This is a genomic window from Rhizobium sp. CCGE 510 (genome assembly GCF_000292525.1).
Taxonomy (GTDB): domain Bacteria; phylum Pseudomonadota; class Alphaproteobacteria; order Rhizobiales; family Rhizobiaceae; genus Rhizobium.
In genome coordinates this window covers 1-115,107 of the sequence record NZ_AEYF01000026.1, presented here as the reverse complement: position 1 = coordinate 115,107, position 115,107 = coordinate 1, and the positions used below count along the sequence as shown (strand labels likewise).

The window sequence follows — 115,107 nt, the reverse complement described above, 5'->3', positions numbered from 1 at the left end:
TTTTTTCTAGCAGGAGATGCAGCCTTCCAATCCCTGAATCGGACAGTGCGCGGAGACCATTAGATGATTGATTTAAAACAGCTTTTCTAGGTCTGGAAATAGGGCTGTTTCAGAATGATCTATCCGGTGAGAATACCGGTTTCTTCAGCGATTTTTACAACCTGATGGAGAGTTCCGTTCACAATTCATTTCAAGAGCGGAACGGTCCGCCGTTGACTCAATTGTAGACAGCGACAGACAATCGCAATGATTGCGGAAACGGATTCCACAGGCCGGTCCGAAGCCCCGCCGAGCGCAGCGCGGCAGCCGTCCAGGTGTTGCAGCCGAAGAGGGCGTTGAAATATCCCTTGGCCTCGAAGAACCGGTCGATTTCGCCGTAACCTGCATCCGGGATCGGCACCACCGAGCCCGCGTCGCGAACGAAGCTGTCTGAGATAAAATTGCGCAGACCCGCCAATTGATCGTCACCGATATCGAATGCCGCAACGCTTGCCTGCGGCTCGCTGATGTGACCGGCAAGGTCCACGTGCAGCACCGAACGGTCGATCGTCAGCGCCCGCAACACCGGCAACGGCTTCAACTCCGCCCAGGTCGGGGTTTCCAGATAGAAGGCGCGACCGCCCCAGCCGACAATGAGCCATTCCGCATCCGGATGGCCGAGCGGAAAACCGGTATCGGCGAGAAAGGAAAAGGCAGCCCGCGTCTCCTCGTCGAGCGGAATGGCAATATCGGTGTGGATCGGTCCCGACAGCAGCAGAATCCGATGCGTCGCCGCCGCAGACGACGCCTTGACCGGGGCAATCAGCGGCCGGGGAATAAAGGTTCCGCAAGCCACCAAAAGCACAAGCAGGAATGCGATCCGTAAAAACCAGCGGATTCCTGTTCTCATCGGAACCGTCCGGGACGCATGGAGCGAGCCGGCCTAAAACAGGAAATAGCGCTGCGCCATCGGCAGCACTGTCGCCGGCTCGCAAGTCAGCAATTCGCCGTTTGCCCTGACCTCATAGGTCTCCGGATCGACCTCGATCTCGGGTGTCAGGTCGTTATGGATCATCGATGCCTTGGAGATGCCGCCGCGCGTATTCTTCACCGCGACCAGTTGCTTGGCAACGCCGAGCCGGCCCTTCAGACCGGCATCGAGCGAGGCCTGGCTGACGAAGGTGACGGAGGAATTGGTCAGGCTCTTGCCATAGGAGGCAAACATCGGCCGGTAGTGCACCGGCTGCGGCGTCGGGATCGATGCATTCGGATCGCCCATCGGCGCGGCGGCGATCGATCCGCCGAGCAGCACCATGTCGGGCTTCACGCCGAAGAAGGCCGGATTCCAGAGTACGAGGTCGGCACGCTTGCCGACTTCGACCGAGCCGATCTCATGGCTGAGGCCATGGGCAATCGCCGGGTTGATCGTATATTTGGCGATATAACGGCGAACACGGAAATTGTCGTTGTCGCCCTTTTCCTCCTTCAGCCTGCCGCGCTGCCGCTTCATCTTGTCAGCCGTCTGCCAAGTTCGGATCGCCACCTCGCCGACGCGACCCATGGCCTGGCTGTCAGACGAGATGATCGAGAAGGCGCCGATATCGTGCAGAATATCCTCGGCGGCGATCGTCTCCTTGCGGATGCGGCTTTCTGCAAAGGCGATATCCTCGGGGATCGACGACGACAGGTGATGGCAGACCATCAGCATGTCGAGATGCTCGGCGATCGTGTTGACCGTATAGGGCCGGGTCGGATTGGTAGACGACGGAATGACGTTCGGCTGACCGCAGATCTTGATGATGTCAGGCGCGTGCCCGCCACCCGCCCCTTCCGTGTGGAAAGCATGGATGGTACGGCCCTTGATGGCGCCGATCGTATCTTCGACAAAGCCGCTTTCGTTCAGCGTATCGGTGTGGATCATCACCTGCACGTCATATTCGTCGGCGACCGACAGGCAGCAATCGATGGCGCCTGGCGTCGTGCCCCAATCTTCGTGCAGCTTCAGCGAGGTGGCGCCGGCCAGCACCATCTCGGTCAGCGCCCCCGGCAGCGAGGCATTGCCCTTGCCGGCAAAGGCAAGGTTCATCGGGAAGGCGTCGGCCGCTTCGATCATGCGCGCGAGATGCCAGGGACCAGGCGTGCAGGTAGTGGCAAGCGTGCCGTGCGCCGGCCCCGTGCCGCCGCCGAGCATGCAGGTCATGCCTGACATCAGCGCTTCCTCGATCTGCTGTGGCGCGATGAAGTGGATATGGCTGTCCATGCCGCCAGCAGTGACGATCTTGCCTTCAGCGGCGATCGCCTCCGTGCCCGGACCGACGATGATATTGACGCCAGGCTGCATATCGGGATTGCCCGCCTTGCCGATCGCAACGATGCGCCCGTCTTTAAGCCCGATATCGGCCTTGTAGATGCCGGAGTGATCGACAATCACGGCGTTGGTGATGACGGTATCGACCGCACCATCCGCCCGCGTCACCTGGCTCTGGCCCATGCCGTCACGAATGACCTTGCCCCCGCCGAACTTCACCTCCTCGCCATAGGTGGTGAAATCCTTCTCGATCTCGATGAAGAGTTCCGTATCCGCAAGGCGCACCTTGTCGCCGGTGGTCGGTCCGAACATGCCGGCATAGGCGGCGCGCGAGATCTTGTAGGGCATCCATCAGGCTCCGTGGGAGGAAGAGATAAGCGTTTCCCCGCTAAGCCGCTTGAGGCGGCCCGCGGTAATATAGGCATCGACAAGCTGCCTTTCGGCGGCAAACGGGTGCCATTCCCAGCCGACATGACCGAACCCGGCAAGCGTCACCTCGGCATCGGCATAGCTGTTCAGCAACGCGGCAATGACGATCATGCCGCTGCTCGGCACGACATAGGGCGCCGGAGCAAAGGCCGAGAGCGAGGCATCGACGGCTTCGTGGACCGATTTGCCGATGACGACGTGCGCCTTGCCGGTGTCGGCGCAGAAGGCGGTGAACTCGTCCGTATAGTCGTCGCAGAAATCATCGAGTTCCGGATGCGAGACGGCAAGCGGCGCTCGCATCGCCACAAATTTTTCCGGATCGCGCACGCTCCAGATTTCCGATGCCGAGACGACACCGGCATGCGCACGCCACTCTTTTGAACCGAGCATCGCCTTTGCCGGCCTGCCGGTATTGCAGACGGCAACGGCGTCGGTGCGGCTGCCGCCCGCGCCATAGGAGCGGCAATCGTTGAAACGGATAACGAAATCGGCGGCATCGATGACACCAGCCATTCCCTCTCCGACATCCCCATTGCCGACGATCATGATCTTCCTGATCACCTTAATTGCCCATCGTGTCTTCGAGCTCTTTCAGCTCTTTCGTGCGTTTGTCCGTCACCTCGGCCAGGCATCCGGCGACCAGCATCGGCTCCATCGTGCCGCCGCGGGCCTGAAAGCCGACAGCATCGCATTCGGCGTCACGATAATCGATCCAGGCACGCTGCGCTTTGACCAGCGCCTGTTCCGCACCCTTCATGTCGCCATCCAGGTCCTTGTCGATCGCCACCATGGCGGCGCGCGTCTTCTTGTATTGCGCATTCAGCGCCTTGTCGGCAGTCTCGTGACGCGCCGCCTCGCACGAGGTCATGTCCGATTGCGTCTTCGGATTCTGGCAATCGATGTCCTGGGCAAAGGCGCTACCAGCCGCCACCAGCATCGCCGCCCCGATGAGGCAAATGTTCAAGCGCATCCGCCTCTCCCGTTAAAGCTTGCCCATTACCAACTGACGGAAGCCATAGACTTCGCGCTTGCCGGAAAGCGGGATGAGCGTAACCGAACGCGTCTGCCCCGGCTCGAAGCGGACGGCCGTTCCCGCCGGAATATCGAGTCGCGTACCGTGCGCTGCCGCGCGATCGAACGACAGCCCGGCATTGGTCTCGGCGAAATGATAGTGGCTGCCGACCTGCACCGGCCGGTCGCCCGTATTGGAAACATCCAGCGTTACCGTCGACGCGCCGGCGTTCAGTTCGATGTCGCCGCTTGCGGCAATGATCTCGCCCGGAATCATCTCGTCCTCCTTAAGCCGCCTTGGGCGCGCAGCCCTCGGCCTTCAGCACACGTTCTGTCGACGCCGGATTTTTGACGAGCATCGCCGCCGGCCGAATAGGCCTGACAACAAGATTGCCGCCGCAATTCGGGCAGGCACCCTTCAGCACGTCGTCGACGCAATCGGCGCAGAAGGTGCATTCGTAGGTACAGATCCGTGCCTGCGCGCTCTCCGGCGGCAAATCCTTGTCGCAGCATTCGCAATTGGGCCTGAGTTCGAGCATCCCTGTCTCCTTACCGAATCGGTTCGTGCACGGTGACGAGCTTGGTTCCATCCGGGAACGTCGCCTCTACCTGCACGTCATGGATCATCTCGGCAATGCCCTCCATCACCTGGCCGCGGCCGATCACATGGGCGCCGGCCTCCATCAGTTCGGCGACAGGACGGCCGTCGCGGGCACCTTCGACGACGAAATCGCTGATCAGCGCGATCGCCTCGGGATAGTTCAGCTTGACGCCGCGCTCCAGCCGCCGCCGCGCCACCATCGCCGCCATCGATATCAGCAGCTTGTCTTTTTCTCTCGGAGTGAGGTTCATTGCTTGTCCATTTGCTTGACCGAAGCATGCCGCCGAAAAGTGTGACGCCGTTTTCGGAGACGATCATGCTTCATGCTTGAGTTCATAGATTCCAGACTTTCGGCACAGGCGCACCGTTGCGCAAGGCGGAAATGACTGGGATCAGGATTTTTCTGAGTGAGAAACCGTCGGCTGCCGCAATGCGGACGACGAGCTTGCCCTCCCAGGCGCTCGCGCCGCCCATCGATCCTTCGATGAGCGGCCGCACCCTGCCGAGATAGGCTTCCGAAAGGGGCCCGGTATAAAGCAGCGTCGCAAAGGCCACCTGTCCTCCGAGCACCGCCTGCCGCGCCGCCAGCGCCGATACACCTTCGGAAAGTCTGAGCTCTTCGGCGTGAATCAGTTGACCCGAGCGTCGGATGCGCCAGCGGTCGCGAAACAGCCCGGTTTCCACCGTCTCGCCCATCGCCTTGCGGCCGAGCAGCACGGCTTCCACGGCCAGAAATTCAGCGCTCTCGTCAAGATCGACCTCGAGCCGGCGGAAAAGCGCTGCCCTATCGAACAGGATCGTTTCCTGCGGCAGCCAGTCGACCCGGGCTTGGGCTCCGACCTTGATGCTGGTCGTCACCTCGGCCGTGCCCGCCGATGCCTTGTAAATCTTTTCGCAGGCCTGGGTGGTGACGTCGATGCGCGTGCCCGGACCGGCCACGACGCTCCAGTCCATCCGGTCCCCACCCGTCAGCCCACCTGCTGTGTTGATGATGACGGCTTCCATCGAGGCATCGAATGTATCGGGCAGACGGATCTTTGCCGCGCCCTCCTGATAGAGATCACGGAGACGCGTGCGGCCGTCAAACAGCTTTGCCGCCAGATGCCCGCGTCCCTCCGCTCTTTGCGGTCTCGTCCCCGCCGCCGCAATCATCATACCGTCCCTTTCGGTCGCGCCACCGGTTTCATTCAATCGCGCCGACAACGGAAAGCAAGCAATTCCCATGCCCTCCAGGGATACCCGCAGCGGACCTGGAAGATTTCAAAGGCGCAATCTCACCCGGTGAAAAATGCGGCATTTGCCGATCAGACAGTCAGATGGCGACGAGCCTCCGGCGTATCCAGCGTTTCGGCAAGGCCTTCATGCACGATCTCGCCCCGATCCATGATGTAGACGTAATCGGCAAGCTCACGGCAGAAGTCGAGATATTGCTCGACGAGCAGGATCGCCATGCCGGTGGAATCGCGCAGGTAACGGATTGCCCGGCCGATATCCTTGATGATCGACGGCTGAATGCCCTCGGTCGGCTCGTCGAGGACGAGAATCCGAGGCCGCGTCACCATGGCGCGTCCGATCGCCAGTTGCTGCTGCTGGCCACCGGAAAGATCGCCGCCGCGACGCGATAACATCGACTTCAGCACCGGGAAGAGACTGAAGATGTCGTCGGGAATATTCCGGTCGCGGCGGCCAAGCGGCGCAAAGCCGGTTTCGAGATTTTCCTTGACTGTCAGCAGCGGGAAGATCTCGCGCCCCTGCGGCACATAGCCGATACCTTGCTTGGCGCGGGCAAAGGGCGGCAGACCGTTAAGCCGGGTATCATTGAAGGTAACGGTGCCGGCCGACAGCGGATGCTGGCCGGTCACGGCGCGCAGAAGCGAACTCTTCCCCACGCCGTTCCGCCCCAGCACGCAGGTAATCTTGCCCATCTCCGCCTTGATGGACATGCCACGCAGCGCCTGGGCGGCGCCATAGTGCAGGTTTGCGTTTTCGACTGTCAGCATCGGTTTCCCTTTACATTCAAACTGCTGTCGGAGCAGGCCGCTGCCCCTCATCCGGCTGCCGCCACCTTCTCCCCGCTTGCGGGGAGAAGGGAATATGCCGCGACCTGTCCGTCCCTCGTCCACCTCTCGCATGGCACGTCCCCTCGCCCCGTTTTTAGGGTGAGGGGCATCCGGCAAACACGACGCTCACCGCCCCAAATAATTCTCGATCACCTTTGGATCGGAGCTCACAAACTCGATCGATCCTTCCGCCAGCACCGAACCTTCGGCAAGGCACGTCACCTTGACGCCGAGGTCGCGGATAAAACCCATATCGTGTTCGACGACGACGACCGAGCGGGTCCTGGCGATATCCTTGAGCAGGATCGCCGTTTCCGCCGTCTCCGCATCCGTCATCCCGGCCACCGGCTCGTCGACAAGCAGGAGCTTGGGTTCCTGCGCCAGCAGCATGCCGATCTCCAGCCATTGCTTTTGCCCGTGCGACAGGTTGGCGGCGAATTCGTCGTGGCGATGCGTCAGCCGCACCGTTTCGAGGATCTCCTCGATGCGTGACTTGTCTTCACCCGAAAGCCGGTAGAACAGCGTCGAGAACACACCGCGGCGCCGGTTCAACGCCAGCTCCAGATTGTCCCAGACCGTATGGCTTTCGAAGACGGTCGGCTTCTGGAACTTGCGGCCGATGCCGAGCTGGGCGATGTCGGCCTCGTCCTTCCTGGTGAGGTCGATCGTGCCGTTGAAGAATACCTCCCCCTCGTCGGGCCTGGTCTTGCCGGTGATGATATCCATCATCGTGGTCTTGCCGGCGCCGTTCGGGCCGATGATGGCGCGAAGCTCGCCGGGCTCGATGACGATCGACAACGAATTCAACGCCTTGAAGCCGTCGAAGGAAACCGAGACGCCGTTGAGATAAAGCACGCTGTTGGGTTTGACGTCGGGGATCATGGCGCTCACTCCGCTGCCTGGATTTTCGGCTCGATGCCGTCTTCCTGAGCCGCCGGGGCAGCATGGGAAACGGGTTTCCGTTTGCCGAGATATTGCGCGATCGTGCCGACGACGCCCTTCGGCAGAAACAGCGTGACGGCGACGAAGAGGCCACCCAGCGCAAACAGCCAGAACTCAGGGAAGAGGCCGGTGAAGATCGTCTTGCCGCCATTGACGAGGATCGCGCCGATGATCGGCCCGATCAGCGTCGCCCGTCCGCCAACCGCAGTCCAGATGACCACTTCGATCGAGTTGGCGGGAGCGAATTCGCCGGGATTGATGATGCCGACCTGCGGCACGTAGAGCGCGCCGGCAATGCCCGCCATCATCGCCGAGACGACGAAAGTGAAGAGCTTGAAGTGTTCGACGCGGTAACCGAGGAAGCGCGTACGACTTTCGGCATCGCGCACGCCGACCAGCACCTTGCCGAACTTCGAGCGCACGATCGCCGAGGCAAGCAGCAGCGACAGCGCCAGCAAGACCGCAGTTGCCGCAAAGAGAGTTGCACGCGTGCCGTCAGCCTGGACGTTGAAGCCGACAATATCCTTGAAATCGGTAAGCCCGTTATTGCCGCCGAAGCCCATGTCGTTGCGGAAAAAGGCCAGCAGCAGCGCATAGGTCATCGCCTGGGTGATGATCGAGAGATAGACGCCGTTGACGCGTGAGCGGAAGGCGAACCAACCGAAGACAAAGGCGAGCAGGCCGGGCACGACGAGCACCATCAGCGCCGCAAACCAGAAGTGGTTGAAGCCGTACCAGAACCAGGGCAGATCCTTCCAGTTCAGGAACACCATGAAATCGGGCAGGATTGGATCGCCGTAACTGCCGCGAGTTCCGATCTGGCGCATCAGATACATGCCCATCGCATAACCGCCGAGCGCGAAGAAGGCACCGTGGCCAAGCGAGAGAATGCCGCAGAAGCCCCAGACGAGATCGAGCGCCAGCGCCAGCAGCGCATAGGTCAGATATTTGCCGAAAAGAGACATGACATAGGTCGGCACATGCAGCGGATGGGTCGGCCCTGTCATCAGGTTCAGCACCGGCACGAGGACGGCGACCAGCAGCAGCAAGGCGATGGCAATAACGATCTTGCGATCGAGTGATCGGAGAAGGAAGGCCGTTATCATGCTTCCACCGCCCTTCCTTTGAGTGCGAAGAGCCCGCGGGGACGCTTCTGAATGAAAAGAATGATGAGGACGAGCACCAGGATCTTGCCGAGCACGGCGCCAGCAAAGGGCTCGAGGAACTTGTTGACGACGCCGAGCGACAGCGCGCCGACCAGCGTGCCCCAGAGATTGCCGACACCGCCGAAGACGACCACCATGAAGCTGTCGATGATGTAGGATTGGCCGAGGTTCGGCGAGACATTGTCGATCTGGCTGAGCGCCACGCCGGCAATACCGGCAATGCCCGAACCGAGCGCGAAGGTGAAGGCGTCGACCCAGCCGGTGCGGATGCCCATCGACGATGCCATGCGGCGGTTCTGCGTGACGGCGCGCATCTGCAGGCCGAAGGCTGACCGCTTGAGCAGCAGCAGCAGCGTCACGAAGACGACCATCGAAAAGACGATGATCCACAGCCGGTTCCAGGTGATGGAGAGCCCGCCGAGATCGAAGACGCCGGACATCCAGGTCGGATTGCGGACCTCGCGGTTGGTCGGGCCGAAGATGCTGCGCACGGCCTGCTGCAGGATCAGCGACACGCCCCAGGTGGCGAGCAGCGTTTCGAGCGGCCGGCCGTAGAGATAGCGGATGACGGCGCGCTCGATCACCAGACCGACGAAGCCGGTAAAGACGAAGGCGGCCGGCACGGCAAAGGCAAGCGAATAGTCCGCCACGCCGGGAAAGGTCGAGGTAATGTATTCCTGCACCACATAGGTGGTATAGGCGCCGATCATCACCATTTCGCCATGCGCCATGTTGATGACGCCCATGACGCCGAAGGTGATGGCAAGGCCGATGGCGGCAAGCAGCAGCACCGAGCCGAGAGACAATCCGTACCAGATGTTCTGAACGATATCCCACAGCGCCAGGCTGCGATTGATGGAACTGATATCTGCCTGGATCGCCGGCTTCAGATCGTCCGGCGCGGTTTCGAGTGTGGTCGTGAGGATGGTCAGTGCATCGCGATTGCCGCGAGCAGCGATCGTATCGATCGCAGCCTTCTTGTCCTCGACGCTCGCATCCGTCTTCAGCAGCAGCACCGCGCGCGCCGCTTCCATCGTATTCTTGATGTCGGCGTCTTTTTCAACAGCAAGCGCCGCAGTCAGCAGGTCGAGATTGGCGGGATCGGCGTCTTTCAGTAGACCTTGTGCCGCCGCGAGCCGCGCGGAACGATCCGGGCTCATCAGCGTGAGCTGGCTGGTGGCCGCGCTGATGACGCCGCGAAGTGCATTGTTGATCTTGACCTTGGTCATCAGATCAGGATCGACATCGGCAGCGGCTTCGCCGGTGATCGGATCGGAATAGGTCGGTTCGTCATCGGTGCCGCCCTGGAGGAGCACCGGGCCGCCGTCCGAATTGACGTAGAGAAGGCCGTCGCTCAGCTGCTGCAGGATCTGGCTGACATGGGTGTCCTTGGAAGCGACCAACGCTTTGATCGCCGCCTCGCGTTCCGGAAAGTCGCCGACGCCGAGCGCGTCGATAAGCACGTGGATATCGTCCTCTGCCCGAGCTTCGCTCGATGTTGCCAGGCCCGGAAATGCGAGGCCAGAAAATGTAAGGCCCGAAAATGTCAGGCTGAGCGTGATGAGGAAAATCTTTATGGCGCGATACATCGGCTTTCTCGCCCTTGATAGTGTTGGCCTCGCGGCGCAATCGCTGGGACGGAGCTTCCGCCCGGGATCAAACCCGGACGGAAGTCTTCAGGCAATCATCTGACCGGGGTCGTATTCACGAACCCTTGCCGCCGCACTTGCCGGTGGCAACATTGAAGTTTCCGCAGGACATCGGCTTACGCCAATCGGAGATCAGGTCCTTGGAATCAGGCAGGTAATCGGACCATTCGTCGCCAACGACGGCGGGCGTCTGCTGGACGATTTCGAACTGGCCATTGGCCTGGATTTCACCGATCAGCACGGGCTTGGTGATGTGGTGGTTCGGCATGACAGTCGCATAACCGCCGGAGAGGTTTGGAACGCTGACGCCGATGATGGAGTCGAGAACCTTGTCGGTATCGGTCGTGCCGGCAGCCTGGACGGCCTTAACCCATGCGTTGAAGCCGATATACGCAGCTTCCATCGGGTCGTTCGTCACGCGCTTGTCGTTCTTGGTGTAAGCGTGCCAGTCCTTGATGAACTTCTTGTTGGCCGGGCTTTCCACAGACTCGAAATAGTTCCAGGCAGCGAGATGGCCGACGAGCGGCTTGGTGTCGAGACCGGCAAGTTCTTCTTCGCCGACCGAGAAGGCGACGACGGGAATGTCGGTTGCCTTGATGCCCTTGTTGCCCAGTTCCTTGTAGAACGGAACGTTGGCATCGCCATTGATCGTCGAGACGACGGCGGTCTTCTTGCCGGCCGAACCGAATTCCTTGATCTTGGAAACTTCGGTCTGCCAGTCGGAGAAGCCGAACGGCGTGTAGTTGGTTAGGATGTCTTCTTTCGGAATACCCTTCGAAATCAGGTATGCCTCGAGAATCTTGTTGGTCGTGCGCGGATAGACGTAGTCGGTACCTTCAAGAACGAAGCGCTTGACGCCTTCTTTTTCCATCAGGTAATCGACAGCCGGAATTGCCTGCTGGTTCGGAGCAGCGCCGGTGTAGAAGATGTTGCGCGAGGATTCTTCGCCTTCATACTGCACGGGGTAGAAGAGCAGCGAATTCAGCTCTTCGAAAACCGGCAGAACGGACTTGCGCGACGAGGACGTCCAGCAACCGAAGACGGCGGCAACCTTGTCCTTCTGGATCAGCTCGCGGGCCTTTTCGGCAAACAGCGGCCAGTCGGAAGCCGGATCGACGACGACGGCCTCGAGCTTCTTGCCGAGAAGGCCGCCCTTTTTGTTCTGCTCGTCGATGAGCATCAACATGGCGTCTTTCAGCGTGGTTTCGGAAATCGCCATCGTGCCGGAAAGCGAATGCAATACGCCGACTTTAATCGTGTCCTCGGCGGCAACCGCGCCGTGGAAAGCGGCCGATGCCGCCATGACGGCACCGAGCGCAGCGCCGGTGATCGTGGATCTGAGATTCATCTGGTTGAGCCCCTCTTCTTGTTCCGCAACAGGCCGGAAACGGAATTTAACTGTTGCCGAGGGGACTATCGGGTGCTGCATCGCAAAAACACATACGCAAAATGACGTAGACGCAGGGGCAAAGCGGCACATCGAAGAAAGCGGCATCCCCCGCGCGGGAGATGCCCTGTCGGTTTTATGGGAATAATTATCCGTCGATCGTCAAGATGACGGCTGTCGGGCCGTAAGAGAGGCTCGCCCTGTGGCCGGAGACCGTGACCTTGCCGAAGGTGCCGGACAAGGCACTCGTTTTCAGGATCTCGATCTTCGTTCCGGGTGTGGGGGTAAAGCCATCGGTAAGCGTCACATCGAGATCGCCAGCGAGCGCCGCCTTGCCCTCGACAACAAGCGTGCCGGCGCCGTTCGCGCCGAGCGCCAGCTTTACCGTCGCATGGGCGAGCTGCTGATAGTCTCCGCCGACGGCTAAAGGCTTGTCTGCCGCCACGACGAGCGAACCGCCACCGACCGTCAGAGCGCCGGCACCGAAGGCCGAGGGCGATCCGGCCACCAGCGCGCCGTCTTCGAGCACGGTGCCGCCAGCATAGCTGTTGGCGCCCGACAGCCCGAGAATGCCGCTGCCGCGCTTTACCAGCCTGCCGTTGCCGGTGATGTCGTTGCGCCAGGTATCGATTGAATTGAAGCCGCCCTTTGCCGCGTCCATCGTCACGGTGACATCCTGCTCGAAGGCACCGTAACCATCGGCGGCGGCAAACAGGTTGAGGCGGCCGTAACCTTCCGCGTCGTCGATGAGTGGATAACCCGAGGCGATCTCCGTCGTCTTCAGCACGTCGCGGCGCTGCTCGCCGTCGAGATAGGGCAGACGCGTTTCGAGAAGCGCTTCGGCGCCCTGCGGCACGCGAGCCGGCTGATTGGTCGCATGGATCGTCGGCATTCCGTAGCTCAGGCGCTGCAGCACGTAAGCGCGATTGGCGTCGTGATTGGCAAAACGGTCTGCGGCGATCGGCGCCGCATGCGCGGCGACTTCGAGCGCACCCGCATCGGCAACGCCTGATTTGGCGGCGAGCCATGACTGCGCTTGGGCGTAAGCATCGCTCATCAGCGCTGAGTTGTCGGTTTTGTTCAGATTGTAAACGACCGTCGCCGTGCCGAGCATACGGCCACCCATCACGTCGAGAGGGGAATGCATGCCGGCAAGGATACGGTCCTCGCCCAATTCGCTGGCGCGCGTGATCATTTCCTGAAAGCGCTGCGGCACGAGATAGGCCATCGCAAGCGCATCCCGCCAGGCTTCCGCCGTATGTCCGCTGGGGAACCCACCGTCCTCTATCGGTTTGCCGCTCTTGGCGGGCACCAGAGTCGGGACGACCGACACATCCTGGCTCCAGCGATAGGGACGGCCATATTTGAAATAGCGCTTGGCAGGCTCCGTCGAGCCGTCATCGCTTGCGGCGTTGATGAAATCGATGGCAAGGCCCATGTCCGGATTGGCATCGGTCTTGTTTTCCGTATCCGGTTTGCTGCCGGCGCCGCGATTGTTGCCCTTGTCGTCATATTTGACTGTCGTCGCATCGGCCGCCACTTTGGTGATCGTGGTGGTCTGCTTCGAGCCGGCCTTCCAGGCATTCGTCAGCGGACCGAGGCCGTCGACGATGCTGGCATTCTTGCCGCGGCGGTCGTCGAGATAGGCGGCCACCGCCTGATCGGCCGTCCGCGCCCGCGTCGCATTGACGACATAGGCGATGTTGGCGTCATGGACGGCCTGGTTAACGATGTAGCCGTCGGTCTTGCTGGCGGGAATGCCATCCCAATCCGTCTTGGCGACCGCCGGGCAATTGTCCTTGGCCGGGGCTTCAACACCCGCATCGACGAATGGTGTGCGCGGGGTCCAGATTTCGAGGAAGCCTGAGAGGAGGTGAACCGCGGCGTTCGTGTCCACCGTCGAGAAGCAGGCGTCACCACGCTTGTTGGTGTTTCCGGCTTCCGCATAGGGCGCTTTCGCCGCCGTCGCCTGCTCGGCGCTGGCAAAGGATGGCACGATGGAAATAAGGCAGACGAGGGCGGCGCTCAGGCGGCAAAGGCTTAAAGCAGACATGGGATACCCGAAATGGTTGAACGAACGCGGGGAGAGTTAGTGCGCTTTCGTGACAGATCAATTTCAAAAACATTGCCATTCAGTGAACCACCCGGCGTTCGCCTCTTGCCTTTCCGCTCCATCCCGCCAAAACTCGCTGGAAGACGGTGAGCCCAACCGGAATGAAGAAAGGAAGACATGGCAGCGCGCCAACGCATCATTCCGGTAAGACGCGAATACAATCGCTGGGTCGCCAACCAGACGCTGGAAGATTATGCGTTGCGCTTCACCGCAAAGAGCGCCCGCCATTTCTCTTCGCAACGCATCTCGCAGACGGCAATCGGCGCGATCTCCTTCCTGGCGCTCGAGGCGATCGGCGGCGCGATCACCCTTTCCTACGGCACCACCAACGCCTTTTATGCCATTGTCGTCGCAAGCATCGCCATGCTGGCGATCGGCCTGCCGATCAGCCGCTACGCCATCCGCCACGGCGTCGACATCGATCTTCTGACGCGCGGCGCCGGCTTCGGCTATATCGGCTCGACCATCACCTCGCTGATCTATGCGAGCTTCACCTTCATGCTGTTTGCGATCGAAGCTTCGATCATGTCCGGCGCGCTGGAGCTCACCCTCGGCATCCCGCTCTGGATCGGCTACATCCTCAGCGCCGTCATGGTGATCCCGCTGGTGACGCATGGCGTGCGGCTGATCAGCAAGTTCCAGCTGATGACCCAGCCCTTCTGGATCGTGCTGAATATCCTGCCCTTCATCTTCATCGCCTTTTTGGACTGGGAAAAGTTCGATCTTTGGCGCGCCTTTGCCGGCATCCGCCATGCCTCCGGCCCGCCCGGCACCATCGCGGATTTCGATCTGGTGGAGTTCGGCGCTGCCTCTGCCGTCATCCTGGCGCTGATGTCGCAGATCGGCGAACAGGCCGACTTCCTGCGTTTCTTGCCGCCGGACCCGCAGCGCAAGTGGCGCCATCGCCTGGCTGTTTTTCTCGCCGGACCCGGCTGGGTCATTATCGGCGCGCCAAAACTGCTTGCCGGCTCCTTCCTCGTCGTGCTGACCTTTGCCTCGGGCGTGCCGCTTGATCGTGCCGCGGACCCGGCGCAGATGTATCTCACCGCTTTCGGCTACATGGTCCCCTGGCACAATGCTGCGCTGCTGTTGATGGCCGCCTTCGTCGTCATCTCGCAGCTGAAGATCAACGTGATGAATGCCTATGCCGGCTCGCTCGCCTGGTCGAATTTCTTCTCGCGACTGACCCACAGCCATCCTGGCCGTGTCATCTGGCTGGTCTTCAACGTCGCGATCGCGCTGCTTTTGATGGAGCTTGGCATCTACCGGCTGCTGGAGGAGACGCTCGGCATCTTCTCGATCATCGCCATGGCCTGGCTCTGCACGATCTCCGCCGATCTTTTCATCAACAAGCCGCTTGGCCTCGCTCCACCCGGCATCGAGTTCAAGCGTGCCCATCTCTATGATATCAACCCGGTCGGCCTCGGCGCCATGACGCTGTCGGCGACGGTATCGCTGATTGCCCATTTCGGTGCCTTCGGAGCGATCGCCGCCTCGCTCGCTCCCTATATCACCCTCGTCATTGCGCTGATCGCCTCGCCGGTGCTCGCCTGGGCGACGAAAGGCAAGTTTTACCTCGCCCGCAAGCCGCGCCACAGCTGGAAGAACCTGACGAACATTACCTGCTCGGTCTGCGAACACCCGTTCGAGCCGGAGGATATGGCCTGGTGCCCGGCCTATGCTGCGCCGATCTGCTCGCTCTGCTGCTCGCTCGACAGCCGCTGCCATGACATGTGCAAGCCGGCCGCCCGTTTCAACGCGCAGGTCGGCACCGTCGCCAAGGTACTGCTGCCTGACGCCATTCTGGGGAAGCTAACGACGCGCCTCGGCCGCTACGGCATCGCCGTCGTGCTCGCCTTGACCGCCATCGGCGCAATCCTGGCGATGATCGCCCATCAGGTCGCCGCCGCCTCGCCCGCGACGGCCGAGGTCGTCAACCGCACTATCCTCATCGTCTTTTTTGTCTTCGCGGTGATATCTGGCGTCGTTTGCTGGTTCTATGTGCTCGCCCATGACAGCCGCGTCGTCGCCGAGGAGGAATCCTCGCGCCAGAACACGCTGCTGCTCAAGGAGATCGCCGCCCACAAGAAGACCGACACCGCCTTGCAGAACGCCAAGGAGACGGCCGAGGCAGCCAACCGCGCCAAGAGCCGTTATGTCGTGGGCTTGAGCCACGAACTGCGCACGCCACTCAACGCCGTGCTCGGCTATGCCCAGATCCTTGAGCGCGACGAGACCATCCCGGCGCCACGCCAATCCTCGATCAAGGTCATCCGCCGCAGCGCCGAACACCTTTCCGGACTGATCGACGGCCTGCTCGATATTTCAAAGATCGAGGCCGGCCGCCTGCAGGTCTATTCCAATGAGATCAACATCCAGGATTTCCTCGACCAGATCGTCGATATGTTCCGCCCACAGGCGCAGGCAAAGGGGCTCGTCTTCATCCACGATCGTTCGCCGGCCTTGCCGCAATTCGTCCGTACCGACGAAAAGCGGCTGCGTCAGATTCTCGTCAACCTGCTCTCCAATGCCATCAAGTTCACCGACGAAGGCACCGTCACCTTCGATGTCGGCTATCGCAGCCAGGTGGCGACCTTCACCGTTGCCGATACCGGCCGCGGCATCACCGAGAAAGATCTGCCCCGCATCTACGAACCCTTCCAGCGCGGCGAGGCCGAAAGCGTGCGGCCGATGCCGGGCCTCGGCCTCGGCCTGACCATCACCCGGCTTCTGACCAACACGCTCGGCGGCGAGATTTCGGTTTCGAGCGTCAGGGACGAGGGCTCGACCTTCCGCGTCCGGCTGATGCTGTCGGCCGTCATGCGCGCCGTGGCGCCCGCGCCGCAGGAGAAGCGCATCGCCGATTACGACGGCCCGCGCCGCACGCTCGTTATCGTCGACGATAACGAAGACCATCGCGAGATGATGCGCGAAATCCTGGCACCCCTCAATTTCATCGTGCTGACGGCGGCGGGCGGCACCGAATGCCTGACGCTGATCGAGGGCATCAAGCCAGACCTCTTCCTCGTCGATATCCTGATGCCCGGTATGAACGGCTGGCAGCTCGTCTCGCGTCTGCGCGAGGCTGGTCAGACAGCGCCGGTGCTGATGCTTTCCGCCAATATCGGTGATGCCGCCGTTCTCAGCGACAGTGACGACAGCCACAATGATGCGATCGGCAAGCCAGTCGACATTCGCCAGCTCCGCGACAAGCTCGCTTTGCATCTCGGGCTGAAATGGGTCTATGCCGACGCCGCACCCGCAGTTCCTGTTAAGACCCAAGCGCCGATGCTGAGCCCAGGTGCTGCCCATGTGCAGGAATTGCTGCGGCTCGGTGAGATCGGCTATATCAGGGGTATCGAAGCCAAGCTTTCGGACCTTGCCAAAGTGGAGGCAAATCAGCCATTCACCGAGAAACTCTACGCCTATGTCGCCGCCTTCGATCTCGCCGGCTTCATGACCTTCCTGCACGACTTCGACGAAAAGGTGGAATCCATTGGCTGAGCCGGCCCTCCCCCGCGACATCGTTCTGCTCGTCGACGACTCGCCCGAAGCGCTCGGCTTCCTGACCGACGCGCTCGAACAATCCGGCTTTTCCGTGCTGATCGCCACGTCAGGCACCGCGGCACTTGGCATCGTCGAGCGCATCACCCCCGATCTCATCTTGCTCGACGCCGTCATGCCCGCCATGGATGGCTTCGAAACCTGCCGCCGGCTGAAGGCAAATGCCGCGGTGGCGCAGGTGCCCGTTATCTTCATGACCGGCCTGACCGAGACCGAACATGTCGTGCACGCGCTGGAATCCGGCGGCGTCGACTATCTCAGCAAGCCGATCAATATCGACGAGCTACGAGCCCGCATTGGTGTCCATCTGCGCAATGCTCGCTCGGCCCAAAGCGCCCGCGTCGCACTCGACGCAGCCGGCCGCCATTTGCTGGCCGTCAAAGGCGATGGCGCCATCCATTGGTCGACGCCGCAAGCAACACGGCTCGTCAACGCCGCCATGGGCAGCGACGACGGCATGGAAATCGTCGTCAGCCATATCGCCACCTGGATGCGCGACCGCGCAGCCGCGGTTCGAGACGGCATTATCTCGATCGCCCATGCCGGCCAGGCGGCGCTGCAGCTCGCCTTCCTCGGCGCAATCGGGCCTGACGAATATCTCTTCCGCCTGACCGCCGCCAACCAGCGGCGCGACGATGAGGCACTGCGCCAGCGCTTCTCGCTCACCCAGCGCGAATCCGAAGTTCTACTCTGGATCGCCAAAGGCAAGGCCAACCGCGATATCGGCGAAATATTGGGGCTGTCGGCGCGCACGGTGAACAAGCACCTCGAACAGATCTACGTGAAGCTCGGCGTCGAGAACCGGGCTTCGGCCGCCGTGAAGGCGACGCACGTGCTGCACGAGATGTAAGTGATATCGGGCGGAAACCGTCGGCAGCAGATAGGCGGCGCCGCGGAGGACGGAATTTGAAACCTCGGTAATGCAAAAGAAGCCCGGTCGGAACCGGGCTTCAATCTCATCTGTCAAAAAGGCAAGCTAAGCTTACTTGTCCTGCGGGACGTAGGTGTACTTGCCGTCCGCGCCCTTCTTCCATTCGTACATAATGTAACCAGGGATCTTCGGGTCGCCCTTTGCATCGAACGAAATGTCGCCGAGAACCGTCGGGAACGGGCCCTTTTCCTTCATGGCCGTAGCAACGGCCTCAGGATCCACCGAACCGGCAGCCTTGGCGGCACCGACGATCGCCTGCATCGCAGCGTAGGAATAGAGCGTGTAGGCTTCCGGGTTGAAACCGGCGGCCTTGAACTTTTCGACGAGTTCCTTGTTGGCCGGGTTCAGCGTCGGATCGGGACCGAACGTGTTCAAGGTACCGGCGACAGCGTCGCCAGCGATCGAGGCCAGTTCGTTCGAAACGATACCGTCGCCCGAAACCAGCGTTGCCTTCAGGCCCTGATCGGCGGCCTGACGGATGATGAGACCGGCTTCGGTGTGCAGGCCGCCCCAATAGATGATCGAGACGCCGGCTTCCTTCATCTTGGCGATGAGGGCCGAGAAGTCCTTGTCGCCGACATTGATGCCTTCGTACATGACTTCCGTCAGACCGGCGGCATTCATCGCCTTCTTGGTTTCGTCGGCAAGACCCTGACCGTAGGGGGTCTTGTCGTGAACGACGGCGATCTTGGCGTCCTTGAAGTGATCGGCAAGATACTTGCCGGCGATGGCGCCCTGCTGGTCGTCACGGCCGCAGGTGCGGAACGTGTTCCAGAGGCCCCGTTCCGTAAACTTCGGGTTCGTAGCGGCCGGGGTGATTTCGAGGATGCCGTTTTCGGCATAGACTTCCGAAGCCGGGATCGAAACGCCAGAGTTGAAGTGGCCGATGACGAACTTGACACCGTCGGCAACGAATTTGTTGGCAACCGAGATGCCCTGCTTCGGGTCGGAGACGTCGTCGCCGAGCTCGAGCTTGATCTGCTCGCCGTTGATGCCGCCAGCGGCATTGATGTCGGCGGCCGCCTGCTCGGCGCCCTTCTGGAGCTGAGCGCCGAACGCGGCGTTCGGGCCAGTCAGCGGACCAGCGACAGCGATGAGGACGTCGGCCCATGCGTTGCCGCTGAAGGCGACCATCGCCGTCAGAGCCACTGCCGACAGAAGAGACTTCTTCATATTGTTACTCCCAATTTTTGGGCGGGTTCCGGTCCAAGGCCCAGCGCACTACCCACCATTGACTGCGCTAGGAAAGCTGTTCCGCTCTGAAGGCGATTCATGCCTAGTTTCAACGGACTGTCAATGTTTGTCCTTCCACGAAAACGCGGAAGTTTTTTCATACAGCCAGTAATAGTTGTTGACCATCTGATTGGTGCGGCGAAAGCGGAAGCCGGCGGTCGAGAAGACCAGCAGCGTTACGAAATCGATGCAGTAGTAGAGAGTGCTGAGCATCGGCCCATCGAATAGTGCGTGGTGCAGGAACTGCATCGCCCAGGCGAGCAGGAAGGTGTAGACGACGGCCAGCGGATAGTCGTTCCAGCCTTCGGCCACCGCCTTGCCGGCCCGCCAGGCCGTCCAGAAGCCGATCAGCACGACGATCGCGCGGATGATCAAGCGGGCGCCGGTATCGCTTTCGAAGAAAAGTCCCTGCATATCAAACTCTCCGTTCGAGCTAGTGTCTTCCGCCTTCGAGATAAGCGGCACGGACTTCAGGATTGGCGAGCAGCTCCTTGCCGGAGCCGCTCATCGTTACCTTGCCGTTCACCATCACGTAAGCGCGGTGCGAAAGCCTGAGGGCGGCAAATGCGTTTTGTTCGACAAGAAACACCGTCAACCCTTCCTGTTCATTAAGCTTCCGAATCGCCTCGAAGATGCCCTTGACGATTAGCGGCGCAAGACCAAGCGAGGGTTCGTCGAGAAGCAGCAGCTTCGGGCGCGCCATCAGCGCGCGGCCGATCGACAGCATCTGCTGCTCGCCGCCCGAAAGCGTGCCGCCGCGCTGGGCGTGGCGTTCCTTGAGGCGAGGGAAGAGCGTGAAGATCTTCTCGACGTCCTCTGCGAAGTATTTGAGTTTATCCAGGCCCGCGCCCATCTGAAGGTTTTCGAGAACGGTCATGCGCGGGAAGATGCGGCGGCCTTCCGGCGACTGCGCGATGCGCAGGCGAGCGATTTCGTGGGTCGGCATGCGGGTGATGTCACGGCCTTCGAAGACGACTGAGCCGGTGCGGGCCTGCGGGCTGCCGCAGATCGTCATCATCAGCGTCGACTTGCCGGCGCCGTTGGCGCCGATCAGGCTAACGATCTCGCCCTTTTTGACCTGGACATCGATGCCGGCCAGCGCACGAATATTGCCATAATAGGTTTCGACGCCATTCACCTGAAGGAGCGGTTGACCCGTCATTACTTCATCGCCCATCAGTTGCGCCTCCTTCGAGCTGCTCGACGGTTGCGATCACCTCTTCCACTTCTTCATCCTCGACACCGAGATAGGCCGCGATGACCTTCGGATCGTTCTTCACGTGATCCGGCGTGCCATCGGAAATCTTCTGGCCGTATTCGAGGACGACGACGTGGTCGGAGATTTCCATGACCACGGACATGTCATGCTCGATGAGCAGGATAGATGTTCCGGTTTCAGCGCGGATGCTCTGCAGCAGCGCATTGAGGGTTGCCGATTCCCGCGGGTTCAGGCCGGCGGCCGGTTCGTCTAGGCAAAGCAGCTCGGGGCCGGTGCACATGGCACGGGCGATCTCGAGACGCCGCTGGGCGCCGTAGGGCAGATCGCCTGCCGGATCGTCGGCGCGGTCGATTAGATCGGCCTTCTCCAGCCAATGCCGCGCAAGCTCGATTGATGCGGCCGCCTCCCGTTTGTAGGGACCGATGCCGATGAGGCCGAGGATCGTATAACCGGACGCCTTCATCAGCTTGTTGTGCTGGGCGACGAGCAGGTTTTCGAGAACCGTCAGGCCGGAGAACAGCCGGATGTTCTGAAAGGTGCGCGCCACCTTGGCTTCCTTAGTGATGAGAAAGTCCGGCAGACGCTCCAGCAGGTACTGCTTGCCGCTCTTCTGGTTGAGCGTGATCATCCCCATCGTCGGCTTGTAGAAGCCGGTGATGCAGTTGAAGACGGTGGTCTTGCCGGCACCGTTCGGCCCGATCAGCGCGGTGATATCGCCGCGCTTGGCTTCGAATGAGAAGTCGTTGATGGCCATCAGGCCGCCGAACTTCATCGACAGGTGTTCGACCTTGAGAAGCGTATCGCTGGACATGGTGTTGGTGACGGGGCTCATCAACCATGGCCCTCCTTGATGAAGCTTCCGGATATTGCCTTGCGCGCCTTGAGGAAGGCGGTCGGTTCACGCGAACCGACGAAACCACGCGGCTTGAACAGCATGACCACGACCATGGCGAGGCCGAAGATCAGCATTCGATACAATTCTGGCGTGAAAGTCGGCCCGAAGATCACTTTCAGGAAGTCCATTTCGCGCAGCAATTCGGTACCGCCGACCATGACGATTGCGGCGACCGCAATGCCGGTCAGAGAACCCATGCCGCCGAGCACGACGATGGCGAGAATAACGGCCGATTCCAAGAAGACGAAGGATTCCGGCGAAACGAAGCCCTGACGGGCAGCAAAGAAGGAGCCGGCGAAACCGGCAAACATCGCTCCCGTCGCAAAGGCCGTGAGTTTGGTCGTCACCGTATTGATGCCGAGCGAACGGCAGGCGATCTCGTCTTCGCGCAACGCTTCCCAGGCGCGCCCGATCGGCATGCGGCGCAGCCGGATGGTTACGTAGGCGGTCAGCATGCAGAGCGCCAGGATAAGGTAAAAAAGGAAGATCTTGTAGTAAGCCGAGGACATCGGCAGGTGAAAAAGCTTGGCGAAGCCGCCGGCCGTCGCATCGAAGGGAATGCCGAAGAGCGTCACCTTGGGAATGCTCGAGATACCGAAAGTCCCCTTGGTGACATCCGTCCAGTTGATGATGACGAGGCGGATGATTTCGCCGAAGGCGAGCGTCACGATGGCGAGGTAGTCGCCGCGCAGGCGCAGCACCGGGAAGCCGAGGATGACGCCCCAGAGTGCGGCGAAAATGCCGGAAAGCGGCAGCAGCACCCAGAAGGACAGGCCGAAATGGCTCGAAAGCAGCGCATAAGAATAGGCGCCGACCGCGTAGAAGGCGACATAGCCGAGATCGAGAAGACCGGCGAGGCCGACGACGATGTTCAGCCCCCAGGCAAGCATTACATAGATCAGGATCTGGATGCCGAAATTGTCGACATATGTCAGCGAGCCCTGAGGCCCTTTGATCGCCACCACCACCATGGGATAAAGCAGCAGCGCGATCAGCGCGATCTTGAGGAAATGCCGGTGGAAAAAGCTCTTCTCGGTTGAGATGGCGAGTTCACCCTGTCTCGCCTTTGCCAGCTTGCGGCTGTCAAGATGCGGCCGCAGGAAAACCACCGTGGCGAAGCGGCCGATCGCGGCGACAGCGACGAAGATCGCAAGCAGCCCCCAGCGCTGGACGATGATCAACTCGTTGTTGATGTTCTGGTCGGTCTTGAGGCCGACATACAAAACGAACATGCCGAACGACAGGATGGCGGCGAAAAGAGCTTCGGTAAGGCCTTTACGGACAAGTCCTGCATCGGGCTTGCCTGCTGAATTATCAATGTTTGCCATGACGTTACACCTTCTCGACTTCCGGCCGTCCAAGAATACCCGTCGGCTTGAAGATCAGCACGAAAGCGAGGATGGCGAACGTCGCGACATCCTTGTACGCGATGGTGAAATAGGCCGACCACAGCGATTCGATCAGGCCGATCATCAATCCGCCGAGAACCGCGCCCGGCAGCGAGCCGATGCCGCCGAGAACGGCTGCGGTAAATGCCTTGACACCCGGCGTGAAGCCGTCGGCGAACGAGGCGACACCATAATACATCAGGTACATCGTGCCGGCGACGGCAGCCAGTGCCGCACCCATGACGAAGGTGATCGAGATCGTCTGGTCGACATTGACGCCGAGTAGTGCCGCCATCTTGCGGTCCTGCTCCGTCGCACGCTGGGCACGGCCGAGTGCGGTACGATTGACGATGTACCAAAAGACGGCGAGCAGCACGACCGTAATCACGATGATGACGATCTGTTTCAGCGACACCGAGATGTTGCCGAACTGATAGACCGAGCTGATCATCGGCGGGATCGGCTTGTTGCGCGGACCCTGCGTCACCTGGATGAAATTGGACAGTACGATCGACATGCCGATGGCGGTGATCAGCGGCGCCAGGCGGAAGGAACCGCGTAGCGGACGGTATGCGACGCGCTCGATCGTCCAATTCCACAAACTCGTCATCAGCATCGCGACGACAAGCATCGCCAGCAGCAGAACCGCTACCGGAAGACCTGCGAAGATGGATGTGAGAACGAGAAAGACGATGAGAGCGGCGAAACCACCGAGCATGAAAATATCGCCATGGGCGAAATTGATCATGCCGATAATGCCGTAAACCATCGTATAGCCAATAGCCACAAGGCCATAGATAGATCCGAGCGTCAGCCCATTGAAGAGCTGCTGGACGAAATACTCCATATGTCGTTTTCCCCTGGATGCGAGTCCAAACCGGCTGCATCTCTTTTTGGTTCTTTGGTTCCCCGTTTCAGAGAACCTCATAGGCCGAATGCATACCGGTTTCGTTGGAAATGTGAAGACAAAAAGGATTTACTCCGACAAATTCTTGTCCGAACAGGTCTAACTGGCGCATTTTGAACCAAAATCCACAGAAAATCGGCAAAGACGGACCGATTTTTGATCAGAAACTGCCGCGAAGTTAACCATCCGGAAATGTGCCGGCGATTTCCTGCGCCGCTTGTCGCGCAAGCTATTCCACAGAACTGGAAGATGGCGCAAATTCAAACCTCAACCCAGGTGCTTTTACGAATACCATTTCACCAGCAGGTGCCCGATCTTCGTCTGACACCGCTGAAAACTTATGGTAGCATCATGGAACTGCGGTATCGGGGATGCAGAGTGTGACGGGAAGCACCATATCAAGCATGTGGTGAAAGGGATGGTTTGCGGACGAGCGACAGTGGGGTGCTCGGCCCGCATGGCAAACGGCAAAAGGACAATGCTGAGGACATTTGAACGGGCGGCGCTCGAAGCCGGCAGGGCCATTATTACGGTCTTGCGCAATGGCTTCCCGGTCGCCATGAAAGCGGATGCAAGTCCAGTGACGGTCGCCGATGAGGAGGCCGAACGCATCATTCTCGCTCATCTCGCCAGAGATTATCCTGAAATACCCGTTGTGGCGGAAGAATCGGTCGCCGCCGGAAAGGTGCCCGACATCGCCGGCCGAGGCTTCTTTCTGGTCGATCCTCTCGACGGCACGCGCGAATTCGTCGCCGGACGGCAGGAATTCACCGTCAACATCGCCTATATTGAGAATGGCGCCCCGGTTGCTGGCATCGTCTATGCGCCGGCGCTCGGACTTGCCTTCTCGGGAGAACGAGGCCGGGCGGAAAGGCTCGACGTCACCGACGATTTCGCGGTTGGCGCACGCACCGCAATCGCCGTGCGCGAACAGCCGGACGACAGGCTGGCGCTTGCGAGCCTTCGCCACAACAGCCCGGAGACCGGAAACTTCCTCGCCCACCACGCGATCTCCAAATGTACCAACATCGGCTCCTCGCTGAAATTCTGCCTGTTGGCCGAAGGTAAGGCCGACGTCTATCCGCGTTTCACCCGTACGATGGAATGGGACACAGCGGCTGGCGATGCGGTGTTGCGCGCCGCCGGTGGTTCGACAGTGACGCTCGATGGAACCCCGCTGACCTACGGCAAGACGGGAAAAGCCGCCGATTTCGACTTCGCCAACCCGAACTTCATCTCCTGGGGCGGCACGAGACGCGTCCTTGAACCGGTGTAACCACCCGCAGCAATCCCTGAACTTGAAGCCGCGGGGCGATTCTCGCACCGTGATGATTTTTGCGCCTACCGCGGCAGTCGCGACCTGCCTCGGTTTGGCGTTCGCCTCCTCTCTCCTGATGTCTCCGCGCGGAGGTGTGTAGCGGTTCCGAGAAAACGACGCGCGCTTTAGAAGCCGACGCACATGATCCAGGCCGTATCGTCTGTCATGATCGAGCGGGTGTCCACGCAACCGGAACCTCGGCAGCAGTCTGAGAGTGATTCGCAAACGGCGTGGGCGGATCAGGTGATTCTGGGTGAAACCCTGTTTTTCATCTTTCCGACGCCGGTCGCGACCCATTCCGCCTTGATTTTGTCATATTCCGACACAGTTTGAGAACGACCGATCAGCATCGCCAAAAACTTTTTGCGTCGGCAATCGTTAAAATTACCGTCTGACGACGGTCGGTCGCGTGCCGAAAGTGCACGTCGGAACACCCCCGAAAGCCCTCGCCAAAGGCCTAGAAACCTTGACGAAATTCCAATTATTAACGAAATATCATGAGCTTGCCTCAACTTAACGCAAATGCGAAAGATTTGCTGCGTTGCGATATTTCTCTGGACACCATTACACAATTGTCGCATTTTTCCGTTTTAGTAGGGTTACCAAGACCTGAGTGCAGCCCTGGTGACAGGGTAAACCATTGATCGCCTATTGCCGCCGCACCCCTCGAAGACAACAGAGTACGATCCTTGAGCATCACGGAACTAAACAACAGCATTTCGACAGAGTCCTTCAGGCCGAGCCGCCGCCAGCAGCCCAGCCCGAAGATCCAGACCCCTGTCATCCATAGCGATGCGCCGCAGGCGCCGTGGATGGATCTCGTCCTGAAGCGGGCGTTCGACATCGTTTCGTCGTTGAGCGCCCTCCTCGTCCTCGCCCCTTTCCTTCTGTTCGTCGCCTTGCTGATTAAGCTCGACAGCCCGGGACCGGTGCTCTTCAAGCAGACCCGCTGGGGCAGGAACTGCAAGACCATCAAGGTCTACAAGTTCCGCTCGATGCGCACCGATCTTTGCGATGTCTCGGGTATTGCCCAGACAGTGAAGAACGATCCGCGCATCACCCGCGTCGGCGCCATTCTTCGCCGCACGAACGTTGATGAGCTGCCGCAGCTGCTGAACGTGCTGATGGGTCACATGTCCGTCGTCGGTCCGCGCTGCCACGCAATCGGCATGCGGGCAGGCGGCATGCTCTACGAAGAGCTGGTGCCGGAATACCATCAGCGCCACGCCATGCGTCCCGGCATGACGGGTCTCGCCCAGATGCGCGGCCTGCGCGGCCCCACCGATCGTCCGGCCAAGGCGCGTGCCCGCATCGTCAGCGATCTCTATTACGTCGGAAATTTTTCGATCCTGATGGATGTCCGTATCATTGCCGGAACCGTCGTGTCGGAGTTGACCCGCGGAAAAGGTTTCTAAACTTTATGAAAAGGTGCCGGCTGCTCAGCAGCCGGTCCCGGACTGCTCTGGCAACCGCCTTCCTGCGGCTGACCGAACGAGCTTGCGCATCGCGCTCTTCAGATAACCCACCGCGTGTGTGACGAGCGACCGAGAACGATGGTCATCTCGTCGCTGCTCTTGACGGCCGCCGACCAGCGCAGGCATTGATTCGCGCCGGATCAGCCTTGCCGACCGACTGTCTTCCGAACTGCAGCTGCGAGACCTTGTCCAGAAGCTCCATGCACCCGTAGAGCAGGGCCTGCGCCTGCGTGGACACGGGACAGCCGCCTGAGAAGGCGAGGATGTATTATTTCAGGTCAGCGTCGTGCGAACCCGAAGGCGAAGCTATTCTTCCGCGCGTGCATCTGAAATAGCGGGTTGAGGCGGCGTATTTTGGCGCCGCCGCCGCAAAACGCCCCCTCACTGAGGTCGGTATGATCGTCCGCATCGTCACCGTCACCAATCTCCTGCACGAAAAAATCGGTGGCCCGGTAAAAGTGGAGGGCGTTCCCGCCTGTTGCTGATCAACCGGTTTTCGATGAACGCCGTGCGGTCGGTCTCGAGAGAGACGAGAGCAGATAAAATCGAAGCCCGCAAGCTTTGCCATCTCGCCGAGCGCTCTTTGCCGCCGTTCGGCGCGATCCCGGCGCGACCGGTCCGCGAGGGCGAAAATCCAGCATCCTCAATACAATCGTCGCGCGCATGCGCACCATTTTTCATCTTTATACCAGGTATGGCTTGCTTCAGCCGAGCCTCGTCATCGGCAGCGAGACGCTCCATGCCAAAGCATCGGCAAACATGGCTTTTACAGCATCTTGAGGAAACCAAGCATCGAAAGCGCGAGCTGGACTGACACGGCGGGAAGAACGGAGACGATGTCATGCGCTCAACTCCATTCCCACCGCTACAAAAATCATCCCGGAAAATCAGTCATATTATTCGGCACGGCCGCCATTGCGGGCGCTAAGAATTGACGGTGCGGCAACTGGCCGTCCCATACCACCGGCCGGCCGAGGCGTCTAAATTTGTTATCAAAGTCTTACGATGGGTTTAGGCAATTTTTAAATGTGGCAAGCTAGAGTGGCGTCCGTGGTCTTGCGTTGTGTAGAGAGTCCAATGACCGAAATGATACGTCCTCGAGTGAAATATGTCATCGGCCCCGATGGCAGCCCCCTGACGATTGCGGATCTTCCGCCGCCCAATACGCGGCGCTGGGTGATTCGCCGGAAGGCAGAGGTTGTCGCGGCTGTTCGCGGTGGCTTGTTGAGCTTGGAAGAGGCCTGCGAGCGTTATACGCTCACGGTCGAAGAATTCCTCTCCTGGCAGTCGTCGATCAACAGCCATGGCCTTGCCGGGCTGCGCACCACGCGCATCCAGCAATATCGCCACTGACTGCACGCCATCATCGACATTTATTTCGGGCCGGACGCATCTCCCGTCAGGGAATGAAGAAGGCCCGAAATCATTGACGAGGCGGCGTAACACCAGAGGCCGGGCTGCGTGAAGGCATTTGCCAGCCCCGTCGTCTTCGCCGCCGCAATGACGATCGCGACCAGCAGCACGTCCATCATTGACCACTTGGACAGCTGCGGCACGACGCGACGATAAAACAGGCTGCCGGCCCCACCGTCGGCAGTCATCACTTCTGCGGCAATGCCGATCATCTTCAGAAGCGGGAGCAGGATCGAAACCACGGCGACGATCGCTGACAGTAGCCCATCCCCGCCCTGCCACAGCGATATAATGATTTCGATCAGCGACGGCGTCCTGTCGAAGAAATACAGCGTCTCGAAATGGACCAGCGGCAGGACGAGGCCGAGCGCCAGGAAGAACGGCGCGGCCACAAGAAGAACGGGGCGGACCATCAAAAGCACCCTCATAGCCTCGAACCCCGCATCGATCCGACATCTTTCATGAACACTCCGTCTCCCTAAGAATTGCGCCACCGGCTTGGCACAACTGTGTGACCGTGTCACCGTCGGCAACCACCATATCCGGTTGCAAGGAGAGACAATGGACATTCGAAACGAAGAAGGCGCCTCCGGCGGCCGCTATGCGGCCGAGGTCGAAGGGCATGCGGCGGAGATGACATATTCGCGCGCATCGCCGAAGCTCATCATCATCGACCATACGGCCGTTTCCGATGCGCTGCGCGGCAAGGGCGTCGGTCAGGCATTGGCGCTTCACGCCGTGGATGCAGCCCGCGCCGGCGGATGGAAGATCATACCGCTGTGCCCTTTCTTCAAAGCGCAGGCGCAGCGCCATCCGGAATGGCAGGATGTGGTGAACTGATTCTGGCCGGAAGCGGCGGTTTTGGGGACGACTCTTCAGACGGGCGAAAAACACCAAAAGCCATGTATGACGGACAGTGCGCCCATCATACATGGCTTCTCAGTGGCGATCACCAAGGCGCCGACGCCGGCGCCCGCCGTTTCTCTTACGCCCTAGAACAGGGTGAATTTAGGCCAGATCGGCGTAAAATCTGAATCCTGTTCCAAATTAAAGCGCAAGAGCATGATGTCGTGAGAAAACCGCTCACACGTTTCGGCATCATGCTCTGGCGCGGGCGCCACTGTCACGCTCTTCCAGCGCCGTCGCTCTTGCATATTCCGCCTGCATCTCCTCGAGCGCCATTTCCAGCGTCTCTTCCTGCGTCTTCAGTTCCTTGATCGAAACCTGCAGGTTGTCGGCCCGCTGACGCGCGGCCTTGGCGAAGGTCGGATAGGCAAAGTGATTCGGATCTGAGATACCGGACTTCTTTTCCTCGACGACGATCTGGCTCTCCAGATCCTTCGTCATTCGTTCGAATTCGGACATCATCATCTGCAACTGCTGCAATTGACGTCGTTTTTCGTTCACCTGAAACTCTTTCAGGCGAACGAGACTCTCTCGCGACTTCATACGCATTACTCCCGTGATGCGAGACCCCGGCTCAACTTGAAACCGCCCTGCGCGCCGCTTTGACACGGTTTGCTAAAAAATTTCCTGCGATATTAACAAATACCTACCGCTGGTAACCTTTCGTTTACGGGCATCGTTAATGATAGGGCAGATGATTTAAGGGTCGGTAAATGCCGAGGCATGAAGTTCGAACCTTTTCATTGGCGAGTCGGATGAATCACTTAGCGCCTTTTCCTAATGTTAACGGTGAGGAGCGCCATTTGAGATTCCTATTGGAAAACAGAGAAATGGAAAAAATATTTAATAAATTCGATACTCCTTGCCAGAGTGAATTAGAATTTGTTAACCATTTCGTGGCAGCCTCCAAATCATGTAGCGTGTTCGGTATCGCGTAGGGGGCCAGACCACCTTTCGGCGGCGGTAAAGGGGATAATTATGCGGGTACTTCTCATCGAGGATGATAGCGCGACGGCGCAGAGCATCGAGTTGATGCTGAAATCAGAAAGTTTTAATGTTTATACCACCGATCTCGGTGAAGAAGGCGTCGATCTGGGAAAGCTGTATGATTATGATATCATCCTTCTCGATCTGAACCTGCCCGACATGTCCGGATATGAAGTGCTTCGCACACTCCGGCTGTCCAAGGTCAAGACACCGATCCTCATTCTGTCGGGCATGGCCGGCATCGAAGACAAGGTTCGCGGCCTCGGCTTCGGCGCCGACGACTACATGACCAAGCCCTTCCACAAGGACGAGCTCGTCGCCCGCATCCATGCCATCGTCCGCCGCTCCAAGGGCCACGCTCAGTCGGTCATCATGACCGGCGAACTGATCGTCAACCTCGACGCCAAGACTGTCGAAGTCGGCGGCCAGCGTGTCCACCTGACGGGCAAGGAATACCAGATGCTGGAGCTGCTTTCGCTCCGCAAGGGTACCACGCTTACCAAGGAAATGTTCCTCAACCACCTTTATGGCGGCATGGACGAGCCGGAACTGAAGATTATCGACGTCTTCATCTGCAAGCTCCGCAAGAAGCTTGCCAACGCCGCCGGCGGTGCCAACTACATCGAGACCGTCTGGGGCCGCGGCTACGTTCTGCGCGAGCCGGATGGTGCCGAATACGCCGAAACCGCCTGATTTTCCGATCCCCTTATCGGATAACGAAAATCCCGCCCTTCCGGCGGGATTTTTCGTTTCTGCCTGCCATGAGAAACCGTCCCGATACAGAGGATCTGGGGCTGGATCGGCATAGAATTCCGACATCTCGAACAAGGAAAAACAGTATCGGCGGCCGAACGTGTTTGCACTTTCGGCATCACGCTGCCTGGGGAGAGACCTGCCGTCAGGCCGCGATCGCGCGGTTTCCGAAGACGGCGGTCAAGATCTTGCGATCGAACGGCTTCAGCAGGAAGTCGGTGGCACCGGCCCGTTTGCCCGCCATCAGCTTCTTCAGGTCCGCCTCGACGACGCAATAGTAGATCTTGACCTCTTTGCCGCCGTCCATGGCGCGGATGGCGGCGATGAGCTCGAGAGCGCCTTCCATGCCGGAATCGACGATCAGATATTCCGGCAGCTCCGCCTGGCAGCGCTGCAACGCTTCGCCGGCGTTGGCGGCCTCGCTGACGAGAAAGTCGAGTTCAGAAAGAATGCGCTTGCCGACCTTGCGGACGATATCCGAATTATCGGTGATCATGAACCTTTGCATGGGCGCTCCTTTGCCCCCGCATTCGTCGCAGCAAGAGGCCTCTTACAACCCTGGAGGATAGGTCCATCAGGCTAAGGAATCGTTACCGGGCGGGCGCATACACCCGCCCTCGCTCCGAAATCAGGCAGCGGCGGCCACCGCAGTGAACACCAGCTCTTCGGGGCTGGCGCTGTGATCAAGCGTCATTCCGCACTCCTGTGCCAGAAGCACGGTGTAATAGGGCTGGATCGAATGAGCGTCGATCGCCTCCTCGATCGTGCCGGTCGATATCTCGACGAATTTCGGCGGCAAGCGCATCAGTTTGCCTTTGGCCGTGAGCTTGAACTTGGCATCGAACTCGGGATTCTCAAGCGTCACCTCGAGCACGCCGCCGCGCGGAATTGCGGAATAGGCAACCAGAAAGAGGTTGAGCAGCAGCTTGACGCGATTCTTGGCGACGATGGCGCGCGGCCCGTTCCAAATCACTTCGGTCTTCTTCTCGGCGACGGCAAAATCCTTGGCTGCACGCTCGGCCTCGCCGGTGTCGATCGAGGCGCCGACAGAACCCGAAGCGCCGAAGGCGAGGCGTGCGAATTTCAGGCGAACCGAGGCGTTGAGCGCGCTGGTGCGGATCAGGTCCATCGCATCGGCATCGGCACCGCCCTCATCCAGGAGTTCCAGCCCGTTATTGATCGCACCGACCGGCGAGATGACATCGTGGCAAACGCGGCTGCAAAGAAGCGCGGCCAGATCCGGGCCGGCCAAGGTGAGATTAAGGTTCTTGGACATCATCGTCTCCTGAGGGGCAGCAATTTCCTTGCGCCCGCGAATGCTTCATCAAAATTGCGCGAAGTTTGCGATCGTACTCGGTGCCATAATGACACCATATTTGGTAAACCGATTGTTAAGATCATCGGCGCAAAATGCACCAATCGCCGCGAGCGGTTGCCCGCTCCCGCCAAACGACGAACGGATGACACCATGCGCCCTCGATTTCCGCACCGATTCATCGGCTTCTGCAGGTTGCTTTCGGCCCTCGTCTTCTCCTCGCTGATGGTTGCCGGACCTGCCTCCGCCCAGGACAATGGCCAGTACACGATGCAGGAAATCGTCGACGCCGGCCACTCTTTCTTCGGCTCCGCCAGCGGCGGCCTTGCCAAAGTCGTCGAGAGTGCCTTCCAGAAATACGGCCTGCCAAATGGCTACATTCTTGGACAAGAGGGCGGCGGTGCTTTCATCGCCGGTCTCACCTATGGTGAAGGTCAGTTGAACACCAAGAACGCCGGCGAACATAATCTCTACTGGCAAGGTCCCTCGCTCGGCCTCGATTACGGCGGCCAGGGTTCCCGCGTGATGATGCTGGTCTACGACCTGCCCTCCGTCAACGGTATCTATGCCCGGTTCGGCGGCGTCAGCGGCTCGGCCTATGTGATCGCCGGCTTCGGCATGACGCTGCTCAAGAACAATGACGTGCTGGTCGTGCCGATCCGCACCGGCGTCGGCGCTCGCCTGGGTATCAATGTCGGCTATCTCAAGATCACTCAGGCGCCGACCTGGAACCCCTTCTGAGGCCGCAAAGCCGCTGGAATCCATCCCCGCCCGCGTCAGCGGCCTTGCCATGCGTGTCCTGCGTGCTTAATCATCGCGGCTGAACCCGTATCAACCTTCGAATCGATGGCCGCGCCGTGATCGAATATGCTCTCTTGTTCGGATTGGGCTTCCTGACCGCGGCCTTCCTCGTCTTTCTGGTCTCGCCCGCCGTTCACCGCCGTATTGTCTGGTATACCGAGAACCGCTTGAAGGCGACCATGCCACTGAGCCCGCAAGAGGTTCGCGCCCAGAAGGATATGGTGCGCGCGCTTTATGCCGCTGAAAATGCCCGGACCACTCAGGACCTTCTGCGTGAGCGGGAGAAATCCCTGTCGCTCCAGCTTCGCCACGACGCGCTTGCCGTCGATGCCGGCAGGCTTGCCGCCGATATCGGCGAATTGCAGGCCCAGATCGGCGAGATGCATGTCGAGGCCGCCGAGCAGCGCTCGCATCTGCGCAAGGACGAGAATTACATCAGCCAGTTGAAGACCAATCTGCATATTGCCGAACAGTCCGCTGCCAACAAGGAGAGCGAACTGGCGACGATGCGAACACGGCTGAGCAAGCTCGGCGAACAGACCGATGGGCTGAGGATCGACTTGGCTGCGCGCGAGACCGAGGCGGAGAGCCTGAAATTTCGCGCCACCGCGCTACGCGACGAACGCGACACGTTGCGACAGGACGTCACCCTGCTGCAGAAGCGCGCCAAGGATGCCGAACAGAAACTGACGCAGCAGCAGCACATGGTGATCCGTCTGGAGGATAAGGCCGCGCGCGACAGCGCTTCCGCCGCCGAAAAAGAAACCCTGGTCGCTCGCCGCCAGCAGGAGATCGTCAAGTTGAAGGAACAGTTGAAGGCCGCCAATGCCGAGATCCGCAAGATCAACCGCGTGCTGCGCGACGCCGGTCTTGCCGGGATGGCCGCCGAGTTGCCGGCGGAATTGGTGGCCGAAGATACGGCGACATCCCCGCTCGACGCCGCCATTGTCACGGCTGAAATCGGCCAGGATGTCCGCAAGCGCAGCGCCGCCCTTGCCGAGCGCCTGCAAAAGGCAAAGGCCGCACCCGGACGCGATGGCGCGATCCGTGAGGAGATCGCCTCGATCGCCGCCAACATGGTGGCGCTGACCGCACTCAACGAGGGTCCCTCATCGCCGATCCGCACGCTTCTCGCGGAGGCTGCGGAAAAGAGCCCGAACGATCGTGTCAGCCTTGCCGACCGGGCAACGGCTATCATCGCCGATCCCCAGCGCTGAGATCGTATGCAGCCGTTCAAAATGTCACAGCGTCCTTTCGCATCTTTTCTGACGCGCGGCGCTGTAATCAGATCCGTCCCATCGCAGAGGCCATGGAAAACAGAGCGATCCCCGTCGCCGTCGCGGCGTTGAGGCTGTCGAGTTCCTCCGACTGTGGAATGCGCGCGCTCTGAAAGCGCGCAAGCAGCGCCTCCGGCAACCCCTCCCCCTCCGTGCCGACGACGAGCGCCATACGCATTGAAGCCGGAATGGCGCGGATATCGGTCTTGCCGTGCGGCGAAAGCGTCCAGATGGCAAAGCCCCGGTCGGCAAGGGCCAGGAGCACGTCCAGCGCCTTGCCGCCGCGCCGGTGCGGAACGCTCAGCACCGAACCGACCGAGACACGCAGCGCCTTGCGGTAGAGCGGATCACAACTGGTTTCGTCGAGCAGCACCGCATCGGCCCGGAAGGCCGCCGCATTGCGGAACATCGAGCCGGCGTTGTCATGATTGGAGATGCCGCAACCGACGAGAACCAGCGCCGGTTCCGGCAGCGCGTCGAGAAGTGCCGCCTCTCCGCGATCCTCCCGGCGGCCGAGTGCGAGAACGCCGCGATGCAGATGGAAACCGACGACGCCATTCAGCACATCGGCCTCGGCGACATAGACCGGGACGTCGGCCGGCAATCTTTCCAGGATCGGCAGAACGCCGTCGACGCGGTTGCGCAGGAGCAGGATCTTCTCGGCGAAAAAGCCGCGGCCTCCCACGTGCGCCTCGGCGAGCATGCGCAGCACGACGGTGCCTTCGGCGATGAAGCGGTTCTCTCGGCCCGTCAGGTCGCGCTCGCGGATGTTGCGGAACTCGGCGACGCGCGGATCGTCGGCGCTGTCGATGGCGGTCGGGGCGGCGGCCATGCCAGCCTCAATTGCCCGCGACGGTGAGATCGGCGACGGTGCGGCCGGTCCTGAGATCGAAGACCAGCGCCTTACTCTTGCCGTCGATCGTTTCGCCGTAAAACAGGATCTGTCCCGCAGAAAACGAAGTAGACTGCACCTTGAAGCCGAGTGGCAGGGAAACCGTCGCCGCAAGCGGCGCATCCGAGGGCACGCCGGAGGTGGAAACCGTCGCCGCCGTGTCCTTCGGTTCGCTGCGCATCGTCTTGTAGACAACCGCCCCGAAGACCGCCATAAGGCTCACGAACATGATGGCGCCGGAAACGATCTGCAGGCGGACCATCTTGCGCCGGACACTTTCCATCGCCGGATCAAGGGGCTTCTCTTCCTGATCGTCTGGCTCGATAGCTGTCATCTGTGCGTCCCATTCTAAAAATACGTCGGAGAAGAAGCGTCTTGAGCGACCCCTTTAAACAAGCAGCCGGCAATAGAAAAGTCCTGACGGCCGATGAAACCGCAGAAGGCCGGCTCGACACCTGGCTGACGGCACAGGTCGCCGAGGAATTTTCGCGCAGCCGCATCAAGGCGCTGATCAAGGACGGCCAGGTTTTTCTGCGCGGCGAACCTGTCACCGACCCCCAGCGCAAGGTGCGCAACGGCGATAGCTTCGAAATCACGCTGCCCGAGCCGGAAGACCCGACGCCGCAGGGCGAGGACATCCGCCTCGATATCCTCCATGAGGACGAAGACGTCATCGTCATCTCCAAGCCTTCCGGTCTCGTCGTTCATCCCGGCCCCGGCAACTGGACGGGGACGCTGGTCAACGCGCTGATCTATCATTGCGGCGATACGCTCTCCGGCATCGGCGGCGTGCGCCGGCCCGGCATCGTCCATCGTCTCGACAAAGACACGACAGGGGTCATGGTCGTCGCCAAGAACGACATTGCCCATCGCCACCTCTCGCTCCAATTTGCCGACCATGGCCGCACCATGCCGCTCGAGCGCGCCTATCAGGCCGTCGTCTGGGGCCGGCCCCGCACACTGACGGGCACGGTCGACGCGCCGCTTGGCCGCGCCACCGGCGATCGCACGCGCCGCGCCGTCAAGCGCCCCGACAGTCATGACGCCGACGAGGCGATTACCCATTACCAGGTAGTCGAGCGCTTCCAAGAAAAACCCGACGCGACCGCGCTTGCCTCACTGGTCGAGTGCCACCTAGAAACCGGCCGCACCCACCAGATCCGTGTCCATATGGCTCATATCGGCCATCCGCTGCTTGGGGACACGGTTTATGGCGCTGGCTTCAAGACCAAGGCCAATATCCTGCCCGAAGACATCCGCAAGGTCGTCAACGGTTTCGGCCGCCAGGCGCTGCATGCCTTCATGCTGCAGTTCGAGCATCCGCGCACCGGCGAAATCATGCATTTCGAAGTGCCGCTACCCGATGATATGGTAGAACTGGTGGAGTCATTGCGAGGATAGAGGCGTCTGCGAACCCTCTCACACCTGCGTGAGCGGCACCTTGAACCGCCGTTTCGCCACACTTATCTGTACATTGACTTAGTGCGGGCTCGTAGTAGAGCCGCATGTCCCGGCTTGCCTTTTTTAACGCGAGGACGCGTTGCCAACGGGAGCCGGAAGCCACTTTAGGAGGGTGCACTATGGCCCGAAATACCTTGCCGTCCATTACCGCCGGCGAAGCCGGTCTCAATCGTTACCTCGACGAAATCCGCAAATTTCCGATGCTTGAGCCGCAGCAGGAATACATGCTCGCCAAGCGTTATGCCGAACACGGTGATCGCGACGCCGCCCACCAGCTCGTCACCAGCCATCTTCGCCTCGTCGCAAAGATTGCGATGGGTTATCGCGGCTACGGCCTGCCGATCGGCGAAGTCGTCTCGGAAGGCAATGTCGGCCTGATGCAGGCCGTCAAGAAATTCGATGCCGAGCGCGGCTTTCGCCTTGCCACCTACGCTATGTGGTGGATCAAGGCCTCGATCCAGGAATATATTCTGCGTTCATGGTCGCTCGTGAAGATGGGCACGACCGCCAACCAGAAGCGGCTGTTCTTCAACCTGCGCCGGCTGAAAGGCCGCATCCAGGCGATCGATGACGGCGACCTGAAGCCGGAGCACGTCTCCGAGATCGCCACCAAGCTGAAAGTCTCGGAGGAGGAGGTCATTTCGATGAACCGCCGTCTGTCCGGCGACGCCTCGCTGAACGCCCCGATCAAGGCGGCCGAAGGCGACGGCGGCCAATGGCAGGATTGGCTGGTGGACGACCACGACAGCCAGGAAGACGTGCTGATCGAACAGGATGAGCTCGATACCCGCCGGCGTATGCTGGCGAAAGCGATGAGTGTGCTGAACGAGCGCGAACGCCGTATCTTCGAAGCTCGCCGCCTCGCCGAGGATCCGGTGACGCTGGAAGACCTTTCGACAGAATTCGACATCAGCCGTGAACGCGTCCGCCAGATCGAGGTTCGCGCCTTCGAAAAGGTGCAGGATGCGGTTCGCAAGGAAGCCCAGGAACGCGCCAAGGCCGTCCGCGTCGTCGAAGCGACGGCATAAACCTGCCGCGCACGACTGCATGATTTCTTAAATCGAAATCGATTTAAGGACAAAATTAGGCAGCAATTCAAAGTACTGCGGCGCCTTCTGAGCATCTGGATAGATGCACGGGACTGGAGAATTGAAAAAGGCGGGTCCTTGCGGCCCGCCTTTTTGTTTCACTACTTTTCGCAGCCTCGGCACTGTCAAAGGCCGGGGAAAGCTGGCATTGCGGACGACCATCACTGGCTCGTCGACACATCCCCGAGCGCAGTCCATTCCTTGATCGCGGTATTGAAGGCGTCCGTTCCCGTACCCCCCTTTTCCATCGTCAGCAGTGCGCGGCGACCGTTGCGGTAGGTGACCGGGATATCGATCCAACTGCGGGTCGCCATCAGATCGAGATTGGCCTTGCGCGCATCGGGATAGTCGTTGAGCGCGATCATGTGGAAATCGTCGGTGATCTTGGCCGGAACCGCGATCAGCGCGTCGCCGCGGTCCTGCTCTGTGCGCTTCATCGAGATGCGCTGGACGCTGTCGATACTGCCGCCTTCGAAATTCGGCGGCACCGAGAAGACGATCTCGACCAGATGGCTTGCCGGCAGCGATGGATCGGAATTGCGTTTGAAGGTGACGAGAGCCGAGAGATTGCGCTCCGGCACGGTGACGTTGCCCTGCACCGTCGCCTCCTGTCGGCCCCCCTGGCCGGTCTCATGCTGCACGCTCCAGACGACCGATCCCTCGATCGCCGTCGGCGAGCTTTGACCGATACGTTCCTCATAGAGGAACATCTTTTGCGACGAACCGACCGGAGCGGTCTGCTGCGGCGACGCCGCCGGGCCGTTCGGCGTCAGCGTTTCGGCCGGTGCGACATCGCCCTGGGCGCTGGCAGGCGGCGTATCGGCGGCCGCGACATTCTGTTCGGCGACCGATTTTCCTTCCGCGGTCGGCGTTCCCGGCACGGTCGCCGGTCCGCTGTCGACCTCGGTCCCATCCGTCAGCAGCCGCTGAGTGAATTTCGAATTGGCCACGGCGCCGTCATTGTTCAATGACGCCACCTGCGGGTTCGGCTGCGCCGGCGCCACTGGAGTATTCTGTGCTCCAGGCGTAGTCGGCTCGGTCGGTGCCACCGCGCCCGGTTGGGCAGGCGTCGCGGAGCCGGCCGGCGGCAGCGCCTCGTTCCTGGTCGCCTGCGACGGTGCCGAACTGACGAGCCCGTCGACCATCGCCACCAGCGCCTCTCTGTTCATCCAGCCGGCATAGGCTCCGCCACCGATCAAGATCAGTGCGAAGATGAGGGTGATCACGGTGCCGATGCCGAAGCGGCGGCGCTTCGGCTCCATCCGGAAATTCTTGCCCTGAAGCCTGGAAGCGACGATCTGATCGATATCCATCGTTGGATTGGCGTCATCATCGTCTGCGGCGACCGAGCCGCGGCGGTCGTAGCCGCGCAGCGCCTTCGCCTCCCGCCATTCCTCGCTCGGCGCGCCGGTAGCAGGCGCCGGCTTTCCGTTGTGCACTTCAGCAAAGATATCGACATCGTCGAAATGCGATGCCACAGGCGTCTTTTTATTGCTGCTGGCATCGATCGGCGGCAGATCGTCGAAGACTGCGGTCTCCCAGGAGAAACTTTCCTTGGCCGCCGGCATGACGGCGGCAGGGGCCGCCTTTTCGAGGCTCGATATCACCTCTTCAAAGGCGCGCGCCGAGACATCCGGAGTGATCGGCGCTGCCTGCGAATACTGCCGGAGTTCCTCTTCCGCCCATTCGGTCTCCGCATCCTTCGGCGGCGGAGCCGGCGTTTCAGCGACGGGCTCGGTCCAGACGGGATCGAAATGCGCGGCAGCGTCGGCCTGAAGCGGCGTCTCGCGGCTGTGCTCGACGAATTCCTGCGGACGAGCGAAATCGGCGACCGGCTCCACCAGCCGGTTGGATGCGTGGTCTATACCACGGCTGATCGGCTGAAGCGGCGCGACAGGTTCGTAAGCCTCCTCGGCCTCCGGCTCCGCGCCTTCCACCACCGGCGGCTCGGGCGCGGTCTCTTCCACGGGATGCTGCTCGTCAGCATGATATTCGTCGGCTTCTTCGTTGCGATGCCCGGCAGGCGTCTTCCAGCGCTCATCATCTGCAGGCCAAGCCTCGGCAGCGATGCCGCGCCCCTCGCCGGAATGCCATTCCTCGGCCGTTGCTTCCTCTTCATGCGAGGGATGCCAGTATGTTTCGGCAGGAACGGGTGTCTCTGCCTGCACGGGAGCGGTGGCCTCGGCCGCAACAGACGTCTCCGGGAGGCTGGGCGCTTCCTCGGAGAGAGGTTCCTCGTCCGCCAGCTTTTCCTGGGGCTCCTGCGGCGCGGCTGCTTCCGGGTGATCCGGCTCGTCGGCGGGCTCAACCGCCTGCGGTTCCGCAGAGGCTTCGTAGACCGGCTCGTCGACGGCAGTCCCCGGTGCAGGCGTCGGTTCGCCTTCGTCGTAAACCGCTTGTTCTTCCGAGGATTCCGCCGCGGCAACCGCCGCCTCGAGCGGCAGCGCCTCGGAGTGTTCGCCTTCCACTTCGCGGATGGCGGCCTCGAGCTTTTCGAGCTGGCGTTGCAGCATGGCTTCCGGCGGACGCGGTTTCATGTTCTCGAGCTGCCGCTGCACTGCGCCGCGGGCACGTTCGTAGACTTTCACCCGCATCTCGGGGGTATTTTCAGCCAGGCCGTCGACGGCCCGCCGAATAACTGCAATAAAATCCGCCATCAGTACTTTCTCAAGAAGTTCGGCACCCTACCGAACTATCCTCCACAGTGACCCGTGAGCTTAATCCTCAAACGGATCGGTCACAAGTATCGTGTCATCCCGCTCCGGGCTGGTGGAAAGGAGCGCGACGGGCGCCCCGATCAGTTCCTCGACCTGGCGAACATATTTGATCGCCTGTGCCGGCAGATCCGCCCAACTGCGGGCGCCGACGGTCGATTCTTTCCATCCCTCCAGCGTGATGTAGATCGGTTCGACCCTAGCTTGCGCTCCCTGGCTTGCCGGAAGATGATCAATCTGTTCGCCATCGAGCATATAGCCGACGCAGATCTTCAATTCCTCGAGGCCATCAAGCACGTCGAGCTTGGTGAGCGCGATGCCTGTGATGCCATTGGTGGCGATCGATTGGCGCACGAGTGCGGCATCAAACCAGCCGCAGCGCCGCTTGCGCCCGGTCACCACGCCGAACTCATGACCTTTTTCGCCAAGGAACTCACCGATCGCGTCCTTCAGCTCGGTCGGAAACGGACCTTCGCCGACGCGCGTCGTATAGGCCTTGGTGATGCCGAGAATATAGCCCAGCGAGCCCGGCCCCATGCCGGAACCGGCCGCGGCCTGGCCGGCGACGGTGTTCGATGAGGTCACGAAAGGATAGGTGCCGTGATCGATATCGAGCAGGGTACCCTGCGCACCCTCAAAGAGGATGCGGGAGCCCTTGCGGCGCTCCTTGTCGAGGAAGAGCCAGACGGTGTCACGGAACGGCAGCACCCGATCGGCGATCGAGGTCAGTTCGTCCATGATCGTCTGGTGGCTGACTTCGGCGACGCCGAGGCCGCGGCGAAGCGCATTGTGATGCGTCAGAATACGGTCAACCTTGCCGGCGAGACTGTCGAGATCGGCAAGATCCATCACCCGGATGGCGCGTCGGCCAACCTTGTCTTCATAGGCCGGACCGATGCCGCGGCGTGTCGTGCCGATCTTGGTGCCGCTGTTCGATGCCGCATCCTCGCGCATCGCGTCGAGCTCGCGGTGTAGCGACAGGATCAGCGTCGCATTGTCGGCGATACGCAGATTATCAGGCGTTACCGTCACGCCCTGGGCCTCCAGTCGACCGATCTCGGCGATCAGCGCATGCGGGTCGACGACGACGCCGTTGCCGATCACCGCCATCTTGCCCGGACGCACGACGCCGGAAGGCAGCAGCGAGAGCTTGTAGCTCGTGCCGTCGATGACAAGCGTATGGCCGGCATTGTGTCCGCCCTGATAGCGCACGACAATATCCGCACGCTCCGAAAGCCAGTCGACAATTTTGCCCTTGCCTTCGTCACCCCATTGCGAACCGACCACAACTACGTTCGTCATCCAACTCTTCCTGTTACCGGCGGAAAACCGCGCACCTGCTCAAACCCGCGCATCTATAAAGCTTTGTTTTTGGGAAAGCGACCCTGTTGTCACAGGTGATTGGGCTTTTTACGTGACAAATCAGCAGCCGGCAGGCTATTGCCCGTCACAAAACGCCGCACGGCGATCGCTGAAAGACGGGAAGAACGCTTTTGCAAGCCAGGGCCTACATCTGTCTCGTTATCGCCACCCTCTGCTGGGGCGGCAACTCTGTCGCCGGCAAGCTGGCCCTCGGGCACATCAGCCCGATGATGCTGACCTTCCTGCGCTGGTTCCTCGCCGTGGCGGTGATCGCCGTGATCTCGGTGCCTCAATTGCGGAAGGATTGGCCGGTGGTCAGGAAGAACCTACCGCTGCTCCTTTTTTACGGCGTCATCGGCTATACGCTTTTCAACGCTATGCTTTACTCGGCCGTGCAATATACCACGGCGATCAATGTCGCCATCGAGCAGGCCGGCATCCCGATGCTGATCTTCCTGCTGAATTTCATGTTCTTCCGCACCAGCATTTCGCTGGCCCAATGTCTCGGCTTCGGCTTGACGCTGATCGGCGTCGCTCTGACCGCCGCTCATGGCGACCTGACAACGCTGCTGCAATTAAGCCTCAACCGCGGCGATGGGCTGATGCTGATCGCCATTGCCGCCTATTCGGTTTACACGATCTTCCTGCGCTGGAAGCCGCCGCTCGACTGGCGCACGCTAATGGCGATCCCGGCCTTCGCAGCCATGCTGACCTCGGTGCCCTGCTCCTTTGGGAAGCCAGCCGCGACGCCGCGCAATGGCCGGACCATGCTGGCTGGATCATCACGCTCTACACGGCAATCTTCCCCTCGCTGGTGGCGCAGATCCTCTACATCAAAGGTGTCGTGGCCATCGGCGCCAACCGGGCCGGCCTGTTCATCAATCTCGTGCCGGTGTTCGGAACGCTGCTCTCCGTCGCCCTGATCGGCGAGACGCTGCAGTCCTTCCATGTGATCGCGCTGGTATTGACCTTGGGCGGCATCGCGATCGCCGAAAAAGGCCGGCCGAAAGCTTCGGCCGCAACCGTGCCCGCCTCACCGGCGGATTAATGCATGTTCAGGAAGCGAGCAGCGGTTCTAACCAAGCTCCAGAGTCGTCACGCCGAAGATGTGCTTTAGCGGCATGGCCGGCGCCGGCCCGCGATACATGCGCGTCGTCTCGAACACCGGTTGAAGGCCGAGGTTTTCGGCAAGCGCGACCGCCTCGTGGTTCTCCGCGGGGATATCGATGAAGATCGCAGCCCCCTTCGCCTGGGGGATCAACTCGGCAAGCAGTGCCGCAGCGCTGTCTGCATCATTGGCAAAAAGCGGGCCGATCTTGTAGCCCTCGTAGCAACGGCGGATCGTGCCGTAACCGCGGATCTTGCCGCTCTTGCGCACCACTGCCGAGCGGCGACCCTTGCGACCCGTGCACCAAGCCGCGAGGAAGGCATCCCGCGGCTGCGGAAAGATCGCCGAGTCGTAACGTTGCAGGCCCTCGAGGCGCGAATCCAGCACCGGCTGCGCAGCAAGCGTCGAGACCGGCAAGGAGGTGGTGACGCCGCCGTAGCGAAGGGTCGAGTAGGCGGGTTCGAAGCCGGCCTTGCGGTAGTTATCCTGCTGTGCGGTGACGCCGTCGAGACCGATCGTGCGGTCGTGTGCGCTTGATATGCCCGCCTCCCAGATCTTCTTGCCATAACCCTTGCCGCGGAAATCTGGATGAACGATGTAGAGGCCCAGGAAGGCGAAACTCTCGCCATATTTGACGACCGAAATCGAACCGACGGGAACCTCACCGATGGCGCCGACGAAGAATCCGGACGAGTCGGCCTCCATGAATGCAAGCGAATCGTCGAGGCCTGGGTTCCAGCCCTCCTGACGCGCCCACTCGAGCACGAGTTCCAGTTCGCCGGGCCGCATCGAACGAACGGCAAATTCCGAATTCATGCGATTTTCCCAGATTGCATGTCCCGCAAGTCCATCCCGGCAATGTCAAAGCAATTGTCAGGTCCCCAGCTCCCCGCTTGCACCTGCGAATGATGGAGAGCCGCGTTGATGGACGTGACGCCGCGTATAATCATTTTTCGATGCAATGCAGAAAGCTTCGTTTCCGCATTACCATGAAACAATGCCGATGCAAGCTCAAGAAAATTACTTGTGCGCTAATTATCTTCGTGCCGCTGCGAATAAAACACCACGCCGAAAAGATATCGTCTGGCCGATCCGAAAGGCGGAGAAAGCATTTCGGCCAAGATCACCTCCGCAAGCCGGGAAAACCGCTATTGAAACCGGGCGCGGCGGTGGTCGCCGGCTGACGGATCACCGCGCCGCTCCGCTCATTACGGTCTTCTGTTTTTCGATCCCGCTCGCCATCGGTGAGAAAAGACGAGCTGTCTCGGCCGCCGGTGCGGGATAACCAAACGCGTATCCCTGCAGGCCATCACAGCCGAGCTGCGCCAGCACGACGGCGTGCTCCTCGGTCTCGATGCCCTCGGCGATCACCTCGACGTCGAGCGCCTTGGCGATTTCCACGATCGAACCCACCACACGCCGCTGCTCGGCGGAGCTGACCACCTCGGCGATGAGCTGCCGGTCGATCTTCAACCGTTTCGGCCGCAGCTTGACGAGACCGATGAGCGAGGCATGGCCCGATCCGAAATCATCGATCTCGATGTCGATACCCATCTGTTTGATATCGCCGATATGATTGAGCAGTTTTTCGTCGCTGTCGTCGAGGAAAATCGTCTCGACCAGTTCGAAGACGATCGCGTCGGGCGGAATGTCGAGTTTCCTCAGCTTGCCGAGCAACGTCGGATCGGCAAGGCGCGAACCCGAGATGTTGACGGCGATGCGTGGAACCGCAAGACCGCGAGACAGCCACGACAGCCGGTCTTCGAGAACGCTCTTGAGGATCGCCGCATCGATCTCCGCCGCAAGCCCGTGCTCGTCGGCGATCTTCAGGAATATCCCCGGGGCGAGCACGCCCTTGTCAGGATGTTTCCAGCGCGCCAGCGCCTCAAAGCCGATGACTTCCCGGGTCCGGGCGTGAAGCTGCACCTGATAGTAGGGAACGATCTCGCCGCGCTCTAGCCCCAGCTTCAGCTCTTCGGCGAGGCGACGCTTGGCGCGCAGATCCTCCTGTAGTTGCCGCGTGAAGAATTCGACGCGGTTGCGCCCGAGCTTCTTGGCTTGGTAGAGCGCCAGATCGGATTCGGCAAGCAGGTTTCGCGCCCGCCGATCGCCGCTCCAGGAAACGCCGATCGAGGCGCCGGATTGCAGCATCTCGTGGCCGAAGCGGATCTTCTTGCGCAGCCGACGCTGAAGATCCTCGGTGATCAGCTTGAGCTCAGTGAGATCGCTGAAATTGACCAGCACGATGACGAACTCGTCGCCGCCGACACGGGCGACCATGCCATTTGCGGGAATGGCGGCGGTGATGCGAAGCGCTGCGGCCTTGAGCACGGCGTCGCCTGCCGCATGGCCGTGACTGTCGTTGATCTGCTTGAACTGGTCGAGGTCGAGATGCAGGACGCCAAGCGTCGTGATACTCTTGTCAGCCGGCAGCTCGGTGAGCCGCTTGTCGAGAAGGCGCCGGTTCGGCAAGCCGGTGAGATAATCGTGATCGGCAACATGCTCGATGCGCGCATTGCTTTCCTCAAGCGCCACCGCCTTCGCCTCGGCCACCATTTTTTGTCGCGCGAGCTCGGCATTGAGCACTATGTCGGCTGTCACATCCCATTCGGCGCCAATGAACGAGGGAAGACCCTCTGCGTCCACGTAGAAATGTGCGCGTGAGCGCAGATAGCGGATTTCTCCGCTCGGCAGGACGATCCGGAATTGCGAATTATAGGCGCCGCGTGTTGCAATCGCCTGGTCGAAGTCGCGTTCGGCCTGCTCACGATCGTCGGGATGGATCGCATTCGACCATAACCATGCCGGCACCTCCCGACATGTCTCGCCGGTCTCGTAGAGACGGTGCATCTGCACATCCCACAGGATCCCGCCCTTTGCGATGCTGTGCTCCCAGACACCGATCCGGGATGCATCGAGAGCGAGTTCGAGCCGGCGCAGAAGATCCTGAAACTCTTGTTCGGATCGTGTGGGTCTGTTTTCTGGCAACGCGGTCTCAGCCTTAGAAGCTTCCATAACTGCAATATGGTCTCAGGCCGGCATTAATGAAGCCTTGTGCCGATGATCGAACTAGTCACTAGGTGAACCGTCCGTTACGGCTTTCCCCTTTTGGATCAGTGAACGTGCAGTCCACGGCCCCCTCCAGGATCAGTGGTTGTGCCGCGGCGGATTTTTGGCAATCCGGCGGAATTCTGCCGCCCCCTCGAGAACCGCGCCATCCGACAATTGCGTGACCGAGCGACGGTAGATCTGCTGCCACGGCGTCGCGTCCGCCGGCACCGGCGGAATTCCGTCTGCCTTGCGCCGTTCGATCTCGGTCTCGTCGACCAGCATGTCGCAGCGCCCGTGGTTAAAGTCGATGCGGATGACATCGCCGGTGCGAAGCCAGGCGAGCCCGCCGCCGGCAGCACTTTCCGGCGAAGCATTGAGGATCGAGGGGCTGTCCGCCGTGCCCGATTGGCGGCCATCGCCGATCGTCGGCAGGCTGCTTATGCCGCGTCTCAGCAGGTGATCCGGCGGCTGCATGTTGACGACCTCAGCCGAACCCGGCCAGCCGAGCGGCCCGGCGCCGCGGATGACAAGGATGGTATTTTCGTCGATGCCGAGTTCAGGATCGTTGATGCGCTTGTGATAGTCCTCGGACCCGTCAAAAACCACCGCCCTGCCCTCGAAAACGCCCTCGCGCCCGGGCTCCTGAAGGTAGCGCCGGCGGAAATCCTCCGAGACGACACTCATCTTCATGATCGCGAAATCGAAGAGATTGCCCTTGAGAACAAGGAAGCCGGCTCGCTCCTTCAACGGTTCAGCGAATGGCCGGATAACCTCGCGGTCGCGCGCCTCCTTGCCCTGCAGGTTTTTGGCCATCGTCCTGCCCGTCACCGTGCGACAGTCGCCATCAAGCTTTCCGGCCTGCAGCAATTCCCACATGATCGCCGGCGTGCCGCCGGCGCGATGAAAACGCTCGCCGAGATAGGCGCCCGCCGGTTGGACATTGGCCAGAAGCGGGATATCGAAACCGTGCACCTGCCAGTCGTCCGGGTAGAGTTCGACGCCGGCGTGCTTCGCCATTGCCGCCAGATGCGGCTGTGCGTTGGTGGAACCGCCGATCGCCGAATTGGTGCGGATGGCATTGAGGAAAGCCTCGCGGGTCAGGATGTCCGACGGCTTCAGATCCTCGAAGACGATTTCGACGGCGCGCCGCCCGGTACGATAGGCCATCTGGCCGCGTTCTCGGTATGCGGCCGGAATGGCGCCACACCCGGTCAGCGATAGGCCGAGTGCCTCGGCAAGGGCGTTCATCGTCGAAGCCGTGCCCATCGTATTGCAATGGCCGACGGATGGAGCAGAATCGAGCGCCGCCTGCAGGAATTCTTCCCGATCGATCTCGCCTGCCGCATATTTTCGCCGCATCCGCCAGATCACCGTGCCGGAGCCCGCCAATTCCCCCTCGTGCCAGCCGTCGAGCATCGGACCGCCGGAAAGCACGATCGCCGGAATATCGACCGTCGACGCAGCCATGATCGCCGAAGGCGTGGTCTTGTCGCAGCCGGTCGTCAGCACGACGCCGTCGAGCGGATAGCCGTAGAGGATTTCAACGAGGCCGAGATAGGCGAGATTGCGGTCGAGCGCTGCCGTCGGGCGCTTGCAGTTCTCGAAAATCGGATGCGTCGGAAACTCGATCGGAATGCCGCCGGCATCGCGAATGCCGTCGCGCACACGCGTGGCAAGCTCGACATGGACCCTGTTGCAGGGCGTGAGATCGCTGCCGCTCTGGGCAATCCCGATGATCGGCTTGCCGGAGCGCAACTCTTCCGGCGTGATGCCGTAGTTCATGAAACGCTCGAGATAGAGCGCTGCCATATCGATGTGGTCGGGATTGTCGAACCAATCCTGCGAACGCAGGCGCCGCTTCGGAGAATGGCTGTCAGTCACCTCTTTCCTCCCGGCAGGGCATTCTTCTCTTCGAGATGGAGCAGCAGGGCGCTATGATCTTTTTCACCATTGCCGTTTGCGACGAATTCGCTGAATTCGGCGTGCACCGCCGCAGTCAGGGGCAGCGTCAGCGACAAGGTGTCGGCCGTCTCCATGGCAGCGTTCAGATCTTTCAACTGGTTGCTCGACGAACCGCCTGGAGTAAACTGCCTTTCGACCATGCGCTTGCCGTGCAGTTCAAGGATACGGCTTTCGGCAAAGCCGCCGCGAATGGCGTCGCGAAAGGCGGCCGGCGAGCCGCCGCCGGCCGTAATCAGCATCATCGCTTCGGCGACGGCGCCGATCGTCACCGCGACGATCTGCTGGTTGGCAAGCTTGGCAAGCTGGCCTGCTCCGCTTGGGCCGACGCGGGTCGCCCGTCCCATCGGCGCAAAGACATCTGCAAGCGCATCGATCACATCCTCGTCGCCACCTGCCATGATGGCGAGCGTACCGGCATCTGCCCCGACGACGCCTCCGGAAACCGGCGCATCGACATGAGCGATGCCGCGTTCGGCAAGCCTGGCAGAATGGTCGCGGGCGAAATGCGGGGCGATCGAACTCATATCGATAACGACGGCGCCTGATGTCATCGCATCGACCGCTCCGCGGTTAAACAGCACGTCCTTCACCGCCCCGGCGTTGGTCAGCATGGTGATGACGACATCAGCGCCTGAAACCGCATCTGCGGGTGTTTCCGCGCAGATCGCGCCGTCTCCTGCGAGGGCATCGGCCTTGCTGGGATCACGATTCCAGACGGCGACGGCGAAGCCCGCGCCAAGCAGCCGACGCGCCATCGGCGATCCCATCAGGCCGGTGCCGAGAAAAGCGATCCGCCTCCCGTCCTGACCTTTGCTCGAACCTGTCATTCAGTCCTCCCAACTGTTGTTCGTCTTTGATAACCCGCTCACCCACCGTTGCAACTATTTTGGTGACGCAGCGCCCTGAAAACGACACGGGCGGGAACCGAAGTTCCCGCCCGATTTACTCGACAAAGGAAGGTTGAATTCCGTTTATTCCGCCGCGAGCCGGATGACCTCCGCCTCTTCTTCCTTGTGCTCGTCAGGCTTGTGCTGGACGAGCGGACGGTTGCCCGTCAACCGCCGCAGCAGCACGTAGAAGACGGGCGTCATGAAGATGCCGAAGAAGGTCACTCCGATCATGCCCGAGAAAACCGCGACACCCATGGCCGCGCGCATCTCCGCGCCGGCGCCAGTGGAGACGACGAGCGGCACGACACCCATGATGAACGCCAGCGAGGTCATCAGGATCGGGCGAAGACGAAGGCGGCTGGCCTCGATCGCGGCCTCCCGCGGTGTCCTTCCCTCGAACTCCAGTTCGCGGGCGAATTCCACGATCAAGATCGCGTTCTTCGCCGAGAGACCGACAAGCACCACAAGGCCGATCTGGGTGAAGATATTGTTGTCTCCACCGGTGAGCCAGACGCCTGTCAGCGCGGCCAGCACACCCATCGGCACGATCATGATGATCGCAAGCGGCAGCGTCAGGCTTTCATACTGGGCGGCTAGCACCAGGAAGACGAGGAGCAGTGCGAGCGGGAAGACGACGATACTGGAGTTACCGGCAAGGATCTGCTGATAGGTCAGGTCCGTCCATTCGAAGTCGATGCCTGCAGGCAAGGTCTCGTGAAGGATCTTCTCGATTGCGGCCTGCGCCTGGCCGGACGAGAAGCCGGGTGCCGGACCGCCGTTGATATCGGCGGCGAGGAAGCCGTTATAGCGGTTCGCGCGCTCCGGACCGGTGCTCGGCTCCACCTTCAGCAGGGCCGCAAGCGGGATCATCTCACCCGATGCCGAACGGACCTTCAACTGGCCGATATCTTCCGGCTGCGCGCGGAATTTGGCATCGGCCTGCACCCGGACGCTGTAGGTGCGGCCGAAGGCATTGAAGTCGTTCACATAGAGCGAACCGAGATAGATCTGCAGCGTCTGGAAGACGTCGGTGACGGAAACCCCAAGCTGCTCGGCCTTGGCGCGATCGAGATCGGCATAGAGCTGCGGCACGTTGATCTGGAAGCTGGAGAACAGACCGGCAAGTTCAGGCGTCTGATAGGCCTTCGCAAGAACCGCCTTGGTGGCCTCGTCGAGCGCTTGATTGCCAAGACCGGCGCGATCCTCGATCTGCAGCTTGAAACCGCCCGTCGTGCCGAGACCGTTGACCGGCGGCGGCGGGAACATGGCGATGAAGGCATCCTGGATGACGCCGAACTTCTGGTTCAGCGCCATGGCGATTGCGCCCCCCGACAGATCCGCCGTCTTGCGCTCCTCGAAGTCCTTCAGCGTCACGAAGACGATGCCGGCATTGGACGAGTTGGTGAAGCCGTTAATCGACAGGCCCGGGAAGGCGATTGCATTGGCAACGCCCGGCTGCGCAAGCGCGATGTCGGTCATGCGCTTGATGACGTCTTCCGTGCGGTCGAGGCTTGCAGCATCCGGCAACTGGGCGAAGCCGATCAGATACTGCTTGTCCTGAGACGGCACGAAGCCGCCAGGAACGGTGCTGAACAGGCTGTAGGTTGCCCCGACCAGCGCCAGATAGATCACCATGACGATACTCTTGCGCGACAGCAATCCGCCCACGCCCTTGCCATAGGCATTCGAGCCGGCGCCGAAGACACGGTTGAAGCCGCGGAAGAACCAACCGAAGATGGCGTCCATGAACCGCGTCAGCCAGTCCTTCGGCTGATGATGGCCCTTCAGCAGAAGCGCGGCCAGCGCCGGAGACAGCGTCAGCGAGTTGAAGGCCGAGATGACGGTCGAGATTGCGATCGTCAGCGCGAACTGGCGATAGAACTGTCCCGACAGGCCGGAGATGAAGGCGAGCGGCACGAAGACCGCGACGAGGACCAGCGCGATCGCGACGATCGGACCAGAAACTTCCTTCATCGCCTTGTAGGTGGCGGCCCGCGGCGACAGGCCTTGCTCGATATTGCGCTCGACGTTTTCGACCACGACGATCGCGTCGTCGACGACAATACCGATCGCCAGCACCAAGCCGAACAGACTGAGCGCGTTGATCGAGAAGCCGAAGACATACATCACCGCAAAGGTGCCGATGATCGATACCGGAACCGCGATCAGCGGGATGATCGAGGCGCGCCATGTCTGCAGGAACAGGATGACCACGAGAACAACCAGCGCAATGGCTTCAAGCAGCGTGTCGATGACCTTCTCGATCGAGGCGCGCACGAATTTCGTCGTATCGTAAACGATCTCGTATTTCACGCCCTCGGGCATGGCGAGCTGCAGCTGATCCATGGTCGCGTTTACATTGTCGGCGATCTCGATCGCGTTCGAACCCGGCGCCTGCAGGACAGCAACGGCGACGGCCGGCTTGCCGTCGAGCAGCGAACGCAGGGTGTAATCCGCAGCACCGAGCTCGATGCGGGCGACATCGCGCAGGCGGGTGATCTCGCCACTGGCACCCGTCTTGACGATGATGTTGCCAAATTCGTCGGGCGTGCGCAGGCGGCCCTGGGCATTCACGTTGAGCTGCAGATCCACACCCGGCTGGCTCGGCGACGCGCCGATGATGCCGGCAGCGGCCTGGATGTTCTGGGAGCTGATGGCGCTGCTGATGTCGCTGGCGGCGAGATTGTGCTCGGCGGCCTTCTGCGGGTCGATCCACACACGCATGGAATAGTCGCCGGCGCCGAAGACCTGTACCTGACCGACGCCTGCAATACGGGCGAGACGATCCTTGACGTTCAAGGTCGCGTAGTTGCGAAGATAGGTGATGTCGTGATTGTCCCCATCGGAGACGAGGTTCACCACCATGATGAAGTTGGGCGAACTCTTGACTGTGGTGATGCCGAGTGCGCGGACTTCCGCCGGCAGGCGCGGTTCGGCTTGCGAAACGCGGTTCTGCACGAGCTGCTGTGCCTTGTCAGGGTCGGTACCGAGCTTGAAGGTAACGGTGACGTTGAGCACACCGTCGGATGTCGCCTGGCTGGCCATGTAGAGCATGCCTTCGACGCCGTTGATCTGCTCCTCAAGCGGCGTCGCCACCGTCTCGGCGATGACGGACGGATTGGCGCCGGGATAGGTGGCCCGCACGACGATCGACGGCGGCACGACCTCCGGATATTCGGAAATCGGCAACGCACGCAGACCGATCAGGCCGGCAACCACGATGAGGACCGAAAGAACGCCGGCAAAGACCGGGCGGTCGACAAAGAATCTGGAGATGTTCATATCAAAGCCCTCTCCGGGGTGAACATGGATGCAACGTCCCTCTCCGGCGGTTTGGAGCCGCCGGCGGGTCATATCATTTCGGGTATGGCCTTCCCCAGGGACGAAGGCATCGCCTTCGCCCGGGAAGGGAAGGTGACGTGTTATTGAGCGGTCGCAACCTTCTCTTCCATCTGAGGTGCTACGACTGCGCCTGGACGGATACGCTGCAGACCGTTGACGACAATCGTCTCGCCGGCGTTCAGTCCGCTTTCGACCACCCGCTGGCCATCGGAGAGCGTGCCGAGCTGGACCTGCCGGTAGGCGACCTTGTTTTCGGCATCGACGACGAAGACGAATTTCTTGTCCTGGTCCGTTCCGACGGCGCGGTCGCTGATGACGATTTTGTTCTCGGCCTTCGGCTGGCCCATGCGCACCCGCACGAACTGGCCCGGGATGAGACGCCCGCCCGGATTGTCAAACACGGCGCGCACGCCGATCGTGCCGCTTGAGGCATCGACCTCGTTGTCGATCAGCTGCAGTTTGCCCTTGATCGGAGTACCGCTGTCGGTCAGCGTGCCGACCTCGACCGGGATCTGCTCGACCGGAGGCAGGGCGCTGTCGGTCTGCGGAAGCTGGGCAAGCGCCCGCGTCACCATCTCTTCGCTGGCATTGAAGCTGGCATAAATCGGATCGACCGAAACGAGCGTCGTCAGCGCCGGCGAGGTCGAGCCGGCCGCGACGAGGTTGCCGGCGGTCACCTCGATCTTGCCGATGCGGCCGGACACCGGAGCCCGCACTTCGGTATAATCGAGATCGAGCTGGGCCGACCGCAATGCGGCCTGCGCCGAACGCAGACCCGCCTGAGCCTCGGCCAACGTGCTCTGGCGCTGATCGAGATCGCTCTGGGAGATGGTGCGGTTGTCGGAAAGTCTGCGGCCGCGATCGAGTTCGGTCTGTGCAAGACCGACCTTGGCCTCGGCCGAAGCCACCTGGCCTTGCGCTTGCGCCACGCTCGCCTGGTAGGGGGCCGGGTCGATGGTGAAGAGCAAATCGCCCTGCTTCACCAGCGCGCCCTCGCGGAAAGCCACCGCCAAGATGGCGCCTTCCACACGGGAACGCACCTGCACCCGGTCGACCGCTTCAAGACGGCCGGAGAAACTTTCCCAGGCCGTCACGTCGCGCGCCGCAACGACGGCAACCGTCACCGGCACGGCGGGAGCCTGCGCGGGGGCGGATGCGGCCGTGGCGATCGTGCTCATCGGCAATTCGAAAAACAATGCGGCGCCGGAAACGGACGCAGCAAGGCCCAAACCGGCGCCCACCAGGGCCCAGCGCTTACTTCTGGACGTCATTAGTGCTCTCCTTGCGGCTGCAAGCCGCCGAAATATCAGATCTTCTTCAATGCAATTGCGGTTGAACGCTTACGTCTCGAAGGAAACTTCCGAAATGGCGGCTGACGTTTTCCTGCCAGTCGGGCGTTCCGTCGGATTTCCCACCATAAATCGAAGGCCAGCTCGTCCCGGCGGGAAAGACGTGCTGGCGCACACCGACGCCGGCCGTTTTCAGGCGGGCACCGTAACCAATTGTCTCGTCGTGCAGAGGGTCGTCCTCCGCAGTGAGTATCAGCGCCGGCGCGACGCCTGAAATACGCGAACAGAGGCAAGGCGCCGCATAAGGATGGCAACCGCCACCGCTCAGATAGTGGCTCCAACCTTCCGTCCAGCGCCGGCGCATGCCGATGGCATCGGCCTTGCGGATCGAAGATGTGCCCATGAACGGATCGAGCAGCGGCGAAATCAGCACCTGACCGTCGAGCGCATCCGGCATCTGGTCGCGCGCCTTCAGCGCCACGCCGGCGGCAACATTGCCACCGGCTTCTTCGCCGGCAACGAAGAGCAGCGATTTGCGGTCACCGAGACCGGCGCGTTTGTTGGCGAGATAGCTGAAGACGGAGAAGGAGACTTCCAACGCCCTCGGAAAAATATTATCGGAAAGGCTGCTGTAATCAGCAGCGACCACGATGGCGCCGGCCTTGGCGAGGCTCATCGCCACCGGCCGGTCGACGTTCTTGTCGCTGTCGAGAAATGCGCCGCCATGCAGGTAAAGCACGATTGGCGGACCCTTGCCGTAATCGGCGCCCTGGTAGATGCGTGCGGAAACGGGGCCGATGGCCACCTTATCCAGCATCATATCTTTCCATTCCACCGTCATGCGCCCGGTCTCTTCTGCATCCACCACAAGCAGACAACGCCTGTCGCTTGCATTTTGTACAAAAAAGATATTGTTATTCCATTCAAGGAATAAGAAGCTATATCGCGATTACACTGTTCCAGATCTCGAACAATGGTGCAACGCAAACTGCGGATTTCAAACCGATGGATCAGCTCTCGGCAATGCGCGTCTTCATTCGTGTGGTGGAGACGGGCAATTTCACCCGCGCCGCCGACATGCTCGCCATGCCCAAGGCGACGGTAACCAATCTCATCCAGGGCCTAGAGGCGCATTTGCGCACCAAGCTTTTGAATAGGACCACCCGCCGGGTGATGGTGACCACGGACGGCGCGCTTTATTACGAACGGGCCGCCCAGATTATTTCGGAGCTGGAGGAACTCGATGGCAGCCTCTCCAATTCGCAGAGCCTGCCGAGCGGGCGGCTGCGTGTCGAGATGGCCGGCGCTTTCGCCGATTGGATCGTCGTTCCTGCGCTCTGCGATTTTTATCAGCGGTATCCCGATATCCGCATCGACCTCGGGGTCGGCGACCGCACGGTCGATTATCTTGCGGAAAATGTCGACTGCGCGCTGCGGGGCGGCACGCCGGCCGACCAGTCGCTGATTGCGCGGCGTGTCTCCGAAGTCGAGATGATCACCTGTGCTTCGCCCAACTATATCCAGAAATTCGGCATGCCAGAGCGGCCGGAGGATCTGGAGGCCGATCATTACTCCGTCAACTATTTCCGCGCCCAGAACAACCGAACGCTGCCGTTTGAATTTCGCCGGCACAACGAGGTGATCGAAACCAGTCCACGTTACATCGCCTCAGTCAACGATAGCCGCACCTATCTGACAGCTGCGTTGACGGGGCTTGGCATCGCGCAGGTGCCGATTTTCATGGCGCGTGAGCCGATGGCAAGGGGTGAACTCGTCCGCGTGCTCCCGGAATGGCGTCGCGACCCGCTGCCGCTCTATGTCGTCTACCCCCCGAACCGCCACCTCAGCAACAAGGTCCGCGTCTTTGTCGACTGGCTGGTAAAGCTTTTGGTGGAGGCGAGATTGAACGACGGCTGAGCGCCAAAACAAATACGGCCCGGAAGGCAGGGGAAACCTTCAACGGGCCGCAATGTGCAACTTTGAACATCAAACCTGTCGCACCGCAGGAAGAGAGCGGCAGGCTCTGGAGGTTCGGAAAAGAGCGGCAGGGAATTCCACTCTCTCGCGATAGAACAAATATACGTACCCGCCGCAGGATTGTAAGGGGAAACTCCCCAAGCCCGTTCACATAATCGCGATAATGGCTTGGCTCACATACCCCAGCCGCTGGCCGGGCTGCATCGCCGCCATCAGCCGCTTGCCTTCGTCAGATCACACCGCCATTGGCGCGCAGCGTCTGACCGTTGATCCAGCCGCCGTCCGGGCCGGCGAGGAAGGCCACCGCGGCGGCGATGTCTTCAGGTGTGCCGAGGCGCTCCAGCGGGTTCATCTTCGCCATCCGGGCGACCAGTTCGTCCGACTTGCCGTTGAGGAAAAGGTCGGTGGCGACAGGACCGGGCGCGATGGCATTGACGGTGATGTTTCTGCCGCGCATCTCCTTGGCCATGATCGCTGTCAGCGTTTCCACAGCAGCCTTGGTGGCGGCATAGATTCCGTAGGTTTCGAGCTTCAACCCGACCACCGAGGTGGAGACGTTGATGACCCGGCCACCGTTGCGCAGACGCCTGGCCGCTTCCCTCATCGTATTGAAGGTGCCCCTGAGATTGACGGCGATCTGCCGGTCGAAATGGGCATGATCGGCCTCAGCCAGCGGGGAGAGCATCATGATGCCGGCATTGTTGACCAGCACGTCGACACCGCCGAAGGCGGTTTCCGCAGCATCGAACATGCGGCGGACGGCTTGCGCATCGCTGACATCGGCTTTCTCAGTCAGCCCCTTGCCGCCGGCCCGCTTGATCTGCCGGGCCAGCTCCTCGGCCGGAGCCGCATTGCCGGAATAATTGATGACGACGGTGAAACCGCCCTTGGCGAGGCGTTGGGCGACGGCCGCGCCGATGCCGCGGGAAGCGCCGGTGACCAGCGCCACCTTGCTGTTTTCGTTGGAAGCCATTGTCCTTCTCCTTGATCTCGTTGCAATGAGGAGAAGATGCGCCTTTTCCTTTGGCGGATAATCAGGCATTCTTCGGCATCACTATCCGGAAATGGCAAACAAACAGATGGACAGATTCAATGCCATGCGGGTGTTTTGCCGCATCGTCGAATGCCGCAGCTTCACGCTTGCCGCCGAAGACACCGGCCTGCCACGGTCGACGGTCACCGATGCTGTCAAACAACTCGAAGCCCGCCTCGGCGTGCGCCTGCTCCAACGCACGACACGCCATGTCAGTCCGACGCTCGACGGCGAAGCCTATTACCAGCGCTGCCTGTCGATCCTTGCCGATATCGACGATGCCGAGGGCGCCTTTGCCGGCGCAAGGCCGAAGGGTTTGCTGCGCGTCGATGTGCATGGCACGCTCGCCCGCCATTTTGTGCTGCCGAGCCTGCCGTCTTTTCTCCAGACCTATCCTGAGATCGAATTCTACATGAGCGAAGGCGACCGGCTGGTCGATCTGGTGCGCGAGGGCATCGACTGCGTGCTGCGCGTCGGCACGCCTGGGGATAGCGACATGATCGCCCGGCGCGTTGCCATACTGGACGAAATCACGCTCGCCGCACCTGACTATGTCGCCACCCATGGCCTGCCGCAGCATCCGGACAGGCTTGCCGGCCACCGCATGGTCGGCTTCCGCTCCAGCAGCACAGGCAGCCTGCTGCCGCTCGAATTCATCGTCGACGGCGCGGTGCGTCACATCAGCATTCCCGCTACCGTCACCGTCAACGCCGCCGAAAGTTACATTTCAGCAGCGAGGATGGGCCTCGGCATGATCCAGATCCCACGTTATCACGCCGAAAAGGATCTTGCCGAGGGAACGCTGATCCATGTGCTCAAGGATTTTCCGCTGACCCCGACACCGGTTTCTCTGCTCTATCCGCGCAACCGCCAGCTTTCGCCGCGCGTGCGCGTCTTCATCGACTGGCTGGTGAAGGTCTTTGCACGACAAAATTCGGAAAACACGCTTTGCTAAGATGAGCGCTTTGGGGGGGAACGGCCATGGCACTCGACGATATCACCGTCTACCAGACGGAAGAGGGCTTGGTTGTCGAATTCGGCGGCGACGGCGAAGACAGCAACGCCGTGACGCTGCGAAGCACGCCTGAACTGACCCAGGAAAACGCCGTCTCGCGCGCCAAGGCTCTGCTTGCGGCAGCGATCGAACCGGCCCAAGGCAACGGCTCCCGCGGCAAGGACCCTGCCCTGCTCGAAGAGGAGCTGGAGGAAGATTTGGAAGATTCTTTTCCGGCAAGCGACCCGGTCTCGGTCACCACCTCTTCGATCCCGATGCGCGATCCGAACGCCGGCCGCTGACGCCCGCCAGCGTCGCTTTGGGGATGACGCCGCACCTGCCGGATGTTATCTGCGTCAGCCATGATCGATGGTGGAATGATATCAGGCGCGATCGGCGCCGGCGCGCTCGCCGGCGAAAACCTCAGGGCGTTTTTCGAACGCGACGCGATCACCGTCTCTCGCGACCTGCTCGGCTGCCGTCTGGCCGTGGACGGCATCGGCGGACGCATCACCGAGACCGAAGCCTATTTCCCCGATGACGAGGCCTCGCATAGCTTTCGCGGCCCGACCAAGCGCAATGGCGCCATGTACGGCCGGCCCGGCAATGTCTATATCTACCGCATTTACGGCATGTACTGGTGCCTGAATTTTGTCTGCCATCCCGGCTCGGCCGCGCTCATTCGCGCTCTGGAGCCGGAAACGGGAATCCCTCTCATGATGGAGCGGCGCGGCACGGAGAGGCTGACCGCGCTCTGCAGCGGTCCCGGCAAACTCTGCCAGGCGCTCGGCATCGATATTCAGATCAACGACCGGCTGCTCGACCACCCGCCCTACGCGCTCACGCCGTCAGCACCGGTGCCTGTTGTCTCGGGAAAACGCATCGGCATCACCAAAAATGCCGAAGCACCATGGCGCTTCGGCATTCAAGGATCGCGTTATCTGAGCAAACCTTTCCGCTGACTACTCCATGACCGCACTATGGTCGACAGCGGGCGCTGCTTTCGGCTTGCGCAGCAGCAGCACCAGCGGAATGACCGCCAGTGACATCAGCATCAGCAGCTTGAAATCGTCCATATAGGCGATGATCGTCGATTGCAGGGTGATGATCTCGTTGAGCGAAGCGCGCCCCGCCGCCGTCATCGGACTGAGCCCCTGCGCCGCCACGGCATTGAAGGCGTGGTTGAACGGCGTCACATATGCCGCGATCGATTCATGATTGCTCTGCGTATTCTCGACGATCAGCGCCGCGACGATCGAAATACCGACCGAGGAGCCGATGTTGCGCGACAGGTTGTAGAGCCCGGTGCCGTCGCCGCGCATATGGGCGGGCAGCGTGGCGAAAGCGATGGTTGTCAGCGGCACGAACAGGAAACCGAGGCCGGCGCCCTGAATGAAGCCGACCGAGACGATCGTCCATTGCGAGACGTCGGGCGTCCAGCCCGTCATGTCGTACATCGCCCAGGCGGTAAGTCCGAGGCCGAGCACCAGCAGCCAGCGCGTATCGACCTTGCCGATCAGCCGCCCGACGATGAACATGCAGAGCATGGTGCCGAGCCCGCGCGGCCCCATGACGATGCCGGCGGTGATGACGGGATAGCCCATCAGCGTCTGCAGGTATGGCGTCATCAGCGCCAGCGAGGCGAGATAGGTAATGCCGATCACGAAGATGAAGATCATGCTGATGGTAAAATTCTGGTCGAGAAACAGCTTCGGATTGACGAAGGATTTCTCCGCCGTCAGCGTGTGCACGATCAGCAGATAGAAAGCCGAAGCGCAGATCAGCGCCTCGAGCACGATCTCGCCGGAGGAGAACCAGTCGAGCTGCTCGCCGCGATCGAGGAAGAGCTGCAGCGAGGCGATGCCGAGGCTCATCATGCCGAACCCGAACCAATCCAGTTTGGCGAGGAAATCCCTCTTGGTTTCGGTGACGAAGATGACGATGCCGGCAAAGGCGAGCGCGCCGATCGGAATGTTGATGTAGAACACCCAGCGCCAGCTAATGTTATCAGTCAGCCAGCCTCCGATGACGGGACCGAGCACCGGCCCGACCATGACCGAGACGCCGAAAAGTGCCATGGCGGAACCACGCTCCTCGACCGTATAGATATCGAGAAGGATGCCCTGCGAAAGCGGCACCAGCGATGCGCCGAACAGGCCCTGCAGCAGGCGGAAGGCGACGATCTGGTTCAGCGATTGCGCCAGGCCGCATAGGATCGAGGCCGCGACGAAGCCGGCAATGGCGACGAGCAGCACGCGTTTGCGGCCGAACTTGGCAGCGAGAAAACCCGACGGCGGCGTCATGATCGCCGCCGCGACGATGTAGGAGGTCAAAACCCAGTTGATCTGGTCGGCCGAGGCCGACACGCTGCCCTGAATATAGGGCAACGCGACGTTGGCGATCGTCGTGTCCAGCGCCTGCATGATGACGGCGAGAATGACGCAGGCCGTGATTGCGCCGCGATTGGCAACCGGGGCCGCCGGGGAAGCGGAAACGTTATTCATGATCCTTGCCCTGAGGCCGGCCCAGAAGCTTGTTGACAAAATCGGGCAGGCCGCGGGCATGACCGGTCTCGACATCGACCACAGTGCTCATGCCGACACGAAGCGGCGGCTTGCCTTCGGTGTCTTCGATGCTGACGCGCATCGGAATGCGCTGGACGACCTTCACCCAGTTGCCCGTGGTGTTCTGCGCCGGCAACAGCGAGAAGCTGGAGCCGGAGGCCGGGCTGATGCTCTCGATCCTGCCCTTCCATATCACGCCGGGATAGGTGTCGACGTAAATCTCGGCCGTCTGGCCTGATTTGACATAGGTAAGCTCGGTTTCCTTCGGGCTGGCGGCGATCCACAGATGATCGGTGGCAACGAGCGAGAATGCCTGCTGCGAAGCCTGCAGGTAGGAGCCGACCTGCAGCGCGTTGACATTGGTAACGATGCCGTCGAACGGCGCCTTGACGACGCTGTGGTCGAGTTCGCGCTGGGCATTGTCGACATTCGACTTGGCCTGCAGGTAGAGCGGATTCTGCTCGATCGGCTGATCGGCAGAACCGCCGAGCTGCGCAAGCGTGGTTGCGGCTTCCGCCTTGGCGACAGTCACTTTCTGCTCAGCGGCATCGAGATTATGCTTAGCCTCGTCATAGGCCGATTGCGTCGCGCTGCCATTGTTGACGAGGTTCTGCTGCCGGTCGAACTGATCCTGGTAATAAGGCAGATCGGCTTGCGCCTGGATGATCTCGGCCAGAGACTGCTGATAGCTGGCCTTGAGATTCATGATCTGGTTGCGCTGCACGCCGAGCTGCGCCTTAGCGCCATCGAGCGCGATCTTGAAGGAATCGGCTCTGAGGCTGAAGAGCACCTGCCCGGCCTTGACCGCCTCGTTCTCGTGCACGTCGATCTGCTCGACGATACCCGAGACATCGGTGGTAAGCCCAACCATGTCGGCTTGGAGATAGGCGTTGTCGGTCGACATCACCTGGCCGCCATTGACGTAATAGTAGCCTCCGACGACGAGTGCCACCGGCAGCAGGGCGAACAGGATCGGCCGCGTGAGACTGCGCCGGCGGCGGACCTTTATGCCGCCAGGCGCAGCCACGGCGGCAGCCGGCGCTGAATTGGATGAAGGCGCTTCGGCCACCGTTTCCTGCTGTTTCGCCTGGTTTTCTTCGACAGGTGTCTTGGTATTGGCGTCGGCAACGACGCGGAGGGGGGATTGATCAGCCATCATTCGTCTCGTTCTCGTCAACCGGGCTCCGGCATGCCTGAACCAGGTTCGTCTTCATTACGGATAGGGTGTGGAAAAGCTGCTCTCGCTGTTCGGCCGAAACGCTTTGCAGCGCTTCCGCGCGGGTGGTGTCGCCAATCTCGCGCATTTCGGCGAGCAGCGGATGCGCCTCCTCGCGCATGTAGAGCAGCCAGATGCGCCGGTCGGTCGGGTGCTGACGGCGCTCGATCAGTCCGCGTTCGGCGAGTTTGTCGAGGATGCGCACCAGCGTGATCGGCTCGACCTCGAGGATTTCGGCAAGGCCGCTTTGATGGATGCCTTCGTTGTTCGAGAGATAGGCAAGCGTCTGCCATTGCGATCGGGTCAGCCCAAGGCACTTCGCACGCTGCTCGAACCGCTTGCGCAGCAGCCGCGCGACGTCGTGGAGAAGGAAGCCGAGGGTAGGAGTGGCGTTCATGAAAACCCGTGACGTTATTTATAAGCATACTTATAATATGGGTAGATATATTGAGCTTGTGCGCTGCACAAGGGTATGGAGGGCAAATTCGGCCGCCGCGGCGAAAATGCCGCAGGCCGGCCGAGCCTATCCTGCGGCGCCCGTGTTGCCCTTTCGAGATGCCAGACGGTAGCCGTGGCTGAGCTCCGCCCTAGTTCCGCAACAGGAGCAGCCTCCGTCAGAGGCGCGCATTGGGGAGCTCGATGGCGTTCTTCGAAAGCATGTTGACGCTGCTGCTGGTGGCGATCGTCTTTCTGCAATTCTCCAGAAAGTTCCAGATTCCATATCCGACCATGCTGGCGATCGCCGGCGTCATCGTCGCCGCCGTGCCGTGGGCGCCCGAGGTCGCGATCGATCCGGAACTTGCACTGGCGCTGCTGGTGGCACCCGTGCTCTTCGATGCCGCCTATGATCTGCCGCCGAGGACATTGCGACGAAACTGGTTGCCGCTCTTCTCACTCGCCGCCATCGCCGTGATCCTGACAGCCGCCGCCGTCGCCACCGTCAGCGTGACGATGGCCGGCCTGCCGCTTGCCGCTGCTGTCGCACTCGGCGCCATCGTCGCGCCGCCGGATGCCGCAGCGGCGACCGCCATGCTCGATCGCTTCACCCTACCGCGCCAGACTTACGTGATCCTGAAGGGCGAAAGCCTGCTCAACGACGCCGTCGCGCTCCTGATCTTCAGCGCCGCGGTGGCCGCCGCCGCAAGTCCCGCCTTCTTCGCCGGCGTTCTGGCGCAACTGGCGCTCGCCATACCTGGCGGCCTCATCCTCGGTTATTTCATGGGCCGCCTCTACATGATCGTCGGCCTGAGGCTCGCCGGCACGCTTGGTGGCACCCTGCTCGAATTCGTCGCCACCTTCGGCACCTGGATCATCGCCGAGCGGCTTCACCTGTCGGCCATTCTGGCGATCGTCGTCTACGCCATGGTGATCGCCCGCTACATGCCCGAACGGCAGACCGCCCGCCACCGCATTCATTCCTATTCGGTCTGGGAGGCAGCGGTCTTCCTGCTCAACGTGCTCGTCTTTCTGCTGATGGGCCTGCAGGCCCGGCAGATCGTTCTCGACCTCGATCCCGGCCGCCTGAGTTTCGCCATCACCTTCGCCGCCGCGGTCTTCATCACCGTTGTCGCCGTCCGCCTGGCCTGGGTACTCTTCTATAATCGCGTGGTGACCTTTCTCGCCGCGCGCGGACACACGACACAAGCCGTTCCGACATTTGCGACCAGCCTGCTTGCCGGTTGGTGCGGCATGCGCGGACTCGTTACGCTGGCAACCGCGCTCGCTCTGCCGATCGACTTCCCCGATCGCGACGTCATTCTGCTCAGCGCGCTGGCCGTCGTTCTCGGCACGCTCATCGTCCAAGGGCTGACGCTCGGACCGCTGATCCGTTTCCTGAAATTCGAACCGGACATTTCGCTGGACCGCGACCTCGTCAGAGCCCGCGTCGCGTTGATCGATGCAGCGCTTGCCGAGCTCGCCGACGACCAGGATAAATCCGCCCATATCCTACGCGAGGTCTATACTTCCGAACGTGAGATCGCCGCCGACGGAAAACACCCGCGCGAGGTCAGCAGGTTGGACAAGCAGCGCCGTAACGTCATTGCCGCCAAACGCCGCAGACTGGCGGCGATGCGCCATGCCGACGAGATCGACGACGATGTTTTTCACATGCTGGAACAGGAGCTCGATTGGGCCGAACTCGCCGTCCTGCCGCCCGGCCGCGACGAGATCGTCGAGAGCTGACGCCACCCATGACGTTTTGATGGATTTAGGAACCGGAGCCAATTGGTATTTGCTATTTTTCGCCGCTGCCGTTTATATCCGGTTCCATAGGTTACGATTTTTCCGATTTGCATTGTATGCCGGCCTTCCCTCCGATGGATTGAGCGCCGGGGGAAATCACGGGGGCCGAGGCCTTCGTTCAAAGCAGCAAGACATGAATAGCATCACCTTATCTTAAGTTCGGCGGCAGTCTAAGCCGTTGCGATTGGAGGGACCGGTATGAGTTACGTGCTTCGACGGATATTGATGCTCGGCTGCATCACCACGTTCATGCCTCTGACCGCGATGGCGCAGGGCGCACCGTCTGCCCCTCCGCCGGTCACCGTCGCCAAGCCGGTCGTTCGCGATGTCATCGACAGTGACGAATTCATCGGCCGCTTCGAACCGGTCGACGAAGTCTCCGTTCGCTCGCGCGTTGGTGGATATCTGCAGGAAATCCATTTCCAGGACGGTGCATTGGTCAAGCAGGGCGATCTGCTCTTCGTCATCGACCAGAGACCCTTCGTAACCGCGCTCAGCCAGGCAAAGGCGACGCTCGAGGCGTCGCAGTCGGCTCAGGTCTTTGCCGATGCGCAGTATAAGCGCGCGCAATCGCTTGCTGCGAGCGGCAGCCAGTCGGCGCAGACGCTGGATGATCGCCGCCGCGAATTCGATTCGGCCGAGGCCAATGTCCGCGGCGCGCAGGCCGCAGCCGATCGGGCTTCCCTCGACATGGAATACACCGAGATCAAAGCGCCGCTCAGTGGCCGCATCGACCGCCGGCTGATCTCGGCCGGCAACCTTGTGCAGACCGACCAGACCGTACTCACGACCATCGTTTCGCTCGACCCGATCGATTTCTATTTCGACGTCGATGAGCGCCGCCTGCTGAATTTCGCCGACACGGCGCGCAAAATGGGCAAGGATCTCCAGTTGGGCGGTGGCGGATTGGATGTATCCGTCACGATCTCGGATCCCTCTGCCAAACCATTCAAGGGAAAGCTCGATTTCGCTGAGAACCGCGTCGACAATCAGAGCGGCACCATTCGTCTTCGCGCTCGCTTCCCCAATCCCGATCTGGTCCTTCAGCCAGGCCTTTTTGGTCGCATTCAGGTCGAAGCCTCCAACACCTACCAGGCCATTCTCGTCCCCGACGAGGCAATCGGTTCGGATCAAAACGAGCGCGTCGTTTATGTCGTCGCAACGGACGGCACGGTTTCGACCAAACCGGTCAGACCCGGACCGCGGCTTTACGGCTACCGCGTCATCCGCGAGGGCCTCGACGGCAGCGAGACGATCATCGTCAACGGCCTGATGCGCGCCCGACCGGGTGCGAAGATCACGCCTCAGATGACCGAACTGCCGCAGGAGCGGCAGGACACTGCGCCGGAAACCGCCGGCGCGGAGAGCGGACAATGAGATTTGCTCATTTTTTCGTGGACCGGCCGATCTTTGCGGCCGTCATCTCAATCCTTTTTCTCGTCGTCGGCAGCATTGCCTACACGCAATTGCCGGTGTCCCAATATCCCGAGATCGCGCCGCCGACCATTGTCGTGCGCACCTCCTATCCCGGCGCCGACCCGCAGACGATCGCCGATACCGTCTCGACGCCGCTTGAACAACAGATCAACGGTGTCGAAGACATGCTTTACATGTCCTCGTATTCCAGCGCCGACGGCGCCATGTCGTTGACGATCACCTTCAAGCTCGGCACCGATCTCGACAAGGTCCAGGTGCTTGTTCAGAACCGCGTTTCCATCGCCCTTCCCCGTCTTCCCGAGGAAGTTCAGCGCCTTGGGGTGACCACCGACAAGAGTTCGCCTGATCTGATGATGGTGGTGCACCTGCTGTCGCCGTCGCACCGCTATGACCAGCTTTACGTCTCGAACTACGCCCGCAACCGCATCCGCGACGTTCTCGTCCGCCTTGACGGCGTCGGCGACGTTCAGCTCTTCGGTGAGCGCCAGTATTCGATGCGAATCTGGCTGGACCCGGAAAAGCTCTCCGCCTATGGGATGACATCCGATGACGTCGTCGCCGCGCTGAGAGATCAGAACGTCCAGGTTTCGGGCGGCAAGATCGGTGCCCCGCCCGTAACCGGCAAGAATGCATTCGAATATACGGTACGAACGGAAGGGCGCTTCTCCGATGCCCGAGAGTTCCGATATGTCATCGTGAAATCGACGACAGCGGGTCGACTTGTTCAGTTGCAGGATGTCGCCCGTATCGAACTCGGCGCGCAGGACTACGTCACCAACAGTTATCTCAACAACGATCCCGCAGTCGCTCTCGGCATCTTCGCCCGGCCGGGAAGCAACGCGCTCGACACGGCCCATCAGATCCAGACGATCATGAAGGACGTCTCGCAGAATTTCCCGCCGGGCCTGGAATACCGCATTGTCTATGACACGACCGAATTCATCTCGGATTCGATCACCGAGGTCTACAGGACCATCGCCGAGGCGGCCATCCTGGTGGCGATCGTCGTTCTAGTCTTCCTGCAATCCTGGCGAACCGCGATCATTCCGATCATTGCCATCCCCGTATCGTTGATCGGCACCTTCGCCGTGCTGCTGGCATTCGGCTTCTCGCTCAACATGCTCACCCTGTTCGGCCTAGTGCTGGCGATCGGTATCGTCGTCGACGATGCGATCGTGGTCGTGGAAAACGTCGAGCGCAACCTGGCGCGCGGGATGACGCCGAAACAGGCGTCCCACGTCACCATGAACGAAGTCGGAACCGCCGTCGTCGCCATCTCGCTGGTGCTGATCGCCGTGTTCGTGCCGACAGCCTTCATCCCCGGCATATCAGGCCAGTTCTACCGGCAGTTCGCGGTGACGATCTCAGTTACAACAGCGATATCGGCGTTGAATTCGCTGACGCTTTCGCCTGCGCTCGCAGGCATATTGCTGAAAAGCCATGACCATGAAGCCAAACGCACGAATATTGCGTCACGCCTGGGAAGAGGTCTCGCAGACGGCTTCAATCATGGATTCGATCGGCTGAGTTCCGGCTATTCATGGACCGTCCGGCATCTGGTCAGCAGCTGGGTCGGATTGACCGCGGCGATGGTTACCTTCGTCTGCCTGCTCGGAGCAACCTGGTACATGGGCACGAAAGTTCCCGCGGGCTTCATCCCGACCATGGACCAGGGTTACGCGATCATCGTCATACAGCTGCCGGACGGCGCCTCGCTTGCGCGGACCGATGCCGTGGTCAAACAGGTGGGGGATATCGCCCGCACCGTGCCCGGCGTCGGCAACGCCGTGCAATTTGCCGGCTTCAGCGGCGCGACATTCACCAATGCCTCGAATGCCGGCGTCGTCTTCGTTCCGTTCAAATCCTTTGCCGAACGTGAAGAAGGCGGAGAGAACGCCAACAAGATCATCGGCGAGCTTTACGGCAAGCTGCAAAGCATCCAGGAAGCCTTCATCATCGCCATCCCACCGCCATCCGTGCGTGGCGTCGGCAATTCCGGCGGCTTCAAGATGCAGATATCGGATCTTGAAAACGCCGACATGACGCGCGTGCTCGGCCTCGCCCGCCAGATGATGGGTGCGGCAGCGACGACCGAAGGGCTGACCGGCGTCTTTACGACATTCTCCGATGCGAGCCCGCAATACTTCCTGGCGATCGACCGTGACAAGGCACGCTTCCTGAATGTGCCGATCCCCAATATTTTCAACGCGCTTTCCATCAATCTTGGTGTTGCCTACGTTAACGATTTCAATGCGTTCGGCCGCGTCTACCAGGTTCGCGCCCAGGCCGACCGGCAATATCGCATGGACAGGGAAGACATCCTGGCCCTGAAGGTTCGCTCGGCGACCGGCGCGCTGGTTCCGCTTGGAACGTTGATGGATATCCAGGATGCCAGCGGCCCGGCGCTTGTCCAACGGTACAATATGTATGTTTCGGTGCCGCTTCAGGGCAATCCGACGCCCGGCACATCGACCGGCGATGCCATCGCGAAGATGGAAGCCCTGGCGGCAAAGATCCTGCCGCAAGGGACGACCTTCGAATGGACGGAACTTGCCTATCAGGAGACCCACACCGGCAATACCGCCATATACATCTTTGCCCTGTCGGTCGTCTTCGTCTTCCTGGCGCTGGCGGCGCAATATGAAAGCTGGGTTCTGCCGCTGGCGATCATTCTGATCGTGCCGCTTGCTGTGCTCGCGGCGCTGATCGGGGTCTCGCTGAGGGGGATGGACAACAACGTCCTGACTCAGATCGGCCTGATCGTCCTCATCGGCCTTGCAGCCAAGAACGCCATCCTGATCGTCGAGTTTGCCAGGCAAGCGGAAGACGAGGGCAAGTCGCCGGTGGAGGCGGCCATCGAGGCAAGCCATCTTCGCCTGCGCCCGATCCTGATGACGGCATTCGCCTTCATTTTCGGTGTTCTGCCGCTGGCCATCGCCACCGGCCCCGGCGCCGAAATGCGCCAGTCGCTCGGCACCGCCGTCTTTTCGGGCATGCTGGGTGTGACGATCTTCGGCCTGTTCCTGACGCCGGTCTTCTACGTCGTGCTGCGCGGCTGGCGCCGGAAACGGCCGGCTGAAGAGCCGGTCGAAGCCATCCCGACGGAAAGGGAAGCGGTCTGATTGTTTCGACAGGCGGCCGAGGCGGAAATCAAGTGGAGAACAGATGCACTTTGCCCTGCCACAAGCGGGCGACGGTGAGCTTGCCGCTGCGATAGGCGCGCGTGTCGAGATTGAGCCGTTTCGACCGTATGTCGGGCTCGTCGTTCGGCGTATGGCCGTGAACCACGAGTTTTGGCAAGGGCACACGGCTTTCGAGAAACCGCTGTCGGATGATGACCAGATCCTCATCCGTCTGCTCGCCGAGCGGCAGCTTCGGATTGATGCCGGCATGTGCGAAAATCACGCTTGGAGTCTCCAGCATGACAGGCATCGCCCGCATGAAATCGATATGCGTGCGCGGCAGCGACTGGCGGATAAAGACATCGAGCTTTGCGCCGGTGGGGAAAACCAGTGGCAGATGCTCCGGATCGAGCCCATAGGATTTGAGCGACTCCGCCGATCCCATCCGCATCCATTCGTCGTAGGAGATCCAGCCATCGATGTAGTCGAGCATGGCAATTTCGTGATTGCCGACAAGGCAGATGCGATCGAAATCCTCCGGCGGCGGCTCCATGAGATGAGAAATGACCTGGGCCGAATCCGGCCCACGGTCGATATAGTCGCCAAGCGTAATGATCAGCTTACGCCCCGGCAGCCGCGCGGCATCGCGCAGGATCGCCTCCTCGGCTTTGACGAGCAGATCGTACCGCCCATGGATGTCGCCAATCGCATAGGTTGGGATGGCGGCGATGTCCAGCGTCAGACGCGGTCTCGGCTGGCGTGCCATTTTCGAAACCTCGCCGTTGCGAGCAAGAGGATCGCTCATCATGTCTCTCGATCAAGGAAGCCCCACATCACCGTAAGTAGAGTGGGGCACAAGGCAATCAAGCTGGTAAGAAAATTCAAAGTCTTCGGGTTTTGTAGAAAAACCGGCCTTATCATTCGAGGACCGATCCCTCACTCCTGTGACTCTCGCATCGGCCCGAAAATCGGAGCGGTTTTAGGAAAGCACGAGGCGCCGAGTCAACCTGTTGCAGCGTTCTTTGCGGGTCTGAAAAGAGCCCGCGGCTGTAGGAAAGAGTGACCGATGGGAACGGTATCGCAGTTTCAGGATAAAGGGAGGCCTCCCGCACATCGCATCGAAAGTGAAGAGGAGGCGATATCTACCGCCCGCGGCCTCGCCGCCGCCTTCCGGCATCAGGCGAGCGAACGCGACATCAACCGCGTGCTGCCCTTTGCTGAGCTCGAAGCGCTGTCGGTATCGGGACTGACGGCGATCACTGTTCCGCCCGATCATCAAGGGCTCGACGTGCCGAACGCGCTGCTCGCCGAAATCGTTGCGATCATTGCCGAGGCCGATGCCTCGATCGGCGAAGCGCTGCAAAACCATTTTTGCGTGCTGGAAACACTCCGCACCTATGCTGGCGAAGATTTGAAGGCATCGCTGTTTACCCGTGCGCTGCTCGGCGACCGCTTTGCGGGTGCCAGCTTCGCCGAAGGGGCCGAGCTTACGGCCGAAGGCCCGGGCTACCGTCTGAGCGGGCGAACGCGGCAGGCACCCGGCATTCTATTCGCCGACTGGATCGCGGCCGCCGCCACCGCTCCGCCCAGCCGCCCGGTGACGCTCTACCTCGCACGCGATGCGGAAGGCATGCAGGTGATCGACGATTGGGACGGTTTTGGCCAGCGCACCAATGGCTCGGGAACGGCGATCATCGGCAGCCTTCACGTCAATGCCGATGCGATAGCACCCGCCCCCTCCTCCGGAAATCCGACCGGCATCTCGCTCGGCCTGCTGCTCAAGGCCGGCGTCAGCCTCGGCATCGCGCGAGCCGCATGGACCGATCTCGCGATTGACGATCGCGCCGCCGTCCTTGCGCAGCTCGGCGAACGCGCGGTCCGCATCGAAGCGACGGCGGCAGCCCTGGAACGGGCTGGCCGCAAACTCGACATTGCCCAGGTCAATCCTGTGGAGGCCGCGATGGCAGACGCGCATTTCTCCGCCTCGGCAGCCGCACTCCTTGCCGGGGAAACGGCAATCGACACCGCAAACGCGCTGTTCGAACTTGCAGGGGAAACATCGGCCGGCATCGGGCTCAATCTCGACCGGCATTGGCGCAATGCCCGCATTTATGCGCTGTCGCTGCCGCGCGACAAGCTGCTGCGTGCAGCAGGCGAATACAGTGCACTTCCAGGAAAAATGGGAAGCGGTTTTCCGTCCGCAATTGCGTAAGAACAAACGGCTAGAGCGGCTCTGCGCTTCCATGAAAAGCTGAACCGCTCTAAGTCGACGCCCGGCAACGCCTAATTCAGCTGGCGGCGGAGATCGGCAATTCTTCCTTGGCGTCGTCGATACGGCCACCAGCGGCGACGAATTGCTCGAGGCTCATATTGTCGAGAATGGCGGCGATCGCGTCACGAACATCGGTCATCGAGCGCCGCACCTGACAGGTTTCCGGATCGGCGCAGTCGTCGCAGGCCTCGTAAGCCGTACGGCTGGCGCAGCGGATCGGCGCTAAGGGCCCGTCGAGCGTACGGATGACATGGCCGATGCGGATTTCGGAAGCCGGCCGCGACAGGGAATAGCCGCCGCCCGGGCCCTTCTTCGAGCGCAGGATGCCGACATTGCGCAGTTCGAGCAGGATCGTATCGAGAAACTTTTTCGGAATATTATTGCGGCTTGCGATGTCATTGATGAAGGCGGTCTCACCCGGCGCCAGCCGCGCTAGGTCGACAAGCGCTTTCAGCCCGTATTTCCCCTTTTTCGTCAGCATCGTCGTCGCCCTATAGAAAAACGCAGTATTATCCTGCTAATAGCAGGCAAATAGCGTCAAAAGCGTGAACATACAACAAAATAGCTATTATTTATAGCTTATATCGGCAACGTCCACAGGTCCCCGTCCGACAGCCTCGGTAAGGAAAATCTTACCGAGTCAGGCCGACAGCCTCATTCAGATCGTCTTCAGCATGCCGCCATCGACGAAATAGGTAGAGCCGACGCAATAGCTCGCCCGTTCCGAACTCAGGAAGACGAAGACGTTTGCCAGCTCCTCCGGCGTGCCGAACCGTTTGGAAGCGGCATGCTCGTTGGCGACGCTCTGCAGGTAGCCCTCCCAGTTCCCGCCGGTTTCGGCCGTCAATTGCTTGGCGGTCTTGATCCAATCCGGCGTCAGGATCAGGCCGGCATTGACGCAGTTGACGCGGATATTGTCCTTGATGAGCTCGGTCGACAGTGTCTTCGAAAACATCATCAGCGCCGACTTGCTGACATTGTAGATTGGCTCATACCAGAGCGGCTGGACGGCGCAGATCGAGGCATTGTGCAGGATCACACCGCCGCCGCGTTCCTTCATCTGCGGTGCGATGCCGCGCGCCAGCCGCACGGCGGCCATCACGTGCAGGTCAAAATAGGCCTGCCATTTCTCGTCGGGCGCCTCCATCACCGTCTCGTTCGAGCCGGTGCCGGCATTGTTGATGAGGATATCGGCACCGCCTTTTTCGGCCGCCGCCGCAATGATCGCCTCGGTTCCCGCAGCCGTCGCCACATCGGCGACGACAGCGGTGGCGCTGACGCCGTACTTCTCGGCAATGCGGGCGGCCTCAGCCTTCAGCCGCTCGCCGCCGCGGGCCGCCAGCACAAGGTCGGCGCCCTCAGCCGCCAGACCCTCGGCGATCGCCAGTCCGATGCCGACGGACGCACCTGTTATGACGGCAATCTTTCCCTTCAATCCGAGATCCATGTCTTCCTCCGCAAACGGCCGGAATTCCGGCCTGGTGTGCTGAGTGTTTCGCCAATGAACCCGGGCGTCAAGCGCCCGAACGCCCTTGCCGCAGGCTTCGATCTGTCGCATGCCTGCATCAACAAAATGGGAGGAGCTTTCATGCGACACTATTCAGCTTGTATAGAGTGGCTGTTTGCCGAAGAGGGCGACAGCTTTCCCGATCGCATCCGCCGCGCCCACGCTAGCGGCCTGACGGCGATCGAATTCTGGCGCTGGACCGACAAAGATCTGGATGCGATCGAGACGGCGCTAAAGGAAACCGGCCTCGTCGTCACCAGCCTCGTCGCCGAACCGATGATCGCCCTGACCGACGCCGCCAATCGGCAGGCCTGGCTGACAGGCCTTGCCGAATCCGTTGCCATGGCGAAGCGCCTCGGCGCACCCGCATTGATCGCTCAGGCGGGCGATGATCTCCCGGGCGTGACCCGCGAAGAACAGCGCCGGGCGCTCACCGAAACGCTGAAAGCCGGCGCCGGTATTCTTGCAGGCAGCGGCGTCCGCCTCGGCGTCGAGCCTCTCAACATCCGCATCGACCATATCGGCTATTTCCTCGATTCGACCGTCGAAGGCCTCGACATCATCGATGATGTCGCCCGCCCCGAGATCGGCATCGTCTACGACATCTACCATTCCGCCGTGATGGAAGAACGGACGGAAGAGGTGCTGGAGGGCCGTCTCGACCGTGTCATCCACGTCCATGTCGCCGATCATCCCGGTCGCAATGATCCCGGCTCCGGCGGCATCGACCTTGCCCACCGCCTCGGCTGGATCTTCGCCAATGGTTATAACGGTTCGGTCGGTTTGGAATACCGGCCGACCAAGCCCGGCGCGGATCCGGTCAGGGCCGCGATCGCCTCGCTTGGCGGCTAAAGCATGTCGCGCAAAAGTGTGTATAGCGGTTTTGCGCCAAAGACATGCGGAAACAAAGACCTAAAGCGTGGCAAGCGAATCTGAAAGATCGCGACGCGCTTTAGAGCCTTTCCGGTGTCGATGCTGGGCAGGATGATCCTGCCACTCTCAGCTCGTCGCAAGCTGCTCGGTCCAACCGCCCGCCGCGAGTGCGGCGCGATCGAGCACGCTTTCGATGCGACCCGCCTGCATCGTCGCCGCGCGGTCGCACATATGGGCGACGACGCCGGGGTCGTGGCTGACGAGCACGAAGGTCATGTTGTGTGCAGTTTTCAGATCGTTGAGCAGATTGAGGATTTCGGCTTGCACGGACACATCGAGCGCCGAAGTCGGCTCGTCGAGCAGCAAGAGCTTCGGCTTCAGCAGCAGCGCCCGGGCGATGGCGACGCGCTGGCGCTGGCCGCCGGAAAGCTGATGCGGATAGCGCCCGGCGATCGAACTCGACAGGCCGACTTGGTCAAGCGCGACGCGCACCGCCTCCTCGACGCCGACAATACCGCGCAGCGACAGCGGCTCGCCCAGAATACGAGAGATACGATGACGAGGATGCAGCGATGAATAGGGATCCTGGAACACCATCTGGATATTGCCGCGCAGCGCGCCGGTGATTTTTCGATCCGGGTGCAGCGGCGCACCGAACACTGTCATGATACCTCGCCAGCCGATGTTCAGCCCAGCGATAGCGCGCAGCACGGTCGTTTTGCCGCAGCCGGAAGGGCCGATCAGCCCGAAGGTTTCGCCAGAGGCAACGGTAAAGCTGACATCGCGAACGGCAGTAAAACCCTTGGCGCCCCCCTGGAAGGTGACGGAGAGATTATCTACGGAAAGCGCGCTCACGGCTCTTCTCCGTAGACCGGCAGATGCGTGCCGTAGGTGGAAGCCGAGGGCCGTGCTGCCCACAGCGCCCTGGTATAGGCGGATTTGGCATTGGCGAGATCAGCGGAGGCCATGTCCTCCTCGATCCTTCCCTGCCGCATCACCATCACCCGGTCGGCATAACGCGAAACCTGCTGCAGATCATGGCTGATCAACAGCAGCCCCATGCCGAACTCTTCCGTTAACGAGCGCAGCAGCGTCAGGATCTGGTCCTGCAACCCGCGATCGAGCGCCGAGGTCGGTTCGTCGGCGATCAAAAGCTTCGGCCGGTTGATCAGCATGGCGGCGATCATTGCACGCTGCCCCATGCCGCCCGAAAGCGCTGCAGGATAACTCGAATAGACCCGTTTGGGGTCGGGCAGGCCCACCTTCTCCAACATGTCGAGCGCGAGATCCCGCCGCTCGGTCGCCGAAAGCCTGTTGTGCAGCAGCAATGCCTCCTCGACCTGGCGGCCGATCCGATGTGCCGGGTTCAGCGAATATTTCGGATCTTGCAGGATGAGGCTGATGCCGGCGCCCCGCAGCCTGTTCCAACCGGAGGGCGAAAGTTCCCTGAGATCCTGCCCGTCGAATTCCAGCCTTCTCGCTTGAATGTCTGCCCGCCGAGGCAGCAGGCCCATGATCGCACGGCCGGTCATCGATTTGCCGGAGCCGGATTCACCGACGAGCGCCACCACCTCGCGGCCGATCACAAAGGAGATACCGTCGACGACGCGGACGGGCGCCGCCTCCGACGGAAACGAGATCCTCAGATCCTCGACGGAAAGAAGCAGCTCACTCATGACGCGGATCCAGGATATCGCGCAACCCGTCGGCAAGCAGGTTGAAAGCAAGCGAGGTGACAAGGATCGCAAATCCCGGCACTGCCGCCACCCACCATTGATCGAAGATCACCTGCGTGCCTTCCGAAACCATCGATCCCCATTCCGCCGTCGGCGGACGCACGCCGAGGCCGAGAAAGCCGAGGCCGGCGGCCGCGAGGATAATTCCGGAAAGATCGAGTGCCAGTCGGATAATGGCGGACGGCAGCACCAGCGGCAGGATGTGTCCCCAAAGCAGCCGGGTACCGTTGATGCCGACCATTTCGGCGGCGGCGAGATAATCGCTGCGTCGCAGAGCCGCGGTTTCGACGCGCGCCTGCCTGGCATAGGCCGGCCAACTCGTCAGCGCCAGCGCCAACGCACCGTTGATGAGACCCGGACCCATGATGGCGACGAAGGCAAAGGCGAGCAGCAACCGTGGAAACGACATGACGATATCGGTGATGCGCATCAACAGACGCTCGGTCAACCCGCCGAAGAATCCGGCAAGAATGCCGACGACGATGCCGAGCGGCGCCATCAAGAGCACGACGACAAGCACCAGCAGCAGGGTGGGCCGCGCGCCATAGATCAGTCGCGAGAGGATATCGCGCCCGAAGGCATCGGTGCCGAACCAGTGCGCCGAGGTCGGCGGCACCAGCCGGTTGGCGGTCTCCTGCAGGTTCGGATCGTAAGGCGCGATCACAGGCGCAAGAAGCGCAACGAGCAGGATGAAGACAACGACGACACTGCCGGCTGCTGCCGAAGGCGAGCGCAGGATGCGCTTGAGGAAGGACGCCCCACCGACCGGAACCTGAACGATCACGCTCATCGTCTCTTCCCTGCATCGAGGCGAGAGACGCCGAGATCGGTCAACGCATTGAGCAGCACGAAGGACGCGCCAACGACGAGTGTGGCGCCGAGGATCGCCGGCATGTCGCCGGCAAACATCGCCGTCGTCAGATAACGGCCGATACCGGGCCACGCAAAGACGGTTTCGGTCAGCACCGCGCCTTCGAGCAGGCTCGCATAGGAAAGCGCGATCACGGTCAGCAGCGTTGCCGATATATTCGGCAAGACGTGGACAAAAGTAATGCGGCGAAGGCTGGCGCCCTTGGCTCGCGCCGTCGTCACATATTCCTGACCGAGTTCCGTCAGGATCGCCGCCCGCGTCAGCCGCGAAATCGCGGCAAGCGCGTGAAAGGCGAGCACGATCGCCGGCAGCGCCAGATGCGCCAGCGCATCTCTGAAGGCGCCTGTTTTGCCCGACATCCATGTATCGATCAGCGCAAAGCCGGTGATCGGCTTGACCGTATACTGGAAGACGACATCCGCCCTGCCCGGCCCCGGCGCCCAGTGCAGACGGGCATAGAAAAAGAGCAGCATCAGCAACCCGAGCCAGAAGATCGGTACGGAATAGCCGAACAGCGAGATGAAGCGGGCGACGCTATCCACCCATGTCCCCTGCCGCATGGCGGCTGCGATGCCGAGTGCAAGCCCGATGACCGCCCCGAGGATGATCGCCGCGGTCGCGAGCTCGATCGTCGCCGGAAAGGTGCGGCCGATATCTCTCGCCACCGGCTGGCCCGTCGAGATCGACTGGCCGAAATTGCCGGACAGCGCCGTTTCGAGATAGCGCAGGAACTGCACCGGCAGTGGCTGGTCGAGCCCGAGTTGGACGCGCGCCGCCTCGTAGGTCGACTGGCTCGCATGATCGCCGACGAGCTGCAGCGCCGGGTCGATTGGCGACAGCCGCGTCATCGCGAAGGTGACGAGCGCCAGGCCGAGCAGCGTCAGCGCGAAAGACCAGAGCCACTTGAGAAGCGGCGCGACGAAAGACAACTCCCGCCAGCGTCTGTTCTGGCGGGAGTCATTGATGTCGGCAGTCGGAGGTGTTGCCGTCTGCGGCACTTATTTTTCAACCTTGTCGTAGTAGACCTGATCGGCATTCAGGCCCTGGGCATAATTCTTCACCTTGTCGCTTAGCACGACCTGATCGTTGCCCTGAAGCATGAAAACGAAAGGCGAGCTTGCTTGGATCTTCTTCTGCAGGTCCTGATAGAGCGAAACGCGCTTGGCGGCATCCTGCTCCTTGACGGCGGCAAGCGTCTCGTCGGTCAGCTCGGGGATCACCCAGCCGGCATATTTGGCTGCCGTGTTGGTGGAGTTGTCGCGGTTGATCGCAAAGGCGCTGGCATTGGAATGCGGATCGAAATAGTCCGGAATCCAGTAGCGCAGCGTCATCTCGAACTTGCCGGAGCGGCCGCGGGCATAGATGTCGCTGGCGACACCCGGCTGGATGTCGAGATCGATGCCAGCCTGGGCAAAGGTCGACTGCAGTGACTGGGCGATCGACAGGAAAGGCTGGTCGTTGAAGACGATGAATTCGACCTTGAACGGCGTCTTGATGCCTGCGTCGGCGAGGATCTTCTTTGCTTTCTCGATGTCGAGCTTGAACGGATTGTCCGTCAGCGCACCCGGGAAGCCGACCGGCAGGAAGGCCTGGTGCACATTGCTCTGGCCACGCAGCAGGTTCTTCGTAATGCCGTCGTAGTCGACGAGGTAGCGCGCTGCTTCCCAGAAAGCCGGCTTGCCGAGCGTTTCGTTCGCCTTGCTGTTGAGCAGGATATAATCGGTGCGGGCGGACGGAACCGACAGAACCTTGATGCCGCTCTTGTCCTTCAGCGCCTCGGTCTGGTCGGCGGAGAGGCCGCGGGCAATATCGGCATCGCCCTGCTCGACGAGCAGGCGGCGGGCGCCGACATCGGGCACGTTGCGGATGATGACGCTTTCGAGCTTCGGCTTGTCCGAGGAGTTCGCATTGGCCTGCAGCACGAGCGCTTCATGCGGCGTGTAGGTGGCGATTGTGTAGGCGCCGCTGCCGGCCGAGTTGGTCTTCAGCCAGGCATTGCCGAAATCATTGTCCTTGGCTTCGGCCGAAACCGTCTTCTCATCGACGACGGAAGCGATTGGCGCCGTCAGCAGCGACAGCGCAAAGCCCGAGCCGACATCGGCGCTCCAGCTCAGCTTCACATGCGTTTCGTCGACCTTGGTGACGGCCGCGTCGACATTGTCAGCCGACCAGCCGAGTTCGTTGAGGATGAAGGCCGGCGACTTGTTGAGCTTGACGGCGCGGGTCAGCGAGAAGATCACGTCTTCGGGGCGAACCGGATTGCCGGACGAAAACTTGGCGTCAGCGAGCTTGAATGTCAGGCTCTTGCCGTCGCTGCCGGCTTCCCAGGACGCGGCAAGCGCCGGCTCGATCTTGGTACCGTCCTCGCGGTTCGACTGCACGAGACGCTGATAGAGATTATTGAACGACTGCACCGTGGTGAGCTCGAAGCCCTCTGCCGGGTCGAAGCTGACGGCATCGTCGATCGACTGGGCAACGACGAGAACATTGGCCGGCGTCTCGGCCTGGGCGATGGTGGCGCCAAAGGCCAGCGCAAAACCGAAGACGGTCCCGAGCAGGCGCGTGCGCGTGGTGATGATGGACATGATGGACTCCCTCAAATGATCATTGAAATTCAGGATGCGGATGAACTTGCGCCTTCGGCAAAAGCTTCTAGCTCGGGGTCGAAATCGACCGCGACGACATTGTTGAACATGGCGGTGGCAAGCATGATGCCGGCAAAGGCAACGAGATCGACGAGCACCTTGGCCTCGTATCGCGCCTTCAACTCGACCCAGATATCGGCGGGAATGGCATTGGAGTCGGCAACGATCGCCGTGCCAAAACGTTTAAGCAGCAATTCTTCCTCGGTCAGCTCCAGCGCATCGGGATTGTAACCCTTGTTGATCAGCGCCCGGCGGAAGAAGGTAATGGCGATCTTCGATTTCGCCGCCTTCGAGATGGCATGCGAGAAGATCCAGATTTCCCGGTCGCTGAGCGCGGGATCGAGTTCGGCGCGCAGCGTGAACCATTCGGCGTAGATGCGATGGGCGGCTGGCGAATGCAGCAGCGTCCGCTTCATGTTGGTCATGCGCCCGCGCAACCTGACTTCCTCGTCATGCGCCGCACGAACCTCTTCCGAAGCGTTGTCGTAATCGATTTGCGGGAGGTGACTCATCGGCTCGGCTCTTTCCTTGTGCAAAGAAGCTATCGAGGTGCCGAGATAATGTGCAGTCCAACTTCGTCTAGCTTTTCCGGCTTTCAAACAAAAAATATTCGGTCTGCGGTGACCAGTGGGAATGTTCGTGCCAACCAGATATATCAGCATTTCCCGCGGCCCTCCTTGACGACAGCGCCGCAGACACTCCGATTATGCCGTCCGGCAGCGGCAAATCCGCTTGGCCACCTTCCGGCTCCCGCTTAGACTGATCACATCGAAGGGCGGAGGCAAACATGAGCGATGACCACGAGCATCATCACATCGACTGGCGCGAACATGGCGTCAAAGTCATTCCCGGCAATGCGCTCGATCCGAACACCGCGCAGACGCCGGGTATGAACCGCGCGACCGCGATCAACAATGCGCGTGCCGGGGCCGAGAAGATCTGGGCCGGCACGGTGACGATCCATGCCAACGCCAAGACCGGCGCCCATCATCACGGCGATCTCGAAAGCATCATCTACGTCGTCAAAGGCAAGGCCCGCATGCGCTGGGGAGAGCATCTGGAATATACCGCCGAGGCCGGCCCCGGCGATTTCATCTACGTCCCGCCCTATGTGCCGCACCAGGAGATCAACGCCAGCCGCGACGAGACGCTGGAATGCGTGCTCGTCCGTTCAGGCCAGGACCCTGTCGTCGTCAATCTCGACATCGAGCCGGTCGAAAAGCCGGAAGACGTGCCCTGGATCGATCCGATCCATCGCTGATGCATGCCGCCACGCCGACCGAGGAACGAAGCGACCACGGCGCGTCCCCTCAAGCGTGAACGGCCTCGGCGCTGCTTACGGCAGGGCTCTCGATGATCCGGCCGGTATCGGCGGCATAGAGGTGAATCTGGTCGTAGTCGATCGCGATGCCGATCGGATCGCCGGACTTCACCTTCACGGCCTCGGTCAGCGCCACGGCAAAGGGCAACCCGTCGAAGTCGGCGTGGACCACACGGCTCGCGCCGAGCTCTTCGATGAAATCGGCCGTTGCGGTGAGAGCGCCGGGGGCACCCGGCGCGACCAGCCGGGCCGCCTCGGCGCGCATGCCGAGCACGACGCGTTTGCCCTTCAGCGGGGCTGCGCGCTCGCGCGGCAGCGCGACTTTGCGGCTCTGGTCGTAGACGAAGACACCCTCGTCATTGATCGTGCCTTCGAGCAGGTTCATCGCCGGCGTGCCGACGAAGCCGGCAACGAAACGCGACACCGGATGATGATAGACCTCTTCCGGCGTGCCGACCTGCTCCACCCTGCCGCCGTTCATCACCACCAGCCGGTCGGCCAGCGTCATCGCCTCGGTCTGATCATGCGTGACGAAGATCGACGTGGCGCCGAGGCGGCGATGTAGGCGGCGGATTTCGGCGCGCATGGCGATGCGCAGCTTGGCGTCGAGGTTCGAAAGCGGCTCGTCGAACAGGAACACTTTCGGTTCACGGATCATCGCACGGCCCATGGCGACGCGCTGACGCTGTCCGCCGGAAAGGGCTGCGGGCCGGCGGTCGAGGAACGGTTCGAGGCTGAGAGCCTTGGCGACTTCTGCAATGCGCCGGCTGCGCTCGGCCTTGGAGACGCCGGCCACTTTAAGGGCATAACCGATATTCTCGGCGACGCTCATATGCGGATAGAGCGCATAGTTCTGAAACACCATGGCGCAGCCGCGCTCACGCGGCTCCAGCCGATTGACGACGCGCCCGTCGATTGCGATTTCGCCGCCGCTGATTTCCTCCAGGCCGGCGATCATGCGCAGCAGTGTGGACTTGCCGCAGCCGGACGGGCCGAGGATGACGATGAACTCACCGGACTGGATTTCGAGATCGACGCCGTGAACGACGGGATTCTTGCCGTAGCTCTTTTTCACATCACGGATTGAGATAGGTGCCACAGGACTTTCCTTCATTTCTCGGTAGAGATAAGGCCGCGCACGAACCAACGCTGCATCAGAATGACCAGCACCAGCGGCGGCGACATGATGATAAGTGTACCCGCCATGGCGACGTTCCAGTCCGGCAGGCCGAATTCAGACGGGATGAGGGTCTTGAGCTGCGTCACCGCAATGCCGAAATTCGGATCGGTAGTAATCAGCAGCGGCCAGAGATACTGGTTCCAGGCCCAGACGAACATGATCGTGAACAGTGCGATCATATTTGGCCGCGAAAGCGGCACCAGGATGTCCCAGAAAAACCGGACAGGACCCGATCCGTCCATCTTCGAGGCCTCGGCAAGTTCGTCCGGAACCGTCAGGTAAAACTGCCGGTAAAGGAAAGTGCCGGTCGCGGTTGCAACCAGCGGCAGAACAAGACCGGGGTAGGAATTCAGCAGGCCCCATTCGAGCTTGATCTGGATGCCGGTGATCTGCGCCACGAGCCAGCTGATGCCGGTGACATCGAGGATCGTCTGGAAAGGCTGCAGCGCATTGGCCGCAATCGAATAGGTCGGCACGATGCGGACTTCGAGCGGCAGCATCAGCGTGATGAAGATGATCCAGAAAATCACATACCGGCCGCGGAAGCGGAAGTAGACGATCGAGAAGGCTGCCATGGCAGAAAGGATCACTTTGCCGGCGCCGACCGCCGCGGCGAAGATGATGCTGTGAAACAGCTTGTTGCCGAGATCGGCACGGACCCAGGCGGTCTGGACGTTTTCCCAGAAATGCGAGCCCGGAGTGAGCGGCAGCGGCACACGATTGACCGTCTCCAGATCGAGGGTCGACGCGATGATGACGATGGCGAAAGGCAGAAGCGCGATCACCATGCCGAGCGCGAGAAGCGTATAGCAGATGAAGTTGAATATCGGCGTGCGTTCGATCATGTGCAGGGGCCTTACTTGTAATGCACGCGCCGCTCGATAAAGCGGAACTGAAAGATGGTGAGAAGAACAACGAGCACCATCAGGATGATCGACTGGGCTGCGGCGCCGGAATAATCGAGGCCCCTGAAACCATCGAAATAGATCTTGTAGACCATGAGATCCGTCGCTCGCGCCGGGCCGCCTTGCGTCATGACGTCGACGATGCCGAAGGAATCCTGGAAGCTCTCGGTGATGTTGATGACGAGCAGGAAGAACAGAGTCGGCGTCAGCAAGGGCAGCTGAATATCCCAGATACGGCGCATCGGTCCTGAACCATCCATCGCGGCGGCCTCGATCAGCGAGCGCGGAATGCCTTGCAGCGCCGACAGGAAGAAGATGAAGTTATAGCCGATATATTTCCAGGAGAAGGCGACGATGACGGCGATCATCGCATCCTTGCCGTCGAGCGCCGGGTTCCAGAGACCAGGCCAGACGTGATTAATAACCGAAAGAAGGCCTGCCTCCGGCGCCAGGATGAAGCGGAAGGCGAGGCCGAGAGCGGGAGCGGCAATCGCGTAAGGCCAGATGAAGACTGACCGGTAGATCTTGTGGCCGCGCAGTTCACGATCTGTCAAAAGCGCCAGGATGAGCGCCAGACCCATGGCAATCGCCGTCGAACTGAAGCCAAAGATCATGCTGCGGGAAATCGAGTCCCAATAGATCGGATCGGTGAGCAGCTGTTTGAAATTGTCGAAACCGACCCAGGCATTGCCGCCGCCCCATGGCTGCTCAAGCGTGAACGCCCAATAGAGCGCCTGCGCGCTCGGCCAATAGAAGAAGACGAAGATCAGCAACAGCATCGGAAATGCAAAGAGCAGTCCGATCGTCGTCGAGGAGAAAGTGACGCGCTTTTCCATGAGTGGTCGTTTTCGCCCTGGTTTGGCCCACAACGCCGCGCCTCTTTCAGACGCGCAAAGGACGCTGCAGATTTTGAATTGCTGCATAATTTATCCCTAAATCGATTCCGATCTAAGGGATTATGCAATAGGCGCGGGCGGCGAGTTCGCATCCGCGTCCGATCGAAGAACCTGCAAAAACGCACCCAGCGCGCCAAACGCGGGCTGGGTGCGGCTCATATCGGGCGATCAGGGAAGCTGAACGTTCTTGTAGGTCTGCTGGAAGCGACGCAGGAGCTGGTTGCCGCGTTCGGCAGCGCCGTCGAGCGAAGCTTGGACGTCGGCGTTGTTGACGAAGATTGCCTGCAGGCTGTTTGCGATTTCGGTGCGAACCTGCAGCAGACCGCCGAGGCGGACGCCGTGCGGAGCCGTGTCGTCAGCCGGTGATGCGGTCAGGCTTTGAATGGCGAGTTCGCGGCCGGCATAAGGAGCCTTGTCGTAGAAGCCCTGCTTCTTCAGATATTCGAAGCCGGAGTTACGAACCGGGATATAGCCGGTCACGGTCGACCAGGTAAGAGCTTCTTCCGGCTTTGCGATGAAGTTGAAGAAGGCAGCGGCAGCCTTGTATTCGGCATCGGAGTGACCCTTCAGAACCCAGAGCGAAGCGCCGCCGACGTAGGAGCTGTGGCGGGTTGCGTCGCCGTAGGTCGGGAGCGTGGCAACACCCCAGTTCATGCCCTGCTTGGCGGTGCGGCCAACATTGCCGTGGTCGCCGACCGAGGTCAGCATGACCTGGCAATCGCCGGCAGCAAAAGCCTCGACGAAGGTCTGGCCGACGGCCTTGTTCTTGATGAAGGCAAGCTTGTTGTCATACCAGGACTTGAGGTCCTTGACGTAGCTGACGAGCAGCGGGTTCTTGTTGAACACCAGCTCGGCATCGAGACCTTCAAAGCCGTTCTTCTTCGTCGCGATCGCTTCGCCGTTGACGGCTTCGAACTGCTCGATGTACTGCCAGACTTCATTGTTGGAGATGTCGAAGGCGAGCGGGCAAGCATAGCCGGCGTCCTTCAGAGCCTTGAAATCTTCGCCGGCTTCCTGCCAGGTGACCGGAGCATGATCCTTGCCGATCTTGGCGAAGGCATCCTTGTTCCAGTAGAGCAGAGCGGTCGAGGAGTTGAAGGGGAAGGAATACATCTCGCCCTTCGACGTCGCATAATAGTTTGCGATTCCGGAGAAGTAATCGTTCCAGTCAACGGTGTAGCCCATATCGGTCATCAGCTTGTTGGCCGGGTAGTAGGCGCCGGAGAGCATGATGTCGAGCGTACCGGCGTCGGAGACCTGGGTGATGGTGGGCTGCTTGCCGGCCCGGAAGGCAGCGATGGTGTTCTGCAGGGAAGCGTCGTAGCTGCCTTGGCTGGTGCAGACGACTTCGTAATCGGCCTGCGACTGGTTGAACCGATCGCACTGTTCCTGGACACGCTTTGCGATGTCACCGGAATTGCCGAACCAGAAGTCGATCTTGGTCTTATCGGCGGCGGCAGCGGGACCAGCAAGAATCGCTGTAGCGAGAAGGGCACCAACGGCGCCGAGAAGCTTGGCTTGCATGAGAACCTCGAACGTAAAAGGGATGCGCACTTTCAGCGCACGCCCTATTAGCTGGTTCAAATTGCTGCGGCCAATGAATATTACATGACATGAAACGATCGAAATCGTTCCGTCACAAAACCTTCATTCGGATGTTATTTGCCACAGCCGAGGCTTTATTAAAAGAAGCCTCGCCAGCCTCCCCAGGGCAGTGCCGAACAGTGATATCTATATTCGAATAATTATGATTTTCAAGGGTTTTCAATATTTGCCTATATTGCGACGCAGCATCCCTATTCGGAGAAACCGTCGCATGAAAACTTACGAAAACGGCTATATTCCTGCCATTGCACTGCTTTGCAACGCCTGGTTTTAGCTTTGGAATTGAAGGGAATCTTTCAAAATTGCAGCAAAACGTGGATCGAACGCGTGGCTGATCGGCCCGGCGGCAGCGCCGAGTGCGACCGACCAGGGATCGGCCATACCGGGCTGCAGGCGCGGTAATATGCGACCGCGACGTTCGGCGATCGACGGCAGCAACGGGCCGATTGCCGCAATCAGCTTGTTCACCAGCGCTTCCGGCGCGCTGCCGCAGAGGATAACGGTTTGCGGATCGAACAGAGTTTCGATGAGATGGATGCTCCAGCGCAGGTCGACCGCCGCCGCCTCGACCCAGGTCTCGATGCTTTGATCGCCACTCAAGGCAAGGTCGTTGATGCGTGCATGGAGGTCAGGATCGGCGGGATCGGCCGAGAGATGCTGATAGAGCGAGGCAAGCGAGGCACGATGTTCGAGCGGTGTCGATTTACCGTCGGCAAACAAAAGCGCCATGCCGATCTCGCCGGCATTGCCGTTGGCACCGCGGTAGAGCTCGCCATTCAGGATGAGCCCGGCGCCGATGCCATAGCCGACGAAGAGGCAGACGGCATGGTCGAGCCCATGGGCCGCCCCCACCATGCGTTCGGCGGTCGCCGCCGCCGCCGCATCGTTCTGCAGGTCGACATCGAGCCCGGTGCCGGCGGTCAGCGTTTCCAACAGCGGAAACTTCTGCCAGGCCTCCATCATCCACGGATCGTCACCGCTGCCCGCGACCCCGAATGGTCCAGGCATGGCGACGCCGAGGCCGACAAGCCGCTTTTCCGACTGCCGGACGACGCCGGCAAGCTTCGAACGCACGCTGGCGACAAGATCGAGGATCACCTTCGCTCCCTGCGACGGACCTCCAGGTGAGAGCCCCGCCTCGTCGCGCACCAGAACGCTGCCGACAAGATCGACGGCGACCGCCCGCGTCACGTGCCGGTCGATCTGCAGGCCGATCGCAAAGGCGCCTTCCGGCACGAGCCGGTAAGGCGTCGAGGGCTGGCCCCTGCCCTTCCTCACCGCCTCCTGTGAGCTGACGAGACCGTCGCGTTCGAGTTCCTCGATGATATTGGAAACCGTCTGCTTGGTCAGCCGCGTCGCCCGCGCCAGATCGGCGCGGGAAAGCGCACCGTTGATTCTCAGGGCATCGATCATCACGCGCCGGTTGTGGGCGCTGGTGCCTTCGTGATTGGTGCCGCTCTTGGCCCGGATCGGCCGGCTGTCATTCATCTGCAATTGCCTCTTGACTCCAGTAGAATGTTGAAGAAATATTAAGTCAAGACAATTGACTTAATAAGGGACCGAAGAGTTCCAGGGAACGCAGGAGGCGGCCAACGGCTCCAACGACGCTCCGAGACGACTTCTCGAACACCGATGGCGGAAGCCGCCCTCGGCAATGCGTAAATGTCAAAAACTGGAGGCTGCAATGCTGAAATCCTTTAACAAGACGCTTCTCGGTGCGGCCTTGATCGGCGCATCTTTTGCACCGCACGCTTTCGCCGAGACCACGCTGAACGCGCTTTTCATGGCGCAGGCCGCCTACAGCGAGGCTGACGTGCGCGCCATGACCGATGCCTTCGCCAAGGCGAACCCCGATATCAAGATCAATCTCGAATTCGTTCCTTATGAAGGTCTGCACGACAAGACGGTGTTGGCCCAGGGTTCCGGCGGCGGCTACGACGTCGTCCTCTTCGATGTTATCTGGCCGGCCGAATACGCCAGCAACAAGGTGCTGGTGGACGTCTCCTCGCGCATCACCGACGAGATGAAGAAAGGCGTGTTGCCGGGCGCCTGGACCACTGTGCAGTATGACGGCAAATATTTTGGCATGCCGTGGATTCTCGATACCAAATACCTGTTCTACAACAAGGAGATCCTTGAAAAGGCCGGCATCAAAGCTCCACCGAAAACCTGGGACGAGCTGGCCGAGCAGGCAAAGACGATCAAGGACAAGGGCCTGCTCGCCACGCCGATCGCCTGGAGCTGGTCCCAGGCCGAAGCGGCGATCTGCGACTATACCACGCTCGTCGGCGCCTATGGCGGCGATTTCCTGAAGGAAGGCAAGCCCGCCTTCCAGACCGGCGGCGGTCTCGATGCGCTGAAATATATGGTCTCCAGCTATTCCTCCGGCCTGACCAATCCGAACTCCAAGGAATTCCTGGAAGAGGACGTCCGCAAGGTCTTCGAAAACGGCGATGCCGCCTTCGCGCTGAACTGGACCTATATGTACAATATGGCCAACGATCCGAAGGACAGCAAGGTCGCGGGCAAGGTCGGCGTCGTCCCGGCGCCGGGTGTGGCCGGCAAGAGCGCAGCTTCGGCCGTCAACGGCTCGATGGGCCTCGGCATCACCTCGGCCAGTAAGCATCCGGATGACGCCTGGAAATACATCACCTTCATGACCTCGCAGGCGACGCAGAATGCCTATGCCAAGCTCAGCCTGCCGATCTGGGCCTCCTCCTATGAAGACCCGGCCGTCACCAAAGGTCAGGAAGAGTTGATCTCCGCCGCCAAGGTCGGCCTCGCCGCCATGTATCCGCGCCCGACAACACCGAAATATCAAGAGCTTTCGACCGCCCTGCAGCAGGCGATCCAGGAATCCTTGCTCGGCCAGTCCTCTCCCGAGGACGCGCTGAAGGCGGCGGCCGACAATAGCGGCCTCTAGGTCGGATGATTTTAGGCCGGGTCGGCCTAAAATCTGAATCCGGATCTACATCAAAGAATTAGAGCATGATGTCGTTCGAAAACCGCTAACACTTTTCGGCATCACGCTCTGATCCGGCTCAGAACCCTGGGCGGCGCCTGCCGTCGCCCGGTTTCCAAAACTTAAGAATGAAGAAGGGTCGCCTTGATGTCAGGCACTTGGCTGACAACCCGCGCGTGGCTTTTGATGCTGCCGCTTCTCGTGGTCATGATATCGGTCATCGGCTGGCCTCTGATCGATACTGTCGGCCTCTCCTTCACCGATGCCAAACTTGTCGGCACGGAAGGCAGCTTCGTCGGTATCGACAATTATGCGAAGATGATCTCAGGCTCGAGTTTTCAGCGCACCCTCATCACCACCGCATGGTTCGCGATCGTCTCGGTCGCCGCCGAAATGGTGATCGGCGTTCTGGCCGCCCTGCTGCTGAACCAGCAATTCCGTGGCCGCACTGCGCTACGCGCCTTGATGATCCTGCCCTGGGCGCTGCCGACTGTCGTCAACGCCACGCTCTGGCGGCTGATCTACAACCCGGAATATGGCGCGCTGAACGCGGCGCTGACCCAGCTCGGCCTGCTTGACGCCTACCGCTCCTGGCTTGGCGAACCGGGCACTGCGCTGGCAGCGCTCATCGTCGCCGACGGCTGGAAGAATTTCCCGCTGGTCGCGCTGATCGCACTGGCCGCACTCCAGGCCGTGCCGCGCGACATCACCGCCGCCTCGCTCGTCGACGGCGCCGGCGCGTTCGCCCGCTTCCGCTTCGTCATCCTGCCCTATCTCGCCGGCCCGCTGATGGTGGCGCTGGTGCTGCGCACGATCGAAGCCTTCAAGGTGTTCGACATCATCTGGGTCATGACCCGCGGTGGCCCGGCCAATAGCACGCGCACGCTGTCGATCCTCGTCTATCAGGAAGCCTTCTCCTTCCAGCGGGCGGGCTCCGGCGCCTCATTGGCGTTGATCGTGACGCTGCTGGTGACGCTGCTTGCCGCCGGCTACGCCGCCCTGGTGCGCAAGACCGCCGGGAGTGCTGCCTGATGGAACGCCAAAGCCCGCTGTTTTCCGCCTTCATCTATGTCTGCGCGCTTCTGCTTGCCGCCGTCATCCTGGCGCCGATCCTGTGGCTGTTCATCATGAGCATCTCGCCCGCCGGCGACCTTGCCGCGAAGCCGTTGCGCTGGTGGCCGCAAACGGTGGATTTTTCTCGCTACGCCGTGCTGCTCTCGACGATCGAAAACAGCGCCGGCGCCGCCTTCACCTCGTCGCTGCGCAACAGCATCGAGGTGGCTGGCATGGCGACGATCGCGTCGATCGCACTCGCCATTCCGGCCGGCTGGGCGGTGTCGCGCACGCCTTCCGTAGGATGGTCGCTGTCGATGGTGATCGGCACCTATATGCTGCCGCCGGTGGCGCTCGCCGTGCCGCTCTATATGGGTCTCTCCCATCTCGGCATGCTGAACAATGTCTTCGGCCTCGCCCTCGTCTATCTGAGCATCCTGGCGCCCTTCACCACCTGGCTGATGAAATCGGGCTTCGATTCCATTCCGCGCGAAATCGAATCCGCCGCGATGATCGACGGCGCCGGCCTGTTTCAGACGCTGAGGATCATCACGCTGCCGCTCGCCGGCCCCGTGGTCGCGACGTCGAGCCTGTTTGCATTCCTGCTTGCCTGGGACGAATTCTTCTATGCGCTGCTCTTCACCTCGGACCAGCGCGCTAAAACGTTGACCGTCGCCATTGCGGATCTCGCCGGTGGCCGCGTTTCCGATTACGGACTGATCGCCACGGCAGGCGTGCTCGCCGCCCTGCCTCCGGTGCTGATCGGTCTCATCATGCAACGCGCCCTGGTTTCAGGGCTCACCAGCGGCGGCGTCAAGGGATGAACATGACCACAGAAACAATCCGGCCGGCCGGACTTGCGGCGATCGATCGCGAAATGGCGCGCCAGCATGCCGATGCGATCGCCTCCTATGAACTTACCGCGCCGATCGCGACAAGAGCCGCCGTCTCGCTGAAGAAGACCGGCCGGCTGCTTCTGCTCGGCATGGGCGGCTCGCATGCCGTCAACCGCGCCGTCGAGCCGCTCTATCGGGCCCTCGGCATCGATGCCGTCGCCTTGCCGCTGTCCGAGCAGCTTGGCCAGCCGCTACCGGTTGCCGGCAGGACGATATTCGTTACCTCGCAATCAGGTGAGAGCGCCGAGGTCGTGCGTTGGTTCGACGAGACCGGCGGCACGGAGGAGACCTTCGGCCTCACGCTCGAAGCCACTTCCTTCCTCGCAAGAACCGCCCCATCGCTGGTCGGCGCCGGCGGCACCGAGCTGGCCTTTGCCGCAACCCGAAGCCTGACGGTAACCTTCGCCCTGCATTTGGCAATCCTTTCCGCCCTCGGCGACGATCCTGCGGCCGCACTTGCCATCCTCAACGCGCCTGAAGACCATGACATCGCCGCCGCCCTCACCGCGCTCGAAGACGTCGCAACGGTCGTCACCTCAGGCCGCCGGCTGCAGGGCATCGCCGAGGCATTGGCCCTCGGATTGACGGAATTGTCGCGCCGCCCTTGCTTCTCGCTTGAAGGCGGCCAGTTGCGCCATGGGCCGATGGAGATGCTGGGGCCGGAAATCGGCGTCGTGCTGTTTCGCGGCTTGGACGAGACATCCGGCCTGGTGACCGCCATGGCGACCTCCGCCGTCGAGACCGGCGCCCCCGTCATCCTGTTCGACGCATCCGGGCAAGCGCCGGTCGCCGGCGCGGTGACAATCCGCTTTACCCCTGTAACGGGCCTTGCCGCGATCTTCGCCATGCTGCCGGTTGCCCAGCGGCTGATGATCGCCTTTGCCGACGCCCGTGTGGAGAATGCCGGAACGCCGGTTCGATCCACCAAGATCACCCGGAGCGAATGAATGCGGCCGCTTGCAGTCATCGGCAACGTCAACGTCGACCTGATCCTCGGGCCGGCAGCCGCCTGGCCGAAGGCCGGGACGGAAATCATCGTCGATCATGACGAACTGCGGGTCGGCGGAGCCGCCGGCAACAGCGCACTCGCCTGGCAGGCGCTTGGCGTCGAATTCGAGATCGCCGCCAATATCGGCAGTGACCAATTCGGCCGCTGGCTGAGCGAAGCCTTCGGCCACCGCTCCGAGAAGTGGCCCATACGCCCTGAGAAAACGACGCTCTCCGTCGGCATCACCCATCCGGACGGCGAGCGCACCTTCTTCACGACCAAGGGCCATCTGCCGCGTTTCAGTCTGGCCGATGTCTTTGCGGTCCTCGACGCAGCGCGCCTTGAAAGCGGTTACGCTCTTCTTTGCGGCTCGTTCCTGACCGACGATCTGACCGAGCAATACGACGCCTTCTTCGACTGGGCCGACAGCCATGACATTACCGTCGCACTCGACACCGGTTGGCCGCTCGACGGTTGGACGCAGCGGAATTGCGCGGCGACACGCGCCTGGCTCTCCCGCAGCGGTATCGCGCTGTTGAACGAAATCGAAGCGACGACGCTTGCCGGCATCGTCGATCCGATCGAGGCCGCGCGTCATATCAGATTGCATATGCCGCAGTATGCGATCGTCGTCGTTAAGCGTGGCCCGGACGGCGCGATCGCGATCGGGCCGGAGGGCGTGTTGGTTTCGGTGGGCGCACCCATTGTCGAAGTTGTCGATACGATCGGTGCCGGCGATGTCTTCAACGCCGCTTTCCTCGCGGCTCTCGCAGGCGATGCGCCGCTGCTTTCCTGCCTGATCGCGGGAACCGAGGTTGCCTCGCGCGCCATCTCAACCCTTCCCCGCAATTATGGCGGTCCGACAACGCTTCAGGAGCCGGTGCGATGAGTGCGCTCGAAATCCAGACCATCCGCAAGGCCTATGGTGATGTCGAGACGCTGAAAGGCATCGACATCTCGCTGGAAAGCGGTGAATTTCTCGTTTTGCTCGGCTCCTCCGGCTGTGGCAAGTCTACGCTCTTGAATATCATCGCCGGACTTGCCGAAGCAACGAGCGGCGATGTCAGGATCGGTGGGCGCTCGGTGCTCGGCGTGCATCCGAAGGACCGCGACATCGCCATGGTCTTTCAATCCTATGCGCTCTATCCCAATCTGACAGTGCATCGGAACATCGGCTTCGGGCTGGAAATGCGCAAGGTGCCGGCGGACGACCGCGACAAAGCCGTTCGCGATGCGGCAAAGCTCCTGCAGATCGAAAATCTCCTCGACCGCAAGCCGAGCCAGCTTTCCGGTGGCCAGCGCCAGCGCGTCGCGATCGGCCGTGCGCTGGTGCGCAAACCTGAGGTGTTCCTCTTCGACGAGCCGCTCTCCAATCTTGACGCCAAGCTGCGAATGGAGATGCGCACCGAAATCAAGCGGCTGCACCAGATGCTGAAGACGACCGTCGTCTATGTCACCCATGACCAGATCGAAGCGATGACGCTGGCAAGCCGCATCGCCGTTATGCGCGACGGCCGCATCGAGCAGCTCGGCACGCCGGAGGAGGTCTACAACCGTCCGGCAACGCTTTATGTCGCCACTTTCGTCGGCGCGCCGCCGATGAACCTTTTGAAGGCCACCGTTCGGGACAACCGCCTGGTGCTTTCAGGCTCCGATACCAGCCTGCCCCTGCCGGCCCGTTTCCGCGATGCGGCCGGCAATGGCCGCGACCTCGTCCTCGGCATCCGTCCCGAGGCGCTTCGCACGGACGGCCCCGGCCCGTCGATCGAGGCAACCGCTGAGGTCGCAGAGCTGACCGGCCCGGAACTCGTCGTCACCGCCCTTGCCGGGAATCAGCGTCTGATGGCCTGCCTGCCGCCGCGCACACCGATCCGCGACAACGAAAAGCTGACCCTGTTCTTCGACGAGGAGGCAATGCATCTCTTCGACCCGGAAACCGGTCTCAGCTGCCGCCACGAGCAATAGGCCGGCACGCACCATGAGCCACTCGTTCAATTCGCTGCGTCGGCAGGCTTCCGCTTGTAAACATGGATATAGTCGACGAGCAGAATGGAAGGGTTCGGCGTTTCATCGATCGGCCAACCCGAGCCAAGCGCCAGATTTACCAACGGATAAAACGGCATGTAGAATTCCTTCGGCGTGTCGAAGCTCCAGATGAACTGACGATCGAAGTAGAAGCTTGTCTTGTCAGCTTGGATATCGACGCCGTAGGTGTGATATTCGCTGTTCAAGATTCCGTGCTGGACGCTTTGCCAATGGCCACCGGTGCTGTTCTGCCCGCCCTGGCTCTGACGCCAGACATGAAAACCCATGCTGAATTCGTAGGGCGCGCGTCCATAATATTCCAGCACGTCGATTTCGGAGGTGTATTTCGACCGGTCGAGGCCGATGAGCCAGAATGCCGGCCAGACTCCCTTGCCGGGCGGCAGCTTCATCCGTGCTTCGAAATAGCCGAACTGCTGCGAAAAACCTTCACCCTTCGGGTTCACCGACGACAGCAAGCCCGAGCGCCAGGTGCCGTCGGCCTCCTTGCGCGCCTCGATCTTCAGAATTCCCTGATCGGTGGTAAACGGAAAACCGGGGGCCGGATCGGTGAAACGGGCATCACCGAAATCACCGTTCCACGGTGTATGGGCGATCCAGCGGGAGCTTTTCTCTCCCCAGGCCGAAACGTCAAGGCTGTCAAAACTCTCCTCGAATGTGAGCTGGTATGCATCGATATTGAGCGGCTCCTGGGCCACGCTGGGCTGGCCCCGCAACGCGCCCAGACCGAGGACGAGGAGCAAACCGAGCCCCTTAGCAGATATCCCGTAACGCATTGCTACTCCTCTGAAAACGCCAAACAAATCGTTGGGATGCACTCTTCTCGATCATGAGGAAAAGACCCCGTTTCGTCGCGGCATGAGCCTTTGGACGATGATGGTCTCGATGCCGTCGGGCCTTCCGATCATCTGCCACAACAGCAAGGCGCCAGCCCAGAAAATCCCCGCTGCCGCCCCGCCGAAAAGTGCTAGGCCGACGATAAGATTGAGACCGACAGGCATGGCGACGAGCATCGGCTCCGCCCAGAGCAGGAAAGCGATCATCGGCAAGCTCGCAAGCAGAGGCCGGAAAAAGGAATTCAATTGCGCGGCAAAACTCGCGCCGATCAGCCGCCGTGTAATGACGAGCGATGCGCCATAGGCGACGAGGACTGCCACGACCCGCGCGCCAAGCGCCCCCGGCACCTGAAAATAGGCGATACCCACAATGGTAACCGGAACCCGGACGGCGAACTCGACAAACATCCGGAGAGCGACATAACGGGTATTGTTCATGACCATGGCCAATGGCGGCATCATGTTCGTGGGAAGACCGAGCAGGCTGACAATGCACAGCCATTGCAGGATCGGCGCGGACGATGCCCATTTCTCGCCGACGAGGATACGCACCGTCGGCTCAGCGAGAAGGGCAAGGGCGATGAGAATGGGTGCCGCGACGAAGGTGATAGCATTCGTCGCCTTTAGATAGGCGGCGACCAGGTTGCGGCGGTCTTCGACAGTGGAGAATGCCGCCATCAGCGGGCGCAGCAACGGTCCGACGAAGGTCTGGTACGGAATACCCGCAATATTGTCTGCGACGCTGAAGGCGCCGAACGTCGACAAGCCGGTAAAACGCGGCAGAAGCAGCCGGTCCAGCTGCCAATTGATCGAATTCAGCACCTGCGACACGGTATTCCAGCTGATCATGTCCTGAAAATGCTTCCATTCGGAAAGGCTGAACGTCGGTCGCATCGGCGCAAAGACATAGGACGTGATCATCGCCGCCGTCGGGCCGGCGACCGCTCCGATCGCCAGCCCCCAGTAGCTGCCTGTTGCCACAGCTACACCCACCCCGAACAACAATGTCGATCCCTTGGCGATGAGATCGAGCGCGAACTCCCTCTTGAAATCAAACCGTTGCATGAAAAGAACCATGCGCGGACTGGTCATGCTGCGCATGGCAGGCGCGATCGAGAGAACGGCGACAAGGGCGAAAAGCCGGGGTTCGTCGTAGACCAGCGCCATTGGCCAGGAGATGATCATCATCAGCAGGCTGATGGCCAGCCCTCTCAGCAGGCTGAGGGTGAAGGCCGTCGCGAACATCTCGTCCGAAGGCGACGATTGGCGCATCAGGGCCTGCGTCAACGGCAGGTCGAGAATCGCCTCGACGATGACCAAGACCGACGTCGCGATGGCGACCAGGCCGAAATCCTCAGGGCTCAACAGCCTTGCCAGGACAAGAAGGCTGACGAAATCGAGCATCCGCGCGAGAAATTTCCCACTGATGGTCCATATGCTTGCCGTCGCCGTCCTCTGAGATACGCTTGACATGATCTGTTTATCTATTCCTCGTCGAGGGTTTGAAGCGGCTTCGGTTCGGGGCGCGGCAAGGCAGGCAGCTCCGTTCCTTCCCCTCAACCGTGCCGTCTTCTGAACACGTCGGCAGATCCGTCTCCATGGCTGGACAAGTGTTGCTCGATGAGACTGGACAGACGATCGCGGAATACAGAGGCGGAGAATTTCAGCGAGTGTGCGCGGATTGCATGCGGATCGATATCGTCCTCGACCGCTTCGAATGCTGCCATCGTTTCCAAAAGGGCTTCCGTCGTCTGTTGCGCGAAGCGGAATCCGACCTGTGGCGCGGATACGGTTTCCCGGGCGCCGCCCGCGTCGAAAGCCAAAACCGGCCGCCCTGATGCCATTGCTTCAACCGGCAGGATGCCGAAATCCTCCGTACCCGGAAACAACAGGGCGCGGCATCGCGACAGGTGGTCGCGTAGGACGTTAAAGGGCTGATGGCCGAGAAACTCAACGGTCGGGCCGGCGATCGACTTCAGATAAGGGAGTTGCTCTCCCTCTCCGATGACGACCAGCTTTCGGCCGGCCTCGGTGCAGGCGCGCACCGCGATATCCGGCCGCTTGTATGTGGTCAGCTGTCCCGCATAGAGGTAAAATTCGCCTTTCCCCTTCCCAACCGCAAAATCGTCGGTCGCAACGGGCGGATGAATGACGACAGAGTCCCGGTCGTAGAAGCGGCGGATCCGGCTTGCGACATAATCGGAGTTGGCGACGAACACATCGACGCGCGAGGACGTCGTCACGTCCCAGGCGCGCAGCATGGGCGCGGTAATCGACATCAAGGCACGTCCCACCCAGGGAAGACCGTGGCGATAGACATGGAATTGATCCCAGATATAGCGCATCGGCGAATGGCAGTAGCAGACATGGAGAGCGTCGGCGCGCGTGATGATGCCTTTGGCGGGGCCGGATTCGCTCGACAGCACCAAGTCGTAATCCTGCAGATCGAACTGCTCGAGCGCGAAGGGCATCAGCGGCAGCATCTTGGTATAATGCCGCTGCGCGCCAGGGATCTTCTGCAGGAAAGAGGTGCGGATATTCCGTGTCTTCAGAAAATCGCTGAGGCGGTCCCGGTTGCAGACGAGGGTGAAGATGTCGGCCTGCGGAAACATGCGGCACAGCTCTTCGAGGACTTTCTCACCGCCGCGCATCGAAACGAGCCAATAGTGCACGATGGCGACGCGAAGTTGCCCGGTTTCGCTTCCGGCCTCGGCGGCGCGCCTTTTCGCCATGACAGGCGCATCGGTCGGAAAAGCCCTCGCGTCGGGAAGAGAGGTTGTTGCTTTAAGGGTCAACTCAATACTCCTTGTATCGCCACACCGTCTGTCAGCTCGGAAACCGCATTCGTCGAAATCAGGCTGTGATATTCGGCAAGAAGCGCGTCGCGCCATTCCTCGTGTGTCGAGGCCAGATCCGGCGACAGTCTGAAAGCCCGCTCGCTCATGGCACGTACCTCATGCCTGGGCATTTGGCTGAATCGCCGCAAAGTATCGGCAAAGGCGCTTTGATCGGCCGTATCGCAGGCAAGTGCCATGCCGGCTCTTTCCATTTCCTCGGCGAGAAAAGCGCTGCGCGACATAATGACGGGCAGACCGCTCCTGGCCGCTTCGATAGCGACGAGACCGAACGGCTCGGGATAACGCGAGGGCATCAACAGCGCACGCGCCTTGCGGATGGTCGGACCGATCTCCGCATGCGACTGCCAGCCGACGGCTCTGACGTGATCTCCTGCCGCAGAAACCAGCGGCATCAGCGGCCCGTCCCCGATCACACAGAGCCTGACGCCGGCTCTGCGTGTGGCAGCAACGGCGTCCTCCACGCCTTTCTCCTCGTCCAACCGTCCGATGAACACGAACTCGTCGTTGGCCTCCGCCTCGATCCGTTTGATGGAGAGTGGAGCGACAGGATTGCGGATCGTCGTCAGCCTTTCGGGCCGATAGCCGGCGCCGACGAGAAAGCTCGCCATCTTCTCGTGCAGCAGAATTATTCGGCCGAAATCGGCCTGATCCTTCAAGAGCCGGAGGATATTCGAGCCGCGGGCGACACGCCACAATTTGTGCGAATAACTTCTCTTGTCGCAAGCCGTCGCAATGCAGCTCCCGCCGAGCGGGCGTCGCAGGCAGATCTCCTGCGCCTGATAGTCGAAGAAGGCGCCGTTGGGGCAGGCCGTGAAGAAATCATGCGCGTGAACCACACATCGTCTGGCGACCGGCACCAACGCCCTGAAAATCGCGGGAGATAGGATCTGGTGCCAGCCATGCACATGGTAGATGGTGTTGGCAGTATCTTTTGCAGCAATCCAGTTCGCCACCATGCGCACGGCAGCGCCATTATGAATGCCGGTGACGAACGCTTTCGCACGCTTGACACTGAGCAGGTCGCGGCTTTTCAGTCCGACCATCGAGACTCCGAGTGCGGCAAGCTCTGCATTGGCGGCGTCATCCCCGCAAATATAGGTCACTGGAATGCCGAGCCCGCGAAAAAGCTTGGCAGACAGCACCGCCAGGCCTGTCGCCCCGCCTCTGGCCACCGAGTAATCGTCGATGATGACCACGCGATCGATCTTTGTCGTGCCAGGGCCGGGAAACCGGCCGACGCTTGCGGTGGGTCGGATGGCCCCTGAAGGCGACAGGCGCATCATTTCACCGAAACGGCGCCGTTGGCGCAGGCTTCCAGCGCCTTGCGGTTAAGAATGCGGATCTTGCCCTGCCCCCCGTCGATGATCTTGCCTTCACGCAGGCGCCGCAGGCATTGATTGACCTTCTCGCGAGACGCCGGCAGCGTCGCGGCCAGATCATTTTGCGAGATGATCAGTTCATCTCCGCTGTTTGCCGCATCTTTTCCATAAACGGCCGAGAGCCGCAGCAGTGTGCTGGCCAGCCTTGACTGCAGGCTCGACGCCGCATTCGCAATCATCCGGAGTTCGAGCTCCGAAATACGCGCCAGCGCCCTGGAGAAGACCTTTTCGCGAAAGCTAGGATCGCTTGCATACATGTCGCGCAGCAGGCGGCCTTCGAAGAAGTGCAGCTCGCAGTTGGAACCGGCCCGGTACTCGAGGCTCAACGTCTGCCTGCGCAAAACCTCGAGCTCGCCGATCAGGCCCGATTTTGGGATGATTTCGACGATAAATTCCCTGCCGTCGGGAAGCATCGTGCTTGCGCTGACTACCCCCGAATGCACGCGAGCGAACATATCCACCAGGACGCCGGCCCCGGCGATGACCTCGCCACGCCGGAAACGCCGGACGCTCGACCGGCACGAAAGGAATTCGTCGTCGAGCACTATGCGGCTGCCGAGATGAATGCCGCCGCTAGGCGATATCGCCGCCTTGCCGACGCCGGCCCTGCGATCTGATGCGTGTGTCACCCCGTCCATGCGCATAACTCCAATACTCGAATTACGATAGGCAATGCTGCACTGCATCATTTATATTGCCTTAATAGCCAAGTCAAATAACATCACCGAGAGACAGCGTAAAGATGAAGACTACATTTCGCTACAAAACAACGATACATTATCATCGACAATCAAAAACTCGACGCCATCGAAGAACAATTGTATGATTGGAGGTGGCTGCTTATTAAAAAGTCTTTCTAGTTAAAAAACAGTCATAATCCAAATGATGATATCAAAAATGTAATTGAATTTCAGTGTATTAATCACCTTTAAGTATGTTAGATTGCCCTTTAGAATGAAAATAATTCGCTCGAAGCTACAATCGGAATTCTCTTCTGCCCTTTGGTAGCATAAAGAATTTATTAAGGATTATGACCTTGGTAACAGACAACCAGGGTGCGGCGCAGCAAAGTTTGAAACGGTTCTTAATCGGAAAGTTTTGGAGACCCCCAATGGCATGGGAAGCACACAGTTTCGAGGCATGGTCGCGTGTCGGAAGGTCTGCGAAAGGCGGCGATCTGAATGCGTCCCGGCCTCGTGCAGCGGGTAGATCGTCCAAGCGCGCACTCGACTTTCTAATGGCGATCACCGCTCTGATTCTGCTTTCCCCGCTTCTTTTGGTCGTCGCCTTGATCGTAAAGGTCTCCGACCGCGGCCCGGTCTTCTACTCCCATACACGCATCGGCTTCGGCGGAGCGCCGTTCGGATGCCTCAAATTTCGCACCATGAAGACCGATGCGAGTGCTCAGCTTGCCGAATTGCTCGAAAACAACCCAGTTGCGCGAAGCGAATGGGAAGCGACACACAAGCTGAAGGACGATCCCAGGATCACGGCCGTCGGCGACATCCTGAGGCGGTCGAGCATCGACGAGCTTCCTCAGCTGTTCAATGTCCTGCGTGGCGAAATGAGCCTCGTCGGCCCTCGGCCAGTCACCGTCGAGGAATTGCCGCGCTACGGCGAGCATATATGGGCGTACATGGCAGTGCGCCCCGGCCTGACCGGTCACTGGCAAACCAGCGGGCGCAACGATGTCAGCTATGAACACCGGGTTTCTCTCGACGTTCACTATCTCGATAACTGGTCGCTCGGCCGGGACTTGATCATCATTGCCAAGACCATTCCCGCACTGTTTTCGCAGCGGGGCTCTTACTGAGCAATCGGGGGAGAGCTGCCGATCATGCCTGAAATCGGAAGATTTGCACCTCCGCGCGTCCCCTCCACGCTGCAGGTACCTGGTCACTCGGTCCCTGGTTACTCCGTGATATCGCCATTTTGGATTAGGACGACATGACCTCGAGCACGATCTTCAGCGGTGTTTCTCCGCTATCTCTGCCTGCCGCAACCACTGGGGGGAATTCACCGCTGACGTTGCGGGATATGCTTTTCTTTCTCAGAATGCGCTGGCTGTGGATTGTGGCGACGACCATAGCTTTCCTCGTGATGGCGGGGAGCTATGTACTGACAGCCGAGCCGACATTCGTTGCCAGCACGCAACTTGTGATCTTTCCTCAGGTGAGCGGCTCCGAAGCACAGAGGGCTTTTGCGGAAGATGCATTCATAGAGGGACAGCTGGAAATCGCCAAATCCAGCGATGTCGTCGGCGGAACGGTAACGGCGCTTGATCTCGATACCGATCCGGAGTTCGTCGATCAGGCGCCTTCGCTACAGGACAGAGCAAAGAATTGGCTGACGGGCTCTTCTTCGGAATTGGATACGCCATCGCAGGAAGCGACGGGCAAGGGAACGAGAGAAGCGCGACCGCAGGAGGAGCGCCTCCATGACTGGGCGACCGCTACGCTGCTGAATATGATGGAATTACGCCGGATCGGAAGTTCGACGGTCATCGAGATTTCGGCCGCGGCAACGACACCGCAGAAAGCCGTCGACATCGCCGACACGCTCGCCCGGCAATATATCCAGAAGAATATCGCCATGAAGGCCAACGCCGCCCGCCAATACAGCGACTGGCTGGCGAAGTTCATAACCGAGCAACAGCGTGGACTTGCCGAAGCTGCCAGCGCTTTGGCTGGCTTTACAAGCAATCCGCGCGATCAGTTCAAGCTCGCGGAGCTGCAAAGCGCGACGGACGCCCGCCGCACCCTTTATGAAAGCACCTTGAACCAGCTTACCGAAGCCAAGCAGCGCATCACCTACCCGGTGTCCGATGCCACGATTGTTTCGCCGGCCACGCTGCCTCTTTCGAAGGCCAGGCCGCGCAGCACGCTCATCATCGCTTTTGCGGCGGCGGTCGGTCTTGGTCTCGGCCTGGCACTCGCCATGATAAGGCACGCCGGTGATCGCCGGATCATCCGTCCCAATCAGATTGCCGAAGCCGCTGGACTGCCCTTCGTCACCGTGCTGGCGACCTCCAAGAAAACCAGCAATCGTCACCCTGCCCGTTTCCTTGCGGCCGGCACGGACAGCAGCACGGCAGCCGCCTATCCTGATATCCCAGGCATGGCGGAACTGAGCGCGACGGTCGTCGGTCTTCGGCGCAAACGCCGGGTTGTCATCGGAATCGTCGCCATCGATCCCGGCAGCGGTGCATCGACCATCGCGTGCGAACTTGCCGTGCTGTCGTCGATATCAGGAGCTCAGACGCTGTTGATCGATGCGGCTGCACAGAAATCGTCGCTCAGCAAATCGATCGCGCCCCATAGTTCCACCGGCCTCGTCGATGTCCTCGACAATGGAGAACTGATTCAGACGGCGGCATTGCCCCTCACCCCGACGCTGAAGTTCCTTCCCCTCGGCGATGTCGAAGCGGTGACGCCAGCCATTCGCCTGAGCTCCCGTCGCACGCAGTTAAGCTTCGCCGATCTGAAAAAGGAATTCGACGCCATATTCGTCGACATTTCCGCATTCTCCGCTTCTCCGGATGCCAATGCGATCGCGCCGGAACTGGACGGAGTCCTCGTCGTCACTTCGCACGGCCGCACCTCGATCGACGATACCGTGCGCGTCATCGACACTATGCGGAACGTCGGCGCGGAGATCCTCGGCGCGATCATCAACCATGCACCGAAGAGAATGCAGTCATGAGCTCGTCTTCGGCAGGAGCAACCAGGCAGGACGGGCCAATCGGGCCGGCGCCTGGTCCTTGCGGCACTGAAGCCGCGGCAGGGTGCGCGAACCGCCCGTTGCGAATTGCTATCGGGATTGCCTCGGCAGGTCGCCCCTCGGTCCTGCGGGAAACGGTCGATTATCTTACCAGGCTGCCCGATCAGGCTGAGCGGCTGATCGTCTGCGTACCCTTGATCGACGATGCCGCCGGGCTTACCGACCGCGTCGACGTAGACGTCATCGTCGGCAGCCGTGGCCTGACCTCTCAGCGCAACAGGATCATCGAAGCCGCCGCGGCCGATACGGATATCCTGATCTTCCTGGACGACGACTTCATTCCCGCCGCGACCTTTGTATCGCGGATTGCGGCGGTCTTTGCGCTAAGGCCCAACGTGGCGATCGCTACAGGCGAAGTCCTGGCCGATGGCATCCTCGACGGCGGCCTTAGCATGTCAAAGGCTCTGCAGGTTCTTGAAACCGCTGGCGAAGCGGCCGAACAGGTGACGGAGGTCTACAACGCCTACGGATGCAACATGGCGGTTCGCCTTTCATCCGTTGTCGAGTACGCGCTGACTTTTGACGAGCAACTGCCGCTCTACGGCTGGCTCGAGGATGTCGATTTCAGCAGGTCCATCGCCCGCTATGGCAGATCCGTGCGTGTCGAAGGCGCCCGCGGCGTGCACCTCGGCGTCAGATCGGGGCGCCAGCCCGGCCGAAGACTCGGCTATTCGCAGGTTGCCAATCCTGTCTATCTGATCCGCAAGGGCACGATGTCGAAGAGCCGTGCATTCGCACAAATCGGCCGCAACATCCTGGCGAACGCCTCGGGCCTATTGTTCAAAGACCGCCTGATCGACCGTTGGGGACGTTTGAATGGCAATTTGCTGGCGCTTTCCGATCTTCTTGTCGGCCGCGCCTCTCCGTCCCGCATTCTCGAACTCGGCAATCCGTCGCCGCGTGAGATGCCTTCGCCGTCGATCGCAACGAAACGGAGATAGATCAATGCAGCCTACATCCTTGTCCGATCGCTTCATCTCCGCGGCACTCGCCTTGCTGGCATTCTGCTGCCTGACCGGCTGGAGCGTCGCCCACGCGCAAACATTCACCCTCGTACCGGAAGACAAGGTAAGACTGCGCGTCGTCGAATGGCGCTCGTCGGATTCGCGCTATGCCAGCTGGGAAGCTGTCGACGGCGTCTATACCATCGGCGATACCGGCGACCTGTCGATCCCGATCGCCGGCCACGTGCAGGCAACCGGAAAGACGACTGAAGAACTCGCCGATGCCATTGCTGGCGCGCTGGCCGAAAAGGCGGAACTCCCGGGCAAGCCGTACATCGCCCTGGAGATTGCCGAGCATGCGCCGATCTTCGTGACCGGAACCGTGCAAACTCCCGGACGCTATCCTTTTGAACCCAACATGACCGTCATGAAGGTGGTCAGCATCGCTGGTGGTTTCCTGCGGGAACGCGAGGATAATACCTACTTCGAACGCGACCGGATCCAGGCTGCCGGCGCCTACCGAACGGCCGTTCTCAACCGACGCGATCTCTTGATGCGGCAGGCACGGCTGCGCGCGGAGATTGCCGGCGAGCAGAGTTTCGAAATTCCTGGCGAACTGGTGGGAACGCCCGATATAGACAAGCTGAAGGCACAGGAATTAAACCTGATGCGGCTGCGGCGCGTCGATATCGACAGCCAGATCGAAGCGGCGAATGATCTCACTCGCCTCTATGGCCAGCAGGTCGAGTCGCTTGCGGCCAAGATCAATTCGCAGAAGCGGCAGATCGACCTTGCCCAAAAGGAATTGGACAATGTCAACAGCCTGGTGAGCAAAGGCCTGGTCAGCAATTCCCGTCAGGTCTCGGTCGACCGCGGGGTCGCCGATGCACAAGGTACTCTGATCGATCTCGAAGTTGCCCTGACCACGGCTCGCCAAGGCCTCAGCGAAGCCGATCGTTCCAAGATCAACATCGTCAACAGGCAGAACAGCGAAAACCAGGACTTGCTCAATCAGGTCAATCTTGCGATCGGCAGGGCGGCGATCGATATCCAGGTGGCCCAACTTCTCGGCGAACAGGCCGGCTACGACGCTCAACTCGCCCAGATCAGCACGGACGCGCCGGGTCTCGGCAGAGCGCAGAAGAACTACAGGATCGTGCGTCGCAATGACGATGGAACCTATCGCACCATCATGGCGGACGAGCAAACCGCATTGCTGCCGCACGATCTGGTCGAGGTCGGTTTAGAAACGAATCTTCAGGCCCCATCCCCGTCGCCGCAGACCGCGCCGCAGAAACAGAGCTCGACGGCCCCGTCGTCCGATGTGGCTGGGGACAGTCGGTCGGCCCCCGGCTGGGTATCTCAGGCGGGATCGAATTAGGTGGCGGTTGTGATCATCGACGACAGCAGGCGGCTTTCGCCTCGAGCATCGCGCCGAAAGACAGATGCCGGTTATCGGCCACAGCGGGGCATTGGCCGCCTACCCTCCGGATCAGGATCTGAAGCATGTCGATAGAACCGATCGGTTTCATCGTTCTGCTGCTTGGTGTGCTCGGCATCATCAACGGCGCGCGCTTTGCTCTTGCCACCCTCTGCCTGTCGACGCTGCTCGGAGCCGCAGCGGCCCTCCAATTGCCCGCGCTCGGCGGCAGCAGCATCCAGCCAAGCCATCTTTTGGTGCTCTTTCTCGTTCTGGCCGCCCTGCTGCGCCCGGCTCAAACGCAGGCGGTACTGGCCAGCATCGCCTATCCAGGCCCCGGCTTCTGGTTTGCCACCTACATCCTGTTTTCCGTGGCATCGTCTTTCTTCTTGCCCCGCATCTTTGCGGGCGCGACCCTCGTCTACTCCTCTGCACGAGACGTCTCGGGGATGATGTCGACAGTGGCCGCTCCGCTGGCTCCAGGCTCGTCCAATCTCAGCCAGTCCGTCTATCTGCTCGGCGACCTTGCCTGCTTTGCCGTCGTCTCGGGGCTTACCAGGCTCGGCTATGCCCGTTTCATTGCACAACAACTGATCGTGGCGTCGCTAGTATGTTTCGCATTGGCGCTTATCGATATCGGAACCTTCCTGACCGGCCAGTCCTACCTGCTCGATGTCATCAGGAATGCCAATTATACGATGCATACGGCCGAGACGATCAGCGGCTTCAAACGCATCGTCGGTCCCTTTCCCGAAGCGAGCACTTATGGCGCGGTCGCGCTGGCCTATTTTTCCTTCACGCTTATGCTCTGGCTGGAGCGTGTTCAAAGCCGCATGGCGGGACTTGCAGCGCTTTTCATCGGCCCGACGATCGTGCTTTGCACCTCAACAACCGCCTATATCGCCGGCATCTTCATTGTCAGCTTGTTGGTGCTGTTTTGCCTGAAACGACTGATCGGCGGCCCGGCAACGACCCCGCACGTGACACTCCTGGTGATTACGCTGTTCTTGCTTCCCTGTGCCATCGTTGCACTCAGCCTCATCCCCGATGCGTGGGATTCCATTGCCGGTCTGGTGAACACCACCTTATCGGACAAGCTCCAATCGCAATCGGGCGAAGAACGGACCGCCTGGAACACGCTGGCATTGATCGCATTCGTCGATACGGCCACCTTCGGCGCCGGGCTCGGCACGGTTCGAGCCTCCAGTTTTATCGCTGCATTGCTTTCCAATGTCGGATTAACCGGCACTCTGCTCTTCGTCACTTTCCTGTGCAGCCTTTTAAGGGCCTCCAGCCGGCGCATGTCAGGCGATCGGGAAACCCACGCGATCGGAAACGCCGCGATTATGGCATGCATCGCCCAGGTCGCCTCGGCGGCGATATCAGGAAGCGGCACCGATCTCGGCCTGCTGTTCAGCACCACGGCGGGTCTGGCGGCCGGGTGCCTGGCGCCAACCAATATCTCGCCGCGACGCGCGGCCCGGTCGCTTGCCAACCGGACCCCACGGGAGACATCGACATCTCTGATGAGAGCGCCGATGTTTTCAGCACGATGATGCCCGCGCTCGAACTCCGCCGCGGCGCGGCATGGTTTCGTCAAGCCATCGACGCGCCCGTACTGGCTCGAGGCCGGTCGGCCGCGTCGGACCTTGCAATGATCGCCACGAGAAGGAGCCCGCCGGCCAAAGGCGCTCCTGCAAAACGCGCCGCAGAATATGCTGAGAGGTCTACGTCAATATCAGCCTTGCGGGCGCTCGCGGCTGGTCGCGACGCTGTCTGCAACCGAATTATTTTCCCGCAACCTGGCACTACGCCGCAAAAGCCCCGACACGAATACGCCTGTGAGGTAGCCGATTTCCATCAGCACGAGGATGGCGACACCGGAGAGGACCGCCGCAATCACGGAAGATCCATCGGCGAAAGCCACGCTGCCGAATCCGATTGCCACGAGGAATGCAAAAATTGCGAAGGCCCATGCCCGGATGGACGCCCCGGCGGCAATCGAAATGACAGCTGCCACGAGTGTGGTGATCAGCATCGCAATCCCCCTTCCGTCTGCATTCCGACACCGCTCCCGGCACCAATCGCCGGTCCGCGAAACAAGATGTCGAAACACAGCCTTGTGACAAGCAAGGCACTCTTCATGGTGAATATCTCAACAATGACCACACAAAAGCCGCCGGCAGCCAGATCCGATTCGGCCACCACCGGACTGGACGCGGCCTATATATACCGAACGGGGCCTTCATATGACAGACCCGTCGGCTCAATTCGCAACTGTTGCCTCGACTGGAAAGACAATGCCGGTTCATTTGTATCGCGCACAATCGGAAGGCTGATGACATGAACAATCAGTGCGTCGTCTACGTCACGGATGTCGAGTATTCATTTCCGACTATTCTCTCGGCGCTTCAGGCGCGCAAATTCGCAAGCCCCGCAACCGATGTCTGCATTCTCATGTCGGAACATCTCGATAATTTCGAAGAGCTGAAAGCCCTGCTCGCAACGAGCGGGGTCGACTTGGTCGATGTGACCGACGCGCTGCAGGATTCGCTCGGCAAGCTCGACGGATCGCATTTCCAGGGACGCATCAGCGTCAGCACGATGGCCAAGCTGGTGCTTTGCGAGATTTTGCCTGTCAACTATACCCAGATCATCTACCTTGATGGGGATACGCAGATCGTTAGCGATCTCGGCAGGCTCGAAAACGCCGCTGTGCCCGAAGGCAGGTTTTTCGCGGCGCGCGACTACACGGCGATCCATGATTTCCTCGACACTGGCAAGAGCAGCCACTATTTCAACGCAGGAGTCCTGAAATTCCATCGCAACGGCTGGATCGGGCAGGAGGCGCTTGAGCTTTTTGCTAAAAATCCCGAGGCTTGCGAGGGCAAGCACGATCAGGGCGCATTGAATTATGTCTGTGGCTCATCGCTGATCCTCGTATCGAACCGCTGGAACTTTCCCAAGCAGTTCCTTCATCTCGTCAATATGTCCTCCTTGGCGATCGTGCATTACATGGCGCATCCGAAGCCGTGGCACGGAACCTTCTTTCCATGGACCGATAGGGAAAGCCAAGTTTACGTCGACCTTCGCAAAGCTCATCCGATCTACAACTCGTTGTATCGCGGAATAAGCGTCGACCGTAAGATCCTGTATAAGTACCGGTCGATACGAGCGCGCATCGAACACGCAATTGAGAAAGACGGATCTGATCCGCTGGTCCAAAAGCTGCTGGTTGGCGATTACGCCGTATGATGACCCATCATTGGTTTCGCCCTGAGATGAATGACGGCGTGACCGATCTCAGCATCGCCGGTCGAGCCTTGGATTGCAGGCGGGAGCGCAACTATTCATCTATTCATCCTAGGATAGATAATGTTCAGGACAGAATATGAGTTATAGGGCTTCCGCCGCCAGTATCTCGCATTACGCGAAAGCCCGTCTGCGCCGGTCGCTCAAGGCCCGGCAGGTTCGCTATGACCTGCTGCGCGATGGGCTCACGCAGGCACGTCACGTCGTCATCTGCGTCATCCGCGACGAGGGGCACCGGCTGGCATTCTTCCTGCAATATTATCGCGATCTCGGCTTCGAGCATTTCATCTGCATCGACAACGGCTCGACCGATGGCACGGTCGAGTTGCTGTCCAGCTTCGACGATGTCTCACTTGTTTCTGCCCACGGGTCCTACAAGGCTGCGAGATTCGGAAACGACTGGATCAACGAAGTCATCAACCGGCACTGTCGGGAGAAATGGGTTCTCTATGTCGATGCAGACGAGTTCCTGGTCTATCCCCATTGCGACACACGGCCGATCGATCAATTAACCGCCTATATCGATTCCATGGGCGGCCGTTCCCTCCGCTCGGTGATGATCGACATGTACAGCCCCCATCCCGTTCTCGAAAACATATGCGAGCCTGGTCGAAATCCGCTCGAGGTCTGCAATCTCTTCGACCGGTCCGGCTATGTCGCGCATTTCGACAAACGCAACTGGACGATATGGATCAAGGGCGGCGTTCGCGGGCGAGTCTATTTCAACGACCGGCTCTGGGATGGCCCTGCGCTCAACAAGATACCCCTCGTCTATGTCGGGGGCGAACGTCTCTTTCTGAAATCATCCCACCAGGTCTGGCCGCTCTCCCTGAATTTGGGCGATATGCGCGGCGCGCTCGGCGTATCTGGCGCGCTTCTGCATTTCAAGTTCCTGTCGACCTTCGTGCACAAGGTTGCCGATGCGGCGCACCGGTCCCAACATACGGAGGAATATGCCGTATATTCCTCGAGCAAGGACGTCGATGCCTTCGTCTGTGCCGATACCGGCACCTACAGAAGCTGGAAGGACCTCTCCGATCACGGGCTCATCCAGGGTGAAGGTTGGAAATACTGGAGAAATGCCTCCGAGAGCCAAGTCTGATGCAGGTCGCCTAAATGTATATCGCCCGGGAGTGCTCGGGGCGGACCTCATGATCCAGATCCCCGCGGCCACCGTATACAACACCTGCAGGTTCGCAAGTAACCGCCTCGCCTACTCGCGACGCGCTTCCTCTAGTCTTGTTATCTGCAATGCTAATCGCCGCGTCGATACACGCAACTCCACGTAGGTTAATTCGTTATCATCGTCGGCAACATTGGCAATAATGTTAAATCAAAAAGCAAAGAAACAATAACATAGAAATCAAAAACCTAAAATATACATAACTTCTGATGATCACTCACATTTATATACGCAAACACCTACGTTAAACACTACTAAATGCCGAGATATCAAGATCTGACTGGATTTATACGCAATCCAAACAATATCGCAACGACACAACAAATCAGCATGACGGCTGATTAATCCCATTGTCGCAAATTAATACTGGTAACATTTTGATTATATAACCTGTTGCGCAAATAATATTTTAAATATTCATAAATACATCTTCGGAGATAAAGAATTTATTCACCATTATGACCTCGGTCACAGACATAGAACCTATATTAGAACAAGCTTTCGCTATGATTTCTGGGCTTCGCCCAACGGAGACGCGGATGGCGGGAAAAAATCAGGGCATCAACCGAAATGACCCTTGGCGGGATTACACCAGGGGGCGAGAGGAAGGCTATCGGTTCAATTCGTCCAAATCCCATACCATCAGCAGGGCCCTGAAGCGCGTATTGGACATAACCATCGCGGCGTCTCTCTTATTTCTTCTGTCGCCGCTCCTTCTGTCGGTAGCACTCATCATAACGTTAAGCGATAGGGGGCCCATTCTCAATTCCCATCGGCGGATTGGCTATAGGGGAAAAGAGTTCGGTTGCCTCAAGTTCCGGACGACGAGAGCCGACGCAACGGCCGGCCCGAATGTCACTCTCCTCGGCGCCATCCTGAAACGATCGAGCCTCGACAAGCTTCCCAAATTGATCAATGTGTTGCTTGGGCAAATGAGCCTCGTCGGGCCCCGCGCCATTACCAAAGAAGAGCTGCCGCGTTATGGCGAACATGCCTATGCCTATATCGCGGTCCGTCCTGGCCTGATCGGTCATTGGCAGACCAGCGAGCGCCTCAGCTATCAGAATAGCGTTTCCCTCGACGTCGAGTATCTGTGCAAATGGACGCTCGTATTGGATTTCATGATCATGGCAAAAACTCTGTCGGCCCTGCTTTCCCGGCACGCCTTACTGCCCAAAGTGGACTCGTAGAGTATTTCCGTTTTCCCCGCCGAAAGGCGTAAGCGGCCTTCAGACGTAAGCATGCTGTAATCAGCTGATTAAAAAAGGATTTTAGGCAAAAAGGCAGCCTTGAACCATCCTGTCCAGCGGGCGCAAATCGTCATCTTTGTGGAAGTTGCCTTCGTTCCTGCACGGCGGAGATATCTCACAGAGGTCGCATCCTGCTACTCAGCCATCACATTATCCGTGGGGACGCTTGCCGGTCACATGTGAGCGCTCGGTGATGGAGTCCTTTTTCCGCCGCCTTTGGAAATGCGCCCACAGGGAGTAGGCGAATAAACCCGCCAGATAGCATATTTCCATCAATACAAGCGCTTCGAGAGAGTAGGCGATCGCGTCCGAAAAGGAGGAGCCTTTCAGCAGGATCACAACACCCAAGGCAGCGACCAGCAGAAATGCAAAGATTGCAAAAGCCCAGGCGCGAATGGTCGCTCCGGCGGCGACGGAGATGGCAATCACGATGAGCGTGCTCTTCAGCATTATCCTGCTCCTCTCTTCACGCCTCCTTCAAGCCCCCGCCTGCCCTCAACGACATGACAAAACCCAAAGTCGAAACGAAGTCCGATCGAAGTATTTTATCGATTAATATTAAAATATTGCTAATAACCGCCCAGCAAACGGATCAAGCCACACGAAGAATATTTGGCTATTCCTCAGACAGGGCCATCCATCGTCTGAAATCAAAAGATGCTAGGAGAAAGCAGGAAGGGTTTAGGTATCGGATTTGTAACGAGGCGCCGCGGTGCTGCCGCGACGTTCCAGCGCCTAACTGAACATTCGTTCGATTGTTCCAAAAAGATAAATATGAACATAAGCTTGCATATGGATACTTAGGATTGCTTCTCCGCGGTGGTTGACCACGTTACAACCAAACAGGGCTCGCCGGTGATTGGCGAGCCCTGCTGATGTCTTTGCCGGTTAAGCACCGGCGATGCAATTGCCAGCCTCGCAACCGGCATCGATAAGTCTACTCCGAGACTGCGGCGGCCAATTGCCGTTTTTCGCCGCGTTGAAGACTGAGGTTTTCGAGCCAGGTGACTTGTTTCCTCAATTTCAACGCCGGCTTTTCGATGAACCTCCAGGAGAAGGCAGCAAAGCAAGTCGCAACGATGCTGCAGGCAATGCCATTCAACAACCAGTTATGCGCCCAAGGACCGAGCGCGACGAACGCCTGTTGGATGGGATATCCATAGAGGAAGACGCCGTAGGAGTAGTCGGCCCCGCGCAAAACGCCCAGCTTGCGGGGCGAGGTCAGGCCGAGGAAAACCGTGACATATCCGATAGCCGGAATGGCGATGAAATCCCCAAAGGAGGTGAACCAGTAGGCCCAGAATATCATTGCCAACGCGGCAAGGAAAATTCTCGCATCCCACAGAACCTTGTCCTTGTAGAGATAGAACGTCACCCCCACGAGAAAAGCACAGATAAGCAGATTGCCCGACGCGGTCGTGGGCATCGTCGCCCAATCGCTTTCATGTTTCCAATACCTTGCGATACCGAAGCTTACGATCAAAGCCGGCGTTGCGATAAGGGCGATCACGCGCCGCCTGACCACGCCGAGCAGAAACAGGGCGGCGATCACAGCATAACACTCGAGCTCGAAGGGCACCGTCCAGAGCTGCCCGTTCACCATCGCGGCGTCGGGATTGTCCAGGAATACCCCTGGAAGATTGAAGTGAATGTGCCCTGTGACATTCAGCAGATAGGTAAAGAACTGAGGATCGGTGAAATAGTCACGCAGGTCATACTCTGTATAGATCGCTCCGAGTATAAAGGCAGCCAGCAATACCTCTACCGCGAGAGCAGGGTAGATCCGGATAAATCGGTTACCGAGAAATGAGATCAATGTCTTCGACCGCTCAAGACTGCCGGCCACCAGGAAGCCACTCAACACAAAGAACATCGGAAGCACTGACTTGATGACAGGACGGAAGGATGACTCCCATAGGAAGAGGTCATCGCCGTACGTGACGCGGGCCGTATGTATCCAAAGCACTGAAAAGGCTAACAGTAATCGCATATAATCGAATCCTGTCGGTCGCCCGTTCGCTAGATCAAGCTTTTCGCCGAGAACCATCTGTGCCCCTTTCAGAAGTATTACTCGATTTGGAATGGCAAGCTGTTGCCGCAGATCGGCGGCCGCATCATTGCCGGGTCGGAGCCGTGTGTCAGTGACCAGAGCTACACCAGGAAAAAATTGAACGAGAGAGCTCGCCTCTCCCGAAGACGAGATAGCCGACCATCAAACCAATGGCCCTGCGCTTCCCGAGGTGCCATGCGACGGTCGGAGTTTAAATTCAGGCGATCGGGCGGCGGATTGGATGAGGAAACGATGAAATTTCTGGCCATGCTGTTCTGTATTGTTCTTGCCTTAATCGGATTGGCACTAACGGGAGGCGGCGGCGTGCTGCTCAGCCTCAGCGGCTCGCCCTATTACGCGATCGTCGGGCTTGCCTATCTGGTTGCCGCGCGTCTGCTGTGGCGCCGGAAGACGTCAGGCGCTCTCATTGTCCTGCTTGTTGCCATTTTCACCCTTCCCTGGGCATTATGGGAGTCGGGTCTCGACTTTTGGGCGCTCTTTGCACGTTTGATGTCCCCCATTGCACTGGCGGGCTTCGCCCTTCTCTTTGCACCGTCGCTTTCTCCGACCGCCAACCGCAAGTTCTTTCATGGCGGCGCCCTGTTTATCGCTCTCATCTTTGTTGCGGGTTTCGGTCTCAGCTTCGTATCGCATGGGATCATCCGCCCCTCTGCCGACATCCCCGCCTATAAGACCGCCGGGGGCGACAACGCTCCCTCCGATTGGACATCCTATGGCCGCAGCACGGCAGGAGATCGCTACTCCCCGTTCGATCAGATCAACCGCGGCAATGTTGCAAAGCTAGGCCTTGCCTGGACATATCGCACAGGAAAGGGCGAAGGCGCCGATCAGAACACGCCTTTGCAGATCGGCGATACGATCTATAGCTGCACGCCGACGGATGTGATCGCAGCGCTCGATGCAGATACCGGCAAACCTCGCTGGACCTTCGACCCCAAGGCAACGGCGCCTTACTGGCAGCGCTGCCGCGGCCTCGGTTACTACAAGATGCCGCAGGAGGCCCAATCTGCCGACGGTCTTTGCAATGAGCGTCTGGTGCAGACAACGATTGACGCCCGCCTCCTGGAGATCGACAGCAAGACCGGCGCGCCTTGTAAAGGCTTCGGGGACAAGGGCACCGTGCAGCTCTCCCAGGGCATGGGCGAAGTCAAGACAGGTTATTATTTTCAGACATCGGCGCCGCTGATTGCCCGCAATCTGATCGTCGTCGGAGGCTGGGTCATGGACAATCAGGAGGTCGGCGAACCCTCGGGCGTCATCCGCGCGTTCAATGTCGTCACCGGCGACCTCGAATGGGCATGGGATCTCGGCAATCCTCAGATCACCAAACTCCCGCCGGAGGGCCAGACCTATACGCGGGCCACGCCCAACATGTGGACGACGGCCGCATTCGACGACAAGCTTGGGCTGATCTATGCACCGCTCGGCAATACCACCCCGGATTATTACGGCGTCAATCGCCCGGCCTTCGCCGATCAATACAATGCCACATTGGTGGCGCTCGATGTCACGACCGGACGGGAGAAATGGAAGTTCCAGACCGTGCATCACGACCTCTGGGACTATGACCTGCCGGCCCAACCGGTTCTGATCGACCTGCCCGATGGCAATGGCGCCACCATGCCGGCTCTCCTGCAGACCACCAAACGCGGTCAGCTCTTCCTGCTCAACCGTCAGACCGGCGCACCGATTGCCGAGGTTCAGGAGAAGCCGGTGCCGCAGGAAGGCGGCGCGCCGGGGGAGAAAATGTCTCCGACGCAACCCTATTCCGTCGGCATGCCGACAATCGGTGCGGACCGGGTGACGGAGCAGACGGCCTGGGGCCTGACGATGTTCGATCAGCTGGCATGCCGCATCGCCTTCCGAAAGATGCGTTACGATGGCGATTTCACCCCGATCGGCCCGCAATACGCGATCCAGCAGCCGGGAAATCTGGGCGGCCTCAACTGGGGAAGTGTATCGGTCGATCTGCCCAACAACCGGGTCTTCATGAACGACATCCGCGTGCCCAGCCTCTTCGCACTCATCCCGCGCAACGAATATGTCGATTTTGCCCTCACCACGACCGCGCACGGCCCCTCCGCCCCGCAGCGCGGTACGCCTTACGCTATGGCCACCGAAATGTGGACCTCGAGGCTCCGCGTTCCGTGCACGCAGCCACCCTTCGGCACTGTCACGGCAGTGGATCTGAATACCCGCAAGATCGCATGGCAGGTTCCGGCCGGGACCGCCGAAGAACTCGGGCCGTTTAAGATCAAAACCAATCTGCCGATGCCGATGGGCCTGCCGAGTTATGCCGGCACGTCGGCCACTGCCGGCGGTGTGGTCTTCTTCGCCGGCTTCCAGGACTATTATATCCGCGCCTATGACGCCGAGAACGGCTCGGAGCTCTGGAAATATCCTCTGCCGGTCGGCTCGAGCGCCACCCCGATGACCTATGTCTCGCCTAAAACCGGAAAGCAGTATGTCCTGATATCGGTTGGTGGAGCGCCATATTCGACGGACGTCGGAGACTACGTGTTCGCCTTCACTCTCAAAGACGAACATTAGCCGCTGTCAGCGCACAAACTTACCCAACATCTCAACGTCAAACGAGCTCATCACGGGACCCGCAGCAAAGGCAATCAGGAATTGGCAACGTTGCCCGTCGCATTGTGTTATTTTGGTCTGACGAGGAACTGAGGCTACGAGCGTGACGCGGAAACTGGCGGCGATCCTGGTCGCGGATGTGGTCGGCTACAGCCGTCTCGCCGGTGCGGACGAGGATCGTATCCTGGCGCGGCTGCGAACGTTGCGCAGCGATCTGGTCGATCCGACCATCGCTGTGCACAATGGCCGTGTGGTCAAGCGTACCGGAGATGGAAGCCTCATCGAGTTTCGCAGCGTCGTCGACGCCGTGCGCTGCGCGATCGAAGTGCAGACCGCCATGGTCGAACGCAATATCGGTGTGTCTCCCGAGCATCGCATCGAGTTCCGGGTCGGGATCCATCTGGGGGATGTCGTCGAAGAGAGCGACGGCGATTTGATGGGCGACGGCGTCAATATCGCCGCACGGTTGGAGGGAATTGCCCAGCCCGGCGCCATCTGTCTCTCCGAAGATGCCTATCGCCAGGTGAAAACGCGGCTTGACTGTGCCGTTACCGATCTCGGCAAAATCCCTCTCAAGAATATCGCGGAGCCGATGCGGGCCTATTTGCTTCAGATCGGAACTGTCTCAAAGCCGCTTCCGGCACGGCAGCCGGGAGAGCCGAACCCGATGAAACCGGCATGGGCCGCAGCCGTTCATGACAAGCCCTCCATCGCCGTACTGGCGTTCAACAACATGAGCGGCGACGCCGAACAGGAATATTTCTCCGACGGGATCAGCGAGGACATCATCACCGACCTCTCGAAGCTGTCCGAATTGCACGTGATCGCCCGCAACTCATCCTTCATCTACAAGAACGTGACAGCTTCCGTGCCTGAGATGGCCAAGGCGCTTGGTGTCCGCTATGTCCTTGAAGGCAGCGTGCGCAAGGCTGGCAACCGCGTGCGGGTTACGGCCCAATTGATCGACGCCAGCAATGGCGGACATATTTGGGCTAACCGGTTTGACCGCGACCTTACCGACATTTTTTCGGTTCAGGATGAACTGACACAGGAGATCGTGACAGCGCTCAAGCTGAACCTCACCCATGGCGACCAAGACCGTTTGGGCCAGGGGCGCGCAGTCGATGTCGGCGCTTATGAGCTGCTATTGCGCGGCCGAGAGCAGGCGTCTGCCCATACCCGAACCGGAAATAGGGCCGCCCGCAGCCTGGCTGCAGACGCTATGGCCATCGATCCGGACTACATGGCGGCCCAAGCCCTCATTTCCTTCACGCATGTGCTCGACTACGTCAACGCCTGGAGCGACGATCCGGAGGCATCGCTGCAGATCGGGCTGGATCTCGCGCAGCAGGCAGTGCAAATGGCAGAAGAACAGCCCAACAGCCACTTCGCACTGGGCATGGCCTGCATGTGGAACCGCGAACTGGACCGGGGCCGGGCGGAAGTGCTGCGAGGCCTCGCCCTTTCTCCCAATTCCGCCGAACTCCTGATACTGATGGCCCATATCCAGATATTCTCCGGCGATCCTAAAGGCGCCTTGGAAACACTTGATGCATCGGTGCGGCTTGACCCGCATCATCCGGAAATTCTTTTCCAATTTCTCGCTGATGCGCATTTTTCTCTCGGTGAATATGAGCAAGCGATCGTTGCGATCGAGCAGCGGCTCCAACAAAATTCCCAATCGGAAACCGCATACGCCCTGCTCGCGTCATGTTACGGCCATCTCGGCCGGCCGGAGGAGTGCCGACGCGCTTGGGAGAAAGCGCTCCAGATCAACCCGAACTTCTCCGTCGAGCGCCGCCGCCGCGTCCTGCCATTCCGAAACCCCGAAGATTTTAACCGCCGTGTTGAAGGACTGAGCAAAGGCGGGCTGACGGTCCCGAATCTCGATCAATGAACCACCCCAGCAACGCAAAAAGCCCGCCGAGAGGCGGGTTTTTGGGTATTGCGCGTTTGATG

100 protein-coding genes and 2 pseudogenes are annotated in these 115,107 nt (G+C 60.5%); 39 read left to right on the top strand and 63 right to left on the bottom strand.

Translation table 11 applies throughout. From position 1 onward, the window contains the following. Positions 1-217 precede the first annotated feature (217 nt). The 14 genes from RCCGE510_RS13585 to RCCGE510_RS13520 all read right to left on the bottom strand — a co-directional run bounded on the left by RCCGE510_RS13585 (position 218) and on the right by RCCGE510_RS13520 (position 13,585). A complete protein-coding gene (locus RCCGE510_RS13585; protein WP_007630728.1) occupies positions 218-889 on the bottom strand; it encodes a TIGR02117 family protein in 672 nt (223 codons plus the stop codon). A gap of 33 nt (positions 890-922) precedes the next feature. Continuing rightward, the gene (ureC, locus tag RCCGE510_RS13580; protein WP_007630727.1) at positions 923-2,635 is read right to left on the bottom strand and encodes an urease subunit alpha; all 1,713 of its coding nucleotides are present in this window, start codon (positions 2,633-2,635) and stop codon (positions 923-925) included. 3 nt (positions 2,636-2,638) lie between these two features. Next, a complete protein-coding gene (locus RCCGE510_RS13575; RefSeq protein WP_007630726.1) occupies positions 2,639-3,262 on the bottom strand; it encodes a hypothetical protein in 624 nt (207 codons plus the stop codon). Between the two features lie 16 nt (positions 3,263-3,278). Continuing rightward, a complete protein-coding gene (locus RCCGE510_RS13570; protein WP_007630724.1) occupies positions 3,279-3,686 on the bottom strand; it encodes a lysozyme inhibitor LprI family protein in 408 nt (135 codons plus the stop codon). Positions 3,687-3,698: 12 nt separating this feature from the next. Beyond that, positions 3,699-4,004, bottom strand: a complete 306-nt coding sequence (locus RCCGE510_RS13565; protein ID WP_007630721.1) for an urease subunit beta — start codon at positions 4,002-4,004, stop codon at positions 3,699-3,701. 10 nt (positions 4,005-4,014) lie between these two features. Beyond that, positions 4,015-4,266: a DUF1272 domain-containing protein gene (locus RCCGE510_RS13560; RefSeq protein ID WP_007630720.1), complete on the bottom strand. Its 252-nt coding sequence runs from the start codon at positions 4,264-4,266 to the stop codon at positions 4,015-4,017. A gap of 10 nt (positions 4,267-4,276) precedes the next feature. Beyond that, positions 4,277-4,579 carry an urease subunit gamma gene (locus RCCGE510_RS13555; RefSeq protein WP_007630719.1) on the bottom strand — a complete coding sequence of 101 codons (303 nt, stop codon included), beginning with the start codon at positions 4,577-4,579 and terminating at the stop codon, positions 4,277-4,279. Positions 4,580-4,661: 82 nt separating this feature from the next. Further along, positions 4,662-5,483, bottom strand: coding sequence for an urease accessory protein UreD (locus tag RCCGE510_RS13550; protein WP_007630718.1), 822 nt, complete (start codon positions 5,481-5,483; stop codon positions 4,662-4,664). A 149-nt stretch (positions 5,484-5,632) separates the two neighbouring features. Continuing rightward, entirely contained in the window at positions 5,633-6,328 is a 696-nt protein-coding gene (gene urtE / locus RCCGE510_RS13545; RefSeq protein ID WP_007630717.1) for an urea ABC transporter ATP-binding subunit UrtE, read from the bottom strand. A gap of 186 nt (positions 6,329-6,514) precedes the next feature. Further along, on the bottom strand, positions 6,515-7,270 hold the full coding sequence (gene urtD, locus RCCGE510_RS13540; RefSeq protein ID WP_007630716.1) for an urea ABC transporter ATP-binding protein UrtD: 756 nt from the start codon (positions 7,268-7,270) through the stop codon (positions 6,515-6,517). Positions 7,271-7,275: 5 nt separating this feature from the next. Next, positions 7,276-8,436, bottom strand: coding sequence for an urea ABC transporter permease subunit UrtC (gene urtC, locus RCCGE510_RS13535; protein ID WP_007630715.1), 1,161 nt, complete (start codon positions 8,434-8,436; stop codon positions 7,276-7,278). Then, positions 8,433-10,085, bottom strand: a complete 1,653-nt coding sequence (urtB, locus tag RCCGE510_RS13530; RefSeq protein ID WP_007630714.1) for an urea ABC transporter permease subunit UrtB — start codon at positions 10,083-10,085, stop codon at positions 8,433-8,435. The genes urtC and urtB overlap by 4 nt, the downstream gene beginning before the upstream one ends. Before the next feature lie 115 nt (positions 10,086-10,200). Continuing rightward, entirely contained in the window at positions 10,201-11,493 is a 1,293-nt protein-coding gene (gene urtA, locus RCCGE510_RS13525; RefSeq protein WP_007630713.1) for an urea ABC transporter substrate-binding protein, read from the bottom strand. A gap of 187 nt (positions 11,494-11,680) precedes the next feature. Then, the gene (locus RCCGE510_RS13520; RefSeq protein ID WP_007630712.1) at positions 11,681-13,585 is read right to left on the bottom strand and encodes a phosphatase PAP2 family protein; all 1,905 of its coding nucleotides are present in this window, start codon (positions 13,583-13,585) and stop codon (positions 11,681-11,683) included. A gap of 177 nt (positions 13,586-13,762) precedes the next feature. Between RCCGE510_RS13520 and RCCGE510_RS13515 the strand changes: the two genes are divergently transcribed. Beyond that, positions 13,763-17,149, top strand: coding sequence for an ATP-binding protein (locus tag RCCGE510_RS13515; RefSeq protein WP_007630711.1), 3,387 nt, complete (start codon positions 13,763-13,765; stop codon positions 17,147-17,149). Then, positions 17,142-18,059, top strand: a complete 918-nt coding sequence (locus tag RCCGE510_RS13510) for a response regulator transcription factor (protein ID WP_007630709.1) — start codon at positions 17,142-17,144, stop codon at positions 18,057-18,059. The genes RCCGE510_RS13515 and RCCGE510_RS13510 overlap by 8 nt, the downstream gene beginning before the upstream one ends. Positions 18,060-18,191: 132 nt before the next feature. On the opposite strand, the gene RCCGE510_RS13505 is transcribed toward RCCGE510_RS13510, so the two are convergent. From RCCGE510_RS13505 to RCCGE510_RS13480, 6 genes are all read right to left on the bottom strand, one after another. Continuing rightward, positions 18,192-19,313 carry a branched-chain amino acid ABC transporter substrate-binding protein gene (locus tag RCCGE510_RS13505; RefSeq protein WP_007630707.1) on the bottom strand — a complete coding sequence of 374 codons (1,122 nt, stop codon included), beginning with the start codon at positions 19,311-19,313 and terminating at the stop codon, positions 18,192-18,194. A 120-nt stretch (positions 19,314-19,433) separates the two neighbouring features. After that, positions 19,434-19,787: a DUF6867 family protein gene (locus RCCGE510_RS13500; protein WP_007630706.1), complete on the bottom strand. Its 354-nt coding sequence runs from the start codon at positions 19,785-19,787 to the stop codon at positions 19,434-19,436. Between the two features lie 19 nt (positions 19,788-19,806). Then, positions 19,807-20,550, bottom strand: coding sequence for an ABC transporter ATP-binding protein (locus RCCGE510_RS13495; protein WP_192815307.1), 744 nt, complete (start codon positions 20,548-20,550; stop codon positions 19,807-19,809). After that, the gene (locus RCCGE510_RS13490) at positions 20,540-21,424 is read right to left on the bottom strand and encodes an ABC transporter ATP-binding protein (protein ID WP_007630704.1); all 885 of its coding nucleotides are present in this window, start codon (positions 21,422-21,424) and stop codon (positions 20,540-20,542) included. The genes RCCGE510_RS13495 and RCCGE510_RS13490 overlap by 11 nt, the downstream gene beginning before the upstream one ends. After that, positions 21,424-22,815, bottom strand: a complete 1,392-nt coding sequence (gene livM, locus RCCGE510_RS13485; RefSeq protein ID WP_007630703.1) for a high-affinity branched-chain amino acid ABC transporter permease LivM — start codon at positions 22,813-22,815, stop codon at positions 21,424-21,426. The genes RCCGE510_RS13490 and livM overlap by 1 nt, the downstream gene beginning before the upstream one ends. A 4-nt stretch (positions 22,816-22,819) precedes the next feature. Further along, positions 22,820-23,722 (bottom strand): branched-chain amino acid ABC transporter permease, encoded by a 903-nt coding sequence (locus tag RCCGE510_RS13480; protein ID WP_007630700.1) that lies wholly within the window; start codon positions 23,720-23,722, stop codon positions 22,820-22,822. 538 nt (positions 23,723-24,260) lie between these two features. Here RCCGE510_RS13480 and cysQ point away from each other — a divergent pair. From cysQ to RCCGE510_RS13465, 3 genes are all read left to right on the top strand, one after another. Beyond that, positions 24,261-25,058: a 3'(2'),5'-bisphosphate nucleotidase CysQ gene (gene cysQ, locus RCCGE510_RS13475; RefSeq protein ID WP_007630698.1), complete on the top strand. Its 798-nt coding sequence runs from the start codon at positions 24,261-24,263 to the stop codon at positions 25,056-25,058. 183 nt (positions 25,059-25,241) lie between these two features. Then, on the top strand, positions 25,242-25,433 hold the full coding sequence (locus RCCGE510_RS13470) for a hypothetical protein (RefSeq protein ID WP_007630696.1): 192 nt from the start codon (positions 25,242-25,244) through the stop codon (positions 25,431-25,433). Between the two features lie 356 nt (positions 25,434-25,789). Beyond that, positions 25,790-26,515, top strand: a complete 726-nt coding sequence (locus RCCGE510_RS13465) for a sugar transferase (RefSeq protein ID WP_007630695.1) — start codon at positions 25,790-25,792, stop codon at positions 26,513-26,515. A 477-nt stretch (positions 26,516-26,992) separates the two neighbouring features. Here the strand turns inward: RCCGE510_RS13465 and RCCGE510_RS35585 are convergent, their stop codons facing one another. Next, a complete protein-coding gene (locus tag RCCGE510_RS35585; RefSeq protein WP_240539654.1) occupies positions 26,993-27,316 on the bottom strand; it encodes a hypothetical protein in 324 nt (107 codons plus the stop codon). 336 nt (positions 27,317-27,652) lie between these two features. Between RCCGE510_RS35585 and RCCGE510_RS13460 the strand changes: the two genes are divergently transcribed. Continuing rightward, the gene (locus tag RCCGE510_RS13460) at positions 27,653-27,928 is read left to right on the top strand and encodes a DUF1153 domain-containing protein (protein WP_007533628.1); all 276 of its coding nucleotides are present in this window, start codon (positions 27,653-27,655) and stop codon (positions 27,926-27,928) included. Between the two features lie 20 nt (positions 27,929-27,948). Here RCCGE510_RS13460 and RCCGE510_RS13455 read toward each other — a convergent pair whose 3' ends face one another. Further along, positions 27,949-28,416 (bottom strand): paraquat-inducible protein A, encoded by a 468-nt coding sequence (locus tag RCCGE510_RS13455; RefSeq protein WP_037078612.1) that lies wholly within the window; start codon positions 28,414-28,416, stop codon positions 27,949-27,951. A gap of 133 nt (positions 28,417-28,549) precedes the next feature. On the opposite strand from RCCGE510_RS13455, the gene RCCGE510_RS13450 reads away from it, so the two are divergent. Beyond that, positions 28,550-28,828 (top strand): GNAT family N-acetyltransferase, encoded by a 279-nt coding sequence (locus tag RCCGE510_RS13450; protein WP_007630692.1) that lies wholly within the window; start codon positions 28,550-28,552, stop codon positions 28,826-28,828. A gap of 258 nt (positions 28,829-29,086) precedes the next feature. Here the strand turns inward: RCCGE510_RS13450 and RCCGE510_RS13445 are convergent, their stop codons facing one another. Further along, positions 29,087-29,437, bottom strand: coding sequence for a hypothetical protein (locus tag RCCGE510_RS13445; RefSeq protein ID WP_007630691.1), 351 nt, complete (start codon positions 29,435-29,437; stop codon positions 29,087-29,089). A 435-nt stretch (positions 29,438-29,872) separates the two neighbouring features. On the opposite strand from RCCGE510_RS13445, the gene ctrA reads away from it, so the two are divergent. Beyond that, positions 29,873-30,574 (top strand): cell cycle two-component system response regulator CtrA, encoded by a 702-nt coding sequence (ctrA, locus tag RCCGE510_RS13440; RefSeq protein ID WP_003542362.1) that lies wholly within the window; start codon positions 29,873-29,875, stop codon positions 30,572-30,574. Positions 30,575-30,779: 205 nt separating this feature from the next. Here ctrA and RCCGE510_RS13435 read toward each other — a convergent pair whose 3' ends face one another. Beyond that, a complete protein-coding gene (locus RCCGE510_RS13435; protein WP_007630689.1) occupies positions 30,780-31,142 on the bottom strand; it encodes a response regulator in 363 nt (120 codons plus the stop codon). Between the two features lie 120 nt (positions 31,143-31,262). Then, positions 31,263-31,910, bottom strand: coding sequence for a histidine phosphotransferase family protein (locus tag RCCGE510_RS13430; protein ID WP_007630688.1), 648 nt, complete (start codon positions 31,908-31,910; stop codon positions 31,263-31,265). Between the two features lie 192 nt (positions 31,911-32,102). Between RCCGE510_RS13430 and RCCGE510_RS13425 the strand changes: the two genes are divergently transcribed. Together RCCGE510_RS13425 and RCCGE510_RS13420 are read left to right on the top strand one after the other, a co-directional pair. Continuing rightward, the gene (locus RCCGE510_RS13425) at positions 32,103-32,690 is read left to right on the top strand and encodes an EipA family protein (protein WP_007630687.1); all 588 of its coding nucleotides are present in this window, start codon (positions 32,103-32,105) and stop codon (positions 32,688-32,690) included. A gap of 116 nt (positions 32,691-32,806) precedes the next feature. Continuing rightward, positions 32,807-33,967, top strand: a complete 1,161-nt coding sequence (locus tag RCCGE510_RS13420) for a hypothetical protein (RefSeq protein ID WP_007630686.1) — start codon at positions 32,807-32,809, stop codon at positions 33,965-33,967. A gap of 67 nt (positions 33,968-34,034) precedes the next feature. Here the strand turns inward: RCCGE510_RS13420 and RCCGE510_RS13415 are convergent, their stop codons facing one another. After that, positions 34,035-34,859: an RNA methyltransferase gene (locus RCCGE510_RS13415; protein WP_007630682.1), complete on the bottom strand. Its 825-nt coding sequence runs from the start codon at positions 34,857-34,859 to the stop codon at positions 34,035-34,037. 7 nt (positions 34,860-34,866) lie between these two features. Beyond that, entirely contained in the window at positions 34,867-35,253 is a 387-nt protein-coding gene (locus RCCGE510_RS13410) for a hypothetical protein (protein ID WP_007630681.1), read from the bottom strand. A 41-nt stretch (positions 35,254-35,294) separates the two neighbouring features. Between RCCGE510_RS13410 and RCCGE510_RS13405 the strand changes: the two genes are divergently transcribed. Together RCCGE510_RS13405 and rpoH are read left to right on the top strand one after the other, a co-directional pair. Continuing rightward, positions 35,295-36,320, top strand: a complete 1,026-nt coding sequence (locus RCCGE510_RS13405; RefSeq protein ID WP_007630680.1) for an RluA family pseudouridine synthase — start codon at positions 35,295-35,297, stop codon at positions 36,318-36,320. Between the two features lie 179 nt (positions 36,321-36,499). Beyond that, positions 36,500-37,408 carry an RNA polymerase sigma factor RpoH gene (rpoH, locus tag RCCGE510_RS13400; RefSeq protein ID WP_007630673.1) on the top strand — a complete coding sequence of 303 codons (909 nt, stop codon included), beginning with the start codon at positions 36,500-36,502 and terminating at the stop codon, positions 37,406-37,408. Between the two features lie 221 nt (positions 37,409-37,629). Here rpoH and RCCGE510_RS13395 read toward each other — a convergent pair whose 3' ends face one another. Next, complete coding sequence (locus RCCGE510_RS13395; RefSeq protein WP_007630672.1) at positions 37,630-40,125, bottom strand: hypothetical protein; 2,496 nt, start codon at positions 40,123-40,125, stop codon at positions 37,630-37,632. Positions 40,126-40,185: 60 nt separating this feature from the next. Beyond that, positions 40,186-41,484 (bottom strand): adenylosuccinate synthase, encoded by a 1,299-nt coding sequence (locus RCCGE510_RS13390; RefSeq protein WP_007630671.1) that lies wholly within the window; start codon positions 41,482-41,484, stop codon positions 40,186-40,188. Positions 41,485-41,675: 191 nt separating this feature from the next. Between RCCGE510_RS13390 and RCCGE510_RS13385 the strand changes: the two are divergent. After that, positions 41,676-42,592 (top strand): annotated as a pseudogene (locus RCCGE510_RS13385) (DMT family transporter). Positions 42,593-42,619: 27 nt separating this feature from the next. Here the strand turns inward: RCCGE510_RS13385 and RCCGE510_RS13380 are convergent. The 7 genes from RCCGE510_RS13380 to RCCGE510_RS13350 form a co-directional block, all read right to left on the bottom strand. Continuing rightward, positions 42,620-43,468, bottom strand: a complete 849-nt coding sequence (locus RCCGE510_RS13380) for a GNAT family N-acetyltransferase (RefSeq protein ID WP_007630670.1) — start codon at positions 43,466-43,468, stop codon at positions 42,620-42,622. A 372-nt stretch (positions 43,469-43,840) separates the two neighbouring features. Then, positions 43,841-45,667: a GGDEF domain-containing phosphodiesterase gene (locus RCCGE510_RS13375; protein ID WP_007630669.1), complete on the bottom strand. Its 1,827-nt coding sequence runs from the start codon at positions 45,665-45,667 to the stop codon at positions 43,841-43,843. A gap of 132 nt (positions 45,668-45,799) precedes the next feature. Further along, positions 45,800-47,584, bottom strand: coding sequence for an IlvD/Edd family dehydratase (locus RCCGE510_RS13370; RefSeq protein WP_007630668.1), 1,785 nt, complete (start codon positions 47,582-47,584; stop codon positions 45,800-45,802). Further along, positions 47,581-48,492: an NAD(P)-dependent oxidoreductase gene (locus RCCGE510_RS13365; RefSeq protein ID WP_007630667.1), complete on the bottom strand. Its 912-nt coding sequence runs from the start codon at positions 48,490-48,492 to the stop codon at positions 47,581-47,583. Before RCCGE510_RS13365 ends, RCCGE510_RS13370 begins: the two co-directional genes overlap by 4 nt. Before the next feature lie 144 nt (positions 48,493-48,636). Then, positions 48,637-51,837, bottom strand: a complete 3,201-nt coding sequence (locus RCCGE510_RS13360) for a multidrug efflux RND transporter permease subunit (protein ID WP_007630665.1) — start codon at positions 51,835-51,837, stop codon at positions 48,637-48,639. A 140-nt stretch (positions 51,838-51,977) separates the two neighbouring features. Beyond that, entirely contained in the window at positions 51,978-53,168 is a 1,191-nt protein-coding gene (locus tag RCCGE510_RS13355) for an efflux RND transporter periplasmic adaptor subunit (protein WP_007630664.1), read from the bottom strand. 46 nt (positions 53,169-53,214) lie between these two features. Continuing rightward, entirely contained in the window at positions 53,215-54,027 is an 813-nt protein-coding gene (locus tag RCCGE510_RS13350) for an alpha/beta hydrolase (RefSeq protein WP_007630663.1), read from the bottom strand. A 164-nt stretch (positions 54,028-54,191) separates the two neighbouring features. Here RCCGE510_RS13350 and RCCGE510_RS13345 point away from each other — a divergent pair, with 164 nt between their 5' ends. Beyond that, a complete protein-coding gene (locus RCCGE510_RS13345; protein WP_007630662.1) occupies positions 54,192-55,103 on the top strand; it encodes a LysR family transcriptional regulator in 912 nt (303 codons plus the stop codon). Between the two features lie 289 nt (positions 55,104-55,392). On the opposite strand, the gene RCCGE510_RS13340 is transcribed toward RCCGE510_RS13345, so the two are convergent. Next, positions 55,393-56,136, bottom strand: a complete 744-nt coding sequence (locus RCCGE510_RS13340) for an SDR family oxidoreductase (RefSeq protein WP_007630661.1) — start codon at positions 56,134-56,136, stop codon at positions 55,393-55,395. A gap of 106 nt (positions 56,137-56,242) precedes the next feature. On the opposite strand from RCCGE510_RS13340, the gene RCCGE510_RS13335 reads away from it, so the two are divergent. The 3 genes from RCCGE510_RS13335 to RCCGE510_RS13325 are packed head-to-tail and all read left to right on the top strand — an operon-like array spanning position 56,243 to position 58,152. Then, entirely contained in the window at positions 56,243-57,151 is a 909-nt protein-coding gene (locus RCCGE510_RS13335) for a LysR family transcriptional regulator (RefSeq protein ID WP_007630660.1), read from the top strand. A 26-nt stretch (positions 57,152-57,177) separates the two neighbouring features. Then, positions 57,178-57,492 carry a hypothetical protein gene (locus tag RCCGE510_RS13330; RefSeq protein ID WP_007630659.1) on the top strand — a complete coding sequence of 105 codons (315 nt, stop codon included), beginning with the start codon at positions 57,178-57,180 and terminating at the stop codon, positions 57,490-57,492. Positions 57,493-57,534: 42 nt separating this feature from the next. Continuing rightward, a complete protein-coding gene (locus RCCGE510_RS13325; protein WP_037078608.1) occupies positions 57,535-58,152 on the top strand; it encodes a DNA-3-methyladenine glycosylase in 618 nt (205 codons plus the stop codon). Here RCCGE510_RS13325 and RCCGE510_RS13320 read toward each other — a convergent pair whose 3' ends face one another. Genes RCCGE510_RS13320 through RCCGE510_RS13310 form a run of 3 tightly spaced genes read right to left on the bottom strand, consistent with a single transcriptional unit; the run spans position 58,153 to position 61,367 of the window. Next, positions 58,153-59,694 (bottom strand): DHA2 family efflux MFS transporter permease subunit, encoded by a 1,542-nt coding sequence (locus tag RCCGE510_RS13320; protein WP_007630656.1) that lies wholly within the window; start codon positions 59,692-59,694, stop codon positions 58,153-58,155. After that, positions 59,687-60,910, bottom strand: a complete 1,224-nt coding sequence (locus RCCGE510_RS13315) for an HlyD family secretion protein (protein ID WP_007630655.1) — start codon at positions 60,908-60,910, stop codon at positions 59,687-59,689. Before RCCGE510_RS13315 ends, RCCGE510_RS13320 begins: the two co-directional genes overlap by 8 nt. Next, complete coding sequence (locus RCCGE510_RS13310) at positions 60,903-61,367, bottom strand: MarR family transcriptional regulator (RefSeq protein WP_007630654.1); 465 nt, start codon at positions 61,365-61,367, stop codon at positions 60,903-60,905. Before RCCGE510_RS13310 ends, RCCGE510_RS13315 begins: the two co-directional genes overlap by 8 nt. A gap of 242 nt (positions 61,368-61,609) precedes the next feature. Here RCCGE510_RS13310 and RCCGE510_RS13305 point away from each other — a divergent pair, with 242 nt between their 5' ends. The 3 genes from RCCGE510_RS13305 (at position 61,610) to RCCGE510_RS13295 (ending at position 67,773) form a co-directional block, all read left to right on the top strand. Further along, the gene (locus RCCGE510_RS13305; protein WP_007630653.1) at positions 61,610-63,154 is read left to right on the top strand and encodes a cation:proton antiporter; all 1,545 of its coding nucleotides are present in this window, start codon (positions 61,610-61,612) and stop codon (positions 63,152-63,154) included. A gap of 258 nt (positions 63,155-63,412) precedes the next feature. Continuing rightward, a complete protein-coding gene (locus tag RCCGE510_RS13300; RefSeq protein WP_037078605.1) occupies positions 63,413-64,591 on the top strand; it encodes an efflux RND transporter periplasmic adaptor subunit in 1,179 nt (392 codons plus the stop codon). Continuing rightward, on the top strand, positions 64,588-67,773 hold the full coding sequence (locus tag RCCGE510_RS13295; RefSeq protein ID WP_007630651.1) for a multidrug efflux RND transporter permease subunit: 3,186 nt from the start codon (positions 64,588-64,590) through the stop codon (positions 67,771-67,773). Before RCCGE510_RS13300 ends, RCCGE510_RS13295 begins: the two co-directional genes overlap by 4 nt. A 28-nt stretch (positions 67,774-67,801) precedes the next feature. Here RCCGE510_RS13295 and RCCGE510_RS13290 read toward each other — a convergent pair whose 3' ends face one another. Continuing rightward, positions 67,802-68,578: a metallophosphoesterase family protein gene (locus tag RCCGE510_RS13290; protein WP_192815308.1), complete on the bottom strand. Its 777-nt coding sequence runs from the start codon at positions 68,576-68,578 to the stop codon at positions 67,802-67,804. Between the two features lie 261 nt (positions 68,579-68,839). On the opposite strand from RCCGE510_RS13290, the gene RCCGE510_RS13285 reads away from it, so the two are divergent. Beyond that, positions 68,840-69,985, top strand: coding sequence for a monooxygenase (locus tag RCCGE510_RS13285; RefSeq protein WP_007630647.1), 1,146 nt, complete (start codon positions 68,840-68,842; stop codon positions 69,983-69,985). Between the two features lie 76 nt (positions 69,986-70,061). Here RCCGE510_RS13285 and RCCGE510_RS13280 read toward each other — a convergent pair whose 3' ends face one another. Then, positions 70,062-70,526: an Rrf2 family transcriptional regulator gene (locus tag RCCGE510_RS13280; RefSeq protein ID WP_007630645.1), complete on the bottom strand. Its 465-nt coding sequence runs from the start codon at positions 70,524-70,526 to the stop codon at positions 70,062-70,064. Positions 70,527-70,703: 177 nt separating this feature from the next. Beyond that, a complete protein-coding gene (locus RCCGE510_RS13275; protein WP_007630644.1) occupies positions 70,704-71,492 on the bottom strand; it encodes an SDR family oxidoreductase in 789 nt (262 codons plus the stop codon). Between the two features lie 141 nt (positions 71,493-71,633). On the opposite strand from RCCGE510_RS13275, the gene RCCGE510_RS13270 reads away from it, so the two are divergent. After that, complete coding sequence (locus RCCGE510_RS13270; RefSeq protein WP_007630643.1) at positions 71,634-72,404, top strand: TIM barrel protein; 771 nt, start codon at positions 71,634-71,636, stop codon at positions 72,402-72,404. 147 nt (positions 72,405-72,551) lie between these two features. Here the strand turns inward: RCCGE510_RS13270 and RCCGE510_RS13265 are convergent, their stop codons facing one another. The 6 genes from RCCGE510_RS13265 to RCCGE510_RS13240 are packed head-to-tail and all read right to left on the bottom strand — an operon-like array spanning position 72,552 to position 78,189. Then, positions 72,552-73,280: an ABC transporter ATP-binding protein gene (locus RCCGE510_RS13265; protein ID WP_007630642.1), complete on the bottom strand. Its 729-nt coding sequence runs from the start codon at positions 73,278-73,280 to the stop codon at positions 72,552-72,554. Next, positions 73,277-74,101: an ABC transporter ATP-binding protein gene (locus RCCGE510_RS13260; protein ID WP_007630641.1), complete on the bottom strand. Its 825-nt coding sequence runs from the start codon at positions 74,099-74,101 to the stop codon at positions 73,277-73,279. Before RCCGE510_RS13260 ends, RCCGE510_RS13265 begins: the two co-directional genes overlap by 4 nt. Then, complete coding sequence (locus RCCGE510_RS13255) at positions 74,094-74,951, bottom strand: ABC transporter permease (RefSeq protein WP_007630640.1); 858 nt, start codon at positions 74,949-74,951, stop codon at positions 74,094-74,096. The genes RCCGE510_RS13260 and RCCGE510_RS13255 overlap by 8 nt, the downstream gene beginning before the upstream one ends. Beyond that, positions 74,948-76,030 carry an ABC transporter permease gene (locus tag RCCGE510_RS13250; RefSeq protein ID WP_007630639.1) on the bottom strand — a complete coding sequence of 361 codons (1,083 nt, stop codon included), beginning with the start codon at positions 76,028-76,030 and terminating at the stop codon, positions 74,948-74,950. The genes RCCGE510_RS13255 and RCCGE510_RS13250 overlap by 4 nt, the downstream gene beginning before the upstream one ends. Next, positions 76,031-77,617, bottom strand: coding sequence for an ABC transporter substrate-binding protein (locus tag RCCGE510_RS13245; RefSeq protein WP_007630638.1), 1,587 nt, complete (start codon positions 77,615-77,617; stop codon positions 76,031-76,033). A gap of 29 nt (positions 77,618-77,646) precedes the next feature. After that, positions 77,647-78,189, bottom strand: a complete 543-nt coding sequence (locus RCCGE510_RS13240) for a hypothetical protein (RefSeq protein ID WP_007630637.1) — start codon at positions 78,187-78,189, stop codon at positions 77,647-77,649. A 275-nt stretch (positions 78,190-78,464) separates the two neighbouring features. Between RCCGE510_RS13240 and RCCGE510_RS13235 the strand changes: the two genes are divergently transcribed. After that, positions 78,465-78,938, top strand: a complete 474-nt coding sequence (locus RCCGE510_RS13235; protein WP_007630636.1) for a cupin domain-containing protein — start codon at positions 78,465-78,467, stop codon at positions 78,936-78,938. A gap of 49 nt (positions 78,939-78,987) precedes the next feature. Here the strand turns inward: RCCGE510_RS13235 and RCCGE510_RS13230 are convergent, their stop codons facing one another. The 5 genes from RCCGE510_RS13230 to RCCGE510_RS13210 form a co-directional block, all read right to left on the bottom strand. Then, positions 78,988-80,097, bottom strand: coding sequence for a sn-glycerol-3-phosphate import ATP-binding protein UgpC (locus RCCGE510_RS13230; RefSeq protein WP_007630635.1), 1,110 nt, complete (start codon positions 80,095-80,097; stop codon positions 78,988-78,990). Positions 80,098-80,108: 11 nt separating this feature from the next. Continuing rightward, complete coding sequence (locus tag RCCGE510_RS13225; RefSeq protein ID WP_007630633.1) at positions 80,109-81,023, bottom strand: ABC transporter permease subunit; 915 nt, start codon at positions 81,021-81,023, stop codon at positions 80,109-80,111. A gap of 11 nt (positions 81,024-81,034) precedes the next feature. Beyond that, positions 81,035-81,919 (bottom strand): sugar ABC transporter permease, encoded by an 885-nt coding sequence (locus tag RCCGE510_RS13220; RefSeq protein ID WP_007630632.1) that lies wholly within the window; start codon positions 81,917-81,919, stop codon positions 81,035-81,037. A gap of 228 nt (positions 81,920-82,147) precedes the next feature. Further along, positions 82,148-83,503 (bottom strand): extracellular solute-binding protein, encoded by a 1,356-nt coding sequence (locus RCCGE510_RS13215; RefSeq protein ID WP_007630631.1) that lies wholly within the window; start codon positions 83,501-83,503, stop codon positions 82,148-82,150. Between the two features lie 351 nt (positions 83,504-83,854). Next, complete coding sequence (locus RCCGE510_RS13210; RefSeq protein WP_007630630.1) at positions 83,855-85,072, bottom strand: ROK family transcriptional regulator; 1,218 nt, start codon at positions 85,070-85,072, stop codon at positions 83,855-83,857. 196 nt (positions 85,073-85,268) lie between these two features. Here RCCGE510_RS13210 and RCCGE510_RS13205 point away from each other — a divergent pair, with 196 nt between their 5' ends. From RCCGE510_RS13205 to RCCGE510_RS13180, 6 genes are all read left to right on the top strand, one after another. Next, the gene (locus RCCGE510_RS13205) at positions 85,269-86,507 is read left to right on the top strand and encodes an extracellular solute-binding protein (protein ID WP_007630629.1); all 1,239 of its coding nucleotides are present in this window, start codon (positions 85,269-85,271) and stop codon (positions 86,505-86,507) included. Between the two features lie 186 nt (positions 86,508-86,693). Then, positions 86,694-87,578 carry a sugar ABC transporter permease gene (locus RCCGE510_RS13200; protein WP_007630628.1) on the top strand — a complete coding sequence of 295 codons (885 nt, stop codon included), beginning with the start codon at positions 86,694-86,696 and terminating at the stop codon, positions 87,576-87,578. Continuing rightward, positions 87,578-88,423: a carbohydrate ABC transporter permease gene (locus tag RCCGE510_RS13195; RefSeq protein ID WP_007630626.1), complete on the top strand. Its 846-nt coding sequence runs from the start codon at positions 87,578-87,580 to the stop codon at positions 88,421-88,423. The genes RCCGE510_RS13200 and RCCGE510_RS13195 overlap by 1 nt, the downstream gene beginning before the upstream one ends. Then, positions 88,420-89,442 carry an SIS domain-containing protein gene (locus RCCGE510_RS13190; protein WP_037078601.1) on the top strand — a complete coding sequence of 341 codons (1,023 nt, stop codon included), beginning with the start codon at positions 88,420-88,422 and terminating at the stop codon, positions 89,440-89,442. The genes RCCGE510_RS13195 and RCCGE510_RS13190 overlap by 4 nt, the downstream gene beginning before the upstream one ends. Further along, on the top strand, positions 89,443-90,372 hold the full coding sequence (locus tag RCCGE510_RS13185; RefSeq protein ID WP_007630622.1) for a PfkB family carbohydrate kinase: 930 nt from the start codon (positions 89,443-89,445) through the stop codon (positions 90,370-90,372). Next, on the top strand, positions 90,369-91,448 hold the full coding sequence (locus RCCGE510_RS13180) for an ABC transporter ATP-binding protein (RefSeq protein WP_007630621.1): 1,080 nt from the start codon (positions 90,369-90,371) through the stop codon (positions 91,446-91,448). The genes RCCGE510_RS13185 and RCCGE510_RS13180 overlap by 4 nt, the downstream gene beginning before the upstream one ends. Positions 91,449-91,474: 26 nt before the next feature. Here RCCGE510_RS13180 and RCCGE510_RS13175 read toward each other — a convergent pair whose 3' ends face one another. From RCCGE510_RS13175 to RCCGE510_RS13155, 5 genes are all read right to left on the bottom strand, one after another. Next, entirely contained in the window at positions 91,475-92,302 is an 828-nt protein-coding gene (locus RCCGE510_RS13175; RefSeq protein WP_007630619.1) for a glycoside hydrolase family 16 protein, read from the bottom strand. Positions 92,303-92,353: 51 nt separating this feature from the next. Further along, on the bottom strand, positions 92,354-93,835 hold the full coding sequence (locus RCCGE510_RS13170) for a lipopolysaccharide biosynthesis protein (protein ID WP_037078598.1): 1,482 nt from the start codon (positions 93,833-93,835) through the stop codon (positions 92,354-92,356). A gap of 83 nt (positions 93,836-93,918) precedes the next feature. Beyond that, on the bottom strand, positions 93,919-95,157 hold the full coding sequence (locus RCCGE510_RS13165; RefSeq protein WP_037078595.1) for a glycosyltransferase family 4 protein: 1,239 nt from the start codon (positions 95,155-95,157) through the stop codon (positions 93,919-93,921). Beyond that, the gene (locus RCCGE510_RS13160) at positions 95,154-96,500 is read right to left on the bottom strand and encodes a glycosyltransferase family 4 protein (RefSeq protein WP_007630613.1); all 1,347 of its coding nucleotides are present in this window, start codon (positions 96,498-96,500) and stop codon (positions 95,154-95,156) included. Before RCCGE510_RS13160 ends, RCCGE510_RS13165 begins: the two co-directional genes overlap by 4 nt. Further along, positions 96,500-97,237 (bottom strand): Crp/Fnr family transcriptional regulator, encoded by a 738-nt coding sequence (locus tag RCCGE510_RS13155; protein WP_007630611.1) that lies wholly within the window; start codon positions 97,235-97,237, stop codon positions 96,500-96,502. The genes RCCGE510_RS13160 and RCCGE510_RS13155 overlap by 1 nt, the downstream gene beginning before the upstream one ends. 473 nt (positions 97,238-97,710) lie before the next feature. On the opposite strand from RCCGE510_RS13155, the gene RCCGE510_RS13150 reads away from it, so the two are divergent. From RCCGE510_RS13150 to RCCGE510_RS13130, 5 genes are all read left to right on the top strand, one after another. Continuing rightward, complete coding sequence (locus tag RCCGE510_RS13150; protein ID WP_007630610.1) at positions 97,711-98,412, top strand: sugar transferase; 702 nt, start codon at positions 97,711-97,713, stop codon at positions 98,410-98,412. Positions 98,413-98,546: 134 nt separating this feature from the next. Next, positions 98,547-100,301, top strand: coding sequence for a GNVR domain-containing protein (locus RCCGE510_RS13145; protein ID WP_037078593.1), 1,755 nt, complete (start codon positions 98,547-98,549; stop codon positions 100,299-100,301). Next, complete coding sequence (locus RCCGE510_RS13140) at positions 100,298-101,320, top strand: glycosyltransferase (RefSeq protein ID WP_037078591.1); 1,023 nt, start codon at positions 100,298-100,300, stop codon at positions 101,318-101,320. Before RCCGE510_RS13145 ends, RCCGE510_RS13140 begins: the two co-directional genes overlap by 4 nt. A 4-nt stretch (positions 101,321-101,324) precedes the next feature. Further along, complete coding sequence (locus tag RCCGE510_RS13135; protein WP_007630607.1) at positions 101,325-102,704, top strand: polysaccharide biosynthesis/export family protein; 1,380 nt, start codon at positions 101,325-101,327, stop codon at positions 102,702-102,704. A 125-nt stretch (positions 102,705-102,829) separates the two neighbouring features. Next, entirely contained in the window at positions 102,830-104,299 is a 1,470-nt protein-coding gene (locus RCCGE510_RS13130) for a hypothetical protein (protein WP_007630605.1), read from the top strand. A gap of 182 nt (positions 104,300-104,481) precedes the next feature. Here the strand turns inward: RCCGE510_RS13130 and RCCGE510_RS13125 are convergent, their stop codons facing one another. Then, on the bottom strand, positions 104,482-104,781 hold the full coding sequence (locus tag RCCGE510_RS13125) for a hypothetical protein (RefSeq protein ID WP_007630604.1): 300 nt from the start codon (positions 104,779-104,781) through the stop codon (positions 104,482-104,484). Between the two features lie 305 nt (positions 104,782-105,086). Between RCCGE510_RS13125 and RCCGE510_RS13120 the strand changes: the two genes are divergently transcribed. Beyond that, positions 105,087-105,998, top strand: coding sequence for a glycosyltransferase (locus RCCGE510_RS13120; protein ID WP_007630603.1), 912 nt, complete (start codon positions 105,087-105,089; stop codon positions 105,996-105,998). A gap of 136 nt (positions 105,999-106,134) precedes the next feature. Then, a complete protein-coding gene (locus RCCGE510_RS13115) occupies positions 106,135-107,157 on the top strand; it encodes a glycosyltransferase family 2 protein (protein WP_007630602.1) in 1,023 nt (340 codons plus the stop codon). Between the two features lie 46 nt (positions 107,158-107,203). On the opposite strand, the pseudogene RCCGE510_RS35580 reads toward RCCGE510_RS13115, so the two are convergent. Continuing rightward, a pseudogene (locus RCCGE510_RS35580) lies at positions 107,204-107,326 on the bottom strand (Crp/Fnr family transcriptional regulator); the annotation flags it as partial. Positions 107,327-107,777: 451 nt separating this feature from the next. Here RCCGE510_RS35580 and RCCGE510_RS13110 point away from each other — a divergent pair. Next, entirely contained in the window at positions 107,778-108,428 is a 651-nt protein-coding gene (locus tag RCCGE510_RS13110) for a sugar transferase (protein ID WP_037078665.1), read from the top strand. 210 nt (positions 108,429-108,638) lie between these two features. Here RCCGE510_RS13110 and RCCGE510_RS13105 read toward each other — a convergent pair whose 3' ends face one another. After that, a complete protein-coding gene (locus tag RCCGE510_RS13105; protein WP_007630600.1) occupies positions 108,639-108,938 on the bottom strand; it encodes a hypothetical protein in 300 nt (99 codons plus the stop codon). Between the two features lie 487 nt (positions 108,939-109,425). Further along, positions 109,426-110,535 (bottom strand): acyltransferase, encoded by a 1,110-nt coding sequence (locus RCCGE510_RS13100; protein WP_007630599.1) that lies wholly within the window; start codon positions 110,533-110,535, stop codon positions 109,426-109,428. Positions 110,536-110,790: 255 nt separating this feature from the next. Here RCCGE510_RS13100 and RCCGE510_RS13095 point away from each other — a divergent pair, with 255 nt between their 5' ends. Next, positions 110,791-113,109: a membrane-bound PQQ-dependent dehydrogenase, glucose/quinate/shikimate family gene (locus RCCGE510_RS13095; RefSeq protein WP_007630598.1), complete on the top strand. Its 2,319-nt coding sequence runs from the start codon at positions 110,791-110,793 to the stop codon at positions 113,107-113,109. A 142-nt stretch (positions 113,110-113,251) separates the two neighbouring features. Beyond that, positions 113,252-115,045: an adenylate/guanylate cyclase domain-containing protein gene (locus tag RCCGE510_RS13090; protein WP_007630597.1), complete on the top strand. Its 1,794-nt coding sequence runs from the start codon at positions 113,252-113,254 to the stop codon at positions 115,043-115,045. Positions 115,046-115,107 lie beyond the last annotated feature (62 nt).

Coding starts and splice junctions, on each gene's coding strand:
- RCCGE510_RS13585 (WP_007630728.1), bottom strand. CDS start 889: ATGAGAACAGGAATCCGCTGGTTTTTACGGATCGCATTCCTGCTTGTG.
- ureC (WP_007630727.1), bottom strand. CDS start 2,635: ATGCCCTACAAGATCTCGCGCGCCGCCTATGCCGGCATGTTCGGACCG.
- RCCGE510_RS13575 (WP_007630726.1), bottom strand. CDS start 3,262: ATGATCGTCGGCAATGGGGATGTCGGAGAGGGAATGGCTGGTGTCATC.
- RCCGE510_RS13570 (WP_007630724.1), bottom strand. CDS start 3,686: ATGCGCTTGAACATTTGCCTCATCGGGGCGGCGATGCTGGTGGCGGCT.
- RCCGE510_RS13565 (WP_007630721.1), bottom strand. CDS start 4,004: ATGATTCCGGGCGAGATCATTGCCGCAAGCGGCGACATCGAACTGAAC.
- RCCGE510_RS13560 (WP_007630720.1), bottom strand. CDS start 4,266: ATGCTCGAACTCAGGCCCAATTGCGAATGCTGCGACAAGGATTTGCCG.
- RCCGE510_RS13555 (WP_007630719.1), bottom strand. CDS start 4,579: ATGAACCTCACTCCGAGAGAAAAAGACAAGCTGCTGATATCGATGGCG.
- RCCGE510_RS13550 (WP_007630718.1), bottom strand. CDS start 5,483: ATGATGATTGCGGCGGCGGGGACGAGACCGCAAAGAGCGGAGGGACGC.
- urtE (WP_007630717.1), bottom strand. CDS start 6,328: ATGCTGACAGTCGAAAACGCAAACCTGCACTATGGCGCCGCCCAGGCG.
- urtD (WP_007630716.1), bottom strand. CDS start 7,270: ATGATCCCCGACGTCAAACCCAACAGCGTGCTTTATCTCAACGGCGTC.
- urtC (WP_007630715.1), bottom strand. CDS start 8,436: ATGATAACGGCCTTCCTTCTCCGATCACTCGATCGCAAGATCGTTATT.
- urtB (WP_007630714.1), bottom strand. CDS start 10,085: ATGTATCGCGCCATAAAGATTTTCCTCATCACGCTCAGCCTGACATTT.
- urtA (WP_007630713.1), bottom strand. CDS start 11,493: ATGAATCTCAGATCCACGATCACCGGCGCTGCGCTCGGTGCCGTCATG.
- RCCGE510_RS13520 (WP_007630712.1), bottom strand. CDS start 13,585: ATGTCTGCTTTAAGCCTTTGCCGCCTGAGCGCCGCCCTCGTCTGCCTT.
- RCCGE510_RS13515 (WP_007630711.1), top strand. CDS start 13,763: ATGGCAGCGCGCCAACGCATCATTCCGGTAAGACGCGAATACAATCGC.
- RCCGE510_RS13505 (WP_007630707.1), bottom strand. CDS start 19,313: ATGAAGAAGTCTCTTCTGTCGGCAGTGGCTCTGACGGCGATGGTCGCC.
- RCCGE510_RS13500 (WP_007630706.1), bottom strand. CDS start 19,787: ATGCAGGGACTTTTCTTCGAAAGCGATACCGGCGCCCGCTTGATCATC.
- RCCGE510_RS13495 (WP_192815307.1), bottom strand. CDS start 20,550: ATGGGCGATGAAGTAATGACGGGTCAACCGCTCCTTCAGGTGAATGGC.
- RCCGE510_RS13490 (WP_007630704.1), bottom strand. CDS start 21,424: ATGAGCCCCGTCACCAACACCATGTCCAGCGATACGCTTCTCAAGGTC.
- livM (WP_007630703.1), bottom strand. CDS start 22,815: ATGGCAAACATTGATAATTCAGCAGGCAAGCCCGATGCAGGACTTGTC.
- RCCGE510_RS13480 (WP_007630700.1), bottom strand. CDS start 23,722: ATGGAGTATTTCGTCCAGCAGCTCTTCAATGGGCTGACGCTCGGATCT.
- cysQ (WP_007630698.1), top strand. CDS start 24,261: ATGCTGAGGACATTTGAACGGGCGGCGCTCGAAGCCGGCAGGGCCATT.
- RCCGE510_RS13470 (WP_007630696.1), top strand. CDS start 25,242: ATGATCCAGGCCGTATCGTCTGTCATGATCGAGCGGGTGTCCACGCAA.
- RCCGE510_RS35585 (WP_240539654.1), bottom strand. CDS start 27,316: ATGGAGCGTCTCGCTGCCGATGACGAGGCTCGGCTGAAGCAAGCCATA.
- RCCGE510_RS13460 (WP_007533628.1), top strand. CDS start 27,653: ATGACCGAAATGATACGTCCTCGAGTGAAATATGTCATCGGCCCCGAT.
- RCCGE510_RS13455 (WP_037078612.1), bottom strand. CDS start 28,416: ATGAGGGTGCTTTTGATGGTCCGCCCCGTTCTTCTTGTGGCCGCGCCG.
- RCCGE510_RS13450 (WP_007630692.1), top strand. CDS start 28,550: ATGGACATTCGAAACGAAGAAGGCGCCTCCGGCGGCCGCTATGCGGCC.
- RCCGE510_RS13445 (WP_007630691.1), bottom strand. CDS start 29,437: ATGAAGTCGCGAGAGAGTCTCGTTCGCCTGAAAGAGTTTCAGGTGAAC.
- ctrA (WP_003542362.1), top strand. CDS start 29,873: ATGCGGGTACTTCTCATCGAGGATGATAGCGCGACGGCGCAGAGCATC.
- RCCGE510_RS13435 (WP_007630689.1), bottom strand. CDS start 31,142: ATGCAAAGGTTCATGATCACCGATAATTCGGATATCGTCCGCAAGGTC.
- RCCGE510_RS13430 (WP_007630688.1), bottom strand. CDS start 31,910: ATGTCCAAGAACCTTAATCTCACCTTGGCCGGCCCGGATCTGGCCGCG.
- RCCGE510_RS13425 (WP_007630687.1), top strand. CDS start 32,103: ATGCGCCCTCGATTTCCGCACCGATTCATCGGCTTCTGCAGGTTGCTT.
- RCCGE510_RS13415 (WP_007630682.1), bottom strand. CDS start 34,859: ATGGCCGCCGCCCCGACCGCCATCGACAGCGCCGACGATCCGCGCGTC.
- RCCGE510_RS13410 (WP_007630681.1), bottom strand. CDS start 35,253: ATGACAGCTATCGAGCCAGACGATCAGGAAGAGAAGCCCCTTGATCCG.
- rpoH (WP_007630673.1), top strand. CDS start 36,500: ATGGCCCGAAATACCTTGCCGTCCATTACCGCCGGCGAAGCCGGTCTC.
- RCCGE510_RS13395 (WP_007630672.1), bottom strand. CDS start 40,125: ATGGCGGATTTTATTGCAGTTATTCGGCGGGCCGTCGACGGCCTGGCT.
- RCCGE510_RS13390 (WP_007630671.1), bottom strand. CDS start 41,484: ATGACGAACGTAGTTGTGGTCGGTTCGCAATGGGGTGACGAAGGCAAG.
- RCCGE510_RS13380 (WP_007630670.1), bottom strand. CDS start 43,468: ATGAATTCGGAATTTGCCGTTCGTTCGATGCGGCCCGGCGAACTGGAA.
- RCCGE510_RS13375 (WP_007630669.1), bottom strand. CDS start 45,667: ATGGAAGCTTCTAAGGCTGAGACCGCGTTGCCAGAAAACAGACCCACA.
- RCCGE510_RS13365 (WP_007630667.1), bottom strand. CDS start 48,492: ATGACAGGTTCGAGCAAAGGTCAGGACGGGAGGCGGATCGCTTTTCTC.
- RCCGE510_RS13360 (WP_007630665.1), bottom strand. CDS start 51,837: ATGAACATCTCCAGATTCTTTGTCGACCGCCCGGTCTTTGCCGGCGTT.
- RCCGE510_RS13355 (WP_007630664.1), bottom strand. CDS start 53,168: ATGACGTCCAGAAGTAAGCGCTGGGCCCTGGTGGGCGCCGGTTTGGGC.
- RCCGE510_RS13350 (WP_007630663.1), bottom strand. CDS start 54,027: ATGACGGTGGAATGGAAAGATATGATGCTGGATAAGGTGGCCATCGGC.
- RCCGE510_RS13345 (WP_007630662.1), top strand. CDS start 54,192: ATGGATCAGCTCTCGGCAATGCGCGTCTTCATTCGTGTGGTGGAGACG.
- RCCGE510_RS13340 (WP_007630661.1), bottom strand. CDS start 56,136: ATGGCTTCCAACGAAAACAGCAAGGTGGCGCTGGTCACCGGCGCTTCC.
- RCCGE510_RS13335 (WP_007630660.1), top strand. CDS start 56,243: ATGGACAGATTCAATGCCATGCGGGTGTTTTGCCGCATCGTCGAATGC.
- RCCGE510_RS13330 (WP_007630659.1), top strand. CDS start 57,178: ATGGCACTCGACGATATCACCGTCTACCAGACGGAAGAGGGCTTGGTT.
- RCCGE510_RS13325 (WP_037078608.1), top strand. CDS start 57,535: ATGTTATCTGCGTCAGCCATGATCGATGGTGGAATGATATCAGGCGCG.
- RCCGE510_RS13320 (WP_007630656.1), bottom strand. CDS start 59,694: ATGAATAACGTTTCCGCTTCCCCGGCGGCCCCGGTTGCCAATCGCGGC.
- RCCGE510_RS13315 (WP_007630655.1), bottom strand. CDS start 60,910: ATGGCTGATCAATCCCCCCTCCGCGTCGTTGCCGACGCCAATACCAAG.
- RCCGE510_RS13310 (WP_007630654.1), bottom strand. CDS start 61,367: ATGAACGCCACTCCTACCCTCGGCTTCCTTCTCCACGACGTCGCGCGG.
- RCCGE510_RS13305 (WP_007630653.1), top strand. CDS start 61,610: ATGGCGTTCTTCGAAAGCATGTTGACGCTGCTGCTGGTGGCGATCGTC.
- RCCGE510_RS13300 (WP_037078605.1), top strand. CDS start 63,413: ATGAGTTACGTGCTTCGACGGATATTGATGCTCGGCTGCATCACCACG.
- RCCGE510_RS13295 (WP_007630651.1), top strand. CDS start 64,588: ATGAGATTTGCTCATTTTTTCGTGGACCGGCCGATCTTTGCGGCCGTC.
- RCCGE510_RS13290 (WP_192815308.1), bottom strand. CDS start 68,578: ATGAGCGATCCTCTTGCTCGCAACGGCGAGGTTTCGAAAATGGCACGC.
- RCCGE510_RS13285 (WP_007630647.1), top strand. CDS start 68,840: ATGGGAACGGTATCGCAGTTTCAGGATAAAGGGAGGCCTCCCGCACAT.
- RCCGE510_RS13280 (WP_007630645.1), bottom strand. CDS start 70,526: ATGCTGACGAAAAAGGGGAAATACGGGCTGAAAGCGCTTGTCGACCTA.
- RCCGE510_RS13275 (WP_007630644.1), bottom strand. CDS start 71,492: ATGGATCTCGGATTGAAGGGAAAGATTGCCGTCATAACAGGTGCGTCC.
- RCCGE510_RS13270 (WP_007630643.1), top strand. CDS start 71,634: ATGCGACACTATTCAGCTTGTATAGAGTGGCTGTTTGCCGAAGAGGGC.
- RCCGE510_RS13260 (WP_007630641.1), bottom strand. CDS start 74,101: ATGAGTGAGCTGCTTCTTTCCGTCGAGGATCTGAGGATCTCGTTTCCG.
- RCCGE510_RS13255 (WP_007630640.1), bottom strand. CDS start 74,951: ATGAGCGTGATCGTTCAGGTTCCGGTCGGTGGGGCGTCCTTCCTCAAG.
- RCCGE510_RS13245 (WP_007630638.1), bottom strand. CDS start 77,617: ATGTCCATCATCACCACGCGCACGCGCCTGCTCGGGACCGTCTTCGGT.
- RCCGE510_RS13240 (WP_007630637.1), bottom strand. CDS start 78,189: ATGAGTCACCTCCCGCAAATCGATTACGACAACGCTTCGGAAGAGGTT.
- RCCGE510_RS13235 (WP_007630636.1), top strand. CDS start 78,465: ATGAGCGATGACCACGAGCATCATCACATCGACTGGCGCGAACATGGC.
- RCCGE510_RS13225 (WP_007630633.1), bottom strand. CDS start 81,023: ATGATCGAACGCACGCCGATATTCAACTTCATCTGCTATACGCTTCTC.
- RCCGE510_RS13220 (WP_007630632.1), bottom strand. CDS start 81,919: ATGGAAAAGCGCGTCACTTTCTCCTCGACGACGATCGGACTGCTCTTT.
- RCCGE510_RS13215 (WP_007630631.1), bottom strand. CDS start 83,503: ATGCAAGCCAAGCTTCTCGGCGCCGTTGGTGCCCTTCTCGCTACAGCG.
- RCCGE510_RS13210 (WP_007630630.1), bottom strand. CDS start 85,072: ATGAATGACAGCCGGCCGATCCGGGCCAAGAGCGGCACCAATCACGAA.
- RCCGE510_RS13205 (WP_007630629.1), top strand. CDS start 85,269: ATGCTGAAATCCTTTAACAAGACGCTTCTCGGTGCGGCCTTGATCGGC.
- RCCGE510_RS13200 (WP_007630628.1), top strand. CDS start 86,694: ATGTCAGGCACTTGGCTGACAACCCGCGCGTGGCTTTTGATGCTGCCG.
- RCCGE510_RS13195 (WP_007630626.1), top strand. CDS start 87,578: ATGGAACGCCAAAGCCCGCTGTTTTCCGCCTTCATCTATGTCTGCGCG.
- RCCGE510_RS13190 (WP_037078601.1), top strand. CDS start 88,420: ATGAACATGACCACAGAAACAATCCGGCCGGCCGGACTTGCGGCGATC.
- RCCGE510_RS13185 (WP_007630622.1), top strand. CDS start 89,443: ATGCGGCCGCTTGCAGTCATCGGCAACGTCAACGTCGACCTGATCCTC.
- RCCGE510_RS13180 (WP_007630621.1), top strand. CDS start 90,369: ATGAGTGCGCTCGAAATCCAGACCATCCGCAAGGCCTATGGTGATGTC.
- RCCGE510_RS13175 (WP_007630619.1), bottom strand. CDS start 92,302: ATGCGTTACGGGATATCTGCTAAGGGGCTCGGTTTGCTCCTCGTCCTC.
- RCCGE510_RS13170 (WP_037078598.1), bottom strand. CDS start 93,835: ATGTCAAGCGTATCTCAGAGGACGGCGACGGCAAGCATATGGACCATC.
- RCCGE510_RS13160 (WP_007630613.1), bottom strand. CDS start 96,500: ATGCGCCTGTCGCCTTCAGGGGCCATCCGACCCACCGCAAGCGTCGGC.
- RCCGE510_RS13155 (WP_007630611.1), bottom strand. CDS start 97,237: ATGGACGGGGTGACACACGCATCAGATCGCAGGGCCGGCGTCGGCAAG.
- RCCGE510_RS13150 (WP_007630610.1), top strand. CDS start 97,711: ATGGCATGGGAAGCACACAGTTTCGAGGCATGGTCGCGTGTCGGAAGG.
- RCCGE510_RS13145 (WP_037078593.1), top strand. CDS start 98,547: ATGACCTCGAGCACGATCTTCAGCGGTGTTTCTCCGCTATCTCTGCCT.
- RCCGE510_RS13140 (WP_037078591.1), top strand. CDS start 100,298: ATGAGCTCGTCTTCGGCAGGAGCAACCAGGCAGGACGGGCCAATCGGG.
- RCCGE510_RS13135 (WP_007630607.1), top strand. CDS start 101,325: ATGCAGCCTACATCCTTGTCCGATCGCTTCATCTCCGCGGCACTCGCC.
- RCCGE510_RS13130 (WP_007630605.1), top strand. CDS start 102,830: ATGTCGATAGAACCGATCGGTTTCATCGTTCTGCTGCTTGGTGTGCTC.
- RCCGE510_RS13125 (WP_007630604.1), bottom strand. CDS start 104,781: ATGCTGATCACCACACTCGTGGCAGCTGTCATTTCGATTGCCGCCGGG.
- RCCGE510_RS13120 (WP_007630603.1), top strand. CDS start 105,087: ATGAACAATCAGTGCGTCGTCTACGTCACGGATGTCGAGTATTCATTT.
- RCCGE510_RS13115 (WP_007630602.1), top strand. CDS start 106,135: ATGAGTTATAGGGCTTCCGCCGCCAGTATCTCGCATTACGCGAAAGCC.
- RCCGE510_RS13110 (WP_037078665.1), top strand. CDS start 107,778: ATGGCGGGAAAAAATCAGGGCATCAACCGAAATGACCCTTGGCGGGAT.
- RCCGE510_RS13105 (WP_007630600.1), bottom strand. CDS start 108,938: ATGCTGAAGAGCACGCTCATCGTGATTGCCATCTCCGTCGCCGCCGGA.
- RCCGE510_RS13100 (WP_007630599.1), bottom strand. CDS start 110,535: ATGGTTCTCGGCGAAAAGCTTGATCTAGCGAACGGGCGACCGACAGGA.
- RCCGE510_RS13095 (WP_007630598.1), top strand. CDS start 110,791: ATGAAATTTCTGGCCATGCTGTTCTGTATTGTTCTTGCCTTAATCGGA.